At 67.8% G+C, this 113,077-nt stretch carries 99 protein-coding genes, 2 tRNA genes, 1 other RNA gene and 2 pseudogenes (1 of these 104 cut by a window edge); 36 read left to right on the top strand and 68 right to left on the bottom strand.

The features are described from left to right. Positions 1–1,997, bottom strand: partial view of a translocation/assembly module TamB domain-containing protein gene (locus AC6CH2_RS18480; protein WP_498270462.1) — the 5' portion only. The gene continues 22 nt to the left of window position 1, outside the view; the window shows 1,997 of its 2,019 coding nt (coding positions 1–1,997); its start codon is at positions 1,995–1,997; the stop codon falls past the left edge of the window. Between the two features lie 45 nt (positions 1,998–2,042). Between AC6CH2_RS18480 and AC6CH2_RS18475 the strand changes: the two genes are divergently transcribed. After that, positions 2,043–2,771 carry a response regulator gene (locus AC6CH2_RS18475; RefSeq protein ID WP_498270461.1) on the top strand — a complete coding sequence of 243 codons (729 nt, stop codon included), beginning with the start codon at positions 2,043–2,045 and terminating at the stop codon, positions 2,769–2,771. A 66-nt stretch (positions 2,772–2,837) separates the two neighbouring features. On the opposite strand, the gene recO is transcribed toward AC6CH2_RS18475, so the two are convergent. The 9 genes from recO to rpoE form a co-directional block, all read right to left on the bottom strand. Next, positions 2,838–3,593 carry a DNA repair protein RecO gene (gene recO / locus AC6CH2_RS18470; protein ID WP_498270460.1) on the bottom strand — a complete coding sequence of 252 codons (756 nt, stop codon included), beginning with the start codon at positions 3,591–3,593 and terminating at the stop codon, positions 2,838–2,840. A 147-nt stretch (positions 3,594–3,740) separates the two neighbouring features. Further along, a complete protein-coding gene (era, locus tag AC6CH2_RS18465) occupies positions 3,741–4,634 on the bottom strand; it encodes a GTPase Era (protein WP_498270459.1) in 894 nt (297 codons plus the stop codon). A 183-nt stretch (positions 4,635–4,817) separates the two neighbouring features. Beyond that, positions 4,818–5,507, bottom strand: coding sequence for a ribonuclease III (gene rnc, locus AC6CH2_RS18460; RefSeq protein ID WP_498270458.1), 690 nt, complete (start codon positions 5,505–5,507; stop codon positions 4,818–4,820). Beyond that, complete coding sequence (locus AC6CH2_RS18455) at positions 5,470–5,847, bottom strand: DUF4845 domain-containing protein (RefSeq protein WP_498270457.1); 378 nt, start codon at positions 5,845–5,847, stop codon at positions 5,470–5,472. Before AC6CH2_RS18455 ends, rnc begins: the two co-directional genes overlap by 38 nt. Before the next feature lie 90 nt (positions 5,848–5,937). Beyond that, the gene (gene lepB, locus AC6CH2_RS18450; protein ID WP_498270456.1) at positions 5,938–6,723 is read right to left on the bottom strand and encodes a signal peptidase I; all 786 of its coding nucleotides are present in this window, start codon (positions 6,721–6,723) and stop codon (positions 5,938–5,940) included. Between the two features lie 228 nt (positions 6,724–6,951). Next, a complete protein-coding gene (gene lepA / locus AC6CH2_RS18445; protein ID WP_435397083.1) occupies positions 6,952–8,745 on the bottom strand; it encodes a translation elongation factor 4 in 1,794 nt (597 codons plus the stop codon). A 272-nt stretch (positions 8,746–9,017) separates the two neighbouring features. After that, positions 9,018–10,562 carry a DegQ family serine endoprotease gene (locus tag AC6CH2_RS18440; RefSeq protein WP_498270586.1) on the bottom strand — a complete coding sequence of 515 codons (1,545 nt, stop codon included), beginning with the start codon at positions 10,560–10,562 and terminating at the stop codon, positions 9,018–9,020. Positions 10,563–10,731: 169 nt separating this feature from the next. Then, positions 10,732–11,688 (bottom strand): sigma-E factor negative regulatory protein, encoded by a 957-nt coding sequence (locus AC6CH2_RS18435; RefSeq protein WP_498270455.1) that lies wholly within the window; start codon positions 11,686–11,688, stop codon positions 10,732–10,734. Further along, positions 11,688–12,290 carry an RNA polymerase sigma factor RpoE gene (gene rpoE / locus AC6CH2_RS18430; protein ID WP_031373660.1) on the bottom strand — a complete coding sequence of 201 codons (603 nt, stop codon included), beginning with the start codon at positions 12,288–12,290 and terminating at the stop codon, positions 11,688–11,690. Before rpoE ends, AC6CH2_RS18435 begins: the two co-directional genes overlap by 1 nt. Positions 12,291–12,509: 219 nt before the next feature. On the opposite strand from rpoE, the gene AC6CH2_RS18425 reads away from it, so the two are divergent. Further along, entirely contained in the window at positions 12,510–14,579 is a 2,070-nt protein-coding gene (locus AC6CH2_RS18425; protein WP_498270454.1) for a 3-hydroxyacyl-CoA dehydrogenase NAD-binding domain-containing protein, read from the top strand. A 1,489-nt stretch (positions 14,580–16,068) separates the two neighbouring features. On the opposite strand, the gene AC6CH2_RS18420 is transcribed toward AC6CH2_RS18425, so the two are convergent. The 12 genes from AC6CH2_RS18420 to AC6CH2_RS18365 form a co-directional block, all read right to left on the bottom strand. Further along, positions 16,069–16,428: a PilZ domain-containing protein gene (locus AC6CH2_RS18420; RefSeq protein ID WP_498270453.1), complete on the bottom strand. Its 360-nt coding sequence runs from the start codon at positions 16,426–16,428 to the stop codon at positions 16,069–16,071. Next, complete coding sequence (locus AC6CH2_RS18415; protein WP_498270585.1) at positions 16,425–17,402, bottom strand: DNA polymerase III subunit delta'; 978 nt, start codon at positions 17,400–17,402, stop codon at positions 16,425–16,427. The genes AC6CH2_RS18420 and AC6CH2_RS18415 overlap by 4 nt, the downstream gene beginning before the upstream one ends. Positions 17,403–17,404: 2 nt before the next feature. Continuing rightward, positions 17,405–18,061, bottom strand: a complete 657-nt coding sequence (gene tmk / locus AC6CH2_RS18410; RefSeq protein ID WP_435396176.1) for a dTMP kinase — start codon at positions 18,059–18,061, stop codon at positions 17,405–17,407. Next, the gene (gene mltG, locus AC6CH2_RS18405; RefSeq protein WP_498270452.1) at positions 18,058–19,197 is read right to left on the bottom strand and encodes an endolytic transglycosylase MltG; all 1,140 of its coding nucleotides are present in this window, start codon (positions 19,195–19,197) and stop codon (positions 18,058–18,060) included. Before mltG ends, tmk begins: the two co-directional genes overlap by 4 nt. Before the next feature lie 67 nt (positions 19,198–19,264). Further along, entirely contained in the window at positions 19,265–20,104 is an 840-nt protein-coding gene (gene pabC / locus AC6CH2_RS18400; RefSeq protein WP_498270451.1) for an aminodeoxychorismate lyase, read from the bottom strand. 178 nt (positions 20,105–20,282) lie between these two features. Continuing rightward, positions 20,283–21,533, bottom strand: a complete 1,251-nt coding sequence (gene fabF, locus AC6CH2_RS18395; RefSeq protein ID WP_031373653.1) for a beta-ketoacyl-ACP synthase II — start codon at positions 21,531–21,533, stop codon at positions 20,283–20,285. A gap of 157 nt (positions 21,534–21,690) precedes the next feature. Further along, positions 21,691–21,930 (bottom strand): acyl carrier protein, encoded by a 240-nt coding sequence (gene acpP, locus AC6CH2_RS18390; RefSeq protein WP_031373652.1) that lies wholly within the window; start codon positions 21,928–21,930, stop codon positions 21,691–21,693. A gap of 128 nt (positions 21,931–22,058) precedes the next feature. Further along, positions 22,059–22,805, bottom strand: a complete 747-nt coding sequence (gene fabG, locus AC6CH2_RS18385) for a 3-oxoacyl-ACP reductase FabG (RefSeq protein WP_498270450.1) — start codon at positions 22,803–22,805, stop codon at positions 22,059–22,061. A gap of 189 nt (positions 22,806–22,994) precedes the next feature. Continuing rightward, positions 22,995–23,936 (bottom strand): ACP S-malonyltransferase, encoded by a 942-nt coding sequence (gene fabD / locus AC6CH2_RS18380; RefSeq protein WP_498270449.1) that lies wholly within the window; start codon positions 23,934–23,936, stop codon positions 22,995–22,997. A 1,179-nt stretch (positions 23,937–25,115) separates the two neighbouring features. Further along, entirely contained in the window at positions 25,116–26,096 is a 981-nt protein-coding gene (locus AC6CH2_RS18375) for a beta-ketoacyl-ACP synthase III (RefSeq protein ID WP_435396169.1), read from the bottom strand. A gap of 251 nt (positions 26,097–26,347) precedes the next feature. Then, the gene (gene rpmF / locus AC6CH2_RS18370) at positions 26,348–26,542 is read right to left on the bottom strand and encodes a 50S ribosomal protein L32 (RefSeq protein WP_031373696.1); all 195 of its coding nucleotides are present in this window, start codon (positions 26,540–26,542) and stop codon (positions 26,348–26,350) included. A gap of 131 nt (positions 26,543–26,673) precedes the next feature. After that, complete coding sequence (locus AC6CH2_RS18365; RefSeq protein WP_435396168.1) at positions 26,674–27,195, bottom strand: YceD family protein; 522 nt, start codon at positions 27,193–27,195, stop codon at positions 26,674–26,676. A gap of 126 nt (positions 27,196–27,321) precedes the next feature. On the opposite strand from AC6CH2_RS18365, the gene AC6CH2_RS18360 reads away from it, so the two are divergent. Further along, positions 27,322–27,684 carry a hypothetical protein gene (locus tag AC6CH2_RS18360; RefSeq protein ID WP_498270448.1) on the top strand — a complete coding sequence of 121 codons (363 nt, stop codon included), beginning with the start codon at positions 27,322–27,324 and terminating at the stop codon, positions 27,682–27,684. An 81-nt stretch (positions 27,685–27,765) separates the two neighbouring features. Further along, on the top strand, positions 27,766–28,344 hold the full coding sequence (locus tag AC6CH2_RS18355) for a Maf family protein (protein ID WP_498270447.1): 579 nt from the start codon (positions 27,766–27,768) through the stop codon (positions 28,342–28,344). A gap of 79 nt (positions 28,345–28,423) precedes the next feature. Here the strand turns inward: AC6CH2_RS18355 and AC6CH2_RS18350 are convergent, their stop codons facing one another. Beyond that, entirely contained in the window at positions 28,424–30,274 is a 1,851-nt protein-coding gene (locus tag AC6CH2_RS18350) for an ArnT family glycosyltransferase (RefSeq protein WP_498270446.1), read from the bottom strand. A gap of 310 nt (positions 30,275–30,584) precedes the next feature. Between AC6CH2_RS18350 and AC6CH2_RS18345 the strand changes: the two genes are divergently transcribed. The 4 genes from AC6CH2_RS18345 to AC6CH2_RS18330 all read left to right on the top strand — a co-directional run bounded on the left by AC6CH2_RS18345 (position 30,585) and on the right by AC6CH2_RS18330 (position 35,062). Continuing rightward, on the top strand, positions 30,585–31,559 hold the full coding sequence (locus tag AC6CH2_RS18345; protein ID WP_435396164.1) for an AAA family ATPase: 975 nt from the start codon (positions 30,585–30,587) through the stop codon (positions 31,557–31,559). Positions 31,560–31,651: 92 nt separating this feature from the next. Beyond that, positions 31,652–32,584, top strand: a complete 933-nt coding sequence (locus AC6CH2_RS18340; protein ID WP_498270584.1) for a DUF58 domain-containing protein — start codon at positions 31,652–31,654, stop codon at positions 32,582–32,584. Continuing rightward, positions 32,577–34,580 carry a transglutaminase TgpA family protein gene (locus AC6CH2_RS18335; RefSeq protein WP_498270445.1) on the top strand — a complete coding sequence of 668 codons (2,004 nt, stop codon included), beginning with the start codon at positions 32,577–32,579 and terminating at the stop codon, positions 34,578–34,580. Before AC6CH2_RS18340 ends, AC6CH2_RS18335 begins: the two co-directional genes overlap by 8 nt. Further along, the gene (locus tag AC6CH2_RS18330; RefSeq protein ID WP_435396162.1) at positions 34,577–35,062 is read left to right on the top strand and encodes a Slp family lipoprotein; all 486 of its coding nucleotides are present in this window, start codon (positions 34,577–34,579) and stop codon (positions 35,060–35,062) included. Before AC6CH2_RS18335 ends, AC6CH2_RS18330 begins: the two co-directional genes overlap by 4 nt. Before the next feature lie 110 nt (positions 35,063–35,172). On the opposite strand, the gene AC6CH2_RS18325 is transcribed toward AC6CH2_RS18330, so the two are convergent. The 5 genes from AC6CH2_RS18325 to dnaX form a co-directional block, all read right to left on the bottom strand. Next, positions 35,173–35,526 (bottom strand): histidine triad nucleotide-binding protein, encoded by a 354-nt coding sequence (locus AC6CH2_RS18325; protein ID WP_498270444.1) that lies wholly within the window; start codon positions 35,524–35,526, stop codon positions 35,173–35,175. Between the two features lie 177 nt (positions 35,527–35,703). Further along, a complete protein-coding gene (gene recR / locus AC6CH2_RS18320) occupies positions 35,704–36,303 on the bottom strand; it encodes a recombination mediator RecR (protein WP_435396160.1) in 600 nt (199 codons plus the stop codon). Between the two features lie 54 nt (positions 36,304–36,357). Further along, on the bottom strand, positions 36,358–36,591 hold the full coding sequence (locus AC6CH2_RS18315; protein ID WP_498270443.1) for a hypothetical protein: 234 nt from the start codon (positions 36,589–36,591) through the stop codon (positions 36,358–36,360). Positions 36,592–36,606: 15 nt separating this feature from the next. Further along, on the bottom strand, positions 36,607–36,927 hold the full coding sequence (locus AC6CH2_RS18310) for a YbaB/EbfC family nucleoid-associated protein (protein ID WP_031373708.1): 321 nt from the start codon (positions 36,925–36,927) through the stop codon (positions 36,607–36,609). A 110-nt stretch (positions 36,928–37,037) separates the two neighbouring features. Continuing rightward, on the bottom strand, positions 37,038–39,203 hold the full coding sequence (gene dnaX / locus AC6CH2_RS18305; RefSeq protein ID WP_498270442.1) for a DNA polymerase III subunit gamma/tau: 2,166 nt from the start codon (positions 39,201–39,203) through the stop codon (positions 37,038–37,040). 245 nt (positions 39,204–39,448) lie between these two features. On the opposite strand from dnaX, the gene AC6CH2_RS18300 reads away from it, so the two are divergent. The 3 genes from AC6CH2_RS18300 to AC6CH2_RS18290 all read left to right on the top strand — a co-directional run bounded on the left by AC6CH2_RS18300 (position 39,449) and on the right by AC6CH2_RS18290 (position 40,945). Then, positions 39,449–39,541 (top strand) — tRNA-Ser (locus AC6CH2_RS18300). Positions 39,542–39,834: 293 nt separating this feature from the next. Then, positions 39,835–40,350 carry a putative immunity protein gene (locus tag AC6CH2_RS18295; protein WP_498270441.1) on the top strand — a complete coding sequence of 172 codons (516 nt, stop codon included), beginning with the start codon at positions 39,835–39,837 and terminating at the stop codon, positions 40,348–40,350. 337 nt (positions 40,351–40,687) lie between these two features. Beyond that, on the top strand, positions 40,688–40,945 hold the full coding sequence (locus AC6CH2_RS18290; RefSeq protein ID WP_498270440.1) for a hypothetical protein: 258 nt from the start codon (positions 40,688–40,690) through the stop codon (positions 40,943–40,945). A 64-nt stretch (positions 40,946–41,009) separates the two neighbouring features. Here the strand turns inward: AC6CH2_RS18290 and AC6CH2_RS18285 are convergent, their stop codons facing one another. From AC6CH2_RS18285 to AC6CH2_RS18240, 10 genes and pseudogenes are all read right to left on the bottom strand, one after another. Beyond that, positions 41,010–41,276 carry a hypothetical protein gene (locus AC6CH2_RS18285; RefSeq protein ID WP_498270439.1) on the bottom strand — a complete coding sequence of 89 codons (267 nt, stop codon included), beginning with the start codon at positions 41,274–41,276 and terminating at the stop codon, positions 41,010–41,012. A gap of 118 nt (positions 41,277–41,394) precedes the next feature. Beyond that, positions 41,395–41,655 (bottom strand): hypothetical protein, encoded by a 261-nt coding sequence (locus tag AC6CH2_RS18280; protein ID WP_498270438.1) that lies wholly within the window; start codon positions 41,653–41,655, stop codon positions 41,395–41,397. 128 nt (positions 41,656–41,783) lie between these two features. Continuing rightward, positions 41,784–42,356 carry a hypothetical protein gene (locus tag AC6CH2_RS18275; RefSeq protein WP_498270437.1) on the bottom strand — a complete coding sequence of 191 codons (573 nt, stop codon included), beginning with the start codon at positions 42,354–42,356 and terminating at the stop codon, positions 41,784–41,786. 132 nt (positions 42,357–42,488) lie between these two features. Beyond that, positions 42,489–43,013, bottom strand: a complete 525-nt coding sequence (locus tag AC6CH2_RS18270; RefSeq protein ID WP_498270436.1) for a hypothetical protein — start codon at positions 43,011–43,013, stop codon at positions 42,489–42,491. 261 nt (positions 43,014–43,274) lie between these two features. Continuing rightward, a complete protein-coding gene (locus AC6CH2_RS18265; RefSeq protein WP_498270435.1) occupies positions 43,275–43,745 on the bottom strand; it encodes an SEL1-like repeat protein in 471 nt (156 codons plus the stop codon). A gap of 563 nt (positions 43,746–44,308) precedes the next feature. Next, positions 44,309–44,815, bottom strand: a complete 507-nt coding sequence (locus AC6CH2_RS18260; RefSeq protein ID WP_498270434.1) for a hypothetical protein — start codon at positions 44,813–44,815, stop codon at positions 44,309–44,311. Beyond that, positions 44,790–45,752: an RHS repeat-associated core domain-containing protein gene (locus AC6CH2_RS18255; protein WP_498270433.1), complete on the bottom strand. Its 963-nt coding sequence runs from the start codon at positions 45,750–45,752 to the stop codon at positions 44,790–44,792. Before AC6CH2_RS18255 ends, AC6CH2_RS18260 begins: the two co-directional genes overlap by 26 nt. A 1,074-nt stretch (positions 45,753–46,826) precedes the next feature. Then, positions 46,827–47,033, bottom strand: coding sequence for a hypothetical protein (locus tag AC6CH2_RS18250; RefSeq protein ID WP_498270432.1), 207 nt, complete (start codon positions 47,031–47,033; stop codon positions 46,827–46,829). A 177-nt stretch (positions 47,034–47,210) separates the two neighbouring features. Further along, positions 47,211–47,697: pseudogene (locus AC6CH2_RS18245) on the bottom strand (hypothetical protein); the annotation flags it as partial. Between the two features lie 429 nt (positions 47,698–48,126). Beyond that, positions 48,127–52,875 carry an RHS repeat-associated core domain-containing protein gene (locus AC6CH2_RS18240; RefSeq protein ID WP_498270431.1) on the bottom strand — a complete coding sequence of 1,583 codons (4,749 nt, stop codon included), beginning with the start codon at positions 52,873–52,875 and terminating at the stop codon, positions 48,127–48,129. Positions 52,876–53,725: 850 nt separating this feature from the next. On the opposite strand from AC6CH2_RS18240, the gene AC6CH2_RS18235 reads away from it, so the two are divergent. Continuing rightward, positions 53,726–55,066, top strand: a complete 1,341-nt coding sequence (locus tag AC6CH2_RS18235) for a glycosyl hydrolase family 28-related protein (protein ID WP_498270430.1) — start codon at positions 53,726–53,728, stop codon at positions 55,064–55,066. A gap of 90 nt (positions 55,067–55,156) precedes the next feature. On the opposite strand, the gene AC6CH2_RS18230 is transcribed toward AC6CH2_RS18235, so the two are convergent. Continuing rightward, a complete protein-coding gene (locus AC6CH2_RS18230; protein ID WP_498270429.1) occupies positions 55,157–55,891 on the bottom strand; it encodes a metallophosphoesterase family protein in 735 nt (244 codons plus the stop codon). A gap of 225 nt (positions 55,892–56,116) precedes the next feature. On the opposite strand from AC6CH2_RS18230, the gene ffs reads away from it, so the two are divergent. Further along, positions 56,117–56,213, top strand: an RNA gene (gene ffs / locus AC6CH2_RS18225) — signal recognition particle sRNA small type. 136 nt (positions 56,214–56,349) lie between these two features. Here the strand turns inward: ffs and AC6CH2_RS18220 are convergent. From AC6CH2_RS18220 to AC6CH2_RS18185, 8 genes are all read right to left on the bottom strand, one after another. Continuing rightward, positions 56,350–57,360, bottom strand: a complete 1,011-nt coding sequence (locus tag AC6CH2_RS18220) for a YncE family protein (protein ID WP_498270428.1) — start codon at positions 57,358–57,360, stop codon at positions 56,350–56,352. A 140-nt stretch (positions 57,361–57,500) separates the two neighbouring features. Then, on the bottom strand, positions 57,501–57,926 hold the full coding sequence (locus AC6CH2_RS18215; protein WP_498270427.1) for a molybdenum cofactor biosynthesis protein MoaE: 426 nt from the start codon (positions 57,924–57,926) through the stop codon (positions 57,501–57,503). Beyond that, complete coding sequence (moaD, locus tag AC6CH2_RS18210) at positions 57,927–58,169, bottom strand: molybdopterin converting factor subunit 1 (protein ID WP_498270426.1); 243 nt, start codon at positions 58,167–58,169, stop codon at positions 57,927–57,929. Then, complete coding sequence (gene moaC / locus AC6CH2_RS18205; protein WP_498270425.1) at positions 58,166–58,675, bottom strand: cyclic pyranopterin monophosphate synthase MoaC; 510 nt, start codon at positions 58,673–58,675, stop codon at positions 58,166–58,168. The genes moaD and moaC overlap by 4 nt, the downstream gene beginning before the upstream one ends. Continuing rightward, positions 58,672–59,406 (bottom strand): phytanoyl-CoA dioxygenase family protein, encoded by a 735-nt coding sequence (locus AC6CH2_RS18200; RefSeq protein ID WP_498270424.1) that lies wholly within the window; start codon positions 59,404–59,406, stop codon positions 58,672–58,674. Before AC6CH2_RS18200 ends, moaC begins: the two co-directional genes overlap by 4 nt. Positions 59,407–59,413: 7 nt before the next feature. Continuing rightward, the gene (gene moaA, locus AC6CH2_RS18195) at positions 59,414–60,412 is read right to left on the bottom strand and encodes a GTP 3',8-cyclase MoaA (protein WP_498270583.1); all 999 of its coding nucleotides are present in this window, start codon (positions 60,410–60,412) and stop codon (positions 59,414–59,416) included. Positions 60,413–60,459: 47 nt separating this feature from the next. Next, positions 60,460–61,215, bottom strand: a complete 756-nt coding sequence (locus tag AC6CH2_RS18190; protein WP_435395846.1) for an MBL fold metallo-hydrolase — start codon at positions 61,213–61,215, stop codon at positions 60,460–60,462. 30 nt (positions 61,216–61,245) lie between these two features. Beyond that, on the bottom strand, positions 61,246–61,995 hold the full coding sequence (locus tag AC6CH2_RS18185; protein ID WP_498270423.1) for a 3-deoxy-D-manno-octulosonic acid kinase: 750 nt from the start codon (positions 61,993–61,995) through the stop codon (positions 61,246–61,248). A gap of 22 nt (positions 61,996–62,017) precedes the next feature. Between AC6CH2_RS18185 and AC6CH2_RS18180 the strand changes: the two genes are divergently transcribed. After that, on the top strand, positions 62,018–63,094 hold the full coding sequence (locus AC6CH2_RS18180; RefSeq protein ID WP_498270422.1) for a glycosyltransferase family 9 protein: 1,077 nt from the start codon (positions 62,018–62,020) through the stop codon (positions 63,092–63,094). 96 nt (positions 63,095–63,190) lie between these two features. Here the strand turns inward: AC6CH2_RS18180 and AC6CH2_RS18175 are convergent, their stop codons facing one another. Together AC6CH2_RS18175 and AC6CH2_RS18170 are read right to left on the bottom strand one after the other, a co-directional pair. Then, complete coding sequence (locus AC6CH2_RS18175; RefSeq protein WP_498270421.1) at positions 63,191–63,847, bottom strand: hypothetical protein; 657 nt, start codon at positions 63,845–63,847, stop codon at positions 63,191–63,193. Positions 63,848–63,869: 22 nt separating this feature from the next. Next, the gene (locus tag AC6CH2_RS18170) at positions 63,870–64,277 is read right to left on the bottom strand and encodes a DUF6165 family protein (protein WP_435395842.1); all 408 of its coding nucleotides are present in this window, start codon (positions 64,275–64,277) and stop codon (positions 63,870–63,872) included. Between the two features lie 140 nt (positions 64,278–64,417). On the opposite strand from AC6CH2_RS18170, the gene AC6CH2_RS18165 reads away from it, so the two are divergent. Beyond that, positions 64,418–64,508, top strand: a tRNA-Ser gene (locus AC6CH2_RS18165). Between the two features lie 501 nt (positions 64,509–65,009). Further along, positions 65,010–65,714 (top strand): PP2C family protein-serine/threonine phosphatase, encoded by a 705-nt coding sequence (locus AC6CH2_RS18160; RefSeq protein ID WP_031373549.1) that lies wholly within the window; start codon positions 65,010–65,012, stop codon positions 65,712–65,714. Between the two features lie 222 nt (positions 65,715–65,936). On the opposite strand, the gene dnaQ is transcribed toward AC6CH2_RS18160, so the two are convergent. From dnaQ to AC6CH2_RS18145, 3 genes are all read right to left on the bottom strand, one after another. Continuing rightward, complete coding sequence (gene dnaQ, locus AC6CH2_RS18155) at positions 65,937–66,674, bottom strand: DNA polymerase III subunit epsilon (protein ID WP_498270420.1); 738 nt, start codon at positions 66,672–66,674, stop codon at positions 65,937–65,939. A 127-nt stretch (positions 66,675–66,801) separates the two neighbouring features. Then, positions 66,802–67,272 (bottom strand): ribonuclease HI, encoded by a 471-nt coding sequence (gene rnhA, locus AC6CH2_RS18150; RefSeq protein WP_435395840.1) that lies wholly within the window; start codon positions 67,270–67,272, stop codon positions 66,802–66,804. A 30-nt stretch (positions 67,273–67,302) separates the two neighbouring features. Then, entirely contained in the window at positions 67,303–68,013 is a 711-nt protein-coding gene (locus tag AC6CH2_RS18145) for a methyltransferase domain-containing protein (RefSeq protein WP_498270419.1), read from the bottom strand. A 172-nt stretch (positions 68,014–68,185) separates the two neighbouring features. On the opposite strand from AC6CH2_RS18145, the gene gloB reads away from it, so the two are divergent. Together gloB and AC6CH2_RS18135 are read left to right on the top strand one after the other, a co-directional pair. Continuing rightward, positions 68,186–68,971 (top strand): hydroxyacylglutathione hydrolase, encoded by a 786-nt coding sequence (gene gloB, locus AC6CH2_RS18140; RefSeq protein WP_498270418.1) that lies wholly within the window; start codon positions 68,186–68,188, stop codon positions 68,969–68,971. Positions 68,972–69,000: 29 nt separating this feature from the next. After that, entirely contained in the window at positions 69,001–70,230 is a 1,230-nt protein-coding gene (locus tag AC6CH2_RS18135) for a lytic transglycosylase domain-containing protein (RefSeq protein ID WP_498270417.1), read from the top strand. Positions 70,231–70,378: 148 nt separating this feature from the next. Here AC6CH2_RS18135 and AC6CH2_RS18130 read toward each other — a convergent pair whose 3' ends face one another. The 4 genes from AC6CH2_RS18130 to grxC form a co-directional block, all read right to left on the bottom strand. Further along, positions 70,379–71,725: a Na+/H+ antiporter NhaC family protein gene (locus AC6CH2_RS18130; protein WP_498270416.1), complete on the bottom strand. Its 1,347-nt coding sequence runs from the start codon at positions 71,723–71,725 to the stop codon at positions 70,379–70,381. Between the two features lie 345 nt (positions 71,726–72,070). After that, on the bottom strand, positions 72,071–73,084 hold the full coding sequence (locus tag AC6CH2_RS18125; protein ID WP_435395042.1) for an isocitrate dehydrogenase: 1,014 nt from the start codon (positions 73,082–73,084) through the stop codon (positions 72,071–72,073). A gap of 224 nt (positions 73,085–73,308) precedes the next feature. Continuing rightward, positions 73,309–73,644, bottom strand: a complete 336-nt coding sequence (locus AC6CH2_RS18120) for a carboxymuconolactone decarboxylase family protein (protein ID WP_115859087.1) — start codon at positions 73,642–73,644, stop codon at positions 73,309–73,311. 318 nt (positions 73,645–73,962) lie between these two features. Continuing rightward, positions 73,963–74,244, bottom strand: coding sequence for a glutaredoxin 3 (grxC, locus tag AC6CH2_RS18115; RefSeq protein ID WP_435395043.1), 282 nt, complete (start codon positions 74,242–74,244; stop codon positions 73,963–73,965). 266 nt (positions 74,245–74,510) lie between these two features. Between grxC and AC6CH2_RS18110 the strand changes: the two genes are divergently transcribed. From AC6CH2_RS18110 to AC6CH2_RS18085, 6 genes are all read left to right on the top strand, one after another. Further along, positions 74,511–76,211 (top strand): M48 family metalloprotease, encoded by a 1,701-nt coding sequence (locus AC6CH2_RS18110; RefSeq protein ID WP_498270415.1) that lies wholly within the window; start codon positions 74,511–74,513, stop codon positions 76,209–76,211. 539 nt (positions 76,212–76,750) lie between these two features. Beyond that, positions 76,751–77,458: a phosphate regulon transcriptional regulator PhoB gene (gene phoB, locus AC6CH2_RS18105; RefSeq protein WP_031373561.1), complete on the top strand. Its 708-nt coding sequence runs from the start codon at positions 76,751–76,753 to the stop codon at positions 77,456–77,458. A gap of 9 nt (positions 77,459–77,467) precedes the next feature. Continuing rightward, complete coding sequence (gene phoR / locus AC6CH2_RS18100; RefSeq protein ID WP_498270414.1) at positions 77,468–78,826, top strand: phosphate regulon sensor histidine kinase PhoR; 1,359 nt, start codon at positions 77,468–77,470, stop codon at positions 78,824–78,826. A gap of 18 nt (positions 78,827–78,844) precedes the next feature. Continuing rightward, positions 78,845–80,929: a polyphosphate kinase 1 gene (gene ppk1 / locus AC6CH2_RS18095; protein ID WP_498270413.1), complete on the top strand. Its 2,085-nt coding sequence runs from the start codon at positions 78,845–78,847 to the stop codon at positions 80,927–80,929. 15 nt (positions 80,930–80,944) lie between these two features. Next, on the top strand, positions 80,945–82,474 hold the full coding sequence (gene ppx, locus AC6CH2_RS18090; RefSeq protein ID WP_435395047.1) for an exopolyphosphatase: 1,530 nt from the start codon (positions 80,945–80,947) through the stop codon (positions 82,472–82,474). Between the two features lie 390 nt (positions 82,475–82,864). Then, a complete protein-coding gene (locus AC6CH2_RS18085) occupies positions 82,865–82,990 on the top strand; it encodes a hypothetical protein (protein ID WP_498270412.1) in 126 nt (41 codons plus the stop codon). A 670-nt stretch (positions 82,991–83,660) separates the two neighbouring features. Here AC6CH2_RS18085 and mdoH read toward each other — a convergent pair. Together mdoH and AC6CH2_RS18075 are read right to left on the bottom strand one after the other, a co-directional pair. Next, entirely contained in the window at positions 83,661–85,580 is a 1,920-nt protein-coding gene (mdoH, locus tag AC6CH2_RS18080) for a glucans biosynthesis glucosyltransferase MdoH (RefSeq protein ID WP_498270411.1), read from the bottom strand. After that, positions 85,577–87,100, bottom strand: a complete 1,524-nt coding sequence (locus AC6CH2_RS18075; protein ID WP_498270410.1) for an OpgD/OpgG family glucan biosynthesis protein — start codon at positions 87,098–87,100, stop codon at positions 85,577–85,579. Before AC6CH2_RS18075 ends, mdoH begins: the two co-directional genes overlap by 4 nt. 234 nt (positions 87,101–87,334) lie before the next feature. On the opposite strand from AC6CH2_RS18075, the gene AC6CH2_RS18070 reads away from it, so the two are divergent. Then, positions 87,335–88,516 carry a glycosyltransferase family 4 protein gene (locus AC6CH2_RS18070; protein ID WP_498270409.1) on the top strand — a complete coding sequence of 394 codons (1,182 nt, stop codon included), beginning with the start codon at positions 87,335–87,337 and terminating at the stop codon, positions 88,514–88,516. Continuing rightward, positions 88,513–89,064, top strand: coding sequence for a phosphatase PAP2 family protein (locus AC6CH2_RS18065; RefSeq protein ID WP_435395051.1), 552 nt, complete (start codon positions 88,513–88,515; stop codon positions 89,062–89,064). The genes AC6CH2_RS18070 and AC6CH2_RS18065 overlap by 4 nt, the downstream gene beginning before the upstream one ends. Positions 89,065–89,755: 691 nt before the next feature. On the opposite strand, the gene AC6CH2_RS18060 is transcribed toward AC6CH2_RS18065, so the two are convergent. The 5 genes and pseudogenes from AC6CH2_RS18060 to creB all read right to left on the bottom strand — a co-directional run bounded on the left by AC6CH2_RS18060 (position 89,756) and on the right by creB (position 95,156). Then, positions 89,756–90,643 carry a carbon-nitrogen hydrolase family protein gene (locus tag AC6CH2_RS18060; RefSeq protein ID WP_498270408.1) on the bottom strand — a complete coding sequence of 296 codons (888 nt, stop codon included), beginning with the start codon at positions 90,641–90,643 and terminating at the stop codon, positions 89,756–89,758. Then, entirely contained in the window at positions 90,640–91,248 is a 609-nt protein-coding gene (locus AC6CH2_RS18055; RefSeq protein ID WP_498270407.1) for a GNAT family N-acetyltransferase, read from the bottom strand. The genes AC6CH2_RS18060 and AC6CH2_RS18055 overlap by 4 nt, the downstream gene beginning before the upstream one ends. 295 nt (positions 91,249–91,543) lie before the next feature. After that, positions 91,544–92,908 (bottom strand): annotated as a pseudogene (creD, locus tag AC6CH2_RS18050) (cell envelope integrity protein CreD); the annotation flags it as partial. Between the two features lie 119 nt (positions 92,909–93,027). Next, the gene (creC, locus tag AC6CH2_RS18045) at positions 93,028–94,470 is read right to left on the bottom strand and encodes a two-component system sensor histidine kinase CreC (protein WP_498270406.1); all 1,443 of its coding nucleotides are present in this window, start codon (positions 94,468–94,470) and stop codon (positions 93,028–93,030) included. An 11-nt stretch (positions 94,471–94,481) separates the two neighbouring features. Further along, a complete protein-coding gene (gene creB, locus AC6CH2_RS18040) occupies positions 94,482–95,156 on the bottom strand; it encodes a two-component system response regulator CreB (protein WP_498270405.1) in 675 nt (224 codons plus the stop codon). A 229-nt stretch (positions 95,157–95,385) separates the two neighbouring features. Here creB and AC6CH2_RS18035 point away from each other — a divergent pair, with 229 nt between their 5' ends. Together AC6CH2_RS18035 and AC6CH2_RS18030 are read left to right on the top strand one after the other, a co-directional pair. After that, positions 95,386–96,246 (top strand): 23S rRNA (adenine(2030)-N(6))-methyltransferase RlmJ, encoded by an 861-nt coding sequence (locus AC6CH2_RS18035; RefSeq protein ID WP_498270404.1) that lies wholly within the window; start codon positions 95,386–95,388, stop codon positions 96,244–96,246. Positions 96,247–96,548: 302 nt separating this feature from the next. Further along, positions 96,549–96,755, top strand: coding sequence for a hypothetical protein (locus AC6CH2_RS18030; protein WP_498270403.1), 207 nt, complete (start codon positions 96,549–96,551; stop codon positions 96,753–96,755). A gap of 134 nt (positions 96,756–96,889) precedes the next feature. Here AC6CH2_RS18030 and AC6CH2_RS18025 read toward each other — a convergent pair whose 3' ends face one another. From AC6CH2_RS18025 to AC6CH2_RS18010, 4 genes are all read right to left on the bottom strand, one after another. Continuing rightward, positions 96,890–97,414 carry a GNAT family N-acetyltransferase gene (locus AC6CH2_RS18025; protein ID WP_498270402.1) on the bottom strand — a complete coding sequence of 175 codons (525 nt, stop codon included), beginning with the start codon at positions 97,412–97,414 and terminating at the stop codon, positions 96,890–96,892. Between the two features lie 26 nt (positions 97,415–97,440). Continuing rightward, positions 97,441–98,448 (bottom strand): YwqG family protein, encoded by a 1,008-nt coding sequence (locus tag AC6CH2_RS18020; protein ID WP_498270401.1) that lies wholly within the window; start codon positions 98,446–98,448, stop codon positions 97,441–97,443. Positions 98,449–98,610: 162 nt separating this feature from the next. Then, the gene (locus AC6CH2_RS18015; RefSeq protein WP_498270400.1) at positions 98,611–99,525 is read right to left on the bottom strand and encodes a cation diffusion facilitator family transporter; all 915 of its coding nucleotides are present in this window, start codon (positions 99,523–99,525) and stop codon (positions 98,611–98,613) included. 167 nt (positions 99,526–99,692) lie between these two features. Further along, the gene (locus tag AC6CH2_RS18010; RefSeq protein WP_498270399.1) at positions 99,693–101,807 is read right to left on the bottom strand and encodes a TonB-dependent siderophore receptor; all 2,115 of its coding nucleotides are present in this window, start codon (positions 101,805–101,807) and stop codon (positions 99,693–99,695) included. A 402-nt stretch (positions 101,808–102,209) separates the two neighbouring features. On the opposite strand from AC6CH2_RS18010, the gene AC6CH2_RS18005 reads away from it, so the two are divergent. The 8 genes from AC6CH2_RS18005 to aqpZ all read left to right on the top strand — a co-directional run bounded on the left by AC6CH2_RS18005 (position 102,210) and on the right by aqpZ (position 110,800). Further along, positions 102,210–102,830: a GNAT family N-acetyltransferase gene (locus tag AC6CH2_RS18005; protein WP_498270398.1), complete on the top strand. Its 621-nt coding sequence runs from the start codon at positions 102,210–102,212 to the stop codon at positions 102,828–102,830. A 347-nt stretch (positions 102,831–103,177) separates the two neighbouring features. Continuing rightward, a complete protein-coding gene (mfd, locus tag AC6CH2_RS18000; RefSeq protein ID WP_498270397.1) occupies positions 103,178–106,648 on the top strand; it encodes a transcription-repair coupling factor in 3,471 nt (1,156 codons plus the stop codon). 154 nt (positions 106,649–106,802) lie between these two features. Then, positions 106,803–107,291: a GlcG/HbpS family heme-binding protein gene (locus AC6CH2_RS17995; protein WP_498270396.1), complete on the top strand. Its 489-nt coding sequence runs from the start codon at positions 106,803–106,805 to the stop codon at positions 107,289–107,291. Between the two features lie 17 nt (positions 107,292–107,308). Then, complete coding sequence (locus tag AC6CH2_RS17990; RefSeq protein WP_498270395.1) at positions 107,309–107,827, top strand: histidine phosphatase family protein; 519 nt, start codon at positions 107,309–107,311, stop codon at positions 107,825–107,827. 88 nt (positions 107,828–107,915) lie between these two features. After that, positions 107,916–108,320: a hypothetical protein gene (locus AC6CH2_RS17985; RefSeq protein ID WP_498270394.1), complete on the top strand. Its 405-nt coding sequence runs from the start codon at positions 107,916–107,918 to the stop codon at positions 108,318–108,320. 127 nt (positions 108,321–108,447) lie between these two features. Continuing rightward, a complete protein-coding gene (locus AC6CH2_RS17980; protein WP_498270393.1) occupies positions 108,448–109,308 on the top strand; it encodes a pirin family protein in 861 nt (286 codons plus the stop codon). A gap of 95 nt (positions 109,309–109,403) precedes the next feature. Further along, positions 109,404–109,871: a hypothetical protein gene (locus AC6CH2_RS17975; RefSeq protein ID WP_498270392.1), complete on the top strand. Its 468-nt coding sequence runs from the start codon at positions 109,404–109,406 to the stop codon at positions 109,869–109,871. Positions 109,872–110,089: 218 nt separating this feature from the next. Beyond that, positions 110,090–110,800 (top strand): aquaporin Z, encoded by a 711-nt coding sequence (gene aqpZ, locus AC6CH2_RS17970; RefSeq protein WP_498270391.1) that lies wholly within the window; start codon positions 110,090–110,092, stop codon positions 110,798–110,800. A gap of 183 nt (positions 110,801–110,983) precedes the next feature. Here the strand turns inward: aqpZ and AC6CH2_RS17965 are convergent, their stop codons facing one another. Then, on the bottom strand, positions 110,984–111,844 hold the full coding sequence (locus AC6CH2_RS17965; protein WP_498270390.1) for a pirin family protein: 861 nt from the start codon (positions 111,842–111,844) through the stop codon (positions 110,984–110,986). Between the last annotated feature and the right edge of the window lie 1,233 nt (positions 111,845–113,077).

Raw genomic sequence — 113,077 nt, 5'->3', positions numbered from 1 at the left:
TCGCCCTTGCCGACCGCCTCCAGGCGTTCGAGCAGGGTCGGCCAGTCGACCCGGCGGTTGTAGCCGACCACGTCCAGGTGCGGCACGCCCGCACCCTGGACGATGGTGAAGCCCTGGTTCTTGGCCGGTCCCAGGCCGCCCATATGACAGACCTCGTCGGCGAGGCGGCAGGCGATGCCGATGCGGGCATAGCCGAAGTCGTCGAAGAAGCCGATCAGGCGGTCCTGCAGGCTGCCGGCGAAGGAGGAGTCGCCGACGCTGGACAGGTCCTGGACCGCGCGCTGGCTGATGCGCTGGCGCACGCCGCGGGTCTTACGCGTGTGCAGCTCGGCGTCGAAGGCGACCGGTTGCCAGTCGACCAGGCGCAGTTGATCGATGCGCCCGTGGAGCCGGCCGGTGATGCTGCCGAAGCCGAACACGCCGGTCAGCGATTCCAGGTCGAGCTGGTCGAGGGCGAGGTCCGAGCTCAGGGTCGGCGCGACCCCGAACGGCCGCTCCATCGCCAGCGACGACACCGCGACGGTGCCGCCGAACACCTGCATGGTCAGGCCGCCGGCGAGTTCGAGCCGGTCGTCGGCATAGTGCGCTTCGGGCAGGCGGCCGCTGAGCTCGCCGGTGAAGGCCGGCCAGTCCAGGGCCTTGGACAGCTGGCCGACGTCGAGCCGGTCGAGGTTGAGGCCGAAACGCACGTCCAGGCCTTTGCCTCCGGACGGAGGACGCAGACGCAGGCCGTCGAAGCCGGCGCGGCCGCCGAGCATCGGCAGCGACACCGCTCGGTTCAGGCGCAACTCGCCGTCGCCGCTGGAAAACGGCAGGCGCACCGCGCCGAAATCGAGCCCGTACAACTCGCCGCTGCGCCAACTCAATTCGCTGTCGACCGCGGTGTCGGCGGAGTAACTGACCGTGCCGTCGAGACCGTCGAAACGGAACCGCCCCTGGGCATCGTTCATCGACGCGTCGATCAGGGTCGCTTCGGCCATCTCCAGCTCGTCGCCGCTCATGCGCAGCCGTACCTGCGCCGCACCGGTCAGTTCGAGTTTGGCCAGGCCCGCCAGACCGAGGAAACCCGACAGATAGCCGTCGCGCAGCGGCGCGAGGTCGACGCTGCGCAGATTCAGATCGAGCGCGGCCAGCCCTGCGTCCGGGGTCAGCGCGGCGCTGCCGTCGACGGCGAGGATGCCGTCGTCGCGCCACGACAACCGCGGCAACCGCCAGCCCTCGCCGGTTTGCCGGGTCGCTTCGATCCGCAGCGCCACCGGCCGCCGTTGCAACGAAACATAGGCATTGCCGAACAACAGCTCGCCGCCTTCGAGACGACCGTCGACGAGGACGCGGTCGCCGTTGCCCAGCTCGCTGTCGATCCGCAGTCGCGCGCCGAGATTTTCGGCGGCGATCGAGCCGTCCGGGGTATCCAGTGCGCCGCCGCTGAGACGCAAGGGGCCGGCGATGCGCAACGGCTGCCGCGCCGACGTGGCGATGTCGAGACGGCCGTCGAGCGTGCCGCCCTTGATCCGCCCGTCCGGCCAGGCCTGCGCGACCAGGGCCTGGGCCCAGGCCAGCGGCACCCGGGCGAGATCGATCCGGGTCAGGTCGGGCGCGGCCGCGTCGCGGTGCAGCGACAGCACGCTGGCGCCCTGGCTCAGGCGCGCGTCGGTGGTGGCGACGCCCAGGTCCAGCGCCAGCCGCAGGGGCCGGCCCCCGCCGCCGCGCAACTCGCCGTCGCAACGCCAACCGCCGCGGCCGTCGCGCTGCAGCGGGCACCGCCAGAGCACGTCGCGGTAGCGATAGCCCAGGTCCGGGGCGACCACCCGGCCGGCCTGCAACTGCAACTCGCCCTGCGCGGCCCGGGCCGGCCAGGACAGCCGCACCCGCACGTCTTCGAGCGTGGCCGCCGCGGTGCTCACCCGCGCGATCCTGGCGTTCAGCGTCGTCGCCCCAAGCTCGGCCGAGACCGCCCAGCAGGCGGGCAGCGACAAACCGATCAGGAGGCGTAACATGGTCCGCAGCATGGAAGCAGGATAGCGGGCGGAAGCGAACCGGCAATGAAGACATCCCCAGTCCCACGCATCTTGCTGGTCGAGGACGACCCGACCAGCCGCGCTTTTCTGACCGCCGCGGTCGAGGCCGTGCCGGCCGAAGTCGACGGCGTCGACAGCCTCGCCGCGGCGATGGCGCTCGGCAATGCCGAGGACTACCAATTGTGGCTGTTCGATGCCCACTTGCCCGACGGCAGCGGCATCGACCTGCTCAAGCGCCTGCGCGAGCGCCATCCCGGTACGCTCGCGGTCGCCCACACCGCCACCGGAGAAACCGAAGTCCGCGACCGGCTGATCGCCTCGGGCTTCGCCGAAGTCCTGGTGAAACCCTTGCCCGCCGCCGCAGTACGCGCCGCGGTCCGTCGCCTGCTCGGCCTCGAACACGCTGTCGCGGCGGCGCTGTCGTCGATCGACGACGACGATGCGCCGGTCTGGGACGACGAAATCGCCGCGCGCGCGCTCAACGGCAACCGCGCCCATATCGCCACCCTGCGCGAGCTGTTCACTCAGGAACTTCCGAACGCGCGGCGTTCGATTTCCAGCGCAGCCGAACTCGGCAACCTCGAGGCTTTGCGCGGCGAACTGCACAAACTGCGGGCGAGCTGCGGCTTCGTCGGCGCGGCGCGCCTGGCGCAGGCGGTGCAGGAACTGCAGACGCGGCCGGATTCGTCCTCGCTGCTGGCGCGTTTCGACCGGGCCGCGCAGGACACCATTGCCCAGCCCGCGCTCGGCTGAGCCGTTCGGCTCACGGGGCGCTTAGGTCCCGGCACCGGCTTGACGTCGCTTCAGCCCGCCGAAGGCTCAGGCGCCGTCGTCGTCTCGCCGGGGCTCGCGCTTCGGCGCCACCCGCGCCAGGTCGGCCAACAACTCCCAGGACTTCAAGCCGCGCGGCCCCAGGTGGTGCACGAGCACCGAACGCATGGCCTGGCGCAGGCCCGGCAGATCCGCCGCTTCCGGCGCGCGGTCGTCGGCGAGCGCGAGCAAGGCCCTGCCAGTGGCGGCGGCGCTGCGCTCGCCGTGGCCGCGGTCGCTGAGCATGCGGCGCGGCCCCTGCTCGGGATCGAGCCGGTAACGCGCGGCCGGATCGATCGCCACGCCCTCGGCGTCGACGCTCCAGTCGAAGCCCGAGCCGAGCGCTTCGAGCAGATCGCGCTCGAAACAGCGTAAGGTCCAGGCCAGCCCCTCGCCCTGCAAGCGCGCACGGGTGCGGCCGTAAAGCTCGTACAGTTCCGGGAACGGGTCGTTGCGCTGCAACAGGCGCAGCAACAGTTCGTTGACGTAGAAACCGGCCAGCGCGACCTCGCCGTCGAAGCGCGGCGCCGCGTCCAGGGCTTCGGCCGAGATCAGCCGGGCGAGTTCGCCGCGCACCAGCGCATCCAGGCGGATGTGCTGGAACGGTTGCAAGGCGGCGCGCAACACCTGGCGCTTCGGCCCCTGCACTCCGCGCGCGACCAGCCCGATGCGACCGTGATTCTCGCTCAGCACCTCTACCAACAGGCTGGTCTCGCGCCAGGGACGCGTGTGCAGCACGTAGGCGGATTCGGCGGTGAGGTGCATGCGATTGGGGATCGAGAATGGAAAGCCGGGAATCGGGATTGGAGCAGGAAACAAAAGCGGACGCCCGCAAACGCCGGACCGATCAAGCAGCGTAAATCGAGCGACCGAAATCCCGCGCTTGCGAATCCCGAATCCCTTTCCCGTCCCTTATTCGTACCCCAACTGCCGCAGGGCCGCTTCGTTGTCTGACCAGCCTTCGCGCACGCGCACCCAGGTTTCCAGGAAGACCTTGGAACCGAACAGCCGCTCCATCTGCACGCGCGATTTCGCGCCGATCTCGCGCAGGCGCGCACCGGCCTTGCCGATCACGATCGCCTTCTGGCCGTCGCGCTCAACCCAGATCACCGCGCCGATGCGCAGCAGCTCGCCGTCGACGACGAAGCGTTCGATCTCGACCGTGGTCGCGTACGGCAGCTCTTCGCCGAGCTGGCGCATGAGTTGTTCGCGGACCATCTCGCCGGCGAGAAAACGCTGGCTCTTGTCGGTGATTTCGTCTTCGCCGTACAGCGCTTGCTGTTCGGGCAACAACGACAAAACGGTCTTGACCAGAGCGTCCAATCCCTTGCCCTTGAGCGCCGAGATCGGATGCACGCTGGCGAAGTCGCGGCCTTCGCTGACTTTCGCCAGATACGGCAGCAGCACGGTCTTGTCGGTGATGCGGTCGACCTGGTTGACCACCAGCACCACCGGCAGGCCGGCGCCGCGCAGGGCGTCGAAAGCGAGAGTGTCCTCGTCGTCCCATTGCCCGGCGCGCACCACCAGCAAGGCCGCATCGACGCCTTCGAGGGCGCCGCGCGCGGCGCGGTTCATCATCCGGTTCATCGCCCGCTTCTGCTCGCGGTGGATGCCGGGGGTGTCGACCAGCAGCAGCTGGCCTTCGGGAAAGGTGGCGATGCCGAGCAGGCGATGGCGGGTGGTCTGCGGGCGCGGCGAGACGATGCTGACCTTGGCCCCGACCAGGGCGTTGACGAGGGTGGATTTGCCGACGTTGGGACGGCCGATGACGGCGACGTGGCCGGCGCGATGCGAAGAGGAAGTCATGGGCGAATTGTCCGCCTGGGCGGCGGGAACAGCAAATCGGACGCGGGGACGCAAAGCGTCATGCCGCGACCCAAGCGCGCTTGACTAGTTCGGACGGAACCCGGCCCCGGCCCGGCCTCCACGCTGCTCAAGTCCCGAGTCCCGAGTCCCGAGTCCCCGATCCGGCCCGCACCGTCCCGAACCTCAATCCGCCTTGAGCTGCCGCAGCACGTCCTCGGCGGCGATCTGCTCGGCGGCGCGGCGCGAGCCGGCCTCGCCCACCGCGCTGAGCGGCGGCTGGGTCAATACACAGCTGACCTGGAAGGTCTTTGCGTGGTCTTCGCCGCTTTCGGCGATCAGGGTGTACAGCGGCAACGGCTTCTGCCGGCCCTGCAGCCATTCCTGCAGCCGGGTCTTGGCGTCCTTGCCGACCTTGTGGGGCGGCGGCAGCGCGTCCATCGCCGCGGCGAACCAGGGCAGGACATGGGCGCGGCAGGCCTCGAAACCGGCGTCGAGGTAGATCGCCGCGACCACCGCTTCGAGAGCATCGGCGAGGATCGAGTCGCGACGGTGGCCGCCGGACTTCATTTCGCCGGGGCCGAGGGTCAGTTTCGCACCGAGTTCGAGCGTGCGCGCGATCGGCGCCAAGGCCGATTCGCGCACCAGCTCGGCACGGGCGCGGGTCAACGCACCCTCGTCGGCCTGCGGCCAGCGCTGGTACAGCGCCTCGGCCACCATCAGATTCACCAGCGCATCGCCCAGGAACTCGAGGCGCTCGTTATGCGGCGCCCCGGCGCTTCGATGGGTCAGGGCCTGATCGAGCAATCCCGGGTTCGCGAAGCGATGCGTGAATGGATCAGTCACCGTCTTTCGAACGCAACTGCTGCACCGCATGGAAGTGGCCGACCACGTCGAGGTTGGCGATCAAGGGACGGCGCACTTCGTAGTCCACGGTGATTTCCATGCCCTCGTCGTTGCGCACGATCTTGAAATTCGCCGGCTTCACGCTTTCGACATAACTCATGTCCATGCGGCGGAAGAACAGGTTGCGGGCCTTGGCGCTGTCCATCTGCCCGGCGCCCGGCTCCTTGGCCAGGTCCGCCAACGAACGTTTGACCGAGTAGAACTCCGAGTACATCGGCACCAGCTTCATGCCCATGTAGGCGAATACGCCGACCACGGCCAGCAGGATGATGAACCCGATCAGGGTGATGCCGCTCTGGTTACGCTTCATGCCTTCGATCCCCAATTGATCAATATGCCGGGTCCGGGGGCGCTCGATGCACCCGCGAACCCCGTCCCCATCCGCAGCGGCGTGGGGCCGTTACGGAATGCTGCTGCCGATGCGCGAGAAATCCACGCCCCCATCGAAGTTCATCCAGATCAGGAACGCCTTGCCGCGCAGGTTGCGCTCCGGCAGGAAGCCCCAGTATCGGCTGTCCTCGCTGTTGTCGCGATTGTCGCCCATCACAAAATACTCGCCCTGCGGCACCACCCACTCGCCCTCGCCCTGGTCCAGCAACGGCGATTCGGCGCGCAGCAGGATGCGGTGGACGTGCTTGCCGACCTGCTCGCGCAGCTCCTGGGCGCCGGTCATCTCGGTACCGTTGCCGCGGCCCTGGTAGGTGCCGATCGGGGCGTACAGGATCGGCTCGCCGTTCACGGTCAGGCGGCCGTCGCGGTAGCTGACCTTGTCGCCCGGCAGGCCGATGATGCGCTTGATCCAGTCCTGCTCGGGGTGGTGCGGCGGGCGGAACACGACCACGTCGCCGCGTTCGGGCTCGCCCATCGCCAGGACCTTGCGGTTGGTGATCGGCAGGCGCAGGCCATAGGTGAACTTGTTGACCAGGATGAAGTCGCCGGTCAGCAGGGTCGGCATCATCGAGTTCGAGGGAATCCGGAACGGCTCGGCGATGAAGCTGCGCAGGATCAGCACCACGAACAGGACCGGGAAGAACGCCTTCGAATAATCGACGACGATCGGCTCCTTGCCGTCGTCGAGCAGGCCCTCGCGCGCGGCGCGGCGCTTGGCCAGGACCAGCTTGTCGAGCAGCCAGACGACGCCGGTGAATATGGTCAGCGACACCAGTGCGATTTCAAACCAACGCATTGCCGTTTCCTTGCGGTGTGGTGAGCCGGAGCCGAGAGCCGCAGCGAGCGGGCCGAAGGTGGTGCGCGACCGGACCGTGACGGCTCCATCGCGTTGCGCCTGCGCCTACCGCTGCCTGCCCCCGCCGTCCGATGATATTGCGGAAACTCCCTGGCGACCTTCGCGACCGCCCGGCCCGTATCGGGCACGGCCGCGGTCGCTCGCCCCCATCCCTTTCCCGCCGTTCGCCTACTTGTCGCCGGTCGACAGCACCGCGAGGAAGGCTTCCTGCGGAATCTCCACCCGACCGACCTGCTTCATACGCTTCTTGCCCTCTTTCTGTTTCTCGAGGAGCTTCTTCTTGCGGCTGATGTCGCCACCATAACATTTGGCCAAAACGTTCTTGCGCATCGCCTTGACCGTGCTGCGGGCGATGATCTGCGAGCCGATAGCGGCCTGGATGGCGACGTCGAACATCTGCCGCGGAATCAGGTCCTTCATCTTCTCGCACAACTCGCGGCCGCGCCGGTCGGCATGGCTGCGGTGGACGATGATCGACAGCGCATCGACCTTGTCGCCATTGATCAGCGTGTCCACACGCACGAACGGGCCTTCCTGGAAACGCAGGAAGTGGTAATCCAGCGAGGCGTAGCCGCGCGAGACCGACTTGAGCTTGTCGAAGAAGTCCAGCACCACCTCGGCCATCGGCAACTCGTAGCTGATCTGCACCTGGCTGGCCATGTAGGTGATGCCGATCTGCACGCCGCGCTTTTCCTCGCACAACTTGATCACGTTGCCGATGTAGTCCGGCGGGGTGAGGATGTTGGCGCGGATCACCGGCTCGCGGATCTCCTGGACCAGGTTCAACTGCGGCAGCTTGGCCGGGTTGTCCATCGGGATCACGGTGCCGTCGGTCTTGAGCACTTCGTAGATCACCGTCGGCGCGGTGCTGATCAGATTGAGATCGTATTCGCGCTCCAGGCGCTCCTGCACGATCTCCATGTGCAGCATGCCGAGGAAGCCGCAGCGGAAACCGAAGCCCATGGCCTCGGAGCTCTCCGGCTCGAAACGCAGCGCGGCGTCGTTGAGGCGCAGCTTTTCCAGGGCTTCGCGCAGCGCCGGGTAGTCCTCGGCGTCGACCGGGAACAGGCCGGCGAACACGCGCGGCTGCATTTCCTGGAAGCCCGGCAGCGGCTTGGGCGCGGGATCGCTGGCCAGGGTCAGGGTGTCGCCGACCGGCGCGCCGTGGACGTCCTTGATGCTGGCGTTGATCCAGCCCACTTCGCCGGCCCCGAGCTTGCTCAGGTCCTTGCGCTTGGGGGTGAACACGCCGACCTTGTCGACCAGATGGGTGCGGCCGGTCGACATGACCAGGATCTTGCTGCCCGGGACGATCTCGCCCTGCATGACCCGCACCAGCGAGACCACGCCGAGATAGTTGTCGAACCAGGAATCGATGATCAGCGCCTGCAGCTTGTCGGTGTCGCGCGGCTTCGGCGGCGGAATGCGCTTGACGATCGCCTCCAGCACCAGGTCGACGTTGAGGCCGGTCTTGGCGCTGATCGCCACCGCGTCCTCGGCATCGATCCCGATCACCGCTTCGATCTCGGCCTTGGCGCGGTCGACATCGGCGGTCGGCAGGTCGATCTTGTTGAGCACCGGCACCACTTCCAGGCCCTGCTCCACCGCGGTGTAGCAGTTGGCTACCGACTGCGCTTCCACGCCCTGGGCGGCGTCGACGACCAGCAGGGCGCCTTCGCAGGCGGCCAGCGAGCGGCTGACTTCGTAGCTGAAGTCCACGTGGCCCGGGGTGTCGATGAAGTTGAGCTGGTAGACCTGTCCGTCCTTGGCCTTGTACGGCAGGGATACGGACTGCGCCTTGATGGTGATGCCGCGTTCGCGCTCGATCGGATTCGAGTCGAGCACCTGCGCTTCCATCTCGCGCGCTTCGAGACCTCCGCACAGCTGGATGATGCGGTCGGCGAGCGTCGACTTGCCATGGTCGACGTGGGCGATGATCGAGAAGTTTCTGATGTGTTGCATGCGGGGCGACACGGAGCTCGCCGGTTCCAGGAAAATTAACGGGAGATTATCGCATAGGCCCCGGCATTGACGGCAGGTCCGCGCCGCGCCGGCCCGCGCCGCCCAGAAAGGCCCTCAGGCCCCAGCCGGCCGTGGGACGGCAAAAGCGCGCCGACGCCCCTGAGCCGGCGGACGCGCAGGCGCGCCCAAGCCGGACCCGACGACCGGAGTCCGGCCCGAGGCCGCCCGAGGGCGCTACGGGCCAGGCTCGGGCTCGGGCTAAGCGGCCGAGCTTACTTCTCCTCGCCGACCTGGACCGCGATGAACTGGGTCGCGTTGCCGCGGCGGACCAGCAGCATCACGGTCTGGCCCGGCTTGGTGCCGGCCAAGGCGCGATCCAGGGCCGCGACGCTGCCGACCTGGGTCCGGCCGACCGAAAGGATGACGTCGCCCGGGCGCACCCCGGCCTCGCCCGCGGCGTCGCCCGGATCGCGCACCACCACGCCCTCGCCGGCCTTGATGCCGAGGCGCTGGCGGGTCGCCGCGTCGACGTCCTGGGTCACCAGGCCGAGCGGATTGCCGTTGGCGCGCGGCGCGGTCGACTCGCCCGGACGCGCCGGCCGGTCGCCACCGGTCAAGCCCGAGGCGGCACCGCTGTCCAGTTCGCTGACCGCGACCGTGAGCTCGACATTCTTGCCGTCGCGGAACACGCCCAGCTTCGCCTTGGAACCCGGAGGCAGATTGCCGATCAGCGGCGGCAGGTCGCTGGACTCGTGGACCGGCGTGCCGTTGACCGAGCGGATGACGTCGCCCGGCACCACGCCGGCCTTGGCCGCGGGGCCGCCTTCGAGCACCTGGTTGACGAGCGCGCCGCTGCTGTCGGGCAGGCCGAAGCCGGCGACCTTTTCGCTGGTGAGCGGCTCGACCACCACGCCCAGCTGGCCGCGGCTGACCTTGCCGGTCGCACGCAGTTGCTCGGCCGAGTTCATCGCCACGTCGATCGGGATCGCGAAGCTCACCCCCATGTAGCCGCCGGAGTTCGAGAAGATCTGCGAATTGATCCCGACCACCTCGCCGCTGGTATTGAGCAGCGGACCGCCCGAGTTGCCCTGGTTGATGGCGACGTCGGTCTGGATGAAGGGCACGTAGCGCTGATCGGCATAGGGGTTGGCGCGCCCGACCGCGCTGACGATGCCGGCGGTGACCGAATGGTCGAGCCCGAACGGCGAACCGATCGCGACCACCCACTGCCCGGCCTTGGTCTGGCCGGCACCGGCGGCGCGCAGGAACGGCAGGCCCTTGGCGTCGATCTTGAGCAGGGCCACGTCCGACTGCTCGTCGCTACCGATCACCTTGGCCTTGAGCTCGCGGCGGTCGGCCAGCTTGACCGTGACCGTGTCGGCGCCGTCGACGACGTGATGGTTGGTCAGCACGTAACCGTCCTGCGAGATCAGGAAACCGCTGCCCATCGAACGCCCGCCGCGCGGCTGGCGCGGGCCCGGCCCGGGCATGCCCGGCATGCCCTCCGGGCCGAAGAAGCGGCGGAAGAACTCGGGAATCTGGTCTTCGTCCGGCATGCCGCCGCGCGCCACCCGCTTGGGGGCGACCTCGGCGCTGATGTTGACCACCGCCGGGCCGACCCGCTGCACGAGGTTGGTGAAATCGGGCAGGCCGGCGACCAGGGGCGCGGCCGGCGTCGCCGACGGCGGCGGCGCGATCGGGGTAGTCGGCGCCTGCGCCGTACAGGCCACCGGCAGCGCGGCGATGATCGCGCCGACGAGGGCCAGGGAATGCAGCGGACGGCTGCCGGCTGCGGTGCTCTTCGGAAGGCTGTTCATCAGGGGACGGGTCATGGGAGCGGCCTCGAAACGACGTGGATTTTCCGGGAAAAAGACGACAGGTCGCCTTGCGCGGCGGAGCCGCGCATTCGACGAAAGGGGGCTGCCGGGCCGCAACGACCGCGGCAGGCAGGACAAATCAGTGCCGGGCGAACCAGGGACTGACGAATCAGGGCTGGGGCTGCGGCCGTTGCGTGGCCTGCGAGCGCGCCCTGACCTCTTCGGCCTGGGTGGCCGGCTCGAAGGGATAGAACGACTGCGAGTCGCCGCTGCCGCCGTAGCCGGCGGTATAGCTGCTGCCGCCCGAGTAATTCGGCAGCACCGCGCGCGGCCACGGACGCGCCGCGGACGCTTCGCTCGCCTGCGGCCGGAACGGATTGGCGTGGATGGCCTCCGGCAGCGGGGAGGCGCTGGCGACCGCCGCGACCTGCACCGGCGCCTCGGCCGAACGTTCGGAAGCGCGCAGCGCGGCGCGCTGGCTTTGGCCGCGCGAACGGCGCTCGGCCAGCCGGCGCGGGATTTCGGCGACCGCGACCGCGCCGGCCAGCGCCGAAGCGTCGCCGGAGGTCAGCGCCTGAGGTTGTGCGGGGTCGGCCTGGACCGGCGCCGCAGCCAAAGCCCCCGGCACCTGCCCGGCCGGCACCTGCTCGACCGAAGCCGGCACCGCCGGCGCTTGGCCGGCCGGAGCGCTTTGCGCCGCGACCTGGGCCGGGTCGGCCGCCACGCCGGTCGAATCGTTGGAGAACGGACGCGCCACGAACAAGGCCGCCACCGCGACCGAGGCCGCCAGGGCGCCGCCGATCCAGCTGCGGCGCGAGCCGCCGGCCCGTCGCGGCACGATGCCGGTCCCGGCCTTGCCGACCAACGAGGCTTCCTGCGAACGCAGCACCGCCGCCTCGGCGGCGATCGCCGCGGCCACGCGCCCGGCGAAATCGTGCCCGGCCGCGCCGCTGACCTTGCCGCGCAGCACGTCGCCGCACAGTTGCCAGCGGCCGCAGGTGTCGCGCCACTGCACATCGTGACCGAGCCGCTTCAGCGCGAAGCGCGCGGCGTCGCCATCGAGCTCGCCGTCGAACAGCGCGCTCAGGTTTTCGCGATCATCGCCATGGAGGGTAGTAGACGTCATCAGTGGGCGCGCTCCCGGGTGTCTTGATTGTCCAGCAAAGGCCGAAGTTCGGTGTCGATCGCCTCGCGGGCGCGGAAGATCCGCGAACGCACGGTGCCGATCGGGCAAGCCATCTTCTGCGCGATTTCCTCGTAGCTCAGGCCGTCCACCTCGCGCAAGGTGATGGCGGCCCGCAATTCTTCCGGCAGCGAATCCACCACCCGCATCACCGTGCGCTCGATCTCCTGGCGCAGCAATTCGTGCTCCGGGGTATCGGTGTCGCGCAGGCGGATGCCGGTATCGAACTGCTCGGCGTCGCCGGCGTCGATGTCGTCGGTGGGCGGCCTGCGGTTCTGGGCAACCAGATAGTTTTTGGCGGTATTCACGGCGATCCGGTGCAACCACGTATAGAACTGGGCGTCGCCGCGGAAATTCGCCATCGCGCGGTAAGCGCGGATGAAGGTTTCCTGGGCCACGTCCTGGCATTCGCTCCAGTCGGGGATGTAGCGCCCGATCAACGCGGTGATCCGATGCTGGTACTTGCGCACCAAGGCATCGAACGCCGCGCTGTCGCCACGCTGGACACGCCTGACCAGCTCCTGGTCCAACTCATTCTCGGCCATGCCGCGCCGGCACTCCTGTCAGCTCGGCAATAGCCGAACAATGGGACAACCCTGTCGGGGGAAAAGTTCAATCGCGGCATTAATGGGGCCGCCGGCGGTCGCCCGCAACCGCCAAGTGTCACATGACGGCCCCGGGGGCTGTCGACACGGGCGGATTTGACGGCAGTGAAACAAGATCGGGATGATAGCGGCTTCCCATACCTGAACGGATGGTGCGGCATGACTGCAGCCCTCGACGGCCTCCCCGCTTTTGACGGGCTCCGCGCCCGCCATTGGCACACCGAATTACGCGAGGACGGCGTACTGGTGCTCTCGTTCGACCGCGAAGGATCGCCGGTCAACACCTTCGCCCAGGAAGTGCTGATCGAACTCGACGGCCTGCTGGAGCGCCTCGCCCTGGACCCGCCCAAGGGCCTGGTGCTGCGCTCGGCCAAGAGCAGCGGCTTCGTCGCCGGCGCCGACATCAAGGAATTCCAGAGTTTCGACGAGAAGGGCACGGTCGGCGACGCGATCCGCCGCGGCCAGCAGGTGTTCCAGCGCCTGGCCGAACTGCCCTGCCCTACGGTCGCGGCGATCCACGGCTTCTGCATGGGCGGCGGCACCGAGATCGCCCTGGCCTGCCGTTACCGCGTCGCCAGCAGCGATGCCTCGACCCGGATCGGCCTGCCCGAGGTGAAGCTCGGCATCTACCCGGGCTGGGGCGGCAGCGTGCGCCTGCCGCCGCTGGTCGGCGCGCCGGCCGCGTTCGACATGATGCTGACCGGCCGCACCCTGTCGGCCTCGGCCGCGCGCGCGATCGGCCTGGTCGACAAGGTCGCCGAGCCCGCGGTGCTGATCGACACCGCCGCCGGCATCGCCCTGCGCGGCGCCGAGCGCCCGTTCAAGCAGCGTTTCATGGGCTGGGCCAGCAATACCTGGCCGGCGCGCAAGATCCTCGCGCCGATGCTCGTCAAGCAAGTCGCCCGCAAGGCGCGCAAGGAGCACTACCCCGCGCCGTACGCGCTGATCTCGACCTGGGAGCGCACCGGCGGCGGCGTGCAGGCCAAGCTCGCCGCCGAACGCAAGTCGGTGGTCAAGCTGTCCGGTACACCGACCGCGCGCAACCTGATCCGGGTGTTCTTCCTGCAGGAGCGGCTCAAGGGCCAGGGCGGCAAGGAGCACGGCATCAAGCACGTGCACGTGGTCGGCGCCGGCGTGATGGGCGGCGACATCGCCGCGTGGTCGGCCTACAAGGGCTTCGAGGTCACCCTGTCCGATCGCGAGCAGCGCTTCATCGACGGCGCCCTCGAACGCGCTCAGGAGTTGTTCGCCAAGAAGATCAAGGACGAGGCCAAGCGCCCGGCCGTGGCCGCGCGCCTCAAGGGCGACCTCGGCGGCGAAGGCGCCGACTTGGCCGACCTGGTGATCGAGGCGATCATCGAAAAGCCCGAAGCCAAGCGCGAGTTGTACGACCAGGTCGAGCCGCGCATGAAGCCCGATGCGCTGCTGACCACCAACACCTCGTCGATTCCGCTCGACGAACTGCGCGAACACATCCGCCGGCCGGCCCAGTTCGGCGGCCTGCATTACTTCAACCCGGTGGCGCTGATGCCGTTGGTGGAAATCATCCGCCACGATCGCATGGCGCCGGACACCGAGCAGCGTCTGGCCGCGTTCTGCAAGGCGATCGACAAGCTGCCGGTGCCGGTCGCCGGCACCCCGGGCTTCCTGGTCAACCGCGTGCTGTTCCCGTATATGCTCGAAGCCGGCACCGCCTTCGCCGAAGGCATCCCGGGTCCAGCGATCGACAAGGCCGCGGTCAAGTTCGGCATGCCGATGGGCCCGATCGAGTTGATCGACACCGTCGGCCTGGACGTCGCCGCCGGCGTCGGCGCCGAACTTGCGCCCTTCCTCGGCCTGACCGTGCCGCCGGCATTGAGCAACGTCGAGCCGGGCAAGCGCGGCAAGAAGGACGGCCAGGGCCTGTACAAGTGGGAGAACGGCCGCGCCCAGAAGCCGGAGCTGCCGAAGGACTACAAGGCCCCAAGCGATCTCGAAGACCGCCTGATCCTGCCGCTGATCAACGAAGCGGTGGCCTGCCTGCACGATGGCGTGGTCAGCGACGGCGACCTGCTCGACGCCGGCGTGATCTTCGGCACCGGCTTCGCCCCGTTCCGCGGCGGCCCGATCCAGTACGTCCGCGAAAACGGCCCCGACGCCGTGCTCGCCCGCCTCAAGCAACTGCAAGCCCGCTATGGCGACCGCTTCGCCCCCCGCCCCGGCTGGGATTCGCCGTTGTTGCGCAAATAAGCGCGCCACCGCACCTGCGACGAAGAAGCCGCGCCCCGCGCGGCTTCTTCGTTTTTAGTTCCCAGTTTCTTGCCGTTGCCGTTGCCGTTGCCGCAGAGATGTCGCCTTGCTGCGGCTGTGCGCCGCCTCGGACTAGCGAAGGCAATCGACGACCCGGAGGGCGGCCCGCAGGGATGCGGGCCGTTTTTCATCGGGACGGGGATGCCCCGTATGAAAAGTCCCCGCGTCGGCGCCGATCGTGCGGGCTGGCGATTCAAAACAAAGCACTTTTCTTTGGTTACCTTTCTTTTGTTGCTTTAGACAAAAGAAAGTAACCCGCCGCTTTAGTGGCGGAAGCTTTGGGTTTGATCTTGATCTTGCGAGGCGCCGCAAGACCGCAGCAGCGATGTCGCGGCTTGCGCCGCTCCTACCCGGGCGAAAGTACGCCGCCCCGATGGATGGCGTGGGCGTTGTTTTCTCCGCGCGTCCCATAGTCGCGACTCACGTCGCTCCTACAGGGAGGGCGTCGGCGCGAACCGATGCACTATTGCCGGCCTTCGCCTCGGCTTGGCGTCGCCGAGCACTCGCGAAGGCAATCGACGACCCGGAGGGCGGCCCGCAGGGATGCGGGCCGTTTTTCATCGGGACAGGGATGTACCGTATGAAAAATCCCCGCGTCGGCGCCGATCGTGCGGGCTGGTGATTCAAAACAAAGCACTTTTCTTTGGTTACCTTTCTTTTGTTGCTTTAGACAAAAGAAAGTAACCCGCCGCTTTAGTGGCGGAAGCTTTGGGTTTGATCTTGATCTTGATCTAGATTTTAGAAAGAAACGCCGCAAGACCGTCACGGCGATGTCGCGGCTTGCGCCGCTCCTACCCTGGCGAACGCACGCCGCTTCGACAAAGGACGACGGCCCTGCCGTGTCTGTGCGTTCCGTGGTCGCGACGCACGTCGCTCCTACAGGGAGGGCGTCGGCGCGAACCGATGCACTATTGCCGGCCTTCGCCTCGGCTTGGCGTCGCCGAGCACTCGCGAAGGCAATCGACGACCCGGAGGGCGGCCCGCAGGGATGCGGGCCGTTTTTCATCGGGACAGGGATGTCCCGTATGAAAATCCCCGCGTCGGCGCCGATCGTGCGGGCTGGTGATTCAAAACAAAGCACTTTTCTTTGGTTACCTTTCTTTTGTTGCTTTAGACAAAAGAAAGTAACCCGCCGCTTTAGTGGCGGAAGCTTTGGGTTTGATCTTGATCTTGATCTTGATCTTGATCTTGATCGAGATTTTAGAAAGAAACGCCGCAAGACCGTCACGGCGATGTCGCGGCTTGCGCCGCTCCTACCCTGGCGAACGCACGCCGCTTCGACAAAGGACGACGGCCCTGCCGTGTCTGTGCGTTCCGCGGTCGCGACTCACGTCGCTCCTACAGGGAGGGCGTCGCCGCGAACCGATGCACTATTGCCGGCCTTGGCCTTGGTTTGGCGTCGCCGAGCACTCGCGAAGACTCGAGCCCCTCACATCGTATGCGTCGGCCGCTCCGAATTGAGCGTCCCCGCCAGCAACGCCTCGATCTTGCCCTTGACCGCATCGCCCTCGGCGGTCTCGGCGAACTGGATGCCGATACCCGCGGCGCGATGGCCCTGGGCGCCGGTCGGGGTCACCCAGACCACCTTGCCGGCGACCGGCATGCGTTCGCCAGACTCGGGCAGGGTCAACAACAAAAAGACTTCGTCGCCGAGGAAATAACGCTTGGGCGTGGCGACGAAAATGCCGCCGAACTTCAGGAACGGCATGTAGGCGCTGTACAGCGCCGCCTTGTCCTTGATCGTCAACGACAGGATGCCCTGCCGCGCTGCGCCTGCCGTTGCATTCATGCCTTGCTTCCTCCTGCGGCGCGACGGCCTTCGTCGCCGCGCCACGCCATCAACAATTCGATCACGGCCAGATCGGCGCGGACCGTGGTCCGCAACAGGTCGCGGGTGCGGTTGGCCCGATCGAACCAAGCGGCAAGACTGCGCGCGCGGGCGGGGTCGGTCAAGCCGTTGCCGGCCTCTGCGAGCGCGATGTCGGACGCGTGTCGCAGACGCAGCACCGCTTGTTCGTCGCCGACCCAGCGCTGCGCGACTTCCTGCGCCGAGGTCTCGCCGCGGCCGAGCTTGGCCAGGTCGGCGGCGACTTCGCGGCGCAGCTTGAGGCCGTCGCCGGTCAGCCACTCGTGGGCCAGGCCGGGATGGCCGCGCGCGGCGTCGAAGGCCTCGCGCGCGGCGGCCTCGCTGTGCCCCTGCGCTTTCAGCCAGGCCAGCGATTCGTCCTGCGGCGGCAGGCGGAATTCCAGGCGCTGGCAGCGGCTGCGGATGGTCGCCGGCAGCCGCGCCGGATGCGCGCTGACCAGCCACAGATAGCGCCCGGGCACCGGCTCTTCCAGGGTCTTGAGCAAGGCGTTGCAGGCGGCGGTGTTGATGGCGTCGGCGGGGTCGAGCAGGATGATCTGGGCGCCGCCGTATTGCGGGGTCAGCGCGAGGCGCTCGGACAGATTGCGGATCTGCTCGATGACGATCTCGGTGCGCAGCCGGGTGCCTTCCTTGTTCGGGATGAAGCTGACGAACTGGTAGTCGGGATGGGTGCCCGCCGCCAGCAGCAGGCAGCTGCGGCAGCGGCCGCAGGGCTCGCCATCGGCATCGCGCTCGCGGCACAGCAGGCCGTGAGCGAGGCGTTCGGCGACGGCGCGCTTGCCGAGCTGGGCCGGGCCGCAGAACAGCAGGCCGTGGCCGAGGCGGCCGGCGTCGATCGAAGTCTTGGCCTGGTCGTAGATGCGGCGCTGCCAAGGCGCGAATGCCGCGACGCTCATGCTCATGGTGCGGCCTCGAACGCCGGCGCCGCCGCGATGGTACGGCGCAGATGCTCCACCGCCTGGGCGGCGACCGCGTCGGCCGGCTGGCCGGCGTCGATCACGGCGAAGCGCGCGGGTTCGGCGGCGGCTCGATCGCGATAAGCCTGGCGCACGCGCTCGAAGAAATCGTTGCGCTCGCTCTCGATGCGGTCGGAGGCGCCGCGGCCGCGCACGCGCTGCAGGCCGATCTCGACCGGCACGTCGAGCAGCAGGGTCAGGGCCGGACGAATGCCGACCACGCGCCGTTCCAGTTCGGCGATGAAAGCCGGGTCGAGCCCGCGCCCTCCGCCCTGGTAGGCATAACTGGCGTCGGTGAAGCGATCGCTGACCACCCAGGCGCCGCGCTCGAGCGCGGGCAGGATCGCTGTGCCGACATGCTGCGCGCGCGCGGCGAAGGCGAGCAATAGTTCGGTCGCCGGCGCCGCGGGTTCGTGGTGGGTATCGAGCATCAGGCCGCGGATCTGTTCGGCCAGCGGGGTGCCGCCGGGCTCGCGCGTGTACACCGCCTCGATGCCGGCGGCCTCGAAGGCGCCGCGCAGGGCCGCGAGCACGGTCGACTTGCCCGCGCCCTCGCCGCCCTCGAGGGTGACGAAACGCGCTTGCGTGCGCAGGCTCATCGCGCGCTCCCGGGCGCCGGCGCCTGCCCGGCGTCTTCCTGGCGCGCTTCCTCGAGCACGGCCTTGCCTTCCTCGGGCTGGTCGTTGCGGCGCTGCTGGCGATAGCGCTGCAGGTACAGGCGTACGTTGGCCTGGTGCTCGGCATAGGTCGCGGCGAACAGGCTGCCGCCGCTGCCGTCGCCGGACGCGACGAAGAACAGAGCGTCGCCCGGCGCCGGGTTGGCGGCGGCCTTGAGCGCGCCGACGCCCGGCATCGCGATCGGCGTCGGCGGCAGGCCGGCGCGGGTGTAGGTGTTGTAGGGCGTATCGGTGAGCAGGTCGCGCTTGCGGATGTTGCCGTCGTAGCTCGCGCCGAGGCCGTAGATCACGGTCGGATCGGTTTCGAGCTTCATGCCGAGCTTGAGCCGGCGCTCGAACAGGCCGGCGATCTGCGGCCGCTCCGAAGCGATCCCGGTTTCCTTCTCGACGATCGAGGCCATGATCAGCAGTTCGGCCGGCGTCTTCAGCACGCTGTCCTTGTCGCGGCCCTTCCAGGCCTCGGCGACGGCGCGATCCATCGCCTCGTAGGCGCGCTTGAGCACGTCGAGATCGCTGTCGCCGCCGGTGTAGAGGTAGGTCTCGGGCAGGAAGCGCCCTTCCGGATGCTGGCCGGGGTGGCCGATCGCCTTCATCAGCGCGGCATCGTCGAGTTGCGCGGCGTCCTGCTTGAGCAAGGCGGCACGCGCCAGCGCGGCGCGCACATCGCGCATGTTCCAGCCTTCGACGATGGTGAAACGGTGACTGATGACCTTGCCGTCGCGCATCGCGAGCAGCAGCTCGCGCGGCGTGGTGCCGGGTTCCAGCGCGTACTCGCCGACCTGCAGGCGCCCGGCGGCGCCGAGCTGCTTGGCCAGCAGGCGCCATTCGAAGGCCTGGCCTTCGACGACCCCGGCCTGGCGCAGCTTGCGTACCACCACCGGCAAGGAATCGCCGCGCTCGACCACCAGGCTTTCGCCTTTCTCCAGCCCGCTCATCGGCGAGGCAGCGAAGCCGTCGTAGCGCTGCCACAGCCAGGCGCCGGCAGCGCCCAGGGCGGCCACCAGCAGCAGGATCACGATCAGGCAACCGCAGCCGCGCTTGCGTTTGTTTTCAGCCACGAAACCTCCGTTGTTCGATCCGACCCGCCGCGCGCCGCCGCGACCGCGCGGCCGCGGAGGCGGCGGCTCAGTCCTGGGACGGAACGAAGGCGGGATGCGTCGCGCCGAGCCGGTGCCGCAACCCGGCGATGGCCGGATGCGGCGCCCAATGCCGCTCGCCGAGCCGCGCCACGGGCAGGATACCGCGCACGGCGTTGCACAGGAAAACCGCATCGGCGCACAGCAGGTCGTCGGCGTTCAGGCACTGCACCCGGACCTCGGCCAGTTCCATCACCGCCTGCCGGCACACGCCGGCGACGCCGCTGCGGTCCACCGGCGGGGTCAGCCAGGCGTCGCCCTGCAACACGAAGACGTTGGCCGCGGTGGCGCCGATCAGCTCCTCGTCGAGGTTGCGCAACAACCCCTCGTGGACCCCCGGGTCGTCCCATTCGGCGCGCGCCAGCACCTGCTCCAGGCGATTGCAGTGCTTCAGCCCGGCCAGCGCCGGCTGCACGCCCAGGCGCAGCTCGCACCAGCGCAGGCTCAGCCCTTCCGGCGGCGACGGCGGCGGCAGGGCATGGCGCGACAGCGACCAGGCCGGCCTCGGCTGCGCTGGCGCCGCGTAACCGCGCCCGCCTTCGCCACGGCTGAGGATCAGCTTGAGCACCGCGTCGTCGCCGGCCAACAGTTGCCCCGCTTCGTCCAGGACTTGCCGCTCCTCGGGCAGGGCCAGGCCCAGTCGCGCCGCGCCACGGCGCAGCCGGGCCCAGTGCCGGTCCCACCAGGGCAGCTCGCCGCGATGCGCACGCAGGGTTTCGAACAGGCCGTCGCCGTAAGCCAGGCCGCGGTCGAACGGCGACGGCGCGTCGACGCGCTGGTTGCCGCGGAACAGGCGGACCTCGGTCATGGCGGGAGCGGCACTGGTCATGGCGGCATCCTACCCGCTCGCGTCGCGGAGGCAGGGCTGCGGCGATCGCAGGACTGCGGTTACACAAGCGGCGCGCAGCGCGATCGAGGGCTGGGGCCGCCGCGGATTCGCGATGCACCGGAAAACGAAGGCCCGCGACCACCGAAGTCGTCGCGGGCCCCGGCTTGCATCGCGGCGATCAGATGCGCTTGAACACCAGCGTGCCGTTGGTGCCGCCGAAGCCGAAGCCGTTCGACACGGCGATGTCGACCTTGGCGTCGCGGGCGGTGTTGGGCACGTAATCCAGGTCGCAACCCTCGCCCGGCTCGTCGAGATTGATCGTCGGCGGGATGATGTTGTGATGCAGGGCGAGCACCGAGAAGATCGCTTCGGCGCCGCCGGCCGCGCCGAGCAGGTGGCCGGTCATCGACTTGGTCGAGCTGACCATGGTCTTGTAGGCGTGGTCGCCGAGCGCGCGCTTGATCGCCAGGGTCTCGGCCAGGTCGCCGAGCGGCGTCGAGGTGCCGTGGGCGTTGAGGTAACCGACCTGGTCCGGGTTGATGCCGGCGTCCTTGAACGCGGCGGCCATGCAGCGCGCCGGGCCCTCGCCGTTCTCGCTCGGCGCGGTCATGTGGAAGGCATCCGAGCTGGCGCCGAAACCGGCCAGTTCGCAGTAGATGCGCGCGCCGCGCGCCTTGGCGCGTTCGTATTCCTCCAGCACCAGGATGCCGGCGCCGTCGCCGAGGACGAAGCCGTCGCGGTCCTTGTCCCACGGCCGCGAGGCGTGGATCGGATCGTCGTTGCGGGTCGACATCGCCTTCATCGAGCAGAAGCCGCCGACCGAGGTCGGCGAGGAACCGCGTTCGGCGCCGCCGGCGAGGATCACGTCGGCGTCGCCGTACTGGATCATGCGCATCGCCATGCCGATCGAATGGTTCGAAGTCGCGCAGGCCGATACCGCGGAGAAGTTCGGGCCCTTGATGCCGGTCAGCAGCGAGACCTGGCCGGGCAGCATGTTGATGATGGTGCTGGGCACGTAGAACGGCGAGATCTTGCGCGGGCCGCCTTCGTGGTACTTGATGGTCTGCTCTTCGATGCCGAGCAGCCCGCCGATGCCCGAGCCGATCAGCGCGCCGATGCGCTCGGCGTTGGAATCGTCGACGACGATGCCGGCGTCTTCCAGCGCCATGAACGACGCGGCGACCCCGTAATGGATGAACTCCTCCATCTTCTTCGCGTCCTTCGGCCCCACCCACTTGGTGATGTCGAAGTCGCGCACCTCGCCGGCGATGCGGGTGGTGAACAAGGCGGGATCGAAATGAGTGATCGGGCCGATGCCCGAGCGGCCGTTGACGATGCCGTCCCAACTGCTGGCGACGTCGTTGCCGAGCGGGGAAACGAGACCGAGGCCGGTGACGACCACACGGCGGTTGAAGGAACGGTTGGACATGCAACGCTACCTCTGTGGAATCCGTCTTCGGACCTACGCCGGCGTATCGACCGGCCTGAAAAGCACGGGGCCGCAATGCGGCCCCGAGTTGTCACCTGATTCGCGTACTGCACGCATGCCGCAGGCGCCAAGGCACGTGCGGCATGCCTCAGGCGCCTTACGACTTGACGTGCGCCTTGACGTAATCGATCGCCTGCTGCACCGAGGTGATCTTCTCGGCTTCTTCGTCCGGAATCTCGCACTCGAACTCTTCTTCGAGCGCCATCACCAGCTCGACGGTGTCGAGCGAATCAGCGCCGAGATCGTCGACGAACGAAGCGTTGTTGGTGACTTCTTCTTCCTTGACGCCAAGCTGTTCGACCACGATTTTCTTGACGCGTTCTTCGATGCTGCTCATGGATGCTGCTCCTCCCGTGAGGGGTTTTTCGATGGAATAGTCTAATGGAATCGGGAGGTTTCGCGAGGGCCGCCGGCCTTTCGACGAAACTCCTTTGGGTTCAATCGCTTACAGCCTACGCCAAAGGCTCAGGGCATGTACATGCCGCCATTGACGTGCAGTGTTTCGCCGGTGATGTAGGCCGCGCCGGGGCCGGCCAGGAACGCCACCGCACGGGCGATGTCGGCCGGTTCGCCGAAGCGGCCCAGCGCGATCTGTCCGAGCATGCCCTGCTTCGCGTCTTCGGGCAGCTCGCGGGTCATGTCGGTGTCGATGAAACCGGGGGCGACCACGTTCACGGTGATCCCGCGGCTACCGATCTCGCGCGCCATGGACTTGCTGAACGCGATGATCCCGGCCTTGGCCGCGGCGTAGTTGGCCTGGCCGGCGTTGCCGGTCACCCCGATCACCGAGGCGATATTGATGATGCGGCCCTTGCGCGCCTTCATCATCGAGCGCATCACCGCCTTGCTGGTGCGGAACACGCTGGTGAGGTTGGTGTCGAGGATCGCCTGCCAGTCCTCGTCCTTCATGCGCATCAGCAGGTTGTCGCGGGTGATGCCGGCGTTGTTGACCAGGATCGAGATCGCGCCGATCTCCTTGGACACGCCGTCGATCAGGGCCTCGATCGAAGCGGCGTCGGCGACGTCGACGACGCGTCCGTGGCCGCCGCGGGGGGCCAGGCGCGCGGCGATGGCCTGGGCACCGGCTTCGCTGGTGGCGGTGCCGACGACGGTGGCGCCCTGGGCGGCCAGTTCGTCGGCGATGGCCGCGCCGATGCCGCGGCTGGCGCCGGTGACCAGGGCGATTTCGCCCGAAAGCGGGGACGTGCTCATGCTTGCTTCACTCCGTATTGCCGCTGGCTCGTGGGGTGCTGGCGGGTGGGTTGCGGCGCATCCGACGCGGCCGTGTCGTCGCACGGCCCCGCCGCTCGCGCTCGCACCGCGATTTTGCGCGGCCAAGCCTACAGGCTGGGGTCGGGCTTGAGTAGCGCGAATCGGTGACAGCCGGGACGCGATCCGGGCTCAGCGCCAGTCCGCCAGGGCGGTCGCGAAATCCGCCGGGGTGCCGATCGCGCGGCCGTCGAGGGACTTGTCGATGCGCTTGACCAGGCCGGTCAGGACCTTGCCGGGTCCGCATTCGGCGATGCGGGCCACGCCGCGCGCGGCCAGCGCCTGCACGCAACCGGTCCAACGCACCGGCAGGTAGAGCTGCTGCACCAGGGCGTCGCGGATCGCATCGATGCCTTCGTGGACCTGCGCATCGACGTTCTGCACCACCGGCAGCGACGGCGCCTGCCATTGAATGCCGGTCATCGCCTCGGCGAGGCGATTGGCGGCCTCGCGCATCAGCGGCGTATGCGAAGGCACACTGACCGCGAGCTTGACCGCCTTGCGAACGCCGGCTTCGGCCAGGCGCGTGAGCGCCTTGTCGACCGCGTCGGCGTGACCGCCGATGACGATCTGACCCGGCGAGTTGTAATTGGCCGGCACCACGACCTGGGCGCCCGACACCGCCGCGCAGATCTCTTCGATCAAAGCGTCTTCGGCCCCGAGCACCGCGGCCATCGCACCGGTGCCGGCGGGTGCGGCGTCCTGCATGAACTGCCCGCGCAGACGCACCAGGTGAGCGCCGTCGCGCAGCGACAGGGCGCCGGCGGCGACCAGCGCGCTGTATTCGCCGAGGCTGTGCCCGGCCAGTACCGCCGGCTGCGCCCCGCCCTGCGCCTGCCATACCCGCCACACCGCCACGCCCGCGGCCAACAGCGCCGGCTGGGTGTATTCGGTGCGGTTGAGCATCTCCTCCGGGCCGGCCTGGCTCATCGCCCAAAGGTCGACGTCGGCGCCCTCGCTGGCCTCGGCGAAGGTCTCGCGGACCTGCGCATGCAGTTCCGACAACTCGGCGAGCATGCCGAGCGATTGCGAGCCCTGGCCCGGGAAGACGAAAGAAAGTTGCTGATCGGTCACGCGTGCTGCCGGATCGGTAAGGATGCGGAATGATACGGGCGAACCGTCGGGATCGTCTGTACTCGGCGGTACGGCGTCACATCGCGTCGCAGGAGGGTGCGATCCACGAGGACGCGGCGGCGCCACACGGAGGTGGCCTGCCCGATTGCGAATTGCGTCGCTCCTGCCACCTGACGGGCTGCCGTTGGTGTCGGCGCGAGATTGAGGCGCGCGGTCGCGGCTTGCGTCGCTCCTACCCCTGACGGATTGCTGTCGGCATCGGCGGGAGATCGGGGCTTGCTGTCGCGACTTACGCCGCTCCTCCAGGTGGGATTCGCGCGTTGCATTGCGTTGCAGGCCTGCGTGCGGACTTGGCTTTTGTAAGAGCGACGTGAGTCGCGACCGCGGGATGCGCAGAGATGACGAGGCTATCGTCGTTCGTAGAAGCGGCGCGCTTTCGCCAGGGGTAGGAGCGGCGCAAGCCGCGACATCGTCGCAACGGTCTTGCGGCGTCGCTATCCAGCAAGATCAAGATCAAACCCAAAGCTTCCGCCACTAAAGCGGCGGGTTACTTTCTTTTGTCATAAGCAACAAAAGAAAGGTAACCAAAGAAAAATGCTTTGTTTTGGATCACAGGCCCGCGCGAGCGGCGCATGCGCAGGGATTTTTCATACGGGACATCCCTGTCCCGATGAAAAACGGCGCGCATCCCTGCGCGCCGCCCTTTGGGTCTTCCGTTGCCTTCGCGAGTGCGATGCGGCGCACGGCCAAATCCAGCATCGGACCGCCGCACCGCCCCCCCTTGAAGCGCGGGGCCGCCGCCCCTGTAGGAGCGACGTGAGTCGCGACCGCGGGACGCGCAGAGATGACGAGGCCGTCGTCGTCCGTAGAAGCGGCGCGCTTTCGCCAGGGGTAGGAGCGGCGCAAGCCGCGACATCGCCGCGACGGGCTCACGGCGCATCGTTCAGGACCTTGAGTCCTCTGCCGCCTTCGCTAGTGCGTATCTGCGCACGGCAAAGGCGACGCCATCGGCATCGGCCAACGCGACGGCATCGAAATTGCCGCGCCAACTCGCGACTGCGCGGTCGCGGCACACCGCGCCTGCGGTGCGGGGAATTACGAAAACCCGACCCCGGAAACACGAAGGCCGGCCTACGACAACGTCGTGGCCGGCCTTGTAGACGCGGAAGCGCCGAAGGCTCAGTAGCGCAGCAGCGCCGAGCCCCAGGTGAAACCGCCGCCGAAGGCTTCGAGCAGCAGCAGTTGACCGCGCTGCACCTTGCCCGAACGCACCGCTTCGTCGAGCGCCAGCGGCACCGAACCCGAGGAGGTGTTGCCGTGACGGTCGACGGTCACGATCACTCGATCCATCGGCATGTCCAGGCGCTTGGCCGTGGCTTCGATGATGCGCAGGTTGGCCTGGTGCGGGATCAGCCAATCGATTTCGTGGCGATCCAGGCCGTTGGCTTCGAGGGTCTCCTCGACCACCGAGTCCAGCGCCTTGACCGCGTACTTGAACACTTCGTTGCCGGTCATCAGCACCTTGACCCCGGCGTTGTGCTCTTCGGGCTTGAAGCCGACCGAAACGCCCACCGGGTTCCACAGCAGCTCCTTCTTGCCGCCATCGGCGTGCATGTGGGTGCTGAGGATGCCGGTCTCGCGGTCGGCCTTGAGCACCACCGCGCCGGCGCCGTCGCCGAACAACACGCAGGTCGCGCGGTCGTTCCAGTCGAGCATGCGGGTCAGAGTTTCCGAGCCGACCACCAGCACGGTCTTGGCCGCGCCCGACTGCACGAACTTGTCGGCGATGGTGAGCGCGTAAACGAAACCCGAGCAAGCGGCATTGACGTCGAACGCCGCGCAGCCGTTGGCGCCGAGACGGTGCTGCAACAGGCAGGCGGTGGACGGGAAGATGAGATCCGGCGTGGTCGTGCCGACCACGATCAGGTCGATCTCCTGGGCCGACACGCCGGCGGCTTCGAGCGCGCGCACCGAGGCGTGGTAGGCCAGGTCGCAGGTCGTCTCGCCTTCGGCGGCGATATGCCGCTCGCGGATGCCGGTGCGGCTGACGATCCATTCGTCGCTGGTGTCGACCTGCTTGGCCAGGTCCTGGTTGGTCAGCACCTTTTCCGGCAGGTAGCTGCCGGTACCCGCGATGCGGGCGTAAATCCGATCTGTCATCACCACTCCGCGGCGTTGCCGTATACGTACCGGAGGACCGATGACGCTCCGAACGCCGCGATAGCGTCATGGAACGCAGGCCGCCGGAAGCTGCTTCTTAGAAGCGATGCTTCTTGGAAGCGATGCGCCTCCCAGAAGCAAGGACCGCCAGCACGGGCTGGCGGTAGAACGATAGCGCGATGTCCGCCGGCGTGCCGCCCGCGGCAGCGCGCGCCTTCATCCAGGCGCGCGGCGCAGCATGCGGACGGAGATTATTCTTCGTCGGCGATGCGGGTCTTGGTCTCGATCACCTTCTTGCCGCGGTAGTAGCCGTCGGCGGTGACGTGGTGGCGGATGTGGGTCTCGCCGGTGGTCGGGTCGGTGGCCAGCTGCTTGCTGGTCAGCGCGTCGTGGGCGCGGCGCTGGCCGCGGCGGGACGGGGAAACGCGGGACTTCTGGACAGCCATGGTCTTGCTCCGGAAAAGCGGTGGAAACCTGAGGTGGATAGCGTCAGCCCGATTAGCAGGAGCGGCTTGCGATTCGCCTGCAGGTCGGAGTGGATCTGAATCGTGGTGCTAATGGTGAAGCCGGGTCTTGCTCAATTCTTTTTCAGCGCCGACAGCGAGGCAAACGGGTTCGCGCTGTCGAGCTCTTCCTGCGGGGCCGGCCAGTCGCGCTCGACCGACTCGCTGCCGGGCGCGATCGGCACCACCGGCACGGCGAGGATCAGCTCGTCCTCGACCAGCTCGGAGGCGCGCAACATGCCGTCTTCGGGCATCAGCAGCGGCTCGTAGCCGGGCGGCAGCGCGGCTTCGTCCGCCTCTTCGCGGATCAGGCCGAGCCGTTGGACCATCTGCACCGGCAGCAGGAAACGCTCCAGGGTGCGCTGGCACAACAGCGGCAACTGCGTGTCGATCTTCAGCTCGACGTACGGCACCTGCAGTTCGTCGGTGTCGAAATCCAGGGAAAACCGGACTTCGCCCTCGGTATCGAGCAGGCTGCCCTGCAACCGGGTCAGCGCCGACAACGGCAAACGACCTTCCACGCCGCGCCGTGCCGCCACCAGGCGCCAGGCATCCAGAACTTCGGGCACCCGCCCAGATGGCACATCGGCTGACATAAGCCGCGGAATGTTAGAGACCGAGCCCCCTGCTGTCAAACCGTAAGCCCAGGCCGGCGCAGGGATTTGCCGTCGGCCGGCCCGGGCGTGCAGACTGCCGGCCCCGCCCGTGCGCCGAGCCCGACCTTGACCACCCTCCTGCTGCTGAGCCTGGCCGCACTGGCGGCCCTGGCGGTTTCGCTGGGCCTGCGCTATTTCCCGTCCCGGCGCGAGCGCGCGGTACGCGAGCTGCTGGACGCCGCCGACGCCCTGGAAGCCAGGCTGCGCCTGGCCCGGGCCGAAATCGAGGCGGTCGCGGGCGACGAGGGCCGCGACCCGGTCGCCGCCGCGATGCGCGAGATGCTGCGCCAGCGCCTGTGGCTGCGCGACCACGGCCGCCAGGCCAGCGTCGCCCAGTTGGCCGAGGTCAGGGCCTCGATCGACGAGGCCCGCAGCCGGATCGAGCAACAGCTGAACCAGATCGAACAGGCGCGCGCGTCGCAGGCCTGAACAGGGCGATTCATTGCTGCGGCCTAAGCCCGAGGCTGCCCGCCCCAATCCGACCGTTCCCTTCCTTCCCCGGGTCCTCCGATGTCGCCGCCACTGATCCTGGCCTCCACCTCCGTCTATCGTCGCGAATTGCTGACCCGGCTCGGCCTGAGCTTCGACTGCGCCCGTCCCGAGACCGACGAGACCCCGCAGCCCGGCGAGACCCCGCTCGCCCTGGCCGGCCGCCTCGCGGTCGCCAAGGCCGCCGCGGTCGCCGCCTTGCAGCCCGGGGCCTGGGTGATCGGCTCGGACCAGGTCGCCGAGTTCGACGGCCGCCCGATCGGCAAGCCGGGCGGTCGCGACGGCGCCCTCGCCCAGCTCCGGGCGATGTCCGGCCGCGAAGTGCGCTTCCTGACCGGGTTGTGCCTGCTGCGCCACGGCGAGGCGCCGAAAACCGCGCTCGATGTGACTACGGTGCGCTTCCGCGAACTGAGCGCGGAGGAGATCGGGCGCTACGTCGACGCCGAGCAACCCTACGACTGCGCCGGCAGCTTCAAGTCCGAAGGCCTCGGCATCGCCCTGTTCGAGGCGATCGAATCGCAGGACCCGACCGCACTCATAGGGCTGCCGCTGATCGCCACCGCGCGGCTGTTGCGCGAAGCGGGCTATCGGCTGCCCTGAGGGCGCCGCGCTTGCCGGGCGCGATCCGCGAACGCGCCGGCCGCGATGAACGACCGGCGCCCGAAAGACCGGCGCCGGCTCAGTAACGCACTTCGATCGGCTGCTCGGCCCAATCCTCGACGCTGCCGTCGCGCCCGTGCAGGCGCAGGCCCAGCCAATGCCGGCCGGGCGGTTCGGCATCCAGCCGGACCCTGGCGTCGAACCCGACCCGCGGATGCTGCGGATCGTTCGACCCGTCCCAGTACTCGCGCACACCGGGCAATTCGCGGCCGTAGCTCGCCTGGGCCACGACCCGGCCGTCGAGCATGATCTCCACGCGCGCCAGGCCGACGCCGTCCTTGAACGCCCAACCGCTGACGTCGAACTCGCGGCCGACCTTGCGTCCCGGCGACGGCGCGTCCAGCCAGGCCATCGCCGGCGTCGTGCACGCGCCTTCGCGCGCGGCGCCGTCGAGGGCGAACAAGGCGAAACGCTGGCGGCCGTGATCGATGTTGAGCATCTGCGGCGGCGGCAACGGCCCGGCCATCTCGCACAGCCGGTGATAACGGCGCAACAGGTTCTTGTATTCGACCTCGGTGGCGCCGACCACCAGCAGCACCGGCGTGGCGCCCCAGTCGGCGCGCCCCGCGCTTTGCAGGCCCCACAACCGCAACTGCGGCGCGCGCCCGTGCTTGTGGTTGATCGGGTGGTCGAGCACCGGAATACGCGGATCGCCCAGCGCGAAGCCGAGTTCGGCGCCGACCTTGAAATTGTCGGCGACGATGCGCGTGCCCGGCGGCATCGAGCGCTGGCGTTGCCGCACCGCGTCGGCGAGTTCGTTCCAGCCGGCGAAGTTCGACGGATACCACTTCTCGCCGGCGCTGCGCGCGCGCAGGCTGGGCATCGATACCACCAGGTAGTAACCGAGTATCGCCAGCAGCCCAGCACCGGCGGTGGCCGCGGTCAATCGCCGCGCCCACTGCGGCCAACGCGCCAGCACGCCCGGCAGCAACGGCAGCAAGGCCATGAAACCGGGCAAGGGCCAGTGGAAACTCACCCGCTCGGTGTCGGCGAAGAAGCCCAACACGAAGAAGCCCAGCACGATCAGGCTGCCGAACAAGGCGAAGTAACGCACGATCGGCGAGGCCGCACGCGCGCCGCGCGCGCCCGCGACGCTCAGCGCGATCAACAACGGCGGCGTGACCAGCAAGGCCTGGATCGCGAGGAACCACAGGCCTTCGCCGTGAAACGACCAGGGATGCCGGTCCACCAGTTGGAAACGCAGGCCGGCATCGGCGTTGTCCATGTTCCAGGCGACCAACGGTGCCCAGGCCGAGGCGCCGATCGCCGCGGCGATCAGCACGCGCACGTCGCGCAGAGCGCGGCGGCCTTCGGGCAGGCACAGCAGCACCACGCCGCCGACCGCGATCACCGCGATGAAACGGTAGTGACTCAAGGCCCCAAGGGCTAGGCCGGCGGCCAGCTCGACCGCGGCCCGCGCATCGACCTCGCGCAGCAGACGCGCGCCGGCGTCCAGGCACAGCAAGGTCGCCAGGGCCATCATCGCGTCGGGCAGCGCCAGCAGGCCCAGGCTGCCCGACAGCGGCAGCAACACACCGAAACAACCGGCCACCCAGCCTTGGCGTTCGCCGAATTCGCGCGCGGTGATCCGCGCGAGCAACCATGGCACCAACGCCGACATCGCCAGGAACGGCGCGCGCAACGCCCACAGACGGTCGCCGCCGAGTTCGACGCCCAACCGCGCCAGCCACGCGGTCAGGCCGGGCAGATCGGAATAGGCGGCGGCCAGATGCCGGCCTTCCTGCCAGTAGAACGCCTCGTCGACGAACAGCGGCAACCGCGCCGCCACGCCGAGCTTGAGCAACAGCACCGCCGCCCACAGCGCCCAGAACAGGCGCCGTATCGGCTGGGCTTCATCCTGATCCCGCATCGGCACGCGACCTCGCTACACTCTGGACGGGGTTGGACACACGGCGGCGTCGCCGGTTCATTCGCGACGCGCGCACGACATGCGGCTACAGGCCGCAAGCGGCGAACCGAACCGGCTCGCCGCGGTTTGTTGACGCCGATCCCAGATACTCCGAACGCTTTCGAGACCGCTGCTGCAAAAACGGGGTTCGCACGCGATGATGCGAACCGCGCTCGCCGCGCCGACTCCGGCGCGATCCGCGCTCGTGCGACGCCTGCGGCCGCGAAGGCCGGCGGCGGACACGACGCTACAGACACAGGACGGATGCACGATGACGGCAGGCAAGATCACAGCGGCAGGCACGACGGCGGTCCACAACGCGACCATCCTAACCGATGCCCTGCGCCTGGCTCTCGAGCAAGCGCAGGCCCAGGTCAATGCCCTGGTGCTCGGCAAAGCGCAGGCGGTGCGCCTGGCCTTCGTCGCGTTGCTCTCCGACGGCCATCTGCTGATCGAGGATCTGCCCGGGCTCGGCAAGACCACGCTCGCGCATGCCCTGGCCGCGACGCTCGGCCTGGAATTCCAGCGCGTACAGTTCACCTCCGACCTGTTGCCGGCCGACGTGGTCGGCGTGTCGGTGTTCGACCCGCAGTCGCGCCAGTTCCAGTTCCACCCCGGCCCGGTGTTCACCCAGGTCCTGCTCGCCGACGAAATCAATCGCGCGCCGCCGCGCACTCAAAGCGCGCTGCTCGAGGCGATGGCCGAACACCAGGTCACCGTCGACGGCCGCACCCATCCGCTGCCCGACCCGTTCTTCGTCATCGCCACCCAGAACCCGGTCGACCTGTCGGGCACCTATCCCCTGCCGGATTCGCAGCTCGACCGCTTCCTGCTGCGCCTGCAGCTCGGCTATCCCGACGAAGCCGCCGAACGCGACCTGCTCGCCGGCGCCGATCGCCGCAACCTGATCGCCCAGACCAGGCCGATACTGAACACCGACGACGTGTTGGCGATCCGGCGCGCGGTCGACGCGGTCTACGTCGGCGAGAGCCTGATCCATTACGTGCAGGCCCTGCTCGCGCGCAGCCGCAAGCACCCCGGCGTGCGCGTCGGCCTGTCGCCGCGCGCCGGCCTGGCCTTGCTGCGCGCCGCGCGCGCTTACGCGCTGCTGCTGGGCCGCGCTCACGTCGTGCCCGAGGACGTGCAGGCGCTGTTCGCCGCGGTCGCCTCGCACCGCCTGGTCGCCGAAGCCGACGCCGCGCCCGATATCGCCAAGTCCATCCTCTACGCCGTGGCGGTGGATTGAACGCGGCGATGGCGGCGAGGCAAGCGCAGGACGATCTCGATCACGGCCCGGCCCGGCCCGCTGCGCGGCGCTGGGCCGCCTTGCGCGCACGAATGATGTCGCTGACCCGGCCGCGCCGGCCCGAACCGCTGCCGACGCGCTTCGACCGCCGCCGCATCTACGTGCTGCCGACCGGTTTCGGCCTGTTCTACGGGGCTCTGCTCGCGACCATGACCCTGGGCGCGCTGAACTACAACAACAACCCGGCCTTCCTGCTCGCCCTGTTGCTCGGCGGCGCCGGGCTCGCCAGCCTGATCGCGGCGCAACTGCAATTGGCGGGCCTGAGCATCGTCGCGGTCGACGCCGAACCGGTGCCGGCCGGCCTGCCGCTGACCGTGCGCGTGCATGTGCGCGCCGCGCCCGATCGCGTGCGCCGCGGCCTGCGCGTCGACGACCACGGTGCGCTCGGCATCGCGGCCGCGGTGCTCGATCTCGACCAGGGCGCCGGCGAAGCCGAACTGCGCGTGGCCACCGAGCGGCGCGGTTGGCTCGACCTGCCGCGCCTGCGCATCTCGACCACGCGGCCGCTCGGGCTGGCCCGCGCCTGGGCGCATGTCTGGCCGGAAGCGCCGTTACTGGTCTATCCGACCCCGGAAGCGCACGGCCCGCCGCTGCCGGTCGGCGGCGGCGACCAGGCGGTGACCCGGCTGCACCCCAGCGGCGACGACGTCCATCACTTGCGCGCCTACCGCTTCGGCGATGCGCGCCGGGCGATCGCCTGGAAGCATTCGGCGCGCCGCGACACCCTGCTGGTGCGCGAATACGAACAACCGCTCGGCGCCGACGTCGAGCTCGAATGGCATCGCCTGACCGGCCTCGGCCAGGAGGCGCGGATCTCGCGCCTGGCGCGCTGGGTCGACGAGGCCGAACGCGACGGCTGCCGTTATCGCCTGAGCCTGCCGAACCAGCCCTCGCTCGGTCCCGGCACCGGCCCGGCGCATCGCCACGCCTGCCTGCGCGCCTTGGCGCTGATGCCGCATGGCTAAGCCCGCCGCGCCGGCGCTCGAGCCGACCACCCGCCGCTGGGCCTTGCTCGCCGGCGCCAGTTGCCTGCTGCCGCTGCTGTTGCAACTGCCGCCGCAGATCGCCATGGTGATCGCCGCGGCAGGCATCGGCATCGGTGTGTTGTCGTGGCGCCGCCCTTTGCCGAGCGCCCTGCGCCTGGTGCTGCTGTTGGCGCTGATCGGCACCGTGCTGCTGATGACCGGCTTCGCCCTCGGCCGCGACACCGGCTGCGCCCTGCTCGCGGCGATGTTCGCGCTGAAGCCCGCGGAAACGCATACCTTGCGCGACGCGCGCAGCCTGATCGGCTTCGCCCTGTTCGGGCCGTTCGCGACCTTCCTGCTCGACCAGGGGCCGCTGTCGCTGACCCTGGGCCTGGCCGCGGCGATGTTCGCCCTGTCCACCCTGCAACGCCTGGCCGAAATCGAATCGCGGCCGCAGCCCTCGCGCGCGGTCGAGCCGGCGCAAACCCATTGGCAGCGGCTGTTGGCGATCGGCCGCCTGGTCGCGATCGGCCTGCCGCTGGCGCTCGCGGTGTTCTGGTTGTTCCCGCGCTTGAGCTCGCCGCTGTGGGGCGTGCCCGAGCGCGCCCTCGCCCGCCCCGGCCTGTCGGACCGGATGAGCCCGGGCGAAATGGTCGACCTGATGAACGACGAAACCGTGACCCTGCGGGCACGCTTTCGCGGCGCCGCGCCGCCGACCTCGCAGATGTACTGGCGCGGGCCGGTGCTGTGGAATTTCGACGGCCGCGAATGGACCCAGCCGCGCTGGTTCCAGGGGCTGCCGGCGGCGCCGATGCGCGCGGGCCGCACCAATTGGGATTACGAACTCGAAGTCGAACCCACCGATACGCGCCAGTTCGTCTCGCTGGATCTGCCGCGCGAAGCGCCGCCCGGCTCGCGCCTGTCGATCGATCACGGCATCTACGCCGACCGCGCGCTGACGTCGCTAAGTCGCTGGCGGCTGCAATCGGCGCCGCCGGCGTCGTACGAGCCGCAATTGCGCGAAACCCTGCGCCGCGCGGCGCTGTCGCTGCCGAGCGGTTACAACCCGCGCACCCTCGCCCTGGCGCGCCGCTGGCGCGCCGAGGCCGGGCACAACGATGCGGTCATCGTCGACCGCGCCCTGGCGATGATCCGCCGCGAGTTCGTCTACACCCTGGCCACGCCTTTGCTCGGCCGGCATTCGGTCGACGAGTTCCTGTTCGACCACAAGGCCGGGTTCTGCGAACACTTCAGTTCCTCGTTCGTGGTGCTGATGCGCGCGGCCGGCATTCCGGCGCGGGTGGTCACCGGCTACGCCGGCGGCTACTTCAACCCGGTCGGCAATTACTGGCTGGTACGCCGCTCCGATGCCCATGCCTGGGCCGAGGTCTGGCTGCAGGGGCGCGGCTGGGTGCGGGTGGACCCGACCGCCGCGGTCGCGCCCGAACGCATCTACGACACCCTCGCCGACCGCCGCCCCGGCGCCGGCGGGCTGTTCGGCGGCATCGCCGGGGCGACCCCGCTGTTCAACCTCAGCGACTGGCTGCGCCGCGGCTGGAACGATTTCGTGCTCGGTTTCGACGCCAGCCGCCAGCAGCGCATGCTGCAGCCCCTCGGCGTCGACCACCTCGACAGCGGCCGGCTGATCGCCCTGTTCGTGCTGTTCGCCAGCGTCACCCTGCTGTGGATGGTCTGGCTCAGCAGCCGCGGCGAACGCGAGCGCGACCCGGTCCTGCGCGCCTGGCACCGCCTGTCGCGCCGCTATCGCCGCCTCGGCCTGGCGCGCGAACCGCACGAGCCGGCCCTGGCCTGGGCTGAACGTGTGGCCAAGGCCCGGCCGGATCTGGGCGAAAGCCTGCTCCGGCTCAGCCAACATTTCAGCGATTGGCGGTACGCTGGTGGCCAACCTGGGCGGCGCGAGGCCCGAGAACTGCGCAACGAACTGGTCCGGGCGCTACGCGCACACCGCCCCGGCCCCACTGGAGAACGTCGATGAAGCTCCGACTTGCCTTACTCGCTGCCGGCGTCGCGCTGATCAGCGCCTGCGCCTCGCAGCCCAAACCCCTGCAGGGGGCATTCACGGCCCTGACCCCGTCCGATGCCGCGGCCCAGGACAGCACCGGCGCGGTAGTGCGCTGGGGCGGCCGCATCGTCAACGTCGAACCGCAGGCCAACCGCACCTGTTTCGAGATGATCTCGACCCGGCTCGGCGATTCCGGCCGGCCGTACTGGGCCACCGACGACACCGGCGGCCGCTTCATCGCCTGCCGCGCCGGTTTCTACGACCCGGCCCTGTTCGAGCGCAACCGCGAAGTGACCTTCACCGGCCGCATCTCCGGTTACGAGTCGCGCCGCATCGGCGAATATGACTACCGCTTCCCGAAGCTCGATGCCGACGTGGTTTACCTGTGGCCGGTGCGCGAGCGCGTCGACGTGATCGAACGTCCGGCGCCGTGGCCGTGGTGGGGTTGGTGGTAAGGCCTCGCGGGCTCCTCCCGCGATCGCGGTAACGAATGAAGGCGCCCCTCGGGCGCCTTCATTCGTTTCGTGGCCTGGGAACGCGCCCTGGTGATGCGTAAAGGCACCGCTCAGCGCGGGGTGCCGAAGCGGCCGAGCTGGGCGCCGGCGAGCAGGTGGAGGTGGATCTGGAACACGGTCTGGCCGCCGTCGCCGTTGCAGTTCATGACCAGCCGATAGCCGTCCTCGGCGAAACCCTCGCGCTGCGCGAACGCGGCGGCGGCGTGAGCGAGGCGGCCGACGATCACGGCCTGGTCGGCCTGCAGGTCGTTGAGCGTGGCGATCGGCGTCTTCGGCACGAACAGCACGTGCACCGGCGCCTGCGGCGCGATATCGCGGAACGCGATCAGGTCGTCGTCTTCGTAGACGATGTCGGCGGGAATCTCGCGACGGATGATCTTGCCGAAGATGGTGGTGTCGGTCATGGGCCGGGCTTCGAGATTGGGGAGTCGCGAATCGTACCGCGGCACCCCACTGAAACCACACACGCCACGTTTCCCACCCAGTCTTAATCAGCTCGGCAACCGTCGAACCGTCCAGATCGCACGGCTTCGCTTCACCGAGTCCCGAGTCCCCAATCCCGAACCCCGAGAGTCCCGCCCCTACTGCGGCACCTCGCTCCGACTGCCGAACGCATGCGAGAGCGTGCCGCGATCGACGTATTCCAGTTCGCCGCCGAGCGGCACGCCGTGGGCGAGCCGGCTCGGCCGCACCTGGTGCTGGCGCGCGAGTTGGGCGAGATAGTGCGCGGTCGCCTCGCCTTCGACGGTCGGGTTGGTGGCGATGATGAGTTCCTGCACCTCGCCCTCGGCCAGGCGCTTGGCCAGGATGTCCAGGCCGAGTTCGCGCGGGCCGATGCCGTCGAGCGGGCTGAGCCGCCCCTGCAGGATGAAGTACAGGCCGCGATAACCGGTGGCCTGTTCGATCGCCAGCCGGTCGGCCGGCGATTCGACCGCGCACAGCAGGTGCGCATCGCGCGAACCGCTGGCGCAGGTCGCGCAGACTTCGGTCTCGCTGAAGTCGCGGCAGCGCACGCAATGGCCGATCTTCTCGATCGCCTCGGCGAGCGCGTCCGACAAGCGCTGGCCGCCGCTGCGCTCGCGTTCGAGCACGTGGTAGGCCATGCGCTGGGCCGATTTCTGGCCGACGCCCGGCAATACCCGGAACGCATCGATCAGTTGTTCGAGCAGGCGGCTGCTCATGCCGGCATCGCAACGCAGCGGACGGTCGTCATCGTGATCGCTTCGGTTCGCCGGCTAGTCGGCGGTGGGGAAACTGCTGCGCGCCATCGGCTCGCGATTCATCGCGCGCACGACGTTCAGGCAGACGATCGCGCCGAGCAGCGGGACCAGCCAGACCAGCGCCGACTGCAGGCCTTTCTGCAGGCCGGTCAGGTCGGGCTCGCGCCAGACCGTCCAGGTCGCGTACAGATCCAGCCCGAGCAGCGCCGCGGCGACCACCGCGGCGGTAATGCCGATGTGCAGGTTCATGAGTTCAGACAGCCCTCAGAACGGCAACTTCATGCCCGGCGGCATCGGCATGCCGGCGGTCGCGGCCGACATCTTCGCCTGCGACTCGCTGTTGATCTTGTTGACCGCATCGTTGAACGCCGCGGCGATCAGGTCCTCGACCATTTCCTGGTCGGCGAGCACGCTCGGGTCGATGCGCACCTTGCGGCAATCCATGCGGCCGGTCAGGGTGACGCTGACCATGCCGCCGCCGGCGCTGCCGGTGACTTCGATCTTGGCCAATTCTTCCTGGGCGCGCTGCACGTTTTCCTGCATCTTCTGCGCCTGTTGCATGAGTTGGGCGATGTTGCCGCGCATGGGGTCTGCCTCGTGGTCGTGAAGTGATCGGTGCGTCGGGCTGCGGTCTGGCGCGGCCTTGTCGTCGCTGGTTTAGTTGGGCCGCGAACGGCGCGGCGCAAGGGCTGCGGTCAGGCCTCGTCGTAGGGGCGGATCGAATCGGGCACCACCTTGGCGCCGTGGATCTCGATCAGACGGCGCACGTCGGGATCGTTCATGAAGCGTTCCTCGGCCATGGCCTGGCGCTCGTCGCGGGCGCGCAGGTTGCGCGCGTGCAGCGACTCGCCGGCCGCCGAGGCCGCTTCGAAACGGATCTGCGGCGCGGCGCCCAGGCGCGTGGCCAGGGCGTCGGCGACCATCTTGATCAACGCCGGTGCGCGCAGATGGTCGTCGTCGGCCGGCAGCGACAGGGTCAGCACCCCGTCGCCGTATGCCACGAAACTGGCGTGCTCGGCGAGGATCCGGGCCGGGCCGCGCAAGCCGCTGGCATCGACCAGCGCGTGCCAGGCGTCGTCGTCGGCGATACCGCCCGACGGCGAGGCGGCGCGGGCCGGCATCGTGATCGGCTCGGACGGCCGCGCCGGCGCGGCAGCAGGCGCGGCAGGCACGGAGACGGGCTCAACGCGCGGTGCGGCAAGCAGCGGTTCGCTGTCCGGGCCGGGGCTGCCGAACAGGCTCGGCCCCGGATCGGGCGATAGAAGCGCCGTTTCGCGCACCGGTTCGGCCGCGGCCTGGGGCGGCATCGCAGCGGCTGCCTGCGGGCGTGGCTCGACGCTTTCAGGTGCGGCCGCGCGTTCGACAGGCGCAGCCCGGACCGGCGCTTCGGTCCGCTCCGCCGCGCGGTGAAGGTTCGGCTTCGGTGCAAGCTCTTCGTCCGGCCAGGTCAGCGGGGCCCGGGTCTGCGGCTCGGTATCCACCGCAGGCTTCGCCGCGGCTTGCGTCATGCGCGGCGCCGGTTCGGACGGCGCGGCCGCGACCGGCATGGGTTCCGGCTTCGCCACCGGCGCTGCTGCGGATTCGAGCGCCGGATTCGGGCGCGGCCTGGCGGCCTGCACCGGCGCTTCCGGGGCCGGTGCCTTGCCCGATTCGAAGCTCGGCGCGGCCTGGCGGCCACCGCCCATCTCGCGCATCGCCGCCGCGGCCTGGGCCGCGGCACTGGCGCTGCGCCCGCCCGACGACGGCGCCGGGCCGCCGTCGCCACCGGCCGTGGCCGGACGGAACGCCAGCATGCGCAGCACGCTCATCTCGAAACCCGCGCGCGGGCTCGGCGCCAGCGGCAGGTCGCGTCGGCCGTTGACGCTCATCTGGTACCACAGCTGCACCACCTCGGGCCGCAGTTGCCCGGCCAGGGTGTCGATATCGACGCCGTCGGCCTCGACCGCAGCCTCGGGCACCAGTTGGCGCACCTGAATCCGGTGCAGGGCATCGCCGAGGGTTTCCAGCACCCCGCCCCAGTCCGGCGAGAACTCGGCCAGGGTCGCGACCTCGTCGAGCAGGCGCTGGCCGTCGCCGTCGGCCAGGGCGGCCAGGACCGCACCGACCCGGGTCCGATCGACCGTGCCCAGCATCGCCGCGACCGCCGTCCCTTCCAGGCGCGCATCGGTGCCGGCGCCGCTGTAGGCGATGGCCTGGTCGAGCAACGACAGGCCGTCGCGCAGGCTGCCGTCGGCGGCCTTGCTGAGCTGGCGGATCGCGGCCTCGTCGACCGGGATGCCCTCGGCGGCGAGGATCCGGGTCATCTGCCCGGAGATCTGCTGCTCGTCCAGGCGCTTGAGGTTGAACTGCAGACAGCGCGACAGCACCGTCACCGGCAGCTTCTGCGGGTCGGTGGTGGCGAGCAGGAACTTGACGTGCCCCGGCGGCTCCTCGAGCGTCTTCAGCAGCGCGTTGAACGCCGACTTAGACAGCATGTGGACTTCGTCGATCAGGTAGACCTTGACCCGTCCGCGGCTCGGCATGTACTGGGCGTTGTCGATCACCTCGCGCACGTCGTCGACACCGGTGTTGCTGGCGGCGTCGATCTCGAGCAGGTCGATATAGCGGCCGGCGTCGATGTCCAGGCAGGCGTTGCACTCGCCGCAGGGGTCCGAGGAAGTGCCGCGCTCGCAGTTCAGCGACTTGGCGAAGATGCGCGCGATCGTGGTCTTGCCGACGCCGCGGGTACCGGTGAACAAGAAGGCGTGATGCACGCGCCCGGTGCCGAGCGCGTTGGTCAGCGCGCGCACCACGTGTTCCTGCCCGACCAGCTCGGCGAAACGCTTCGGGCGCCACTTGCGGGCGAGGACGAGATACGACATCGGATCCTTTGCGATAAGGCGTTCTGACGGGCCGGACGCGGTGCGCACGACGCCGTCCGGGCGCTCGCGACGGAAGCCGCGGGCGAAGCGTGAACGAACCTCCACATTGTGCCACGCCCCACCCCCGTCCCCGAGCTTCCTGGCCCCTGCCGCGCCGGCTCCCGCGGCGTCGGCTTGTTACCGGGCCCCGCCGCGGCTAGAATTCCCGGCTCTGCACGGCCCGCGACAGCGCCCGCACAGATCCCGGAGAGGTGTCCGAGTGGTTGAAGGAGCACGCCTGGAAAGTGTGTAAGCGTCTAAACCGCGCTTCGGGGGTTCGAATCCCCCTCTCTCCGCCAGATATACGAACAGCCCCTGACGACGTCAGGGGCTGTTTTGTTTTGGGTACCGGCAGAGTCGGCGCCGGCCGGCGGGAGCACGGAGCTATGCCGGATCGGCGAGGCATGCGCGTCGGTGCTCGAGCGCGCTACGACGTGGAGCTTGCCTTTGGACGTCGTGTAAGCAGCGGCTCGCTACCCAGTTCCGGGCACCGGGTGCCGCGCCCTTGGCGTATCCAAACCCGGGATGTACTTCAGGCTTGACCGGCAAGACTCGGCGCCATTCGCACCGGCACGCGACAGGAGCACTCTCGATGAGCGACAAAGGCAAAGTCGAAATACCGCTTCACGAAGACGAGCTCAGGCAGGTCGCGCTGTTCGCAGCGACCCGCGCCAGGCGCGTGCTGCCGATCTTCGAGGCCGCCTGCCCGAACGACCATCGTCCGCGCGACGCCATCGCCGAGGCGGAGGCCTTTGCCGCCGGCAACAAGCGCACCGCAACCTTGCGCACGTGCGCACGTGCGCCTGTGCCGCCTATGCCGCCGCTCGCGAAACCAAGCACGCGGCTGCAGCCAACGCCGCCCACGCCGCCAGCCACTCCGCAGCCGCGGCTTATCTGCATCCCCTTGCTACGCCGCACCAGGTCAAACACGTGCTCGACGCGGCGGTCCATCAAGCGCTCGCCCTCGAACTCGAAGCAGGGAACGACACGGATGTCGGCAACGAACGACTGCGCTGGGCGGCGAACCTCGCATCGCCCGCGGTACGCAGCGTCCTGCGACGCCTGCCGTCCCCGATTCAAGATCGCGGTCGCTTCGGCGAGCTTTTGAATGAGCTCGATACCGAATTACGGCGTTGAAGACGAATCGAGACACAAGGTTTGCGCGGGCGCCCGGTCCGCAATGGGGATCGTGAAACCATAACTAGTCCAGGCAAACCGTCTTGATCGGCAAGCCGTCCTTGTAAGAAAAATACTCTTTGCAGTCGCGATCGTCGCGTTTGGCTTGCCTCACGCCGACATCGCCGGCCGATAGGAACTCAGAGAGGCTCGTGCTGCCCAGTTCCAACCATCGTCAATCATTAATTTTACAAATGTCGGGCACTGCGAACCGGGTCAGAGTGGCTTCCGACAGGGGCTAGACGGAAGGTGCTCTGACCCGGTTTTTGTTGGCCGCGGCTTATCTGCATCCCCTTGCTACGCCGCACCAGGTCAAACACGTGCTCGACGCGGCGGTCCATCAAGCGCTCGCCCTCGAACTCGAAGCAGGGAACGACACGGATGTCGGCAACGAACGACTGCGCTGGGCGGCGAACCTCGCATCGCCCGCGGTACGCAGCGTCCTGCGACGCCTGCCGTCCCCGATTCAAGACCGCGGTCGCTTCGGCGAGCTTTTGAATGAGCTCGATACCGAATTACGGCGTTGAAGACGAATCGAGACACAAGGTTTGCGCGGGCGCCCGGTCCGCAATGGGGATCGTGAAACCATAACTAGTCCAGGCAAACCGTCTTGATCGGCAAGCCGTCCTTGTAAGAAAAATACTCTTTGCAGTCGCGATCGTCGCGTTTGGCTTGCCTCACGCCGACATCGCCGGCCGATAGGAACTCGGAGAGGCTCGTGCTGCCGTCCCGATTCCAATCCATGTCGTTCCACGAATAGCCCTTATCTAGGGCAGCTACCGAGCGGAGCGATAAATAAAGCGCCAACGCGAAGCAGGTTGCGATAAGCAACCATCCTGCCATATGGGACTTACTCATCACTTGCGCTCCGACACCAGCTCATCGGACAGCCGACTTCGTTCACTCGCAAGTAAAACCACACCCAATCGCGGACAGAACGTCCTTCGAACATGGTGGGCGTCGCCATCGAAACCAATCAGCCGGCCCTGAAAGCAGCTGCCGCCGCAGCAATCGTCAGCAGGTGAACGACTCCGAACATAAGCCATTCGCGCGCATTGAATGTGGCCATCATGAAAAATGGATTGCGAGAAACCGGGCTTCGCCCCAGCCTCTTGTTATTCAGATGAAAGACGAAATTGGCCCCAACCGCCGGGATAAGCATAAACAGAGCCAAAAAAGCCAGTTGCGCAGCTGACATCCTGCAGATGACATCGAACATCTGATCTACAGGATCCATACTCAACCTATCCACCCCATGACTTGGCGTTCCGACGTTCCGCCGACCGCTACGCGACCTTTGATTATCCCGTCCGCGCCCGAAGCAACTTAGAAGTGCCCGCCTGCGAGCGAGCAGATTTGGCATGCTCAACGCTCTCCGGCTTGGCCGTAGGCAGACAATATATCCTTCAGAAAGCCCCGATGCCACCAGAGCGGATCGTCGCTCGCCAGCATTTCGGCGATTCGCCCCTCGCTGATGAGGTAGTCGAGGACCCCGCTATCTTTCGATGACCAGCGCCCCCAAGTGTCCTCGTCAAATACGGCTAGAACGGCAAAATCCTCGCCAATCTCTTCATACGCCACCCATTTCGACGGCGCAACGCTCACGGCAACGACCGAGCGAAAAAGATCGAGCTCGGTTTGCATTAGATAAATTCTTACGTCTCTTAATTCACCCACGGTGGCCGCGGCAAAAACCAGATCTTTCGACTCCTGGCCAGCCAGACGAACAACTATGGTCAAAGGGGCGTCGCTTGTAACGCCATCATCCTTCAGAATAAATTCGAGAAACTCGTGAGTAGACAACACCCCTGATTCGACGACGAAAAACCCCTTGATAGCTTTATTGTTGAACACGTAGCTGGGGAATTTTTTCTGCCAGTCAATCGCCTCCTCTAGCTTGGCGACCCTCTCCTTATTCGGTGCCAACGATAAAGCCATATGAGTACTCCAGGGACATCAGCCCCCTCAAAGCGATCAGACAATAAGGTTTATCGAACCATCCATACGATCAGAGCGGGTAGAGCCTAGGTTATCCAGCTCGCGCTTCGATGCCCTGGCCCGCCAATTGGTTCAGCCAAGACTAATTCCGACTTTGGCGAGGCAGGTGGAGAGCCCTTTGAGGTCAAAGTACTTCCCGGTGCCAGGGATTCCAGAGAAATCAATATTGGGGTCGCTCTTCTGCTTCGACTCCTTGAGCGAGAGATCGATGTAGGTAATGCTCTCGCACCCAAGATCCTCTGCATGCGCGGGTCTAAGCTGAACCCAGGACCTGTCGTTCATAGCGTCATCGTAGACGGGATAAACAAACTCGTTGTAGCTGGTTGCAGGTATGTAAGCGTAACCATTCCCGCACCGAGCATCACGCGAGTCGCCATAGGCAAACAGGACCTTCTGACCAACCGAGTACGGCTGATCCGTGCATATAAGCGTCTTCTTGGGCTTCTTCCCTTTCGTGAAATCGACCTGATATTTAAAAATTCGTGGCACAGACACGGCCTCTGGCATTGCCCCCCACCTTATTACGCCTACGCCATAGACTGATGCCTTCGCTAAACGCTGAGCCATTGGCCTTGAAGCAACCACCTTATCGGCCATCGCCGCACCGCTCGAAGCACTCAAAATAAGAACCAGCGCTGAACCACGAAATACTTGTGAAATGACCTCACTCCTTATATTTCGCACGGCAGTTCCCATAATGGCATTAGCCTTTCGCTGTTCCCGCATGCACTTCAGCCTTGTTTTTCACGCCCAAGCACAGCACCTGCAAACCGGGTCAGAGTGGCTTCCGACAGAGGCTAGACGGAAAGGTGCTTTGACCCGGTTTTTTAGAGGGGCCCTGCTATGGGTTATGGCTAACTACTCCATCCCCCTTAAAAAGTCGGCAGCCTCTTCAATTCCTGCTTCAGCAGCCTCTCGAATCAAGCGCTGTGCTTGGTCTCGACTGCTTGGCCGTTGGTCATCAAGAAGAATCAGTCCATACCTGAACTTCGATCGCATATGCCCTTGAGCAGCGGCTGAGCTAAATAATAGTTCAGCCTGTTTCATATCAATGTCTAACAAGTCACCGCTTTCGTAATACTCACCAAGAGCGTGCATGGCCGGTGCGTAGCCAAGCATTGCTGCATCGTTGAGCAAGGAAATACTGCGCCTCTCAAAGTCAGTATTCGATTCCGTGCCTGCGATACTAAATGTTGAATAAAGGTAAATCGCTTCTGGCACTAGAAGCTTTACGAGAGGCTCGAGGATGTCCTTTGCAACGGAGCAACTTCCCGAATTTATTTGCTCAATCGCGAGATCGAGCTGATGTCTTAAATAAAGATTGGCCATGGAATTGAACTCAGTTTTACTTGTTGGGTTTATGCGGTCGCCCTTAGGATTCGTGCACCTGCATGTGACGTGGTGGACAGATTTGGCGCCAAGCGCCTCTTTCGCACTCTTTTCGGCGGCTCTCTTCGCGGACTGCAAGTCAGGGCGCTCGCCGTAGCCGGGCGCAAACTCCTGGTCATCAGAGAAAAACCGGATCAGAGCACCATTCCGTCTAGCCTCTGTCGGAGGCCGATTCTGACCCGGTTCGTACCCGATCCCGCAACGGGGACCGAGAAACCCCAACTAGTCACGATAAATCGTCTTGGTTGGCAAGCTGGTCTTGTATGAAAAATATTCCAACATCCTCGCCTGCCTTCCAGAAAATAAAATTAGCCGCATTTTTTAACTGGCATTGGACATCCGCGACATGAGCCGTGCCGCCAGAGCGCTGCGAGTAACATTAGCCAAATAATACAAAAAAATAGAGCGCCACATAGGCGCGCTCCAAGATAGAGAGCCTCACTTAGCGGGCCATTACTTTAGACGAGAACACGAGCCCGACCAAAAAAGCCTTCTAATTCAACTCAATTACATGGCAGCCACTTATATATAAAATCCTGACAAACAACAAGCAGCGATCCTTTATCGAACTCCACCTCATGAAGAACATTACCTTCGTCCGATAGCCTCACCTCGTCGTACAGCCAATCACCGAAAATCGCAGAACCGCGATGCATGGCATAGGAATGGATACCAAAGTACTCAATCTCGATGATTCCATCATGGTACGCACCGAGAAGTGTCAGGATCATACGAGCGCCCTTAGGACCGCGCTCGCCATTTCCGGCCGACTCGATTACCTCTACCTTCTGAAGCCATGAATCGTGAGGCGCTCGATGATCCATATGATCGTAGTGCCAGTCTGCCAAGGCATAAGAAAGCACAGACTCCGGCAGCGATGAGGAAATTGAAGCCAAATATTCTTGGTATTTCTGCCACCCAACGTCCCACTCGTCCAGTGAGTTAGCAGGGCGATCCTTTCTCAATAAAAACATTCTCAAAGCCTCAGCAAGCTGGATGGAAAGGATCAATTGAACACAACCTTTCGAGACTTGGACTGGCAAGGACCGTCCCTGCTGCACCGCCCGTTCGGATCGCAGCGCTCAAAATTCGCCCGAGATTGGCGCCTTTTATATTAACCATTCCTTTCGCAGGTAGAATTTTTCGGGACCTGAGCTGTGCTACCACCTCCCCCCTTGCCTTGTCGCACACGGCATCAGGAATGCCCTCTGGCTTCCCTTTGAATCCATGCTTGTTTAGCCACTCGCCGTCTGGCCCTAGGACTCCGATCTCTGTGCCTCTTGGATTCTTTACATGAATCTCAAACAAAGACACCCCTCCGGAAATGAATGGGTCCACACGCCCTTTATATCCGAGCCCAAGGTCAAGATCTTTTAAACCCCGCGGATCTATTAGGCTTATCGGGTTCCCGCGAACATAGACATAGGTATTGATACCAGCAGCTAACCCGATCGGATCACTCTGCATATACCGACCGGTACCCGCATCGTAATCCCGGAAGTAGTTGTAATTCGGCCCTGTAGTCGCGTCATACCGCTGCCCCGGGAACCGCATATCGAACACGAACACGGTGCCGTCCTGATCCGGGTCTTGGTTCGGCGGGTTGTTGCCGAAGGCCTCGCCCTTGGCGTCCCAGGTCCAGACCGCGAGGTTGCGGCTCGGGTCGATCACCGCACGCGGGGTGCCCAGGTGGTCAGGTTGCACGTAACGCAGGGTCTGCGCGACGCCGGCGCCGACGACCAGGCCGACCGAGGCGTCGCCTAGCCAGATCGCCTGCTGCTTGGTCGCGCCGTTGGCGTCGTAGTCGCCGAGCCAGTGGCCGGCTTCGTCGTACAGCGTGTAGCCGGTGATCGCGCCGGTCGCGTTGTCGGCCCGCGAGACCCGCTCGCCCTTGGCGTTGTAGCGGTAGCTGGCTTTGACCACGCCGGCTTGTTTGACCTGGCTCATGCGGTCGTTGGCGTTGTAGACGAACTCCCTGGCCGTGCCGCCGATGCTGGTGGTGTTGCCGACTAGGTCGTAGCCGCGGCCGACGCCGCCGACGTTGCTCAGGCGGTGACTCGTGCCCGGGTAGGTGTAGTTGGTGGTGATGCCACCGTGCAGCAGGCTGTTGCGGTTGCCGGTCTTGTCGTGTCCGTAGATCTCGATCTGCGTGTTGCTGGGGTCGTCGCGGGTGATCCTGCGAACCGGGTCAGAGTGGTTCCGCCAGGGGCTAGACGGAAGGTGCTCTGACCCGGTTTTTATTTGCGAATGTGCAAACGCTGAGAATCAGAGCTGCCAATGCAGTTTTCATCAGTTCACCTGTGCATGTAGGGCGCCAGCCCGAACCGTGCCAGAGTGGCTTCCGACAGGGGCTAGACGGAAGGTGCTCCGACCCGGTTTTTGACCCGGTTTTTGAGGCTAGACGGAAAGGTGCTCTGACCCGGTTTTTTAGTTGAGCAGCACCGTGCGCACACCGCCGGCCGGCTTGGCACCGACTTCGGCGACATGGCTTACGGAGTTGCGAACGCCACACAAGAAGCCGGATTACTTCTAAAACACCCTCCTATTTTCGACCGACTACCTAAAATCAATCCCGCCGCCCCATTGCCACGCCGCAAGCTTAATCCCTACTCGCAATCCACAAGGAAATCACTCTTCCTCAACAAAGGCTCAACGACCTTTAGATCAATCGCCGAAAACCTTACAAACAACGGCCGTGATTTACCCTCCCGGTTATGAGCAAGTAAAATTCGGTCCTGGCCAGAGTTTCGCTCCCTCCCCAAAAATTTAAAGCCGCCCCTGGCCTCTAGACCTTTCATTCTAACTTGCTGGGTGAAACCGGGATGACCACCAATTAGAACCTCAACATCTATCCCATCCACTTTCAGCTCACCCACATCGAAATCCGGACCTGGCGAGCTAGAGTGAAAAGAGGCTCCCAGCGGAAGGTTAGCGCAGACCCGATGCCGCTCACTGAGCACAGTTACGCTTTTCCCGGCATGACAAGCGGACACGGAAAATAGAACAGCAATGATTATAGATTTATTTGCAACCGCAGCCATGTCTGATCGCCTCATTTCTAGAGTTAAGTACGTCTTTGATGTTTTGCTCATTCACGGGGATATCGCTCAACTTCCTGCCCATGATGCCCGGACCATAGTCACCAAGGCCAAGAAGGTGGTCCGCTTCATGAGCAAAAGTTGCATCGCCCCACTGGCCTGGCATGAACCATTGACCTTGTTCATCCATACCTCATTAACCCAAGACGCCTCGTCGCCGACTGCAACTGCAATACCGTTAGCGTTACCGATATCCCATGTGGGCATCGATAGCACCACCGTCTTGACGTTGTAAGATCCAAAATTACCCGACCACGCGGTTTGAGTGCGAACCGGGTCAGAGTGGCTTCCGACAGAGGCTAGACGGAAAGGTGCTCTGACCCGGTTTTTTGGTCGCGTCATACCGCTGCCCCGGAAACCGCATATCGAATACGAACGCGATGCCGTCCTATCCGGGTCCTGGTTCGGCGGGTTGTTCCGAAGGCTTCGCCCTTGGCGTCCCAGGTCCAGATTGCGAGGTTGCGGCTCGGGTCGATCACCGCGCGCGGGGTGCCCAGGTGGTCGGGTTGCACATAGCGCAGGGTCTGGGCGACGCCGGCGCCGACGACCAGGCCGACCGGTGCGTCGCCCAGCCAGATGGCCTGCTGCTTGGTCGCACCATTGGCGTCGTAGTCGCCGAGCCAATGGCCGGCTTCGTCGTACAGCGTGTAGCCGGTGATCGCGCCGGTCGCGTTGTCGGCCCGCGAGACCCGCTCGCCCTTGGCGTTGTAGCGGTAGCTGGCCTTTACCACGCCGGCCTGCTTGACCTGGCTCATGCGGTCGTTGGCGTTGTAGACGAACTCCCTGGCCGTGCCGCTGCGAACCGGGTCAGAGTGGCTTCCGACAGAGGTCTAGACGGAAAGGTGCTCTGACCCGGTTTTTTCAAGCACAGCACCTGCGAATCGGGTCAGAGTGGCTTCCGACAGAGGCTAGACGGAAAGGTGCTCTGACCCGGTTTTTTCTTGACTCAAGGACCAACTGAACCAACGCCCTGAGCTCACGCAATCGCGACACCTCCAAGCGTCTACCTACAGCTATTGCCGAAAATTCTCTGCATCGGCACGCTCACAGTGCCTCAGGCGGCCATCCCACCTCCCCCCTGAATCAAGACACTTGTCAATATCAACTTGCTCCGTAATAGAGCTTTCGACGACATTCTTAAAAAAAACCAATGCCGCACAAATCGCTATAAACGTGACAGAAAAAATTACGGCTCTAAGTACGCGCTTCTTCATAAGGCGGAATTAATATTTGGCTGATAGCCCATTGGGCCGAAACACTTCACACACTTGTTCACATGATTGGGGCGCCTGACTGCCGTTTCGCCCAGTTCGATTCGCAACTTGATCGGCTTCAGCTGCACTTCGAGGATCACCTTTCACATTTTGGTCAAAAATCTCCCTGCCATTTGAAATTCTACATGCAAGCCATTCGGCATCCGAGCCACGTCTAGAAGCTTCACAGTTAGCTTTGCAGTGAAAGTACTTGTCGGCACCAATCGTATTCGCATCCCGCATATCCGAGTAATTTCTTAAAAAATCCTTAGAAGCCTCGACAAGACTAGTCTTCGGCTCGGACTGAGGATTCATCAGTTTGGAGTACCGCTCGACAGTTGCTCCATTTTTCACGAGGTGAAGGGCAAGCGACGCGCGTTGTTGAGTACCCGGACCGAAGCCACGCATCTGCTGTTGCAGCCCAAGTGGATCAAATGCAAGTAAGGGCATAGCCTCGACGTATGTATATGTAGACGTTCCCGCCTCTAATCCAATCGGATCGCTCTGCACATACCGCCCGGTAGCCGCATCGTAATCCCGGAAGTAGTTGTAGTTCAGCCCCGTAGCCGCGTCATACCGTTGCCCCGGGAAGCGCATATCGAATACGAACGCGGTGCCGTCCAGATCGGGGTCCTGGTTCGGCGGGTTGTTGCCGAAGGCTTCGCCCTTGGCGTCCCAGGTCCAGACCGCGAGGTTGCGGCTCGGGTCGATCACCGCGCGCGGGGTGCCCAGGTGGTCGGGTTGCACGTAACGCAGGGTCTGGGCGACGCCGGCGCCGACGACCAGGCCGACCGGGGCGTCGCCCAGCCAGATGGCTTGTTGCTTGGTCGCGCCGTTGGCGTCGTAGTCGCCCAGCCAATGGCCGGCTTCGTCGTACAGCGTGTAACCGGTGATCGCACCGGTCGCGTTGTCGGCCCGCGAGACTCGCTCGCCCTCGGCGTTGTAGCGGTAGCTGACCTTCACCACGCCGGCTTGCTTGACCTGGCTCATGCGGTCGTTGGCGTTGTAGACGAACTCCCTCGCCGTACCGCCGATGCTGGTGGTGTTGCCGACCGCGTCGTAGCCGCGGCTGATGCCGCCGACGTTGCTCAGGCGGTGACTCGTGCCCGGGTATGTGTAGTTGGTGGTGATGCCGCCGTGCAGCAGGCTGTTGCGGTTGCCGGTGGCGTCGTAGCCGTAGGTCTCCAGTGGCGTGCCGGTCGGGCCGTCGCGGGTGATCTTCAGCCTGCCCAGGGTGTCGTAGTCGTACTTGGCCAGGAACGCGCTTTGCAGGCCGTCCTTGAGTTCGGTCAGCTCGCCGACTTCGTTATAGCCATAAGCCAGCGACAAGCCACCGGCAGCGTTGTCGAGGATCGTCTTGGCGCGGTAGTCCTGGTCGTAGGAGCGGGCCAGGCTGCGGCCGTTGCCGTAGGTCCAGCCGGTGGCCGGGCCGAACGGTTCGTAAGCCGCATTGTTGAGCAGCACCGTGCGCACGCCGCCGGCCGGCTTGACGCCGACTTCGGTGACCTGGTCCAGGGTGTTGCGGACGTAGTCGACGATGGCGTTATCCGGGTAGGTGATGGTGCGCACCTGGCCCGAGCTGGTGTAGGCATAGCGCAGGGTGAAGCTGCGGGTGCCGACGGTCTGCACCTTGCGCACGAGCTGGCCCCAACGGTCGTAGCAGTACTTCAACTCGGTGCCGTCGGTGCGCATCGCGGTGACGCGGCCGAGGGCGAAGTTCTCGCCGGCGGCGCAGACCGTGTTGACCGTGTCGTAGTCGTACTCGACATCGTTCGCGCCGCCGCCGTAGGACACCGTCTTCGGCCGGTTCAGGGCGTCGTAGGTGTAGGTATGCGGGCTGGCGTCGTTGGCGTCCTGCTTACTCGCGAGCAGGCCGGCGCTGTTGTAGCCGTAGGTGGTGACGCCGGTGTCCGGGCTCGTCAACTGGATCTGATCACCGAAGCCGTTGTAACCGTAGGTCGTGTCCAGGCCCTTCGGGTCGGTGACCTTGGTGACTTGATCGAGCGCGTTGTATTCCAGCTTGGTCTCGACCGCGAGGCCGCCGACGTCCTGCAGGGTGCGGCTGAGGCGATTGAGGGGGTCGTGGTCCTGGTTGGTGACGCGGTTCAAGGCGTCGGTGGTCAGGTCCGGGTTGCCGTCGGTGTCGTAGCTGAAGGTGGTCGCATGCGCCAGCGAATCCTTGGCGGTCTGCAACTGGCCCAGGGTGTTGAACACGCGCGACAGGGTGCGCCTCAGGGTGCCGGTCGCGGTCTTGGTGTCTTCCTGCTTGCGGTTGCCGGCCAGGTCGAGGGTGTACTGGATCTTGTTGCCGGCCTTGTCCGACACGCTGGTCAGGCGCTGGGCGGTGTCGTAGGTGTAGGTGATGTAGGCGCCGCCCGGCGGGGTGATGCGCTTGACCAGGCCGGTCGGCCAGTACTCGACGCGGGTGATGCGGTCGTCGGTCTCGACGTTGTTGTCGGCGCCGCGGACCTTGGTCGCGGTCAGCCAGCCGCGCGGGTGGTACTCGTAGTCCGTGACGATTCCGTTGGCGTTGACGACCGATAGCGGGCGGCCCTGCGGGTCGTAGCCGAAGGTCTCGGTGCTGCGACCCAATGCGTCGACGACCTTGCGCAGGTCGCCCTTGCGGTAGGTGCACAGCGCCGGCTGGGTCGCGCAGGTGCTGTCGTCGCTGCCGTAGTACTGGAACGTCGTGACGTCGTTGACATCCGTCCGCGGGCCGTCGACCGACTTGACCAGGCCCAGGATCGGGCAGGTGCTGTTGCTGGCCGCGACATCGGCGGCTTCGCAATAGGCGTAGGTCGTCGTGCGGGTCTGGTTGCTGACCGTGTCGCGCACGGTGACGGTGACCGGCTGCAGGCGCGCGTTGCGTACGATGCGGGTCTCGCGGTTGCCGACCTGGGTCAGCACGGTGCGGTTGCTGGCCACGTCGCGGCGTTCGAGGCTGCTGCGCTCCTGCGCCAGGCCGACCGCCTCCTTGACCGTATGCGTGCGCGCCGGCTGCCCGGTGACCGGGTCGTTGGCTTCGGCGTACGTGTGCTTGGTCTGGGTGCCGTTGCGGTCGGTGACCGTGTCGAGGCGGCGGCGGAAGTCGGTGGTCTCGTCGTAATAAGTCCTGCCGATGGTGCCACGGGTGTCGGTCAGGCCGCTGACCTTGCGCGGCGCGCCGCTCGCCGGCGAGGCAGTCAGGGCATAGGTGGTCTGACGATCGAGAGGATCGGTGACGATGGAACCACCCGTCGAGGGATAGGTCAGGGTGACGCGGTCGGCGTTACCGGAATGGACGCTTAGGGTCACCCGATTCTTGGCGTCGTAATTGAACGTACTGTAGCGCTGGCCGCCTTCCGCGGTCACGCCAGTCAGATTGAGGGGAAACCTCGTATCTTCATAGTGATAGGTCCGCGACTCGCCGCCAGGATAGGTGACGGTTTCGACCTGTCCATTGGCGTTATAGGCAAAAGACGCGAGCGCTACGCCGGCCGAGCGGATCGCCGTGATCGGCGCGTCGTCGCCGCCGGCGGTGTACTCGAACACCAGGCTGCGGCCGCTGTTATGGGAAATCGAGCCCAGGCGGCGCATGGCGTCGTAGCTATAGCTCAGGACCGAACCGTTCTCGAAACGCTGCTCCAGCAGACGGCCGGCGGCGTCGAAACGCAGCACCCGGTCGCTGCGATGCATCAGCCACTGCGCGCCGTCGGCGACGATCCGGTCGCCGCTCTGGTCGTTTGCCTCGTACGCGGCACCCACCGGCGTGAACGCGACCTGCGAACCATCGGCTTCGATGAAACCAATACGGACCGTCGGGTCGGAAGGCGTGGTCGGATCGGGGCCGACCGACAGCCGCAGATTATGCGAATGCGTCCATCCGTAACCGAATCCGCCAGCGACAGTCGACGTTAGCGAATGGTAGTGTCGATCGAATGCAATCCAGCCCAGATCGAAATCGTGCGCCGGCTCGGACTTGTCCCCGGTTGTCGGGTCGCAAGGATTGCCGACCGGGCACTCGTTGCTCGGCAACGGCTCGCTGTAATACACCATATCGAAGCTGGGCCCGGCGGCACAGGCGCTGAGATCGCTCTTCCAGGTCATGAGCAGGCCGGGGCAACTGGCCGCCCGATCCTTGACGATCTTGACCTGGGTATTGGTGAGATAACAGGCCCCGCCGCCCCCGGGCGCCACCATGTATTTGACGTCGGTGGGCGTGGATTCGCGGATCGCGATCGGACTGGTCGACCAGGTGAGATCGGTCGTCCAGACCGTCGGCGTGACCGTGCTGGCCGCCGCGCAGCCCTGGGCGACGCTCTGGGCGTCGTAGCCCTGCTTGATGCGGGCGACGATCGCCTCCAGCGAGGCCTGCGTCGGCGTGCCCGACGGGTCGTTGAGCTCCCTGTAGGCCCAGTCGGTCAAGGTCGGCGGCTTCGGCTCGATCGCGTACTTGTAGACGGTCTTGTTGTTGAGCGCGCTCTGGCTCTTGACGTACATGCTCATCGGCGGGCCGCCGAACTGAGCGAAGTAATTCCTGATGCCCTGCTGCATTGCGGCTTCGGTGGTCTGAGGCGCCAGCGCGAGGCTGTTGGTGCGCCACAGCTTTACCGTTTCCTGCGCCTGCGCGCCCGAGGCGAGCAGCAAGCCCAGCGAGGCCAGGGCCAGGTTCCAGCCGATGCGGTTTCGAGCCGGCCGGCGTTCGGCCTCATTGTCGGCATCCATTGCGACAACTGTCATGGTCATTCCTTCTATGGAGCTTGGAGAGGCCGTGCGCTCGGTCGGTGAGGGAGGACCGCCGGCGCCGGCATGGGGGATTTCGACTTCCAACGGCCAACCGTCGGAGTTCGTGTGCAGCTTGATCGGTGCTTATGTCCGCGCGGCGACGAGCAGCCGCCGGCCCGGGCCGGGGCATGGCGGCGGCGTCGCGTCGGCGACAACGAAAACGGGGGAAGTTTCGATCCCGGCGGCCGGCCGTGCGGCGGCCGCGGTGCGTGCGGGCAAATCCATCTGCGTTGCTCCCATTCCTTAGGTCGGCAAGTCGATACTATGCCTGCGCATCTCAACCGCAGCGACGCAAGACCGGCGTCGGCAACGGATGCATGCGAGGGTGCGTTCGGCGCTCACTTTAGGCGCAACGGGTTACCGAATGCCAGTACAACGCGAGGCTTTTCGGCAGAACTACAAACAGAGATGGCGCGCACAAAATCCGCGGCTGCGACGCTGCCGCCGCGATGCCTCCGAACGGCTTCCGCAGGCCGTGCCGACGCAAGCTGAGCGGTGACGGACGTCCACCCGATGCCGCTCGAACCTCACGCCGACACCCGCCCTCGCCCGGCCCGCGCGATCGCTGCGCAGCCGCAGCATCGCCGCGCCGCCACCGCCGGAGCGCGACCGCAGGCTCACTAAGACGGATCGTTACAAACGCGGCGGCGCCCGTCCGGGAAAACTGCGTCGTGCATCGCATCGGCCGGCGGCGTCGGCGCATAGATTGCGCGCGACGTTCGCTGCCGTATGTGCCCACTGCATCCCCTCCGCCGGTCGCGCCCGTCACGTCATGCCCGATCCGGGCACTTACCCAGGATGCCAAATGAGCAAGAAGACCACGAGTTCCGATGCAAACGCCGATACCGGCCCCCATTCGCGTTCGCGCCGCAAGTTGATCGGCGCGGCCGGCATGATCGCCGGCGCCGGTGCGGCCGCGGCGGCCACCACCGCCGCCTCGATCGGCGGTTCGATGTACCCAGAAGAGGCCATCGGCGGCGCGCCGCCGCCGCGCCGCGATGGCGCGTTCGCGTCGACCGCGCTCGTCGGTACCGACCCGGGCCGGATCAACGTCAAGGACTACGGCGCGGTCGGCAACGGCAGCACCGACGACACCGCCGCGATCGAGCGCGCGCGCGACGCGGTGTTCGCGTCCAGGAACGGCAACGGTTGGCTGACCCACCATCTGTATTTCCCGGCCGGCATCTATCGCGTGACCAAGGCCGACGCGCTGCTGCCGAAGGGGCCGGACACCGGCAAGACCAAGATCAACGGCTATGTGATCGAAGGCCAGGGCAAGCGCAGCTCGGAGATCCTGTTCGACGCCGCCCCGAGCGCCGGCGATGCGTTCGCCAACAATCTGCTGACTGCCTACGGCCGCCTGCGCCAGTTGCGGGTGCGCGAGATCAGCTTCCGCGCCGCGCGTCCGGGGCTCAACTGGATCTATTGCTGGGCTTCGGTGGCCGGCGGCATCAACCAGGACTTCGCTTTCGACGATGTCGAATGGCGCGGTCCCTGGAACCGGGTGATCGGCCTGGACGGTCCGGCCGATTCCAACCTCAACTCGGAGTGGGCGTTCAACCGCTGCCACCTCGCCAACGACGTGGTGCTCGGCGACGCCTTCCTGCATTCGGGCATGACGCCGACCCACAGCCAGCAGGACCAGTTCCTGAACTTCTGGTTCCGCGACTGCAAGTTCGAATACCAGAGCGGCACCTTGCTGCGCTTCGCCCGCGGCGGCTACATCAACGTCTACGGCGGCTCGTGGATCCAGTGCAACGAAACCCAGGACGTGCCGTCGGTATTCTTCGACCTGCCGCCGGGCCCGCACAACAATACGGTCAAGACCTTGATCGTGATGGGCGTGCGCTTCGAACTGCGCCACGCCAAGAGCAAGCTGATGGATTGCGGCTGGGACGCGGCGAACGCCAACCTGAGCTTCATCGCCTGCACCGATGCGGCGCGGTCGTTCCAGAGCCATATCGGCCCGCCGTCGATTCCGGTCACTTACCGGCCGCGCGGTGGCGACATGCCTTATGTGAAGTGGCAGTCGTGCCAGCTGATGGGGCGCCACGAATCCTTCGCCACGGTCAATCGCGAGCGGCTGGTCTTCGAGCAGTGCCACACCTTCAACTATCCGATGGCGCAGTTCCTGGTGCAGAGGTAAGCGGCGCGGCGCGGGGCGGATTCGCCCCGCGCCGATCTCCGAAACCTGCGAACGGATCGTTCGCAGCAAGCCGGCCCGGGCCGCACCCGGCTACACGTAGCCCGTCGCCAACGCACGCGCCCAATCGGGCCGGCCGTTGCGCAAGGCCCGTTCGGCTTCCGCCTCCCAGTCGTAATCGACCGCGAGCAACTGCGCGCTCCACTCGCCGTTGATCCGCTCGACCATGGCATAGCGCGCCTGCGGCGAACCGGTCTCGACCCGGTGCGGATACGGATGCTCTCCCTCGTAAGCCTGCAGGCCGACGCTGCCGGGATTGACGACCAGACGCCCATCGGCCAGGCGCAGGCTGCGCGGTACGTGGGTGTGTCCGCACAGGATCACCCGCGCATCGGTGCCGCCGGCACGCTGCATCGCTTCGTCGCCATGAGCCGGGCGCATGCCATGCGCGTCGACGGTCTCGATGAAACATTCCAGGTCGCTGCGCGGGGTGCCATGGACCAGCAGCACCTCCTCGTTCAGGCGCCAGGTCGGCGGCAGGCTGCGCAGCCACTCGCGCTGGCTGGGGCGGATCTCGGCGACGGCGTGGCGGTCGGACGCGCTCATGCGCTCGGGCGGGTCGTTCAGCACCTGGCGTTCGTGATTGCCGGCGATGGTCGGCCAGCCGAGCGCGATCAGGCGGTCGGCGGTTTCGCGCGGCTGCAGCGGGCCGGACAGCAGGTCGCCCAGATTGACCGCGAGATCGGCGCCGCGCCGCTCGATATCGGCCAGGACCGCATCGAGCGCCCCCAGGTTGCCATGAACATCGGAAATGACGGCTATGCGCATCGCTCGATTCTAGCGCCGGGCCAGCGAGCGCTTCGCGCACCGCGACCGCCCGCCCCCCGGCACAGGCAGTCGTTTCGAGGCCACCGGCGCCGAGATTGCGCCGCGATGGCGGCTTCAGGCAGAATACTGGGCTCTCCGGTCGACAACCGGGTCGTCCCACGGACCACCCGACTGCCTATCGGAGCCGCGAAAGCGCTACAGCGCCTTCGTTCTCTATGGTGGCCCCGTTGGCGCCTCCGCGACGATAAGTTGAAAATCCCGCCAGGGCCGGAAGGCAGCAACGGTATCGACCGATTCGGGCGCCGGAGTCACGCTTGCGGGGCCGCCGCCTTTTCGGGCCCCTGGTTTTCCGCAGGCCCCGCTCTCCGGACGCGGTTCGCACGGTAGCCGCGCTTGGCGCCCCGCCTACCGGATCCCCCCATCCCCCGGTAGCACTCGGTCGGTGACCGGCCAACCCGTCAATCCGCGCGCAGCGACCAGGCCAGCGCATCGGGCTCGCGCCCGGTCTTCCAGTAGGCGATCGGCTTCCAGGTCTTGCGGTCGATCACCGCGACCTCGTCGCCGCCGCTGATCGCGACATAAACCCGCGGCCGCTTCGGGTCGGCGATCACGCCGATCGGCAAGGCGGCGCGGCCGAGCAAGGTATCGCGGTACTCGGCGCCCTCGCGCGCCAGGGCGATCGTCGCCACCGCCTTCTTCCGCTTGGCATCGAACACCGCGACGGTCGCCGCGCGCGCGTTGCTGACCAGGGCATGGCGGCCGTCGGCGGTGAACGCGACCCGGATCGGAAACCCCGGGCTCGGCAAGGTCTTGCGCAGCGCGAGCGTGCGCGCGTCGTGCACGGTCACGGTGCCGGCTTCGCGATTGCCGACCCAGACCTCGTCGCTGCCGGGCCGCACCGCCAGACCTTCGGCCCCCTCGCCCGCTTCGACTTCTGCGCTCTTGGCATTGCGGTCCAGGTCGACGCGGCTGATGGTGCCGCGGTCGATCTTGCTGACGTAGGCAGTCTTGCCGTCGGCCGACACCGCGACCATATGCCCGCGCCCTTCGCCCATGGCGATCTCGGCGACGATGCGGCCGCTGGCGACGTCGATGCGCAGCAACTGGCCGGAGGCCTCGGTGGTGACCAGGGCTTCGCGGTCGCCGGGCAGGAAACGCAAACCGTGCGGGCGGCCATGGCGGCCAAAGTCGATGGTGCGCGTCGGCTTGCCGCCGCGCAGGTCGAGCACGCTCAAGGTATTGCCCGGGGTTTCCCGGCTGCCGTAGTTGGCCACCAGCGCGATGCCGCCATCGTGGCTGACCGCGATTTCGTGCGGCGCCTGGCGGGTGGCGAATTCGCCGAGCTTGCGGCCGTCGTCGAGCGACAGCCGCCAGACGGTGTCGGCGGATTTGTTGCCGACCAGAAGCTCGCCCGAAAACGCCGGCATGGCGGCGGCGAGCAGGAGGGACAGGCACAGGGCACGGGACATGACGGCTCCGGTGGTTCGCTGCGGGAGGTTGAAGCTAACTCAGAACGATGCCTGGACTCGTGCCGTTGAGCGGTTGCGTCGGCTATTTAGCGAAACCCGCGGATGGTTCGATCGCCTCGATGCCGATACCCGGCTCCGCCTTACGCGGGAGCGGTCGGATGCAGCCAATCCGCATCCCCATCCGCATAGCGCTCGTGCTTCCAGATCGGCACCCGCGCCTTGGTCTCGTCGATGATGTAGCGGCAGGCGGCGAACGCGGCCTCGCGGTGCGCGGCGCTGACGCCCACCCAGACCGCCAGTTCGCCGATCGCCAGGTCGCCGACGCGGTGCACGCAGCGCGCATCGACGATGGCGAAGCGCTCGATGGCTTCGTCCAGCACCCGCTCGCCTTCGGCCAGGGCGAGCGCGGCATAGCTTTCGTAACGCAGGCCGGCGACCGCGCGGCCGCCGTGGTGGTCGCGCACCCAGCCCTCGAAGCTGGCGTAGGCGCCGGCGCGGTCGCTGAGCAGTTGCGCGCGCAGCGGCGCGATCTCGAAGGGCTGTTCGGACAGGGCGAAACGGCTCATTCAGCCTCCCGAGACCGGTGGGATGAAGGCCACTTCGCTGCCGGCGCGCGGCGCTTCGTCCCAGCGCGCGAAGGCGCCGTCGACGGCCACGCGCAAGCGCTCGACCGGCAGGACGAAGCCGTGCCGCTGGCGCAAGGCCTCGTACAGTGCTCGCAGATCGGCCGCATCGGCCTCGACCGATTCGCTGGCGACGCCGGCGGCGTCGCGCAGGCTGGCGAAATACAGCACGGTGAGTCGGCTCATCGCTCGTCTCCGCGCGGCGCGGTGCCGGCAGCGAAATCGCGCTTGCCGCCGCGCTTGCCGGTCAGCTTGGCCGGCCCGATCACGATGCGATGCGACAAGGCCTTGCACATGTCGTAGATCGTCAGCGCCGCGACGGTCGCGCCGGTCAGCGCTTCCATCTCGACGCCGGTGCGGTGGGTGGTCTTGACCGCGCATTCGATCGTCAAGGCATTGTCGCTGTCCCAGTCGATGTCGATGCGGCAGCCGTCGATCGGCAGCGGATGGCAGAACGGGATCAGCTCGTGGGTGCGCTTGACCGCCATCGTCCCGGCGATGATGGCGGTGTCGATCACCGCGCCCTTCTTGCTGTTGAGCCCGTCGGCACGCAGTTGCAGCGCCACCGCCGCGGGAAAGCGCACCCGGCACTGCGCGACCGCTTCGCGGGCGGTCACCGATTTGTCCGACACGTCGACCATGGCCGGGCGGCCGTCGCGGTCGACATGGGTAAGGGCAGGTTTGGATTTCAAATCGCCAGACTCCATCGCAGTCCGTGTCCGGGGTCGGACGGAGCGAACAGGAAATGCAGGACACGCCGCCGGCCTTGCGGCCGGCTGGCCTTGGAAGAAGCATGCAGCAGCAACGGTCGCATGATAAGCAGATCGCCCGGCTGTGCGGTGCATGCGGTCTCGCCGCGGTCCTGGCGCAATGCCCGCGCGCTTTGCGCAGTGAGCTTTCCGGCCCGGTGCGAACCCGGTACCACGCGCAACGGCCCATCGGAATCGGTACACGGATCCAGGTGGATGCGCACGACCGTCAGCCGCTCCAGGAGCGCCGCCGGCGGCTGGACGAAATGCGAGCCCTCCTTGTGCGACCAACCCGAGAGCGCCGCATCCGCGACCTTCTCGGCCACTGGGATCGACAAGTCCTGATGCAGGGCGACTTTCCAGTTACGCGATTGGCTTTTGCGGAATAAAGTGCATTGCACGGCGAACGCATCCTCGGCCAACACGCCCAGGTCGCGAAGCCGCAGGCGCAACGGCGCCACCAATGCCCGGCACCACGCGTGTTGAAGCAGATTGCGGGTGCCGGCCTCGTCGCCATCGCAGGCTTCGAGCTGAGCCGTCATCGCAACGAGGTCCACCGCACCGAGCACGCCGGGCAAGCGAAGAAAGCCTTGCGCCTCGAGCGATCCGGAGAGCATGGAACCGAAAGCCGCATCGGGGAACGACTGGACCGCACTGCAGGCTGGCGACGACATCACCGCCTCAACCGCCGATCAAGAACATCTCGACGTGGCGCTTGGAGCGCGGCGCGTCGAGGGCGCGCAATTCGCTGTAGCGGTCGCCGCGGCGCGACCACAGCGCGGCCAGGCGTTCGGCGAAAGCGGTCTCGCCCAAGGCCAGCGACGGTCGCAAGTCGGTGCCTTCGGCGGCGAACAGGCAGGTGTACAGGCGGCCGTCGGCGGACACCCGCGAGCGGTGGCAATCGCCGCAGAACGGCGCGCTGATCGAGGACACGAAGCCGATCTCGCCGCGGCCGTCGGCGAAGCCGTAGCGCGCCGCGACTTCGCCGCGGTAATTGGCGTCGAGCGCGCGCAGCGGCCAGCGCGCGTGGATGCGGTCGCGCAGGGTCTGCGAACTCACCACGCCCTCGGCGCTCCAGTCGTTGCAGTTGCCCACGTCCATGTATTCGATGAAACGCAGTACGTGGCCGCTGCCGCGGAAGTGCTCGACCAGGGGCAGCACCTGGTCTTCGTTGACGCCGCGCTGGACCACGCAGTTGATCTTGATGGAATCGAAACCGGCCTCGCGCGCCGCGGCGATGCCGGCGAGGACGTCGGCGATTTCGCCGCGGCCGCCGGACAGGCGCCTGAAGCGCTCGGGGTCGAGTGCGTCCAGGCTTACCGTGAGGCGGCGCAGGCCGGCCTCGCGCAAGGCCCGCGCGTGGCGCGCGAGCAAAGAGCCGTTGGTGGTCAGGGCCAGGTCGTCGATGCCTTCGATCCGCGCCAGCCGCGCGATCAGCTCGGGCAGGCGCTTGCGCAGCAGCGGCTCGCCGCCGGTCAGGCGCAGTTTGTTGACCCCCACCCGGACGAACCCGCGCACCAGGGTCTCGATCTCGTCGAAGCTCAGGCGCGAGGCCGCATCCAGACCGTAGTCGTCGGGCACCCGCTCGGCCGGCATGCAATAGGGGCAGCGGAAGTTGCAGGCCTCGATCACCGACAGACGCAGGTCGCGCAGCGGCCGGCCGTGGAGATCCAGCGGCATCGGCAGCGGCGGCAGACCGGGGGCGGCACTCACGAAGGCGGCATTCACTAGGACGGCAGTTGCGTGACGGTGGGCTCGGCCAGTTCGATCGCTTCGCCCGGCCTGCCGACACGATACCCCCGCGCCGCCAGCTCGTCGCCCTCTTCGCGGCTGCCGTAGTGGTAAAGCAGGCAGCGGTTCAGCAGTTCGCGCGAGTATTCCCGCTCCAGGTCCTCGATGCCGCTGTGCGAGGGGTTGCCGTGCAGGGCGCAGTCGTGGGCGATCAGCTCGCCGGCATCGGCATACTTGGCCAGGGCCTCGGGGATCGGGCGGGTGTCGCCGGTCCAGATGGCGCTGCCGCGCAGGCGCAGGCCGAAGGCGCTGTCGGGCCAGTGGTGGCGGGTCGCGAACACCTCCAGGCGCAGGCCGCCGTGCCAGAAATGGCCGCTGACCGGCACCAGCTGGAACGCGTCCCAGAAGTTCACCCCGCCCTCGGCCAGCACGTTCGGGTAGTCGGCCACGCGCTGGTGCAGCAGCGGCACCACCGTCGCCGGCACGTACAGCCGCACCTTGCCGCGCCGCTGCGGGTCGAAATAGTGGGCCACGAACAGGCGCTCGAACCCGGCGATGTGGTCCAGGTGGGTGTGGGTGACGAACAGCGCTTCGGGCATCCGGCCGTAATGGGCCAGGAACGCGGTCAGGCCTTCGCCGCCGCAATCGATGGTGAGCCAGGGCTCGCCGTCGCGCTCCAGGGTGGCCATCGCCGAGCCCAGCTCGACCGCCGACGCATTGCCGACGCCATGCAAACGCAACCGCCAAGTCATGCCCGTCCCCTCGATTCGCTGACCACGTCTCTAGTAACCACGTTCCCAGGCGCGGTCATAGGCCGTGCGCAGTCGGGCGAAATCGCGTTCGACCTCGGCCTCGCTGCGCTCGCCGCGCAGTTTCAGCAGCGAGCGCTTCAGCCGGGCCAGGTTGCGCTCGCGCCAGGGGGTCGCCGGAATCCGGATCTGGCCGCGGTCCAGGTCGATCACCCAGCCGTGCCCGCCGCTGTCGAACAACAGATTGGTGGCGTTGAGGTCGGCGTGGTCGAGCCCGACCCGGTGGCAACGCGCGATCAGTCGCCCGGCTTCCTCCCAGGGCGCGCCGTCGCCGGCCACCGCGGCGCGGTCGGCCAGCGAGCGCACGTCGCCGAGGCGTTCGAGCAGGATCGCGGCGTAGTAATACCAACCGTCGCGGCGGTACCAGGCGGCCACCGGCTTCGGCACCGGCAAGCCCTTGCCGGCCAGTTCGCGCAGCAGGCGGAACTCGGTGAAGCTGCGGGTCTGGTTGGCGCCGTTCCACCAATAGCGGTCGCGGTTGAAGCGGGCGATCAGGCCGCCGCGCAGGTAGCGACGCAGCACCACCCGGCCGAACGGCGCGTCGACGAACCAGGCGCCGCCGCGGCCGCCGCTGTCGACCGGGCGCGCGTTGCCGCCCCAGTGCGCCGGCGAGAACCATTCCGGCGCGGCTTGCCGGACCTGCGCGCGGTCGAACAGAATCGCGCCGTACCCGCTATCGTCGCGGTACGGCGTCAGTCCCTCGGCGGCGTCATAACCCGTCATCCGACCGAGTCTAACAAGTCACGTGACCACAACGCCTCTCAGTTCCCATCCGTCGATCTGTCTGCTGCGCCTGTCCGCGCTCGGCGATGTGACCCACGTCGTGCCGCTGGTACGCACTTTGCGCGCGGCGCGCCCGCAGGCCTCGATCGCCTGGGTCATCGGCAAGGGCGAGCGGCGCTTGCTGGACGGCCTGGAAGGCGTCGAATTCCTGGAATACGACAAGAAAAGCGGCTTCGCCGGCATGCGCGCCCTGCGCCGCGGCCTGCGCGAGCGGGCCCTGCCCGGCGGGCGCTTCGACGTGCTGCTGCAGATGCAGGTGGCCGCGCGCGCCAACCTGCTGTCGGCGTTCCTGCCGGCGCAGCGCCGGGTCGGCTACGACCGCTCGCGCTCGAAGGACCTGCACGGGCTTTTCATCAACGAACGCATCCCCGACCGCCCGGGCATTCACGTGCTCGACGCGATCGGCAGCTTCTGCGAACCGCTCGGCCTGCGTCAGACCGAGGTGCGCTGGGACTTGCCGGTGCCGGACGAGGCGCGCGAATGGGCGCGCGCGCAATGGCCGCAGGACGGCGTGCCGACCCTGCTGATCTCGCCGTGTTCGAGCCACACCGTGCGCAACTGGCGCAACGACCGCTACGCCGCGGTCGCCGACCACGCGGTCGAGCGCGGTTGGCGGGTGGTGCTGTGCGGCGGCCGCAGCGAACTCGAACGCGCCACCGCCGACGCGATCCTCGCGGCGATGCGCCACCCGGCGCTCGACCTGGTCGGCAAGGACACCTTGAAGCAACTGCCGGCGCTGCTCGAACGCGGCCAGTTGCTGATGACCCCCGACTCCGGCCCGATGCACATCGCCAACGCCATGGGCACCAAGGTGCTCGGCCTGCACGCGGCCAGCAACCCGGCCCGCAGCGGCCCCTACAGCGACCGCCGCTACTGCGCCGACCGCTACGACGACGCCGCGCGCAAGTACCTGGGCAAGCCCGCCGCCGACATCGCCTGGGGCACCAAGATCGAACACGAAGGGGTGATGGACCTGATCGCGGTCGAGGACGGCGTCGCCGCCTTCGAGCGCTATGTCGCCGATCACCCGGCCGTCTGAGCCGGATGCCCTGGTGAAGGTTCATTCCGTCGCCGGCCTGCAGGCGGCCGACCCTGCTGGCTCGACGTTCGAGTTCACGGCGCATCCCCGCCGGGCTCAACTCTCCGCGTCGTTTTGAATCTGCAGCCGTCGCCAGATCGACAACTGCGTGCGTTGGCGGCGGCGTTCGCGATAGACCGCGGCGACCAGCGCCAGCGCGAGCACCAGGGCGGCGACCGCGGCCTGGCCGCCGCTCCACTCGCGCCAGCCGCCGGTCAGCGCTTCCACGGCGAGGAACACCAGGCAGGCCGCGGCGGCATTGCACGACAGGCTGCACAGCACCTTCATGCGGTTGAGGGTGTTGCGCGAGGACGGATCGGCCGCCTCCAGATACTCGCGCATGCGCCGGTCGACGTCGTGGAACACCGAGGTCGACATGTGCGCGGCATCCGGCAGCATCAATCCTTCGCTGCGCGCCAGCCGCTGCGACAGGAAGGCGATGGCCGGGGTCCAGGCGCGGCGCAGCCGCGGCCAGACGATGCCCTGGGCGACGCCGTAGACCAGCCGGCCGATCGGGCTCAGGGCTAGCCCCAGCGCATAGGCGCCGGCGAACCAGGTCGGCAGGGTCAGTTCCGGGGCTTGCTCGCGCAACAGTTGCAGCCCGGCCGGGTGACGCAGGGCCAGGGCGGTCAACAGCAGCCCGCCCGGGCACAGCCAGGCGAGCAGATCGTCGTACAGCCAGGCGCCCGCGGCGCGCGGCTTGGGTTCGGCCATCGGCACCGCCGCGGCCGCCCGCTCAGCCGGCCAGGCCGGGGCCGTAGTCCTGGTAGGACTTTTCTTCGACGTAGGTCGAACCCAGGGCCAGGTTGATGTCCTTCTTGACCCGCGCCCGCACGTCGTTCTCGATGTAGACCGAGCGCGCCAGGCGGATGAATTCGTCGTCGAACTCCTGGCGCTTTTCCTTGATGCGGATGTCGTCCTCGATCACCCACAGGCGCTCGTTGACGGCCTTGAGCTCGGCGCGCAGGCGGACGATGTCGCCGCCGGCGGCCGGATGGGCCATCCAGGTCTGCTCGAGCGCGCTGAGCTCGTTGCGGACGTTGGCCAGCTTGGCCTCGTCGGTCATGCGCTCGGACTTGATCTGCAGGATCGCGATCTTGTCGAGCAGTTCGCCAAAGGACACCGGGACCAGGATTTCGGACATGTCGCGCAGCCGTTTCGTTGCGAAAGAAGGCCGCTAGTGTAGCCCCGCCCTCCCCGGCCCCGGGAGGCGCCGACGCCATGATCGGGACAAGCCTTGTCGGCGGGGGTTTCAGCCCGTATCATTCTCGGCTCACTGCACCCGGAGAGGTGGCAGAGTGGTTGAATGTACCTGACTCGAAATCAGGCGTACGTTTATAGCGTACCGGGGGTTCGAATCCCCCCCTCTCCGCCAGATACAGACACAACGGGCTCTTCGGGGCCCGTTTTGTTTTGGGCCCCGGCGCGGCCGGCGGGCCCGGCCGTATGCGGCGCGGCACCGGTTCGCTCGAACCGATCGGCCGATTCGAAAGTTGCGCCCCGCTTTGCGTTCGCAGTCGCCGGCCCGGCCCACCCCGTCCCGGACGAGCGCCGCCCGCGATCTCCACCAGCGATCCGGGGCGCGGGTTTTCACGACGGCCGCGCTCGCACGTTCAATGTGCGACACCGGTGCTTCATGAGCCGTTTGGCCGACCTGGGCCACGCTCGAGCTTGTTTCGCCCACTCGCGCAGGAGTCGCCGTCGATGCCTTGCGCCACCATCGCTTCCTCCGATTCGACCCACACGCGGCCTTCATCCATGCTCATGCATGAAAGCCGTACGCGGATCACGCTTTCTTGCTACGCGGCCGCTTGGCCGCGATGATTGCGTTTTCAGCATTGGCAAACCCGACAACCGCGAGCGGCACGACCGGCAGATGATCGAATTCGGACACCTCACGCATGTCGGCCTGCGCCGCGAACTCAACGAAGACACCTACTACGGTGACAGCGAACTCGGCCTATGGTTGGTCGCCGACGGTATGGGCGGGCACGAATACGGCGAGGTCGCCAGCGCGCTCGCGCGCGAGGCCATCGTCCGCGAGGTCCGCAACGGCGCCCCTCTGGCGCAGGCGATCCGCATCGCCGACGAAGAGATCATCCGCACCTCGCGCCGGCGCAACGACGCCCTGCCGATGGGCACGACCGTGGTCGCGGCCCGCATCAACGGCAATCGTTTCGAAGTGGCCTGGGTCGGCGACAGCCGGGTCTACCTGTGGCGGGACGGCCACCTGGCCCAGCTCTCGCAGGACCACAGCTACGTCCAGGAGCTGATCGCCAACGGCGCGATCACCCACGAGCAGGCGCGCAGCCACCCGCACCGCAACGTGGTGACCCAGGCCCTGGGCGTGACCGACCCGCGCAACCTCAACGTCGAAACCATGAACGGCGAATTGCGCCCGGGCATGCAGTTGCTGTTGTGCAGCGACGGCCTGACCGAAGAGGTCGACGACCGCAGCATCGCCCGGGTGCTCGCGCATAACGACTGCAGCGCGCAGGAATGCGTGGACTCGCTGGTCGCCGCGGCGCTCGACGGCGGCGGTTCGGACAACGTGACCGTAGTGCTGGTGCGCAGTCACTGAGGGTGCCGCCGCCTGGGCGCCGCCGGCCTTACCCAAGGTCTAGTCGTCTAATCAATTCCAAGCCTGCGATAAGAGCGGCCTGGCTTGCGAGGCACGAGCCGCTCCGGCTCGTCATCCCGGCTCGTCATCCAGGACTGCCGCGCTGGCGCCAGCCGCCATCCCCGCGAGGCAGGGACTCGGAGACTTCAGCATTTTGCCCGCAAGGGTTCGCGGTGCTTCCGCTCAGGCCTCGACCGCCTGGACGAGCTCGACCGGCGGCATCGCCAGATCCCAGATGCACTTGCCGGCTTTCTTGCGCAGCTTTTCCAGGCGCGCCTCGTGGGCGGCGAGTTCGGCCGGCAACACGATCACGCGCGGGCGCGGGGCGCTGGCGTCGACCTGGAAGCTGGCCTGTTCGAGCTTGGCCGCGGCCGCGCCGGGGTCGCCGAAACCGATCTCTTCCTGGCCCGAGGTCAGGCCGATGTAGACCTCGCCCAGCAACTGGGCGTCGAGCAGCGCGCCGTGCAACTGGCGGTGCGAGTTGTCGACGCCGAGGCGCTTGCACAAGGCGTCGAGCGAATTGCGCTGGCCGGGGAAGCGCTGGCGCGCGAGCAGCAGCGAGTCTTCGATGGTGACGCGGTCGCGCAATTTGCCGTACTGCGGGCCGCAACGCGACAGTTCGTTGTCGAGAAAGCCGACGTCGAACGCGGCGTTGTGGATGATCACTTCGGCGCCGTCGATGAAGGCGAGGAACTCGTCGACGATCTGCTCGAACGGCGGCTTGTCGGCCAGGATTTCCAGGCTCAGGCCGGTGACTTCCTGGGCGCCGGCCTCGAAATCGCAATCGGGCTTGATGTACTGGTGATAGGTGCGGCCGGTCGGGCGGCGTTCGACGAATTCGACGCAGCCTATTTCGACCACGCGGTTGCCGCGCTCCCAGCTCAGACCGGTGGTTTCGGTATCTAGGATGATTTGACGCATGCGGCCATTCTAATGAGGAGTGAGCGAGGGGGCGAGGAAACAGCAACTAGTAACGAGGAACTAGTAACTAGAACGAGTGACGAGTGAACGCCACTCGTTGCTCGTTCCTCTCCACTCGTTCCTGCGGTCAAGGCCGATAAGCCCGCAGCCGCTCCGCCTGCACCCGCGCGAGCACGTCGACGCGCTCGTTGTCGGGGTCGCCGGAATGGCCCTTGACCCATTTCCAGTCAATCGCGTGGCGCCGGCTCGCGGCGTTCAGGCGCTCCCACAGGTCGCGGTTCTTGACCGGATCGCCGCCGGCGGTCTTCCAGCCGCGCCGCACCCAGTTGTTGATCCACAGGGTGATGCCCTGGCGCACGTACTGCGAGTCGGTGGTCAACACCACCTTGCACGGCTCGCTCAGCGCCTCCAGGCCCATGATCGCGCCCATCAGCTCCATGCGGTTGTTGGTGGTGTCCGGCTCGCCGCCGGCGAGTTCGCGCTCGCGGCCCTTGTAGCGCAGCAGCGCGGCCCAGCCGCCCGGGCCGGGATTGCCGAGGCAGGCGCCGTCGGTGTGGATTTCTACGATCTTCTCGGCGTCTTGACTGGATTCGCTCACGCAACGGCTTCTCTGTACGGCAGCCGGGCATTATCGCCTTTGCGCGCCGCGGGTGGAGCCGCGATGCGCATCGCGCGGCACCAGCCCGGTCTGCCAGCGCAATTGCTGTAGCCGCATCGGCGGTATCGCCGCGTGCACGCGCTTGGTCAGGGTCAGGGCGACCCCGGCCCGCACCAGGTCGGCGGCGCCGACGCCGGCCTCGCCGTGGGCGACCCGCCAGCGCGGTCCCAGCCATTGCAGGCTGATCGCGTCGGCGCCGAAGCCGGAGGCGCGCAGCATCGCCTGCCAGTGGCCGGCATCGCGCGCGCGCAGGCCGCTGCCGGCCCAGCGCAGGCGGTAGGGGCTCCAGGGGTTCAAGGTCGCCAGCCAGAGCCGGCCGCCGGGCGCGAGGATGCGCGCGCATTCGCTGAGCAGCGGCTGCGGGTCGGCGCCGTCGTCGAACACGTGCTGCAGCAGCACCGCGCCGAAGGCCTCGCTGGCCAGCGGCAACGGCAGGCGGCAGCGCAGGGCGCCGTCGAAACCCTTGGGGCTGCGCCGCAGCGCGACCCCGCGGCGGCCGCCGGGCGGCGACGCCGCGGCGACGCCGAACCAGGCCCAGGGCAAGGTCGGGCTGGCCGCCAGCGCCCGCGCCATGGCCGCCGACTCGACTTCCAGCAGCCCCTGCCCGGCGACTTCGCCGAACCATTGCAGCGGGCACGCGGGGACGGGGTCGGGTTGACGGCCGTGGGACGGGGCGGGCATGGTCGCGTTCTCGACAGGAGTCTCGGAAGGCATCGGGCCAGGACGGCACGGGGGCTTGCGAAGACCCCGACTGTGCGCCCGCCGGCCGCGCCAGGCAAATCCGATAGCGGGCCTTACCGGCCCCCAGCCCCGCGCAGCGGCCCTCCGGCCCGCGCCCGCCAGGAGACCGACGATGCGGTTGCTCGCCCTGCCCGCCTTCAGCGACAACTACATCTGGGCCCTGTCGGGCGACGACGAGTCGGCACTGATCGTCGACCCCGGCGACGCCGCGCCGGTCATGGCCGCGGCCGCGCACGGCCTGCGACCGGTGGGGATCCTGCTGACCCACCACCACGACGACCACATCGGCGGCATCGTTGCGCTGCGCGAGCGCTGGCCGGAGATCCCGGTGTTCGCCCCCGACGACGAGCGCATCCACAGCGCGACCGCCCGGGTCGACGAGGGGGTGAAGCTGCACGTGGCCGGCTGGACCCTCGACGTGCTGGCCGTGCCCGGCCACACCCGCAGCCACATCGCCTATTACCTGGACCGCGGCGCCCATGGCGACGAGCGCCTGTTGTTCAGCGGCGACACCTTGTTCAGCCTGGGCTGTGGGCGGCTGTTCGAAGGTACCGCCGCCCAGATGCTGGTCTCGCTGACCCGCCTGGCAGCCCTGCCGGACGAGACCCGGGTCTGCTGCGGCCACGAATACACCCTGTCCAACGCCGCCTTCGCGAGCGCGGTGGAACCCGACAACCCGGCGCTGCGGCGCCGCATAGAACAGGCTCAGGCCATGCGCAATGCCGGTCGTCCCACCGTTCCCAGCAGCCTGCTCGACGAGCGCGCGACCAATCCCTTCCTGCGCACCCGCGAACCCGGAGTGCTGCGCGCGATCACCTCGCGCCTGGGCCATCCGCCCGAGGACGAGATCCAGACCTTCGCCGAGCTGCGGCGCTGGAAAGACGGGTTCCGCGCTTGAGGCGGGCCGACGCCAAACGGCGCGCGCCCGTGCGTGCCGCCCTGCTCGCCGCACTGTGGCTGGGCGCAGCCTGCGCCTCGCCCGCCCTAGCCGCCGAAGCCGCCGAGGCCAAGACCGCTCCGGCCAAGGCCGAGGCGCCGTCCGGACCGACCCGCAACGGCCGCGAGATCTATCGACGCTTTCGCGAGGGCTTGGCCGACCCGAGCTGCGAACCCGGCGTGAGCGCCCGCTGGCGCCAGCACTTCGCCGCCGCGCCCAAGCGCCTGGCCCGTTCCGACGACGACCTGCTGCCGCTGTTCGGCTACGTGGTCGATGCCCTGCGCGAAGCGCACCTGCCGACCGAGTACGCGCTGATCCCCTTCGTCGAGAGCGGTTACCGCCCCGGCGCGCGCAGCGCCGCCGGCCCCGCCGGGCTATGGCAGATGATCGCCCTGACCGCGCGCAATCACCGCGTGCCGATGCGCGAGGGCTACGACGGCCGCCTGTCGCCGGTCGATTCGACCCAGGCCGCGGTGCGTTATCTCAAGACCCTGCACGGCATGTTCGGCGGCGACTGGCGGCTGGCGGTGATGGCCTACAACGCCGGCGAGTACCGCATCCTCAACGCGCTCAAGCGCAACGGCCAGACCGCGGCCAATGCCCGCCCCGACCAGCTCACCGGCCTGTCCGACATCACCCAGGCCTACGTGCGCAAACTGCATGCGCTGTCGTGCCTGATGGAACAAGCCGACGACCGCGACGAATGGCTGCAGGCGCTGGACCGCCCGGTGCCGCACCTGCAGGCGGTGACGGTGCCGGCCGAGGTCGGCGGCATCGACGCCTGGGCCGCGCGCACCGGCCAGGATGCGGCGCAGCTGCGCCGCCTCAACCCGGTGTTCGCCAACGGCACGATCGGCCGTTCCAGCACCCGCCGGGCGCCCTTGCTCGCCGTCGCCGCGGCTGCGAACACCGCGCCCGCTCCGCTCGCCGCCGACCAGACCCTGGCCGACATCGGATTGCCGCCGAATACCCGCGCCAACGCGAGCGACACCGGCGCCCAGGCCGTCACCACCGCTTCGGTCGAAGTCGCCGAGGCACAGACCAAGCAAGCCGCCGGTGCGCGCCGCCATACCGTCGGCCGCGGCGACAACGCCTGGACCATCGCCAAGCGCTACCGCATCCGCGTCGCCGACCTGCTCGAACGCAACGGCTTGAACGGCAAGGCCGTGCTCAAGCCCGGCCAGGCCTTGTTGATCGATGCGCAGGCCAGCGCCGACTGATCGACATCGGCGACGCGCAAATCCTCGACGCTTCGTAGAACCATCGCCGGGCCCGGCCGGAGTTCTTCGACTCGCAACGCTGCGATGCACGAGCCTGGCCGGGCTCGGCACCGGTTGCGCACGCCGCGCAATCGGTGGAATCGGCCGATCAGGTCGCCGCGTTGACGGCCTCGCCGCGCCGGCGCGACGGCCACAGTATCGTCAACACAGTGATGCCGCCGAGCAGCCAGCTGTAGTGGACGTTGCCGACCAGGGCCAGCGGCGAGACCTGGCTCAAAGACGCAGCAAGCAGGATCTGCGCCCCGTACGGCAGCACGCCCTGGGTCACGCAGGCGAAGATGTCGAGCACGCTCGCCGCGCGCGCCGGCGGCACGCCGTGCTGCTGGGCGACGTCGCGGGCGAGGCCGCCGCTGATCAGGATCGCGACCGTGTTGTTGGCGGTGAATACATCGCTGGTCGCCGACAGCGCGGCGATGCTGATCTCGCCGGCGCGGCGGCTGCGATGGCCGCGCGCGAACTTGCCGATCACCTGGGCCAGCCAGGCCAGGCCGCCGGCGGCTTTCATCAACGCGCCGAGACCGCCGACCAGCAACGACAGCAAGGTGATCTCGACCATGCTCTCGAAGCCGTCCCAGATGTGCGCGGTGTAGGCGGCGAAGCCGAAATCTTCGGCGAGGAACACGCCGAACAGGCCGGCGATCACCAAGCCGATGCTGAGCACGATGATCACGTCGACGCCGGCGATGGCCAGGCCCAGCACCACCAGGTAAGGCAGGATCAGCCACGGCGACACCGCATCGGGCGTGCTCACCGGCGCGGTCTCGCCGAGGAAGCCGAGCAGCACCAGGGTGCCGATCGCCGCCGGCAAGGCCAGCTTGAGGTTCTCGCGGAATTTCTCCCGCATCGTGCAGCCCTGGGTGCGGCTGGCGACGATCGCGGTGTCGGAGATCACCGACAGGTTGTCGCCGAAAGTCGCGCCGCCGATCACCGCGCCGAGCACCAGCGCGCGGTCCAGGCCGGAGGCGTCGGACACGCCCAGCGCGATCGGCGCGACCGCGGCGATGGTGCCCATCGAGGTACCGAGCGACAGCGAGATGAAACCGGCGACCACGAACAGCGCCGGCAACAACAAGGCCGGATGCACGTTGCCGACGCCGAGGGCGACGATGGCGTCGACCGCGCCGATCGCCTTGGATACTTCGACGAAGCCGCCGGCGAGCAGGAAGATCAGGCACATCAGCACGACGTTGTGATCGCCCATGCCCGACAGCAGGGTGTCGAGCGGCTTGATCCCGCGCCGCCAGGCGATGAACGCCGCCAGCGCCAGCGCCGGCAGGATCGCGACCGGCGCATGCAGCTGGTAGAAGCCCATGGCGTCGCCGTGCGAGGTGAAATACAGCCCGGCCCCGAAGAACAGGGCCAGGAACACCAGCAGCGGCGTCAGCGCCCAGGCACTGGGGGATAGCGGAGCGCCGGGGCGGGGCAGTTGATTCATCGCTTCATCCGAATGGATTAGAAAACCTGGCGATTTTGCAGCGCAGCATCACGCTTGTCGAGTGCTGGCGGTGGAATGTTGCGTCGGGGCCATGCCAGCGGGGAGGCCGGGGGCGTGGCCCACTCACCCCCTCTCCCCAGGGCGGCTGCCTCAACCCGGCCCTGTCCCGCACGCGGGAGAGGGAGGAGCACCCGAGGCGATGGCCTCAGCCCCCTCCATCGAGGCGACAGCGCCCGCTACCTTCTCCCGCTCGCGGGAGGAGATGGCCGCAGGGCGGATGAGGGCCGCCGCAAACGAAACGGGGCGCCCGAAGGCGCCCCGCTGGGTCTTGCGACGGCCGCAGGATCAGCCGGCGATGCGGCTCGCGATGGCCTTGGCGAACGACATCGTGTTGCCTTCGCCGCCGAGGTCCGGGGTCAGCGAGTCCTTGGCTTCGAGCGTGGCGATGATCGCTTCGCGCAGCGCGGTGGCCTTTTCCGGCTGGCCGAGATGGTCGAGCATCTGCGCCGCGCCCAGCAGCAGGGCGCAGGGGTTGGCGATGCCCTTGCCGGCGATGTCCGGGGCCGAGCCGTGCACGGCTTCGAAGATCGCCGCGTCGGTGCCGATGTTGGCGCCCGGGGCGAGGCCGAGACCGCCCACCAGGCCGGCGCACAGGTCGGAGATGATGTCGCCGAACAGGTTGGTGGTGACGATGATGTCGAACTGCTCCGGACGCATCACCAACTGCATGCAGGTGTTGTCGACGATCATCTCGTTGCACTGGATGTCCGGATACTGCTGCGCCACTTCGCGCGCGGTCTTCAGGAACAGGCCCGAGGTCGACTTGAGGATGTTGGCCTTGTGCACCACCGTGACCTTCTTGCGGCCGGTGCGGCGCGCCAGGTCGAAGGCGTAGCGCACGATGCGCTCGGAGCCGCGGCGGGTGATCTTCTGGGTCAGCATCGCGGTCTCGCCGTCTTCCGACAGCGACTGGCCTTCGCCGATGTACGCGCCTTCGGTGTTCTCGCGCACCGTGATCAGGTCCACGCCCGAGGGGAAGCGGGACTTGGTGTTCGGGAACGACTTGGCCGGACGCACGTTGGCGTACAGGTCGAAGCGCTTGCGCAGCTCGACGTTGATCGAGCTGAATCCCTCGCCGACCGGCGTGGTCAGCGGGCTCTTGAGGGCGATGCGGTTCTTGCGGATCGAGTCCATCGTCGCCGCCGGCAGCAGTTCGCCGTGCTTTTCCAGCGCGACCAGGCCGGCATCGGCGAATTCGTAGGACAGGCCCAGGTTCATCGTGTCGAGCACGTGCAGGGTGGCGTCCATGATCTCGGGGCCGATGCCGTCGCCACGGATGACCGTAATGGTTTGCGTCATGAGGATTTCCAGCTGTAGGGCGCGGCGCAAGCGGCGCGGCGCACGAGGTGTGAGCCCCGTAATTATGCCGGAAGCGGGTCCCGCCTGCATTCGCAGGAGTATTGGACCTTGGTCGGTGGCGCCGATCGGCCCGATTCGGCGCAGCCGCCGATGCGATTCGGCGCAGTGGCCCCGTGTTCAGCTACCGCCGTCTCGCCCCGCTTCAGGGTCGGACAGCGACGCGCTCAGCCGTGGTCGTGACCGGCCGGCGCGGCCGCTTCGCCCTGTTCGAGCCGGTCGAGGAAGTCGACCGCGCGGCGCAGGTGCGGGATCACGATCGAGCCGCCGACCACCAGGCCGACCGAGAACGCTTCGAACATCTCGTCGCGATTGACCCCGGCCTCCTTGCACTGGGCGACGTGATAGCTGATGCAGTCGTCGCAGCGCAGCACCATCGAGGCGACCAGGCCGAGCAGTTCCTTGGTCTTCAGGTCGAGTGCGCCGGGCTGGTAGGTCTGCGTATCCAGGGCGAAGAAACGCCGCACCACCTGGTTCGGTTCGGCCAGGATGCGTTCGTTCATGCGCTTGCGGAAGGCGGTGAACTCGGCGACTCGGTCGCTTTCGTTCGGGGCGGCTTTGTCGTCGGTACGATCGTTACTCACACAGGTTCCTTGAGATGAGAGGTACGCGCTTGCCGTCCATGGCGATGCGGGTTCGGCTGCGGATCGTCCGGCCCGGCCATCCCTGGCCGGGCGTTCGCTGACGCAGGCGGCAGTGCCGCTTAAGGATTGGGGTACGCGCTTGCCATCCATGGCGATGCGGGTCCGGCTGCGGATCGTCCGGCCCGGCCATCCCTGGCCGGGCGTTCGCTGACGCAGGCGGCAGTGCCGCCTGGCGCGTCAGCTCACCCCCGCCAACAGCGGGTCCAGGCCGCCGGCGCGGTGCAGGGCGATCATGTCGTCGTAGCCGCCCACGTGGGTCTGGCCGATGAAGATCTGCGGCACGCTGGTGCGCTTGGTCAGCGCCATCATCTTCTCGCGCTCGGCCGGGTCCAGGTCGATGCGGACCTCGGTCCACTGCTGGCCCTTGCTCTTGAGGAAATTCTTCGCGGCGACGCAATACGGGCAGATCGCGGTGGTATAGATCACGATCGACGGCGGTTGGGGGGCGGTGTCGCTCAAAACGGTTCTCCTGCCTGAACTCTGGGGTGGTCCTGCGGTCGAATATGGCTACGGCAACGGGGAGTTTAAAGTTCGTCGATGGAACGCAGTCCCGCACGGCCCGGTACGCAGGCAATACGCCGGCGTCGGGTACTGGCACCGGCTACGCTCGCTTGGCGGCGTCGCGACGACCCCGATAGCGGCAGCCGGGCGTTGAACCGATGAGTTAACGACGCATTCACGCCATGCCGTCCCCCGGGCGGCATCCTGCCATGCATCCGCCGCGAATGCCCCGCCCGCTTTCGCACCCCGCCGTCCCCATCTTCCGTCTGGTTTCGAGGACTCACCGCTTGCGCCGCATCGCCTTGCTCACCGCCGCTGTCACCCTCGCCCTCGGCAGCGTCTGCGCGAGCGCGCAGGAATCCAGGCTGCCCGATATCGGCTCCTCGGCAGCGGAACTGCTGACGCCGGCCAAGCAGCGCCAGTACGGCGCGATGATGCTGGCGCAGCTGCGCCACTACGACTACCTGCTCGAAGACCCGCTGATCGACAGCTGGCTCGACACCCTGGGCACCCGCCTCGCCGCCAACAGCGACAAGCCCAGCCAGCCGTTCACCTTCTTCATGCTGCGCGAGCGCCAGATCAACGCCTTCGCCACTCTCGGCGGCTACATCGGCGTCAACTCCGGCCTGGTGCTGACCGCCGAACGCGAGGACGAGGTGGCCGCGGTGATCTCGCACGAGGTCGCCCACGTCACCCAGCAGCACGTGCTGCGCGGGGTCGAGCGCGCCCAGCGCGATCAACTGCCGATCCTGCTGGCGATGCTCGGCGCGATCGTGGCCGCGCAGAGCGCCGGCTCCAACTCCACCGACGACGCGACCATGGCCGCGATCACCTCGGGCCTGGGCCTGATGCAGCAGCGCCAGATCAACTACACCCGCTCCAACGAGTCCGAGGCCGACCGGATCGGCATCCAGACCCTGTCGCGCAGCCATTACGACCCGACCGCGATGGCCGACTTCTTCGCCCGCATGCAGGTGGTGTCGCGCAGCAACGCCGCCAACTGGTACGGCGAGACGCCCGACTACCTGATGACCCACCCGGTCACCACCACCCGCATCGGCGAAGCCAAGGAACGCGCCGAACAGATCGCCGGCAAGAACAGCCTGACCGCGGTCACCGCGACGCCGAACGCGACCCGGGTCGAACGCATCCCCAAGGCGCCGTTCACCCTGCCCGACAACGCCAGCGGCACCGACAACCCCTTGCTGCCGAGCGGGCTGAAGCTGTTCGACCAATCGCTGACCTCCGGCAGCACCGGCGTGTTCGAGTTCGCCCGCGAGCGCCTGCGCGTGCTCAGCGCGGTCTCGCCGCGCGAAGCGGTGCGCGAATACGAACGCCTCGGCGGCGACAGCGACGCCCGCCGCTACGGCATGGCCCTGGCGCGGATGCGCTCCAACCAGCCCGGCGCGGCGGTGCCGGTGCTGAGCGAACTGCTGCAGAAGCATCCCGGCCAGGTCTGGCTGAGCCTGGCCTTGGCCGAGGCCGAGGCCCAGACCGGCAAGACCGCTGCGGCCGACACCCGCTTCGAGGCCTTGCTGCGCCAGACCCCGAACAATCGCGCCATCGCCCTGGGCTATGCCAAGGTGCTGACCGACCGCAACACGCCGGCCGCCGGCCAGCGCGCCCAGGCGGTGTTGCGGCCGCTGTTCGGCCAGGGTGGCGACGACCCGCTGCTGCAGCAGTTGTTCGCCCGGGCCTGCGAGATCGCCGGCGACTCGATCCGGGCCGGCGAAGCCTATGCCGAGGCCGCTTACCTGCGCGGCCGCCCGGAACAGGCCCTGGTCCAGCTGAACACGCTCAAGCGCAATCCGGACCTGGACTATTACGCCCGCGCCCGGATCGAGGCGCGCATCGCCGCGATCACCCCGACCGTGCTGGAGCTCAAGCGCCAGGGCGTGCGCGACGAGGACCTGAAGCGACGCTAGGCGGGCTGCCGACTGCGGGAAAGGCATCCCCCGCGCCGAGGGTCAGATCAAGCTTCCGGGCCCTCCGGGGCGTTCCCCTTGGACAAGCGGAACGGGGGCTTCGGCTTGGCAGCCGCTCTGACAGATCCGTCCCCCAGGAGTCGAGCGGACCTCGCAGTCGCGCAGGGCCCGTCCGCCCTCTGTCGAAGGGGCGAATCGGCCCCGCGCCAGGGATCGGCCGGCACGCGGCCGCCATCGCACCGCCACGGTAGCGTCGCCGGGCCGCCATCTGCGGCCCGTCGGCTCGCCGTCTGCCATCGCGATGTCATCTGAACGCCAAACTCCAGCGTCGCGCATCAAGGCGGCAACGACGGCGAAAGCGCCACCAATCCTGGGTAATCGCGGTCCTGCAGCGGGATCGCGAAAACAGCCCCAGGCAAGCGCGCCGCATCACAAAGCCGGCAATGCAACCCAAACCTTGTCATGGAGTAGTCATAAAACGGTAGTGTACTGGCGCGGTTTCAAGGACGAGCCCTCCCCGCCTCCCCCTCGGTGACCGTGTGCAGAAGCGCATCTTGATAGTCGAAGACGAACCCGCCATCCGCGACATGGTGTCCTTTGCCCTGCGCAAGGGCGAATACGACCCGGTCCACGCCGGCGATGCCCGCGAGGCGCAGGCGGCGATCGCCGACCGCGTCCCCGACCTGATCCTGCTCGACTGGATGCTCCCGGGCACCAGCGGCCTGGAACTGGCCCGGCGCTGGCGCAAGGAATCGCTGACCCGCGAGATCCCGATCATCATGCTGACCGCGCGCGGCGAAGAGAACGACCGCGTCGGCGGCCTCGAAGCCGGGGTCGACGACTACGTGGTCAAGCCGTTCTCGGCGCGCGAGCTGCTGGCCCGCATCCGCGCGGTGCTGCGCCGCTCGCGCGAGGACGACGAGGACGGCAGCGTCGGGGTCGGTCCGCTGCGCATCGACGGCGCCGCCCACCGCGTGTTCGCCCACGGCGAAGGCGGCGACCAGCCGGTCCAGATCGGCCCGACCGAGTACCGACTGCTGCATTTCTTCATGACCCACCCCGAGCGCGTGTACTCGCGCACCCAGTTGCTCGATCACGTCTGGGGCGGCAGCGTCTACGTCGAAGAGCGCACCGTCGATGTGCATATCCGCCGCCTGCGCAAGACTCTCGAGCCGCATCACCTCGACGGCATGGTCCAGACCGTACGCGGCGCGGGGTATCGTTTTTCCGCCTCGCTCGCCGCGTAAGCTGGAGGTATGCCTCCCCGCGCACGCTCCGCCTGGTTCCGCACCCTCGGTCAGCTCGCCCTGATCCTGGTCGGCGCCGCCGTGCTCGGGGTGCTGATCGGCTATCCCTGGCCGGTCGTCACCTTCGCCGCGCTCGGCGTGGTCGCCTGGCACTACTGGCGGCTGCGCCGGGTGTTGATCCGGCTGACCGCGCGCCAGCGCCTCACCCCGCCGCTCGGCGAAGGCATCTGGAACGAACTCGACCGCCTGCTGCACCGCAGCCAGGCCGAGATGCGCGGGCGCAAGCGCCGCCTGATCGAGATGCTGCGCGCCTACCGCGCCGCCGCGGCGGCGATGCCCGACGCGATCGTCGTGGTCGAGCGCAACAGCCAGCGCATCCAGTGGTTCAACGAGGCCGCCAACGGCCTGTTCGGCCTGCGCTATCCGCGCGACATCGGCGCGCCGGTGGTGCAGCGCCTGCAGCCGCTGCAGCTCGCGCACTGGCTGGCCTCGGGCCGCAACGCCGAACCGCTCGAAGCGGCTTCGCCGTGGAATCCGGCGATCACCCTGAGCCTGCGGCTGATCCCGTACTCGGAAAACCTCTGGCTGCTGGTCGCGCGCGACGTCAGCCGGCTGCTGCAACTCGAGCAGATGCGCCGCGACTTCGTCGCCAACGTCTCGCACGAACTGCGCACGCCGCTGACCGTGGTGCACGGCTACCTCGACCTGCTCGATCCGGAAGAACACCCGGACTGGGCGCCGATGCTCGCGGAAATGCAGCGCCAGTCGCAGCGCATGACTCAACTGGTCGAAGACCTGCTGACCCTGTCGCGGCTGGAATCGCAGGACAGCCTGCCGGCCGAGGAAATCGTCGCGATGGCCTCGATGCTGTCCACGCTCAAGCGCGAGGCCAATGCGCTGAGCCAGGGCCGGCACGAGATCGCGATGGACGACCTGGCCGGGGTCGACCTGTTCGGCTCCAACAAGGAACTGCACAGCGCGTTCTCCAACCTGGTCAGCAACGCGATCCGCTACACCCCGGCCGGCGGCACCATCCGCATCCGCTTCCGCCCGGAAAGCGCCGGCATCGCCCGCGGCGCGGTGCTGGAGGTGGTCGACAGCGGCTACGGCATCCCGGCCGCGCACCTGCCGCGCATCACCGAGCGTTTCTACCGCGTCTCGACCAGCCGCTCGCGCGAAAGCGGCGGCACCGGCCTGGGCCTGTCGATCGTCAAGCACGTGCTGCACCTGCACCAGGCGCGGCTCGAAATCGCCAGCGAAGTCGGCCGCGGCAGCACCTTCTCCTGCCACTTCGGCATCGACCGGATCCGCCGCCGCGATGCCTATCACGATGCATTCGCCGATACTCTCCCCGACGTCCTGCCTTAGGAACTCTGCAGCAGCGCCATGAATGCGATGACGGATACCCCGCTCGACACCGATCCGCTGCGCGACAGCGCCCTGTACTTCAATCGCGAACTGTCCCAGCTGGACTTCAATTTCCGCGTCCTGGCCCAGGCCCAGGACGCGCAGGTGCCGCTGCTGGAGCGGCTGAAGTACCTGTGCATTTCCTGCACCAACCTCGACGAGTTCTTCGAGATCCGCGCCGGCACCATGCGTCATGCCCAGGACCTGGGCCTCGCGCCGGGCCCCGACGGGCTGGCGCCGGCGACCGTGCTCGCGCGCATCCACGACCGCGCCGCCGAGCTGGTCAAGTCGCAGTACGAATGCTGGAACGACGTGCTGCGCCCGGCGCTCAGCGACGCCGGGGTGCGCGTGCTCGGGCGCAATTCCTGGAACGCGCGCCAGACCCGCTGGCTGCGCGCCTACTTCCGCGACGAAATCATGCCGGTGCTGTCGCCGCTGGGCCTCGACCCGGCGCACCCGTTCCCGAAGATCCTCAACAAGTCGCTCAACATCGTGGTAGTGCTGAAGGGCAAGGACGCGTTCGGCCGCGCCGGCAACCTGGCCATCGTGCGCGCGCCGCGCTCGCTGCCGCGCATCATCCAACTGCCCGAGAACGTCTCGGGCGGCAAGCACGACTTCGTGTTCCTGTCCTCGGTGCTGTCGACCTTCGTCGACGAACTGTTCCCGGGCATGGAGGTCAAGGGCGCCTACCAGTTCCGGGTGACCCGCAACTCCGAACTGCTGGTCGACGAAGAAGAAGTCGACAACATCGCCCTGGCCCTGCGCGACGAGCTGATCGGCCGCGGCTATCTGCGCGCGGTGCGGCTGGAGATCGCCGAGCAGTGCCCGAAGCCGATCGTGCGCACCCTGCTGGAGAATTTCGACCTGCCCGAGAACGCGGTGTACCGCATCAACGGCCCGGTCAACCTCAACCGGGTGATCCAGGTGTACGACCTGGTCCAGCGCCCGGAACTGAAATTTCCCGCCTACCAGCAGCGCGTCCTGCCCGGCGTGGACACCATGTTCGACACCGTCGCCGACGGCGACGTGCTGCTGCACCATCCCTTCGATGCGTTCTCCCCGGTGCTGGAGCTGATCCGACAGGCCGCCGAAGACCCTCACGTGCTCGCGATCAAGCAGACCCTGTACCGCGCCGGCAAGGATTCGCCGATCGTCGAGCAACTGGTGCAGGCCGCGCGCAACGGCAAGGACGTCACCGTGGTGGTCGAGCTGCGCGCGCGCTTCGACGAGGAAGCCAACCTGGGCCTCGCCGACCGCCTGCAGGAGGCCGGGGTGCAGGTCGTGTACGGCGTCGTCGGCTACAAGACCCACGCCAAGATGCTGCTGATCGTGCGCCGCGAGGGCCGCAAGCTGCGCCGCTACGTGCACCTGGGCACCGGCAATTACCACAGCGGCACCGCGCGCGCCTACACCGATTTCGGCCTGATCACCGCCGATCCCGACATCGGCAACGACGTCCACCTGATCTTCCAGCAACTGTCCGGGCTGGCACCGTCGCTCAAGCTCAAGTGCCTGCTGCAGTCGCCGTTCACCCTGCACGCCGGGGTGCTCAAGCGCATCGACCGCGAAACCAGGCACGCGCGCGCCGGCAAGCCGGCCCGCATCGTCGCCAAGATGAACGCCTTGAACGAGCCGCAGGTGATCCGCGCGCTGTACCAGGCCTCGCAGGCCGGCGTGCAGATCGACCTGATCGTGCGCGGTGCCTGCACCCTGCGCCCGGGCGTCGAGGGCATTTCCGACAACATCCGGGTGCGCTCGATCGTCGGCCGCTTCCTCGAACACCATCGGGTCTATTGGTTCGCCAACGACGGCGCGCCGGACCTGTTCTGCTCCAGCGCCGACTGGCTCGAACGCAATCTGCTGCGCCGGGTCGAGACCGGTTTCCCGGTCCTCGACCACGACCTGCGCGCCCGCGTCTACGACGAGGCGCTGTCGAACTACCTCGCCGACAACCTCAACGCCTGGGAGCTGCAGTCGGACGGTCGGTACCTGCGCGTGGTGCCCGAGGAAGGCGCGATGCCCCATTCGGCACAGGCCACCCTGTTGGCCAAGTTGTGCGGATAAACGAAAATCCCGCACATGAACAATATTTTCCCGACCACCCGCCTGCCGCTCCAGGACGGCGACCTGCTCGCCGCCGTCGACCTGGGGTCGAACAGTTTCCACATGGTGGTCGCCCGCTACGTACTGGGGCAGTTGCGCACCGTCGACCGGCTGCGCGAGACGGTACGCCTGGCCGAAGGCCTGGACCGCAAGGGCGGCCTCGCCCCTGAGGTCCGCCAGCGCGCGCTGGACTGCCTGTCGCGCTTCGGCCAGCGCATCCGCGACGTGCCGCCGCAACGCGTGCGCGCCCTCGCCACCAACACCGTACGCCGTCTCGCCGCCCCGCAGGCCTTCCTGATGCCGGCCGAATCCGCGCTCGGCCACGCCATCGAAGTCGTCTCCGGCCGCGAAGAAGCCCGCCTGATCTACCTCGGCGTCGCTCACGCGCAACCGTCCAAGCCCGGCGAACGCCGCCTGGTCATCGACATCGGCGGCGGCTCCACCGAGTGCATCATCGGCAGCGGCTTCGAGGCGATCGAACGCGAAAGCCTGCAGGTCGGCTGCGTCGCCACGACCCGCCGCTTCTTCGAGAACGGCAAGCTGTCGAAGAAGAAATGGCGCGATGCGCTGACCGAGGTCTCGGCCGAATTCCAGCAGTTCGCAGGCACCTACCGCTCGCTCGGCTGGCACGAGGCCCTGGGCGCCTCCGGCACCAACAAGGCCATCGGCGAGATCTGCGCGGCGATGAAGCTGACCAAGGGCGCGGTGATCGCCGAGGCCCTGCCGCAGTTGCGCGACCGGCTGCTCCAGGCCGACCGCATCGACGAGATCGACCTGCCCGGCCTGTCGGCCGACCGCCGCCCGATCATCGCCGGCGGCATCCTGATCCTCGAGGCCGCCTTCAACGTGCTCGGCCTGCAGCGCATGGCGATCAGCAAGGCGGCGATGCGCGAAGGCGTGCTCTACGACATGCTCGGCCGCGGCGGCGCCGACGACCCGCGCGATGCCGCGGTCAAGGCGATGGTCAACCGTTACGGCATCGACGAACAACAATCCGCGCGAGTCGAAGCGACCCTGATGCGCCTGTTCGACCAGGTCGCCGAAAGCTGGCAGTTGGACGCCGACGACCGCCTGATGCTGCAACGCGCCGCGCGCCTGCACGAACTCGGCCTGGCGATCGCCCACAGCCAGTACCACGTGCACAGCTCGTACGTGATCGAGAACTCCGACATCTCCGGCTTCTCGCGCCAGCAGCAGCAATTCCTCGCCGCCCTGGTGCGCACCCACCGCCGCGGCATCCCGAAGTCCGCCTTCGACGCCCTGCCCGACCGCCTGCTGTCGGCGGTGCGCCGCAGTTCGGCCCTGCTGCGCCTGGCCGTGCTGCTACACCGCGCCCACGAATCCGACCCCATCCCCCAGCTCGACGCCCACGGCGAAGGCAACACCCTGACCCTGACCGTCTCGCGTCGCTGGCTCGAATCCCGCCCGCTGATCCATGCCGACCTGGAGGGCGAGCCGCAGGATATGGCGGGGTTGGGGATTGCGTTGAAGTTGTTGGCGGCTTGATCGGCGCGAGCGTCGCACTTCGGTCTCGCGTCGCTACTGGCTCTCTGTGTAGGAGCGACGTGAGTCGCGACCACGGAACGCGCAGATCCGCAGCGCTTTCGTCATCGATCGAAGGCGGGAGCCATCGCGAGGGTAGGAGCGACGCAAGCCGCTACATCGTTGTGACGGTCTTGCGGCGTTTCTCTGGTTCAATAGATCAAGATCAAGATCAAGATCAAACCCAAAGCTTCCGCCACTAAAGCGGCGGGTTACTTTCTTTTGTCTAAAGCAACAAAAGAAAGGTAACCAAAGAAAAATGCTTTGTTTTGAATCACAGGCCCGCACGATCGGTGCATCCGCGGTAATTTTTCATACGGGACCTCCTGTCCCGATGAAAAACGGCCTGCATCCATGCAGGCCGCCCTCCGGGTCTTCTATTGCTTTCGCGAGTGCGAGGCGACGCACAGCAACAACAACAACAACAACAACAACTACAACGGCAACGGCACTGCAACTGCAAAGTTCTCGGCAACCTAGGCTTAGCTGCGATCGATCACTGTAGGAGCGGCGTAAGCCGCGACCACCGGACGCGCAGAGACAACAGCGCCAATGTCTCCATCGAAGCGGTGTCCTTTCGCCGGGTAGGAGCGGCGCAAGCCGCGACCGCGAACTGCGGCTGCCGGCGATCCTTTCGTGGGCCGGGATCGACCGTCGCCCGCTTTGCCTTTTGCCTTTTACCCTTTGCCGCAAGGATTTTGCTGTTGCCGTGCGCCGTTCCGCACTCGCGAAGGCCACCGAAGACCCGGAGGGAGGTGCGCAGGGATGCGGGCCGTTTTTCATCGGGACAGGGAGGTCCCGTATGAAAAATCTCCGCGTCGGCATCGGTCGTGCGGGCCCTTGATTCAAAGAGAAGCATTTTTCTTTGGTTACCTTTCTTTTGTTGCTTTAGACAAAAGAAAGTAACCCGCCGCTTTAGTGGCGGAAGCTTTGGGTTTGATCTTGATGTTGATCTTGATCTATTAGATGAGAGAGGCGCCGCAAGACCGCCGCAGCGATGTCGCGGCTTGCGCCGCTCCTACCCTGGCGACAGTTCGCCGCTTCGATGGGTGACATCTGCCCTGGCACCTCTGCGCGTCCCATGGTCGCGGCTCACGCCGCTCCTACAGGAAGTTCCCGCGTCGAAGCGAACGCCAACGGACAACCTCCCTCACCCCGCCGACCGCTGGGCCGCCTCCGCCCGCAATTGCTTCGCCCTCACCAACACCGGCGGCGGGGTGATTTCCTCGGGGATACGGAAGATGCCGATCCGGCGCAGCCACTGTCCGGGCCCGCGCGCCGAGGTCAGCGCCACCACCGGAATCGACACCACCAGGCCAATGATCACCGGCGACATCCATGCCGCCAGCGGCGGCGACACCACATAGGCCATCGCGCCGATCAGCAGGCCGAACAGGGTCAGGCCGCCATAGCTGCGGATCAATCCCGACAAGGGCAGGCTGCCGTCGTCGCGACGCTGCGATTCCCAGCCCGAGTCCTTGCCCGACAGCACCTCGGCCACACCGCGCGACTGCACGTACATGGTGATCGGCGCCATCAACGCCGCCAGCAGAGTCTCCAGGACCATGCTGAAGAAGGCGCGGATCGCGCCGCCGCAGCCGCGCCGGGTGTTGCCGTCCAGCAACATGGTGATGAAGCCCATCACCTTCGGCGTCAGCAACACCGCCATCGTCGCCAGGAACACCCACAGCGCGCGCTCGGGGTCCTGGTCGCGCCAGTAGTCGCCCGGCGAGAAGCCCGGCAGGCGCGCGCTTTCCCAGTTGAAGAAGCCGGCCTTGTCGAGCGGAATCGCCAGGCCGATCAGCATCATCACCGCCCACATCGGCGCGGTGAAGTAATGGCCGATGCCCATCAGCAGGTGCATGCGGCTGATCCAGTGCAGGCCCTTGGCCGGCAACACCGCGGTGTGCTGCAGATTGCCCTGGCACCAGCGGCGGTCGCGCACCAGCATGTCGGTCAGCGAGGGCGGGCCTTCCTCGTAGCTGCCGATCAGGCCGGGCAGCATGTGCAGGGCCCAGCCGCCGCGGCGCATCAAGGCCGCTTCGACGAAGTCGTGGCTCAGTACCGTGCCGCCGAACGGCTTGCGGCCGCGCAGTTCCGGCAGGCCGGCGTGCTCGGCGAAGGCGCGGGTGCGGATGATCGCGTTATGGCCCCAGTAATTGCTCTCGGCGCCGTGCCACCAGGCGATGCCGTAGGCGATCACCGGGCCATAGACGCGGCCGGCGAACTGCTGCATCCGTGCGAACAGGGTCTGGCCGTTGACGATCATCGGCAGGGTCTGGATCAAGGCCACGTCGGGATGGCGTTCCATCGCGCTCGACAGCTTCACGATGACCTCGCCGGTCATCAGGCTGTCGGCGTCGAGGATCAGCATCTGCGGATAGGCTCCGCCGAAGCGGCGCACCCACTCGGCGATGTTGCCGGCCTTGCGCTCGGCGTTGTTCTTGCGCCGGCGATAGAAGATGCGCCGGTGGCCGCCGGTACGCTCGCGCAGCGCGTGGAAGGCGCGGATCTCGGCCTGGCGGATCGGCTCCTTGGTGGTATCGCTGAGAATGAAGAAGTCGAAGCGGTCGAGTTGGCCGGTGTCGGCGACCGATTCGTAGATCGCCTGCAGGCCGGCCATCAGCCGCTCGGGGTCTTCGTTGTAGGTCGGCACCAGCAAGGCGGTGCGCTCGCCCAGCGCCGGCAATTCGCCGCCCTGCTTCAGGCCCAGGCGCCAGCGGCGCCGCGACAGGATCAGGGCGAACCCGGCCAGCGAGCTGGTGAAGGCCAGGGCGATCCAGGCGAACAAGGCCACGAACAGCAGCAGCAGCACGCCTTCGAGCAGGTTCAATCCGCCGACGTAGAGCACGCGCAGGATGTGGTACGCCGCGACCAGGGTCAGCAGCGCGGCGCCGCCGATCACGTACAGGCGCCGCAGCGCCATGCCCTTCGGCTCGCTAGGCAAGGTGTTGGCGGAACGTGCGCCGCTGCTCAGCGATTGCACCGGCATCGCCAGGGGCGATTCCGGGGGCAGCGCTTCGAACGGCACGGAGTGGGGTCGTTGCGGGGGAGCGACGGTTGAATTCATGCAGTCCAACGATAAAGCCAGGTTTCGGAAAGGGGGCCGTCGGCGTCCTCGAGCACCGCGCGCAACTCGACCGAGCGGGCAGTGCCCGGTTCGAGTTCGAACGACATTCGCCAGCCACCGGTGCCGCTATTGGGGTGAGCGATCGCGTTGGCGATGCGCCCGCCCGAGGCCCAGACCACGGCGCGCGGCTTGGCCTCGGCGGCGAGCCGGCCCAGGCGTCCGCCGTCGAGGTCGATGACGATCCGCCTCGCCGCGCCGTTGCCGGCGCCGATGCGGGTGCGGCTGACCGTCGCCTGCGCCGGCTTCCAGGCGTGTTTCGCGCACCAGTGCAAGCGGTAGTCGTAGCGGTGTTCTCGGCCGGCCGCGAGCGGCGCGCGCGGCCGCCAGAACGCGACGATGTTGTCGTGATACTCGTCGCCGGTCGGGATCTCGATCAGATGCACCGCGCCCTCGCCCCAGTCGCCGACCGGCTCGACCCACAGGCTCGGCCGGCGCTCGTAATGCGCCTCGCTGTCGGCGTAGTCGGCGAAACCGCGCTTGCGCTGCATCAGCCCGAACGCGCGCGGGCGGTGGTCCTGGAACGCGCTCTCCTGCAGGGTCTTGGGATTGCGCAGCGGGCGCCAGATCTGCTCGCCGGCGCCGTTGTGCAGGGCCAGGCCGTCGGAGTCGTGCACCGCCGGGCGGAAGTCGTCGACACCGACCCGGTCGGTAGCGTCGAAGTGATACATGCTGGTCAGCGGCGCGATGCCGGCCCGGTCGAGGGCGACGCGCGGGTACAGGCGCAACTGGGTGTCGAACACGGTCTCGGTGCCGGGCGTGATCGCGAAGCGCATCGCCCCGGCCACGCTGGGGCTGTCCATCAGCGCGTGCACTACGATCTGTTCGGCGCCGAGCGCGGGCTGCTCGATCCAGAACCCGGTGAATACCGGAAACTCTTCGCTGTTGCCGGCGCCGGTGTTCAACGCCAGGCCGCGTGCCGACAGCCCGTACAGCAGGTCCTTGGCGACCGCGCGGAAATAGCTGGCGCCGAGGAAGGCGCAGACTTCGTCGAAGTAATCGCCGCGGTTGATCGGCGCGTGCACGCGGAAGCCGGCGAAGCCCAGGTCGTCCTGGGCCGGCTTCGGCGCGCTGCCGAAGCTGAACATCTGCGGCCGGTACACCACTGGGGTGGCCAAGCCGCCGTGCACGCGGTGGATGTCGACCCGATGCTTGAACAGGAAGGCACGGTGGAAAAACTGCAGCCGGAACGGCAGGCCCTCGGCTTTCCACAGGGCCTGCTCGGGGTCGAAGCGGATATCGCGATAGGTGTCGTACTTGATCCGCGCCAAGGCCGCGGGCAGGTCGGCGTCGGCCGGCCGGTAGGGCTTGGCCGCCAGCGCGCGCGCCAGGCCCGGCACGGTGGCGGCGTCGAAAGGCCGCGCAGGACCGGTCGCGGCCAGTGCCGACCACGGCAGCCCGGCGCCGGCCAGGCCGGCCAGCGGCAGGGACAGCCCGGCCTTGATCAATTCGCGTCGGTGCACATGCCACCTTCGGAGGGGGTAAACCGGGCGATTGTAGGGATCGGGTTGTTAACACTCCGGAACATGGCCCCGGCATGACGGCATTGACTCGCGGGTTTCGAGCGCAGACGGCACGGCGAAATGCCGAATGCGTCACATGAACGCGACCGCGGCCGCAACGTCACCGGCCTGTCATCGCCCCGCCATGGCCGGGACATGGACCGCGCCCAGGCTTGCCCAAACCGGGAGCCGCGCATGCGCTACGCGATCGTCACCGAGACCTATCCGCCGGAAATCAATGGCGTCGCCCTGACCGTGCAGGGTCTGGAGCAGGGTCTGCGTGCGCGTGGCCATGAGGTCGGCCTGGTGCGTCCGCGCCAGCACGGCGAAGCCGATGGCGCCGCCCACGAGTTGCTGGTCAAGGGCCTGCCGCTGCCGCGCTACCCGGGCCTGCGCTTCGGCCTGCCCTGCGCCGCGCGCCTGGGCCAGGCTTGGAGCGCCCACCGCCCCGACGCGATCTACGTCGCGACCGAGGGCCCGCTCGGCTGGTCGGCCCTGCGCGCGGCGCGGCGCCTGCGCATTCCGGCGGCGACCGGCTTCCATACCCGCTTCGACGAATACATGCGCGACTACGGCGCGCCGTTCCTGGCCGGCACCGCGCTGCGCTGGATGCGCCGCTTCCACAACGGCGCCGACGCGACCCTCGTGCCCACCCGCGAACTCGCCGAATTCCTGCGCGGCCAGGGCTTCGAGGACGTGGTGCGGCTGCCGCGCGCGGTCGACACGGTGTTGTTCGACCCCGGCCGCCGCCGCGCCGACCTGCGCCGCGACTGGGGCCTGGACGAACACGGCTTGGCGGCGATCTACGTCGGCCGCATCGCCGCGGAGAAGAACCTCGAGTTGGCCGTGCGCGCGTTCCGCTCGCTGCAGCAGCGGCGCCCCGAGGCGCGCTTCGTCTGGGTCGGCGACGGCCCTGCGCGCGAGAAGCTGCAGCGCGACAACCCGGATTTCATCTTCTGCGGGCTCAAGCGCGGCGAGACCCTGGCCGAGCATTTCGCCAGCGGCGACCTGTTCCTGTTCCCGAGCCATAGCGAAACCTTCGGCAACGTCACCCTCGAAGCCATGGCCAGCGGCGTGCCGACGGTCGCCTTCGACTACGGCGCCGCCCACGAGCACCTGCGCGACGGCATCCACGGCGCCGCCATCGCCGACGGCGACGACGCCGGCTTCATCGCCGCGGCGGTGCGCATCGGCAGCGAGGACGCCTTGCGCGCGGGAATGTCCCGCGCAGGCCGCGAAGCGATCAGCGGCCTGCGCCCGGAACAGGTCGCGGCCGATTTCGATGCCCTGTTGCACGCCCTGGCCGACCGCGGCCTGCACAACCGCTCGACCCGCCGCATCGACGACGAAACCAAACCGACCCAGGAGGTCGTATGAACCGGCTGCCGTTGCGCAAACGACTGATCGCCGGCGAATCCGGCTGGTGCCTGCGCGCCAATCGCCTTGGCGAACGCAGCGGCTCGCGCGCCTACTTCGCCGCGGTCAGCCGCCTCGGCGACGGCGTGTTCTGGTACGCGCTGATGGCCGCACTGATCCTGGCCGACGGGTACGACGGCTTGCGCGCCTCGGCCCACTTGGCCGCGACCGGCGTGATCGCGCTGGCGCTGTACAAACTCCTCAAGCGCTGGACCCGCCGCCCGCGCCCGTTCGCCTCCGACCAACGCATCCACGCCTGGGTCGCGCCCCTCGACGAGTTCAGCTTCCCGTCCGGCCACACCCTGCACGCAGTCGCCTTCAGCCTGGTGGCAATGGCGCATTACCCGGTGCTGGCGTGGTTGCTGATCCCTTTCAGCGCGAGCGTCGCCGCCTCGCGCGTGGTGCTGGGCCTGCACTACCCGAGCGACGTATTGGCCGCGACCGTGATCGGATCGAGCCTGGCCGGTTTTTCGCTATGGCTGGTGCCTGGGGTTTCGCTGTTCGGCTGAGTGCAGGAGCCTGAGAGGCCGCATCGAACATACCCACAGCGTGCGTTCCTTCCGCCGCCCACGCACCCAGGAGCAGGAGCGGCGCAAGCCGCGACCGCATCGCTCGGCGACCGGCGTTGGCCACGGACCCCTGCAGCAGATGACGACGTTGCCGTTGCCGTTGTCTTAAAGATTTTGCCTTTGCTGTGCGCAGCTTCGCACTAGCGAAGGCCATAGAAGACGCGAAGGGCGGCCCGCAGGGATGCGGGCCGTTTTTCATCGGAACAAGGATGTCCCGTATGAAAAATCACCGCGTCGGCATCGCACACGCGGACCTGTGATCCAAAACAAAGCATTTTTCTTTGGTTACCTTTCTTTTGTTGCTTATGACAAAAGAAAGTAACCCGCCGCTTCAGTGGCGGAAGCTTTGGGTTTGATCTGATCTAGATCTAGATCTAGATCTGATCTCTTGATCCACACGCCGCAATACCGCAACGACGCACCCGCGGCCTACGCCACTCCTCAGGGCTGCGGCCAGGAGCGCCGCGAGGTCGTCGCAGCGCGGTCGCGGCCTGCGCGCTCCTACCCTGTCGAAAGCACGCCGCCTCGATGAATTACGACGGCCCTGTCGGCTCTGTGCGAGTCCCTTGGTCGCGACCCACGTCGCCCCTACCGGCATGGCTCACGGTAAAGCCGGGCACCGACATCGGACTCACCCCTCCCACCCCGCCACCCGCGCCCGAGCGATCGCCGGCGCGCCCTGCCCGACCCAATCGCGATCGTTCGCCACCTGCGCCCGCGCGCGACTCGCTTCGAGCGCGGCGAAATCCAGATCGGCGTAGGCCCAGCGCTGGCCTGCGCGAGTCTGCGCGAGAATCCCGTCGGCCGGCAGGCCCACGTCCATCGGCGCGTAGATCGCCGCCTCGCCGGTGTTGGTGTCCAGGGCCGGGCTCCACAAGGCTTCGCCGGCGGTCACCGCCTGCGCGACGAAGCTGCGGTTCTCCAACGCGCGCGCCAAGCAACCCACCCGCACCCGGGTCGCGCCGGCGTCGGTGTCGGTGCAGCTCGGGGCCAGCAGCAAGCGCGCGCCAGCTTCGCATTGCGCGCGCACCGGCAACGGGAACTCGATGTCGTAGCAGACCGCGATACCGGCGCGCTGGGCGCCGATCTCGAAGGTCTTGAGCGCGTTGCCGGCCTCGATCACTCCGGCCTGTTTCTCGAAACCGGTCAGTTGCAGTTTGTCCTGCCACAGGCGCCCGCCGCCGGGGGCGAAGGCGTCGCTGCGGTTGCGATAGCGCCCATGACCCAGGTCGAGCAGGAAACTGCCGGCGATCACATGCAGGCGCAACTCGCGCGCGAGCAGGCCGAACAGGTCCAGCCAGGCTTGGCGATAGGCCTGAATGGCGACCAGGGAGGCATGCAGGTCGCCCTGGGTCGCCGCGCCGAAGGTCGCGCCGAGTTCCAGCGCCAGATACTCCGGCAGCACCGCGACTTCGGCGCCGCTGGCGCGGGCTTCGCTGAGCCACTTGGCCTGCTTGTCGGCGAACTCGGCGAAGCTGCGCGGCGCGCCGATGGTGTATTTCGCGACCGCGACCCTCATTGCACGCGCTCCAGAGGACGCAGCCAGAAACTCAGGGTATGGGGACACTCGCCGCGTCCGACCTCGCGCCACGGCAGCGACACTTTCAACTCCGGGCGATGGACATAGCCGCGTTTTTTCCAGAATGCCTCGTTGCCGCGGTGGAAGGCCGGCCTGCGGCCGTCGCCGGGGTCGCGCTCGACCGCGCAGAACGCGGTCCAGCGAAACCCGCCGAGCCCGCGCGCATGCGCATGGCGCGCATCGAAGAAGCGATGGCCGATGCCGCGTCCGCGGTACTCGGGCAGCAACACCGACTCGCCGCAATAGAACACCTGCTCGATATCGATCGCACCGCTCTCGAAAGCGGCACGCAGCTCGGCGGTCTCGTCGGCCATCGGCAAGCCGGTCGAAGCGCCGACGATGCGGCCGCCGTCGAAGGCCAGCACCGCGACGCTGCGCCAGGACTCGCGATAGGTCCGCAGATAATTCGCCTCGTAGGCAGCATCGCCGTCGTAGAGATACGGCCAGTCGCGGAACACCCGCATGCGCAAGGCGGCGATGGCATCCAGGTAAGGCGTGAGCTCGGCACCGCTGCAGGTGCGGATTTCGGGCATGGGCGTCTTCATGAGGGCATCTTAGTGAAGCCAGAGACTTCTAGGCGAACCGGGGTGAAGCGGTGAGTACCCGGCTCAGCGAGGTGGAGCGGAGCCGCCTTCGCGCGAACGACGACCGAGAGTTCGACCTCAGTCTGCGCCGATCATGCTTACCCGGACGATAAAACGACGCGGCGGCGGGCCTGCCTGCCCGCCGCCGCGCCGCATCGCGCGCCTACAGGCCCGGCAGGTCCGGCGGGCTACCGGCGGCGGCCACCGGCGTACGCAGCGCCTCGGCCTTCGGCGGATCCGGCACGCGCTTTGGCGTCGAACCGCCCAACTGGTACCAGTCGACCTTGCGGGTCACCATCATCAGCGCCGCCAGGATCAGGAACAGCAGGCCGGCGCCGAGCACCAGGGCGTTGTCTTCCGAGATCAACAGGCCGTACAGCGCGCCGTAGAGCGTGGTCAACATGGCACCGAAGCCCAGGGCGCGCACCACACTGCGCAGGACCGCGCTCAGATAGAACACCAGCAAGCCGATGCAGGCCACGCTCGCGGCCAGATAAGCCAGGCCGAAGGCGAAATGTTCGCTCAGGCTGACCAACAGCAGGAAGAAGATCGCCAGGGCCAGGCCGACCAGGCCGTACTGGATCGGGTGGATGCGCAACTGCTTGATCAACTCGAACATGAAGAAACCGACGAAAGTCAGCAGCACGAACAGCAGGCCGTACTTGGTCGCGCGGTCGGCCTGCGAATACACGTTGACCGGGTCCTTCAAGGTCACCTGGATGGCGTTGATGTCGCCGCCGGGCTCGTTGCCGATGTCGCCGTCGCCGGCCACCGACACGGTCGGCAGGATCGAACCGGCCAGGTACTGGCGCTGGGCGTTGGTCGCCACCGACGAGACCTGCCATTCGGCGCGAAAGCCTTGGTCGCCGATGTCGTCGGAATGCGGCGGGAAACTGCCGCCGTAGTTCGGGTGCGGCCAGGTCGAGCTCAGGGCGAATCGGTTGCTCTTGCCCAGGGGCACCAGCGCCAGCGATTCGGTGCCGCCCAGGGCGAAGTCGAGGTCGGTCTGCAGGCGCAACGAACTGCCCGCCGCCGGCGCCGCCAGACGCGCATGGATGCCGCCGCCGTCGCGCGCGCCGAGGCCGTCCTCGATGGTCGCCTCGGCGCCGTCCAGGCGCAGTTTCGGACTGCGCAGGCCGCGCACGTCGGCGAAGCCGTAGCTCAGCCACGGCCGGCCGATCGTCCGGCGGCGCTCGGATTCGGTCTGCTCAGCGCTCGGCGCCGGGTCGGCCGGTATGGTCGCGGCGAAATCGGCCTTGGCCTTGCCCTTCCATTCGTAGACCCGGACCTGGTGCAGGCCGAGCTTGCGCACCTTCGGCACGATCTCGCCTTCGACGTCGAGTTTGTTCGGGAAGAAGGTCCATCGACCCTGTTCGCGACGCTGGACGCGCTTGATGGTGCCGTCGAGGTCCTTTTGCTCCTCGACCCAGGAATCCTCGTACGGCACCACCAGCGCCGGGCCGGAGAACGCCTGCGCGCCGGCATAGCTGCGGGCGATGCGGGCCACCGCCTGGGCGCGATAGCTCTGTCTCTCCTCGATCACGCCGCCGATCATCAACAGCGGAATGAGTATCGCCAGGGTCATCCCCAGCACCATCAACATCTTCAGCCACACACGCATGTCCCGCTCCTGTCCGCTACGTTGGACGGCAGGTTGCGCCGGCTGTGCGGGGGCGCGATGGCGCAGGCGTGTGTTGTCGGTGAAGCAATGGTGAAGCGGGGTCGGCGCCGCCGGACGGCTCAGCCGCGCACGATCAGGCTGGCGCGCGCGCCGCCCTCTTCGCGATTGACCAGTTCGGTCTCGCCGCCGTGCAGCGAGGCCACCTCGGCGACGAAGCACAGGCCCAGGCCGCTGCTGCGGCTGCCGCCGGACGGGCGCGGCAAGGAATAGAAACGCTCGAACACCCGGCTCAGGGCATAGTCGGGAATGCCGGGACCGCGGTCGCTGACATCGACGCGCTGGTATTCGCCATCGCGTTGCAGGCGCAACACGATCTCGCCGCCGCGCGGCGAGAAATCGGCGGCGTTGTCGATCAGGTTGATCAAGGCCTGGCGCAGCAGGAAGGCGTCGCCGCGCACCGGCGGCAGGTTCGGCTCCAGGTCGAGCAGCAGCTTGGCGCCGGAGCGGTCCAGGCGCTGCATGCATTGCTCCAGCGCCTCGCGCACGATCGCCGCCAGCGCGACCGGCTCGGGCCGCTCCAGGCGCTGGCGATGTTCGACCGCGGCCAGCGCCAGCAGCTTGTCGATCATCTGCGCCAGGCGCTCGGCCTGGCCGCGGATGCTGGCGGCGAAACGGGCGCGGTCGGCATCCGGCATCGGCGCGTCGCCGGGCGGCGATTCGAGCAGTTCGGCGCTGCCGCGGATCGCCGCGAGCGGGCTCTTCATCTCGTGGGTCAGGGTGTGCACGTATTGCTCGACGTACTGCTTGCCCTCCAGGCGCGTGCGCATGGTTTCCAGCGCGCGCCCCAGCTCGCCGAACTCGCCGGCCGCGCGCGGCGGCGTGGCGCGGTCGCCGGCGGTGACCGCATGCGCATAGCGCCGCAGCAGGCCGATCTGGCGCGACAGCCACCACGACACGCCCAGGCCGATCGCCAGCGCCGCGCCCATCAGCACGAAGCCCCAGCGCGTCACCACGGTCTGGCTGCGGGCGATGAAAGGCGCGATCGCGCTGTTCGGCTTGGCGACGGTCAACGAGCCGATGACCTGGCCGTTGTCGGCGCGGATCGGCGCGGCCACGTGCATGATCGTGGTTTCCGGATGGCCCGGGTCGGTCGCGCTGGAACGCGCGCCGTAACGCCCGCGCAGGGTCAGGTACACGTCGTTCCAGCGCGAATAGTCCTGGCCGACGTCCTGGCCGCTGCTGTCGAACACGACGATGCCGCGCGCGTCGGTGATGTAGACGCGGTAGTTCGCCGCGCGCTTGCGGAAACCCCAGATCGCCGCGCCGACGTCGCGCTGGCCGAGCGCGCGCACGCGCTTGGCGAAATCGCCCTGGTTGATGCGGCCGGCGACGAAATCGTCGGTCGCCAGCTCGGCCAGCACGTTGGCGGTGTCGACCAGGGTGTCTTCCATGGCCTGGCGCACGCCCGGTTTGACCTCGGCGACGAACACCCGCGCCAGCAGCAGCGCGGCCACCGCCACGATCAGGAAATACCCCAGGAAGATCCGCAGGCCGATCCGCATCGGGCGCCCGCCTACGAGGCTTCGAGCGAGTAGCCCAGGCCGCGATGGGTGCGGATGGGGTCGCGGTCGGCGGCGACCTCGCGCAGCTTGGCGCGCAAGGTCTTGATGTGGGTGTCGACGGTGCGGTCGCCGCTGTCGAGGGCATCGCCCCAGACCCGGTCCATCAGCTGCGCGCGCGACAACACCGCGCCCGGGCGCTGCAACAGCGCGGCGAGCAGGCCGTATTCGTAGCGGGTCAGGTCCAGGGCCTGGCCGCGGTAGCGGATGCGCTTGCCTTCCAGGTCGTGGACGAAACCGTCCTCGACCGCCGCCGTCTCGGCCGCGCCGCCGCGCGCGCGCCGCAACACCACCCGCACGCGGGTGGCGAGCTCGCGCGGCGAGAACGGCTTGGTGACGTAGTCGTCGGCGCCGATCTCCAGGCCGAGGATGCGGTCGGCCTCGGCGTTCTGCGCGGTCAGGAAGATCACCGGCAGGTCGCGGCCGCGGCGCAGCTCGCGGCACAGGGCGAAGCCGCCGATGTCGGGCAGGCCGATGTCGAGCACGGCCAGGTCGAAGGCGACCCGCGCGGCCTCGCGCAGCGCCTCGCCGCCGGTCAGGCAGTGCACCGCCTCGAAGCCTTCGGCGCGCAGCGCGTACAGCACGGTGTCGGCAATGGCGGATTCGTCTTCGACGAGCAGGATGCGCATGGGGCAGAGATTGGGGTTCGGGAGAGTGGATTCGGGAGTGGGGATCGGAAAAGCGCTAATGCCGCCCATGATGCCTTGCCGGGCCTCCGGCTGCCGCTCCGGGAAACGCCGCGGCGGCTATGGCCCCATAATGCCCCCCGGCGTCATGCCGTCGGTGCCATGCCCCTCGGCCCTATGCCGGCGCGTCTCCTCTTCGAATCCCCCTCCCGAATCCCGAATCACGGCCTCAATGAACTATCGCCACGCCTTCCATGCCGGCAACCACGCCGATGTGCTCAAGCACGTCGCCCTGCTGGCCCTGTGCGATGCCCTGACCGTCAAGCCGGCGCCTCTGTTCGCCCTGGACACCCACGCCGGGCGCGGGCTGTATCCGCTCGACGGCAATTCGGCGCTGCGCACCGGCGAAGCCGAGGGCGGCATCGGCCGCCTGCTGGCCGAGGCGCCGAAGCAGGCCGCGATCACCCGCTACCTGGCCGCAGTGCGCGCCTGCCGCAACGAGCACGGGCCTGCGGCCTATCCGGGCTCGCCCTGGCTGCTCGCGCACGCCTTGCGCGAGGACGACCGCATCGCCGCCTGCGAGCTGCAGCCGGAAGAAGCCACGCAGTTGGAGCATCACTTCAAAGCCGACGCGCGCATCGCGGTGCACGGGCGCGACGGCTACGCGGCGATGAAGGCCATGTTGCCGCCGAAGATCGGCGCGACCCGCTACAACCGCGGTCTGGTCCTGATCGACCCGCCTTACGAGGCCCAGCTCGAAGAGTTCGACACCGCCCTCGGCGCGCTGCGCGACGCCCTCGCCCGCTGGCCGCAGGGCTGCTACGTGCTGTGGTATCCGATCAAGCGCCGGCGCGCGCTGCAACCGTTCTACCGCCGCGCCGCGACTCTGCCGGCCAAATCGATCCTGACTGCCGAACTGCTGGTGCGCGCCGACGATTCGCCGCTGCGCATGAACGGCAGCGGCCTGCTCATGCTCAACCCGCCGTGGCAGTTGGACCAGACCCTGGCCCCGGCGCTGTCGGTGCTCGCGCGCACCCTCGGCGAGACCCCGGACGCCGCGGCCGCGATCCAGTGGCTCAAGCAGGCCGACTGAGCCGCGTCCGGCACCGGCGCAGGCGCCTGCACAGGCTCGCTGCAATGCAGCCAGACGCCAAGGAGCGCTGGCTTTCGATGACCACCTGCGATTGCATTCGCCGCATCGCCGCGCGCCGGAGGAGGCCGGTCCAGGCCGGCCGGCAGACGCCGAAAGCCCGCTAAAACCCGCACGAACCGACCGCGGCGCAATTCCGCTGCCGTGTCGACGCGCCGGCACGGCCGCGACCGGTCGCTTGCGAGCGCTTCGATCCGGGCGTATCACTCCCGGGCCCAATGAAGGGTCAATGAGAGGGAGTTCGAATGTCCAGGAAGAAGATTTCGTTCCTTGCGATCTGCGCGTTCGCGTTCGGCATCGGCATCGCGTCGACCGCCGGCGCCGCCGGCTGCAACAACACCTGCCGGCTCGGCTGCGAGACCGCATTGACCAACTGCGAGAACAACGGCGGCACCCAGTGCTACCTGACCTACTCGCAGTGCTATCGCCGCTGCGGCTGCATCCTGCCCTGACCGATCGCTGCCTTCACCGAGAGCGATCGCGGCACGGCCGGGGAGAGCCCGCTCTCTCCGGCCGTCGACCCCGCGCAGCCACGGCCTCCGCTGGCGGCTCCCTCGCTGTAACGACCGGAGCGAGCCGCGAAAGCTCAGCCCGCGCCGTCCGCTCGGCTGCCGGCCCGCGGCCGGCGCATGTCGACCAGGTCCAGGCCCAGCGCGATGCCGTTGCGCTGTTCGCGCACCACCTGGAAGCCGTGGCGGGCGTAGAAGGCGCGGCTGTGCTGGGTGGTCTCGATCACGGTCGAGGCGAACGCCGGGTCGGCGTCGATCCGGCGCAGTCGCTCCAGCAACAGGCGCTCGCCGAGCCCGCGCCGGTGCAGATCGCGGCGGACCATCCCCCAGAACAGCACCGCGACGCTGGCGTCGCCATCGCTGGCGGCATAGCCGCCGCAGGCGACGATGCCTTCGCCGTCGAGTTCGATCACCCAATAATCGTCCATCGCGTCGAGGGTCTCGACGAATTGCGCGCGTTCGTTCGCGGCGAAATACTCCGGCATGTTGCCGTCGAACAACGCCAGGCAAGCGGCGCGGTCCTCGGCCCGATAACGGCGCAGGCCGGGCTCGCTCGATGCGGGCTCGCTCGATGCGAGCTCGTCCGATACGGGCTCGTCCAATGCTGGCCGGCTCGCCATCGGCGCGCTCAATAACAGTCCCAGTGATAGGACACGCGGCTGAAATCGGCGCGAGCGAGATCGGCGGGGTCGATGAAGAAATTGGCGATGCCCGAGTCGCCCCACATCAGCGCGTCGTCGCTGTCGAGCTGGAACAGCAGCAGGCGGCGGTCCGAGGGCTCGCGCGGGTCGCTCTGGGTGAAGTCAGGATAGCCGCCAAGCTTGTGGCCGGAGCGCGCGAGGTAATCGCGCAGTGCGTCCTGCAGGTCCTCTTCGCTCTGGCCGGGGTGCTCGCTGCGGTAGCGCTCGATCAACGGTTCCACGCCGCCCTCCAGGGCCTGGCCGAACCGCGCGTCGTTGACGCCGATGGTCTCGTGGTCGGCGGTGAAGCGCATGCGCCGCGGCTTGGCCGGGTCGAACGGCAACGAATCGGTGCCGGCGGTCGCCTTCGGCGGCGCGATCGCCGCGGCCGACAGCTCCGACCAGTACACCACCCGGAAACCGGTCTGCTTGGCCAGCGCGTCCATGCGGCCCGCGCCATGCGCGTCGTCGAGCGCGGCGCCGTAGTAGTCGTCGCCGGAGATGAAGAACTGCAACAGACCCCGCTCCGGGTAGCCCGGCATCTTCGGCACTTCGGCCAGATTGATCTGGGCCAGCAGGAACAGGGGCCGGCCCTTGGCGTCGCGCGGATAGTCGCGCCCGGCCGCCCAATAGGCTTGGCCGCCGACCTTGCTGACGCCGGTGTCGTCGCGCGCCAGCGCGCTCAACTCGATCCGCGCCACCGGCCGCTGGGTCTTGCGCAGCGCTTCGTCGGCGGGCGCGAGCACCGCCTTGGCCTGCGCATCGTCGTCGGTCTTGCCGCAACCGGGCGCTTGCTCGCCGCTGTCGGGCAACCCGGCGTCGGCGCGGGCCTGCGCCGCGCCCTGCTCGATCCGGCCTTCGATACCGCGATACACCGCGTAGCCCACGCCGGCGACCGCGGCGACGCCCGCGGCCACGATCGCCATCGACAACAACACCGCGGTTCCCGTCTTCATCGCCTGCCGTCTCTAGGTGGTTTGCCGTTCGGGCGGATTATCGCCGAGAAAACGCCGGACGCAGATCGGGGGCGAAGCCCAGGCCAAGAAAAAGCCGGAAGCGCGAGCGCTTCCGGCTTGATCGTGGTCTTCGCGGGCGCTCTACGCGCCCTCGCCGCCGGCTCAGTCGCCCGACTTCAGGTCCGGCTCGAAGAAGCTCCAGCGCACTTCCGGGAAGGCCTGCTTCATCGCCCGCTCGACCGTGTCGATCTGCTCGGTCAGGGCCGCCACGCTCTGCTCCTCGCGCATCTGCGCCTGCACCGACACCATCACTTCGTTGCCGAGCTGCAGGGTGATCAGGCTGATCACGTGGGCGATTTCCGGGCGGCCGTCGAGGAACTCGCGGATCTGCTGCTGGCGCTGCGGATCGACGCTCTGGCCGATCAGCATCGCCTTGACCTCGATCGCCACGAACACCGCGACGATGATCAACAGCGCGCCGATGCTGATGGTGCCGATGGCGTCCCAGATCGGGTTGCCGGTGGCCACCGCCAGCAGCACCGCCGCCAGCGCCAGCACCAGGCCCAGCAACGCGGCCAGGTCTTCGCCGAAGATCACCACCAGTTCGGCCTGGCGGCTCTCGCGGAACCACTGCCACAGCGAGCGTTGGCCGCGCGCCTTGGCGACTTCCTGCAGGCAGGCGCGCATCGAGACCGCCTCGGCGACGATGCCGAAGGTCAGCACGCCGGCCGCCCACCACCACTGCTTGAGCGGTTCGGGGTGCTGCAGTTTGTGGATGCCCTCGTACAGCGAGAACATGCCGCCGACGGTGAACAACATCACCGCGACCAGGAACGACCAGAAATAGATCGCCTTGCCGTAGCCGAGCGGATAGTCCGGCGATGGCGGCCGCTTGGCCTGCTTCAGGCCCAGGATCAGCAGGCCCTGGTTGCCGCAGTCGGCCAGGGAGTGCACGGTCTCGGCCAGCATCGCGCTAGAACCGGTGAAGTACGCCGCCACGCCCTTGGATACCGCGATGGCGAAATTGGCACCAAGTGCGAACAGAATTGCGCGGGTCGAATCGCCACCACCGGCCATGACAACGTTGCTCCTTGAGGTTCAGCGGCGGAGTCTAGCATTGCCGATGCTGGCCGTTGAGGCACGGCCGGCGGCGCGTCAGCGCCGGCATTCCGGGGGTTTCCCGCGGGACGGCGCCAGCCGCCCCCGCGGAATCGGCGCTTCAGAACCCGGCCCGGAACCCTGCCTCAGAAGCGATAGGTCACCGTGCCGGTGAGGTTGCGGCCGTTGCCGGTGAAGCAGTCGCCGAACGCCCGGCACGGCGCGTAGTACTGCTTGTCGGCCAGGTTGGTCAGGTTGAGGGTGAACGACCACTGCGGCAGGTCGAACGACACCAGCGCATCGGCCAGGGTGTAGCCCGGCGTGCGCAGACTGCCGTTGCCGCCGGTCGACAGGGTCGAGCCGACGTGGCGCACGCCGGCGCCGAGACGGATGCGGCCGCTGTCGCCCCAGTCGAACTGCTTCACGCCCCAGACCGAGGCGAGCTCCTTCGGCACGTCGGCGAGCTGGCGGTCGACCTCGGGGGCGAAATTGCTGCGCGTCACTTCGGCTTCGTTGTAGCTGTAGCTCGCGGTGAGGTAGAAGTCGTTGGCCAGGGTGTGGGTGGCCTCGAGCTCGATGCCTTTGGAGCCGACCTCGCCGGTCTGCACCGAGTTGAGCACGTTCTCGGGGTCGTTGGTCTGGCGGTTCTTCTCGCGGATGTCGTACACCGCCAGGGTCACCAGCGTCTGCTCGCGCGGCTGCCACTTCAGGCCCACCTCGTACTGGCGGCCTTCCTGCGGCTTGAACGGCTGGCTGAAGAAATCCAGGCTGCCGATCGGCAGGAACGACTCGCTGTAACTCAGGTACGGCGAAAAGCCGTGGCCGGCATCGACGATCACGCCGGCGCGGTAGCTGGTGGCGTAGTCCTCGATCCGCGGCTGCTCGCCGACCTGGGTGCGTGCGCGGTCGCGGCGCGCGCCGAGCACGGCGATGACGCGTTCGCCCCAGCGGATCTGATCCTGCACGTAAACGCCGACCTGGGTCTGGTCCTGGCGCGGCTGCGGCGCGAGTTCGGGCAACACGTAGTCGCCGTAGACCGGCGCATAGGCATCGATCGGCGTGGTCGCGCCGAAGCCGGTCATCGCGGTCTGGCGGAAACGCAGGTAGTCGACGCCGGCGAGCACGGTGTGGCGCAGCGCGCCGGTGGCGAAATCGACCTGGACGTTGTTGTCGGCCGTCAGCGTGTCGATGCGCGGGTTGCTGAGGTAGGCCGAGCGCGGCAGCACCCGCTGTGCGGCATCGAGGAAGGGGTTGTCCGGGTTCGAGTAGACGTCCGGGTAGATCTCGGTGAAATCGGTGCGCGACTTGGCGTAGCGCAGGCTGCTGTTGAAGCGCCAAGCGTCGGAGAAGGCGTGCTCGAACAACACCGTAGCGCTGGCCTGACGGCTGTCGAGGCGGTCGGCGCCGGGTTCGCCGAGCAGGCGGTGGTTCGGCAGGCGCCGGCCCGGCGGCGCGCGCAGGGTCGAGACTACCGGCAGGAACTGCTGGCTCGAACCGCTCTCGTCTTTCTGCAACAGGCCGAGGACGCTCAGCTGGGTGACGTCGGAAATGCGCCAGGTCAGCGACGGCGCCAGCACCAGGCGGTCGTCGGGCATGTGATCGGTCTGCTGCTGCGCATCGCGCGCCACGCCGACGATGCGGCCGGCGACGGTGCCGGCCTGGTCGAGCGGGCCGGTCAGGTCGAACTGCAGTTGTTTGCGTTGATGGCTGCCGTAGCTCAGGCCGATTTCGCCGGCACTGTGGAATTGCGGGCGCTTGCTGACCAGGTTGAACACGCCGCCGGAACCGCCGGCGCCGTACAGCATCGACGAGGGCCCGCGCAGCAGTTCGGCGCGCTCCATCGTATAGACCTCCGGGCGCGGCACCAGGCTGGAACCGATCTGCCGGGTCATGCCGTCGAGGAAGGACACCGGCGAGAAGCCGCGCACCAGCGAGCCGTCGCTGCGCGTGTCCAGACCATAGGCTTCGCTGTAGGCGCCGGCCGAATAGCGCAGGGTTTCCTGCAGGTTCTGCACGCCGCGGTCGGCGGACTGCTCGGCGGTGATCACGCTGATCGCCTGCGGGGTCTCGATCAGGCGGGTATCGGTCTTGGTCGCGGTGGTGGCGCGGTCGGCGAGCACGACCACCGCGTCCAGGCGCTTGGCCTCGCGCTCGGCGTCGTCGGCGAAGGCGGCGCCGGCGCCCAGCGCGGTCAGCGCGAACAACAGCCCCCGGGCGAGACCCTGCGGACGAGGCGAAAGCGGCGAGTGCGAAAAAATCATCAGTGATAGTCCGAGGCTGGGCGATGGAGCGGCGGCGGCACCCCAGCGGCGCCCTGGCCGCACGCGGACGCAGCACGCCTGCGACACGGGCGAGACTTCGTCCGGGCGGCGGCGTGGAAGGGTGGGCATCTGGCTGAGCCCGGCGGCTTGAAACGGCGCGGGCGTCTGGCTGGCCTGGGGGGCGGTTGTCATGCCGGCGAGTCGGCGGCATGATGCGAGCAATTCTCATTTCAAGCATCGACTGCGTCAAGAAATAAGTAACCTCAAGCACACTGTCGCGAGGGCCCCGCCTTTCGCCTCCCGACATGTAATCGCGGGCCAGGACATGCCGCCGGTCGGACCGGCGTCACCCCGGCCTAAAGATGAAGGGCGAAGTCCGTCACAATGTGCCAATATCCGACCATGGCCACGCGTGAACGTTTGCCGCCCTGGCATGAACGCCAGCGTCTTCCCAACGGACGCGAAATACTGATTCGTCCGGTGCGTCCGGAAGATGCCGAGCCCCTGCGAGCGGGCTTCACCCTGCTGCAACCCGACGAGGTGCGGCAGCGATTCCTATACGCGCTGAAAGAACTCACGCCGGAAATGGCCGAGCGCTTCACTCGGATCGATCCGCGCACCGAGTTCGCTTTGGTCGCGGCCGAACCCCTGCCTCCCGGCGAAGCCCTGGTCGGCGCGGTCGCCCGCGTCGCCATCGACGAGCGCAGCCACGACGCCGAGTTCGCGATCCTGGTCAGCCGCTACATCGCCAACATGGGCCTGGGCCGTTATCTGATGACGCGCCTGGTCAAGTGGGCGCGCGGCAAGAAGGTGCATCGCCTGTACGGCGAGGTGTTCGAGCACAACACGCCGATGCTGTCGCTGGCGCAGTCGCTCGGCTTCGAGCGCGAGTTCCGGCAGGACTCGCCGGGCCTGATCCGGGTGGTGCTGGACCTGCGCTCGAAGGCCGCACGCGCGGCAGAGCAACAGGCCGGCATACGCAAGATCGGCGACAACCCCGGCGACGACAGCAACGAACCCTGAGCGGCCCACGCGGCGCCGCAACCCCTCGCCGGCGCCCAAGGCCCGGTGCACCCTATCGTTTCGGCTCGTCCGCAACTGCGGCGGTCATCCGTGCGGCGCATGATCGCAGGCACGGCTGAGCCAATCGCCAGGAACGGCACAACAGCCGATAGCGACAACGGCCGCCGCGGCGACGCCTGCCGCTGAGTCAACGCCGCCTCCGTGTCGCCGTCCTCACGCCGCCCCGGCGAGTACATCCCGCACCGCGATGCCGGTCGCGCAGGACAGCAGCTTTCACCGACCGCCTGCGCAAAGCGCGCAACCGCCCGCCCGGGAGCCGCGGCCGATCCACTAAACTAGCCGACTCCATGAAATCATCTCCCTCTCCCGTGTCCCTGCTGCCCAAGATCGGCCAGCAGCGCGCCTGGTGGCGTGCGCCGGCCTCGCCTTCCGCCCTGGCCTGGGCGATCGCCCGCGCCGCAGCCGAGCACGACGGCCCCCTGCTCGCGATCGCGCGCGACAACCACGGCGCGCACCAGCTCGAATCGGATCTGCGCACCCTGCTCGCCAGCGACGGCGCCATGCCGGTGCTGCCGTTCCCGGACTGGGAAACCCTGCCCTACGATCTGTTCAGTCCGCACCCGGACATCGTCTCGCAGCGCCTGGCGGCCTTGCATCGCCTGCCGACGCTCAAGCGCGGCATCGTCGTGGTACCGGTGCAGACCTTGCTGCAGCGGCTCGCGCCGCTGCGCCACGTTGTCGGCGGCAGCTTCGACGTCGCGGTCGGCCAGCGCCTCGACCTGGACGCGGAAAAACGCCGGCTCGAATCGGCCGGTTACCGGCACGTGCCGCAGGTGCTGGATCCGGGCGACTTCGCCGTGCGCGGCGGCCTGCTCGACGTGTATCCGATGGGCGCCGACTCGCCGTTCCGGGTCGAGCTGCTCGACGACGAAATCGAGACCATCCGCGCCTTCGACCCCGAATCGCAGCGCTCGCTCGACAAGATCGATGCGGTGCGGCTGTTGCCGGGCCGCGAAGTGCCGCTCGACGATGCCTCGCTCAAACGCGCGCTCGATGCGCTGCGCGAACGCTTCGACCTCGACACCCGGCGCAGCGCGCTGTACCAGGACCTCAAGTCGGGCATCGCGCCGTCCGGCATCGAGTACTACCTGCCGCTGTTCTTCGAGCAGACCGCGACCCTGTTCGACTACCTCGACGAACGCGCGCTGCCGGTGATCGCCGACGGCGCGCTCGACGCCGCCGACGCCTTCTGGGCCCAGACCGGCGAACGCTACGAGCAACGCCGGCACGATCTCGAACGCCCACTGCTGCCGCCCGACGCGCTGTACCTGACTCCGGTCGGCCTGCGCGAAAAACTCAACCAGGGCGCGCGCGTCGAGCTGTGCGGCGAGCAGCATCCGCAACGCGCCAAAGCGCTCGCGCTCGGCGACCAGCCGGCGCCGACCCTGCCGGTCGCGGCGCGCGACGCCGCTCCGGCCGAAGCGCTGAAGTCGTTCCTCGCCACCTATCCCGGCCGGGTGCTGATCGCCTCCGACACTGCCGGCCGCCGCGAGGCCCTGCTCGAAGTGCTGCAGGCCGCGGGCCTGAAGCCGGACGTGGTCGCCGACTGGAACGCCTTCGCCAACGGCGCCGCGCCGAGCCGCTTCGCCATCGCCGTGGCGCCGTTCGACGACGGCTTCGCCGTGGTGGAGCCGCCGCTGGCGGTGCTGACCGAACGCCAGTTGTTTCCCGAGCGCGCCGCGCAGCCGCGCCGGCGCAAGCGCGTCGGCCGCGAGCCCGAAGCGATCATCCGCGACCTCGGCGAACTGTCCGAAGGCGCGCCGATCGTGCACGAGGACCACGGCGTCGGCCGTTACCGCGGCCTGATCGTGCTCGATGCCGGCGGCCAACCGGGCGAATACCTCGAAATCGAATACGCCAAGGGCGACCGCCTGTACGTGCCGGTCGCGCAATTGCACCTGATCAGCCGCTACTCCGGCGCCTCGGTCGAAACCGCGCCGCTGCACTCGCTCGGCGGCGAGCAATGGACCAAGGCCAAGCGCAAGGCGGCCGAGAAGGTCCGCGACGTCGCCGCCGAACTGCTCGAGATCCAGGCCCGGCGCCAGGCCCGCGCCGGCCTCGCGCTGGACGTCGACCGCTCGATGTACGAGCCGTTCGCGGCCGGCTTCCCGTTCGAGGAAACCCCCGACCAGCATTCGGCGATCGAAGCGGTGATCCGCGACCTCGGCAGCAGCCAGCCGATGGACCGCGTGGTCTGCGGCGACGTCGGTTTCGGCAAGACCGAGGTCGCGGTGCGCGCGGCCTTCGTCGCCGCCACCGCCGGCAAGCAGGTCGCGGTGCTGGTGCCGACCACCCTGCTCGCCGAACAGCACTACCGCACCATGCGCGACCGCTTCGCCGACTGGCCGTTGAAGGTCGAGGTGTTGTCGCGCTTCAAGAGCAGCAAGGAAATCAAGGCCGAACTGGAGAAGGTCAGCGAGGGCAAGATCGACGTCGTGGTCGGCACTCACCGCCTGCTGCAGCCGGACGTGCGCTTCAAGGACCTCGGCGTGGTCATCGTCGACGAAGAGCAGCGCTTCGGCGTGCGCCAGAAGGAAGCGCTGAAGGCGCTGCGCGCCAACGTGCACCTGCTGACCCTGACCGCCACCCCGATTCCGCGCACCCTCAACATGGCGATGGCCGGGCTGCGCGATCTCAGCATCATCGCCACTCCGCCGGCGCATCGCCTGGCGGTGCAGACTTTCGTCGTGCCCTGGGACGACATGCAGTTGCGCGAGGCCTTCCAGCGCGAACTCGCGCGCGGCGGCCAGGTGTATTTCCTGCACAACGACGTCGAGAGCATCGGCCGCATGAAGCGCCAGCTCGAAGAACTGGTGCCGGAGGCGCGCATCGGCGTCGCCCACGGCCAGATGGCCGAGCGCGAACTCGAAAGCGTGATGCTCGACTTCCACAAGCAGCGCTTCAACGTCCTGCTGTGCACGACCATCATCGAGTCGGGCATCGACATCCCGAACGCCAACACCATCATCATGAACCGCGCCGACAAGTTCGGCCTGGCGCAGCTGCACCAGCTGCGCGGCCGGGTCGGCCGTTCTCACCACCGCGCCTACGCCTACCTGGTGATTCCGGACAAGCGCTCGATCACCGCGGACGCGCAGAAGCGCCTGGAAGCGATCGCCTCGATGGACGAGCTCGGCGCCGGCTTCACCCTGGCCACCCACGACCTGGAAATCCGCGGCGCCGGCGAGTTGCTCGGCGAGGATCAGAGCGGGCAGATGGCCGAGGTCGGCTTCAGCCTGTACACCGAATTGCTGGAACGCGCGGTACGTTCGATCCGCCAGGGCAAGCTGCCGGATGTCGACTCGACCGATGCGCGCGGCGCCGAAGTCGAGCTGCACATCCCGGCCTTGATCCCGGACGACTACCTGCCCGACGTCCACACCCGCCTGACTCTGTACAAGCGGGTCAGCGGCGCGCGCAGCGAGGAGGAACTGCGCGAGCTGCAGGTCGAGATGATCGACCGCTTCGGCCTGTTGCCGGATCCGGCCAAGCATCTGTTCGCGGTCGCCGAACTCAAGTTGATCGCGACCGAGCTGGGCATCCGCAAACTCGACCTCGGCGAAAAGGGCGGTCGCGTGCAGTTCGTCGAGCGCCCGAACGTCGACCCGATGTCGATCATCAAGCTGATCCAGGGCCAGCCGAAGCTGTACCAGATGGACGGCCCGGACAAGCTCAAGCTCAAGCTGGACCTGCCGGACGCGCCAGCGCGCCTGGCCGCGGCGAAGGGCTTGTTGATGTTGCTCGACAAGAAGCATTGAGCGGCAGGCGCTGCTCGAACGATGAGCGCCGTGTCGCTGCCGGGGGTGTTGCCAACCAGAGCTCCGGCTCTGGTTCCCCACCCCAGTACAAACGACACTCCCGCCCCGCCCGCGCAGCTCCTAGGCTGCGCCCTCCGTCCCGCCCGAGCGCCCCATGTTCCGTCCTAGCTGCTGGCTCGCCCCGCTCCTGCTCGCCCTCGCCATCCCGGCCGCCGCCGCGCCGCCGCTGAAGACCCAGCTGAGCCAGCGCACCGTGCTCAATCTCGCCGCGGCCGAGCGGATCGCCGCCGCGGCCGCCGCCAAGGCGCGCGCCGACGGCCTCAACGTCGCCATCGCCATCGTCGACGAGGCCGGCCGCCTGCTGCATTTCCAGCGCATGGACGGCACGCCGAATTCCAGCGTCGAAGTCGCGATCGGCAAGGCCGTGCATGCGGCCAACTACCGCCGCGACACCGCGTTCCATCAGAAACTGCTCGGCGACGGCAATGCGGTCGTACTGGGCCTGCCCAGCATCACCCCGATCGAAGGCGGCGTACGCTTGCGGCTCGGCGAGCAGGTGATCGGCGGCATCGGGGTGTCCGGCGCCCAAGCGGCTCAGGACGGCGCGATCGCCCAGGCCGGCGCCGACCTGCTCCACGATTGACCCAGCGAGGACACGCCATGCGTTCGACCGCCTGCACCGCCGCGATCGTCCTGAGCCTTGCGCTCGGCGGCTGCGCCACCCGTCCGGCCGAGCCGCCGCCGGCGCTCACGTACGTGATCGTGCGCCACGGCGAGAAGAGCGGCGACGACCCCCGCGACCCCTCGCTCAGCGAGGCCGGACACGCGCGCGCCGGACGCCTCGCCGCCTCGCTGGCCGCGGTGCCGCTGCGCGCGGTCTACGCCACCGAGTATCGCCGCACCCAACAGACCGGCGAGCCGGCCGCGCGCGCGCACGGGCTCACGATCGCACGCTACGAGGCCAAGCAGGCCGCAGCCGAATTCGCCGCGTCCCTGCGCCGCGATCATCGCGAAGGCACGGTGCTGGTGGTCGGCCACAGCAACACCGCCCCGGCCATCGCCGCCGCCTTGTGCGCCTGCGAAGTCGCGCCGATGCCGGAAACCGAGTTCGACCGCCGCATGCTCGTGCGCATCGACGCGCAGGGCCAGGCGAGCTTCGAGCAAACCCGCGATCGGTGACGCCGCTCGCTTGGGCGCGCGCCCGCGCCGGCCTAGACTGCAGCCACCGCGGTCGGCCGGACCGCCCCGTGATCCGACGGAGTCGCCGATGCGCCCCTTGCTCCCCGCCCCGTTCGCCGCCGCGCTGTTGAGCGGCGTGTTCGCCCTGACCGCCTGCGCCCATGCCGGCCAGGACCCGGCCGCGGCGCGAACCGTCGCACCGGGCCAGGCCTTCCGCCTGGCGCGCGGCGAGTCGGCCAACCTGCCCGATCGTTCGCGGCTGCGCTTCGTCGCGATCAGCGCCGATTCGCGCTGCCCGCCGAAGGTGCAGTGCGTCTGGGCCGGCGATGCCGTGCTCGAGTTCGAATGGACCGGCGCCGACGGCGCGAAGTCGGCGCTGAGCTTCAACACCGTCAGCGACGCGCGTAAAAGCGTAGGCGGCTGGCGCATCGAAGTGCAGGGCCTGGACTTCGCCACGCCGCCGAACGCGACGCTCAAGCTCGAAGCCGAGTAAGCGCCGGACGCTTCGAGAAGCGGACTATTCCCAGCCTCTTTCGTGCAACACCGAGTTTCAGTGCCGTGCACGCGGCTGTATTGAAGACATGCGAACCTGCCGGCTCAGACCTGCAGGAGACCGCACCATGACCACGATCGTTGCCCCGCGCGTCCACGACCTGGGCGGATTCCAAGTCCGCCGCGCCGTGCCGAGCATCCAGGCGCGGTCGGTCGGCCCCTTCGTGTTCGTCGACCACATGGGCCCGGCGGTGTTCGAGCCCGGCCAGGGCATCGACGTGCGCCCGCACCCGCATATCGGCCTGGCCACGGTGACCTTCCTGTGGGCCGGCTCGATCGGCCACCGCGACACCCTCGGCAGCGTCCAGGACATCCACCCCGGCGACGTCAACTGGATGACCGCCGGCCGCGGCATCGCCCACTCCGAACGCACTCCGCAGGGGACGCGCGCCAGCGGTCACCCGCTGCACGGCATGCAGACCTGGGTGGCGTTGCCGCGCTCGTTCGAGGAGACCGCGCCGGCCTTCCACCACCACCCCGCCGCCACCCTGCCGCAGCAGCGCCGCGACGGCGCCTGGCTGCGCATCGTCGCCGGGCGCGGTTTCGGCGAGGAGTCGCCGGTGCGGGTCTTCGCCGACACCCTGTATGTCGCCATCGACCTCGACCCAGGCGCCGAGCTCGACATCGAGGACAGCCACACCGAGCGCGCCCTGTACCTGCTCGAGGGCGAAGCCCAGCTCGACGGTGCCGACCTGCCGGGGCGGCATCTGGTCGTGCTCGACCCCGGCACCCGCCCGCGCCTGCGCGCCAAGACCCCGCTCAAGGCCATGCTGCTGGGCGGCGAACCGCTGGATGGGCCGCGCCACCTGTGGTGGAACTTCGTCTCCAGCTCGCGCGAGCGGATCGAGCAGGCCAAGCTGGACTGGGCCGAAGGCCGATTCGGCGAGATTGCCGGCGAGCACGAATTTATTCCTCTACCTGAACGATGACGTAACGTTTGTCAACGCCTCCGAAGTGGACTATGGTCACAGGGCTGAAAGGCTCCAGCTCCGTTTTGACCTAATCGGGTTCCAGGGGGACGATCGTGAAGTCAAGGGTAAAGAGCCAGCACGCATTGCCGTGGCTGGCGTTGGTGTTCGTCGTGTGTGCGTCTGCGCAAGAACCCGCCGCTCCAGGCGCATGTCCTTTTCTACCGGCCGATTCGGGCCTGCACTGGGAACACCGTGCCGGCGCCGATTCCGACTTCTGTCGCGCACTGCGTGCCGACAACTCGGAAGCCTTCGGCCTCTACATAGCCTCCAAGTCGCCGTTCGAGCCCAAGCGCAGTGATCGCGCCGAAGCCAGCACGATCGACGGCAAGGCCATGCATTGGTACCGCGGCGAACTCGCCGGCAAGCCGAACATCCAGGTGCGCGAAACCTTGCTCGATATCGGCAACGGCAAGCATGCGCATATCTGGATGCAGGCGACCTCGCCCGAGCAACTGCGGGAGGTCATCGACCAGACCGAGGGCCTGCGATTTCCCTCGACGCGACTGAGCAGTACCAAGTAATAACACGTCGCGGGGTCGTTTTTGCGAGCCGGTTTGACTGCGGTCGCGGTTTGCTGGCCCCGCGATCGTTTTGTGACGAGTTGCGCATTTTTGAGTTGTCAGCCAGCATGAGAATCGGCCTGGCTGAATGGGGTCGTGGCGTATCGTTCCCTGGCTGAACAGGGCGTTCGTCCGGCTCTGGGCCGTCTGCAAGCCCATAACTCAAAAGGAAGACGATCATGATCAAGCGACTCGGTGCGGAGTTCATCGGTACGTTCTGGCTGGTGCTCGGCGGCTGCGGCAGCGCCGTGCTCGCGGCGAATTTCGGCGGCGACGGCAACCCGCTCGGCATCGGTCTGCTCGGCGTCTCGCTGGCGTTCGGCCTGACCGTGCTGACCGGCGCTTATGCCCTCGGCCACATTTCCGGCGGCCACTTCAATCCCGCGGTGAGCTTCGGCCTGTGGGCCGGCGGCCGTTTCGCGGCCAAGGATCTGATCCCGTACATCGTCGCGCAGGTGCTCGGCGGCCTGCTCGCCGGCTTCATCCTGTGGCAGATCGCAAGCGGCAATCCCGGCTTCGTCCACGACCCGAACGCGGCCGGCGCCTTCGCCAGCAACGGTTTCGACCTGATGTCGCCGGGCGGTTATTCGATGCACGCCGCGCTGCTGACCGAAGTGATCATGACCGCGATGTTCCTGGTCATCATCCTCGGCGCCACCCACAAGAACGCGCCGGCCGGCTTCGCGCCGATCGCGATCGGCCTGGGCCTGACCCTGATCCACCTGATCAGCATCCCGGTCACCAATACCTCGGTGAACCCGGCGCGTTCGACCGGCGTGGCCTTGTTCGCCGGCAGCGCCGCGATCAGCCAGCTGTGGCTGTTCTGGGTCGCGCCGATCGTCGGCGGCCTGCTTGGCGGCGCGGTGTATCGCTGGCTCGGCAAGGACTGAGCCGCGCGCTCGAGCAACCCGAAAAGCCGCGTCTTCGGGCGCGGCTTTTTTATGCGCGAACCGATCCGCCGCTGCGCTCGGCGCACCGATTTCCGGTTCGCCGCCTGCACCGCGAGGTCGTTGCCCGCATCAAAAAGGCCACGCTCGCGCGCGGCCTTCGTTGCGATGCGAAGCCGCCTTCGTTCAGAACTTGCCTTCCTGGAAATCGACGAAGGCCTGCATCACTTCCTGCTTGGTGTTCATCACGAACGGGCCGTACCGGGCGACCGGCTCGCGCAGCGGACGCCCGGCGACGACGATCAGGCGGCTGCCGCGGCCGCCATCGCGCAGCTTCAGCCGGTTGCCGCCGGCCAACACCGCCAGTTCCTGCGCATCGATCCCGCGCGAATCCTCGCCGTCGCCGACGGCGATGCCGCCTTCGTAGACATAGGCGAAGGCGTTATGGCCTTCGGGCAAGTCGTACTCCCACTGCGCGGAGGCGTCGAGGGCGATATCGAGATAGACCGGATCGGTCGCCGGCTGCGCGATCGGTCCGTTGGCCTCGCCGACGCGGCCGGCGATCAGCTTGACCTCGACGCCGTCGGCCGGACGCAGCTGCACGATGCGGTCTGGCGCGAACTCCTGATACTTCGGCTCGGTCATCTTCTCGCGCGCCGGCAGGTTGACCCATAGCTGGAAGCCGCGCATGCGCCCGGCCTCCTGCTCCGGCATTTCCGAATGCACCAGGCCGCGCCCGGCGGTCATCCACTGCACGCTGCCGGGCACGAGCACGCCTTCGTTGCCGTGATTGTCGCGGTGGCGCATGCGCCCGTCGAGCATGTAGGTGACGGTTTCGAAGCCGCGGTGCGGATGCTCCGGGAAGCCGGCTAGGTAATCCTCCGGGCGGTCGGTGCCGAACTCGTCGAGCAGCAGGAAGGGATCCAGATCGGGCAGCTCCGCGCCGCCGATGACCCGGGTCAGGCGGACGCCGGCGCCGTCGGAGGTCGCCTGGCCGCGCAATTTGCGGCCGACGCGGGCGTAAGCGGTAGGGGTGGCGGTGGCCATGGGTGTGCTCCTGACGGAACGCCGTATTGGCGATGGGCGCTAGAATGCCACCTCAAACATGGAACAATACCGACTTAATTGCAAACATCAGTTACACCAGTAGAACTATCTTAGACTGCCCCAGATTAGGAGTTGCTCGAGCCGCGACTGCGGGTCGCGCAGAGATGTCGAAGCCCGTCGTCATTCGTCGAAACGGGGCGCGCGTTCGCCAGGGTAGGAGCGACGTAAGTCGCGACCATGCCGTCTCCGGTTGCGACGCTTCTTGCCGCAGGACGGTGAAGCCACGGCAACAGCAAAGCTTCCGCCCCCTAAAGGGTGCGGGTAACTTTCTCGTCCCAAGCAACAAAAGAAAGTCACCAAAGAAAAGTGCTTTTCTTGCAAGGGCACCAGCCCACGCGTTCGACGCCGACGCAGGGACTTTTCATACGGGACATTCCCTGTCCCGATGAAAAACGGCCCGCATCCCTGCGGGCCGCCCTCCGGGTCCGAGATTGCCCTCGCGAGTGCGATGCGGCGCAAAGCCACTGCGACAGCCACAGCCACCGCAGTAAATCGGAGCGCGGCGACGCCCTCCCTGTAGGAGCGGCGTGAGTGGCGATCGCGGGACGCGCGGAGGCAACAACGCCCTCATCATCCATCGAAGCGGCGTCCTTTCGCCGGGGTAGGAGCGGCGCAAGCCGCGACCGCGAATCTGCGGCGGACGGCGCGGGCAATCGGGATTGCGCGGTCGCGGCTTGCGCCGCTCCTACCCAAGAGCAGCCGCGACGCGTCTGCAGTTGACGTTGACGTTGACGTTGACGTGATTTTGATCTGCTTTGCCGCTTTACCGGTCAACAGAAGACCCGGAGGGCGGCCCGCAGGGAGGCGGGCCGTGCGCAAGCAGGCCAGGGATGGCCTGTCTGGAGCATCCCTGCGTCGGCATCGATCGTGCGGGCTGGCGCTCTTGCAGGAAGAAGCACTTTTCTTTGGTGACTTTCCTTTGTTGCTTTCGACGAGAAAGTTACCCGCACCCTTCAGGGGGCGGAAGCTTTGCTGTTGCACCGCCCTGCGGCAAGAAGCGCCGCAACCGGAGACGACGCGGTCGCGACTCACGTCGCTCCTACCCTGGCGATAGCACGCCGCTTCGGCGAGTGACGAAAGCCTCGCCGCTTCTGCGCGTCTCTTGGTCGCGACTTGCGTCGCTCCTACCCTGGCGATAGCACGCCGCTTCGGCGAGTCACGAAAGCCTCGCCG

This window comes from Lysobacter sp. GQ73 (genome assembly GCF_059758755.1).
The sequence above is the reverse complement of the archived record's forward strand: the minus strand, read 5'-3'. Positions and strand labels throughout refer to the sequence as shown.

What these genes read in the sequence shown, in the direction of transcription:
- ppk1 (WP_498270413.1), top strand. Translation starts at nt 78,845, where the DNA reads ATGAATGCGATGACGGATACCCCGCTCGACACCGATCCGCTGCGCGAC.
- rnc (WP_498270458.1), bottom strand. Translation starts at nt 5,507, where the DNA reads ATGCGGTGCAGCAGTTGCGTTCGAAAGACGGTGACTGATCCATTCACG.
- AC6CH2_RS18020 (WP_498270401.1), bottom strand. Translation starts at nt 98,448, where the DNA reads ATGAAGACGGGAACCGCGGTGTTGTTGTCGATGGCGATCGTGGCCGCG.
- AC6CH2_RS18200 (WP_498270424.1), bottom strand. Translation starts at nt 59,406, where the DNA reads ATGTCGTCGCCAGCCTGCAGTGCGGTCCAGTCGTTCCCCGATGCGGCT.
- dnaX (WP_498270442.1), bottom strand. Translation starts at nt 39,203, where the DNA reads ATGTCGTATCTCGTCCTCGCCCGCAAGTGGCGCCCGAAGCGTTTCGCC.
- AC6CH2_RS17980 (WP_498270393.1), top strand. Translation starts at nt 108,448, where the DNA reads ATGACCACGATCGTTGCCCCGCGCGTCCACGACCTGGGCGGATTCCAA.
- AC6CH2_RS18015 (WP_498270400.1), bottom strand. Translation starts at nt 99,525, where the DNA reads ATGGCCGGTGGTGGCGATTCGACCCGCGCAATTCTGTTCGCACTTGGT.
- AC6CH2_RS18085 (WP_498270412.1), top strand. Translation starts at nt 82,865, where the DNA reads ATGCAGGCCGCCCTCCGGGTCTTCTATTGCTTTCGCGAGTGCGAGGCG.
- AC6CH2_RS18310 (WP_031373708.1), bottom strand. Translation starts at nt 36,927, where the DNA reads ATGCGCGGCAACATCGCCCAACTCATGCAACAGGCGCAGAAGATGCAG.
- AC6CH2_RS18285 (WP_498270439.1), bottom strand. Translation starts at nt 41,276, where the DNA reads ATGAGTAAGTCCCATATGGCAGGATGGTTGCTTATCGCAACCTGCTTC.
- rpmF (WP_031373696.1), bottom strand. Translation starts at nt 26,542, where the DNA reads ATGGCTGTCCAGAAGTCCCGCGTTTCCCCGTCCCGCCGCGGCCAGCGC.
- AC6CH2_RS18065 (WP_435395051.1), top strand. Translation starts at nt 88,513, where the DNA reads ATGAACCGGCTGCCGTTGCGCAAACGACTGATCGCCGGCGAATCCGGC.
- AC6CH2_RS18340 (WP_498270584.1), top strand. Translation starts at nt 31,652, where the DNA reads ATGATGTCGCTGACCCGGCCGCGCCGGCCCGAACCGCTGCCGACGCGC.
- mfd (WP_498270397.1), top strand. Translation starts at nt 103,178, where the DNA reads ATGAAATCATCTCCCTCTCCCGTGTCCCTGCTGCCCAAGATCGGCCAG.
- AC6CH2_RS18250 (WP_498270432.1), bottom strand. Translation starts at nt 47,033, where the DNA reads ATGGATGAACAAGGTCAATGGTTCATGCCAGGCCAGTGGGGCGATGCA.
- aqpZ (WP_498270391.1), top strand. Translation starts at nt 110,090, where the DNA reads ATGATCAAGCGACTCGGTGCGGAGTTCATCGGTACGTTCTGGCTGGTG.
- AC6CH2_RS18325 (WP_498270444.1), bottom strand. Translation starts at nt 35,526, where the DNA reads ATGACCGACACCACCATCTTCGGCAAGATCATCCGTCGCGAGATTCCC.
- rpoE (WP_031373660.1), bottom strand. Translation starts at nt 12,290, where the DNA reads ATGGCCGAGAATGAGTTGGACCAGGAGCTGGTCAGGCGTGTCCAGCGT.
- AC6CH2_RS18110 (WP_498270415.1), top strand. Translation starts at nt 74,511, where the DNA reads ATGCCCCGCCCGCTTTCGCACCCCGCCGTCCCCATCTTCCGTCTGGTT.
- AC6CH2_RS18010 (WP_498270399.1), bottom strand. Translation starts at nt 101,807, where the DNA reads ATGATTTTTTCGCACTCGCCGCTTTCGCCTCGTCCGCAGGGTCTCGCC.
- AC6CH2_RS18415 (WP_498270585.1), bottom strand. Translation starts at nt 17,402, where the DNA reads ATGAGCGTCGCGGCATTCGCGCCTTGGCAGCGCCGCATCTACGACCAG.
- AC6CH2_RS18070 (WP_498270409.1), top strand. Translation starts at nt 87,335, where the DNA reads ATGCGCTACGCGATCGTCACCGAGACCTATCCGCCGGAAATCAATGGC.
- AC6CH2_RS18280 (WP_498270438.1), bottom strand. Translation starts at nt 41,655, where the DNA reads ATGGATCCTGTAGATCAGATGTTCGATGTCATCTGCAGGATGTCAGCT.
- AC6CH2_RS18130 (WP_498270416.1), bottom strand. Translation starts at nt 71,725, where the DNA reads ATGAATCAACTGCCCCGCCCCGGCGCTCCGCTATCCCCCAGTGCCTGG.
- AC6CH2_RS18440 (WP_498270586.1), bottom strand. Translation starts at nt 10,562, where the DNA reads ATGAACAGCCTTCCGAAGAGCACCGCAGCCGGCAGCCGTCCGCTGCAT.
- AC6CH2_RS18175 (WP_498270421.1), bottom strand. Translation starts at nt 63,847, where the DNA reads ATGGCCGAACCCAAGCCGCGCGCCGCGGGCGCCTGGCTGTACGACGAT.
- AC6CH2_RS18170 (WP_435395842.1), bottom strand. Translation starts at nt 64,277, where the DNA reads ATGTCCGAAATCCTGGTCCCGGTGTCCTTTGGCGAACTGCTCGACAAG.
- AC6CH2_RS18425 (WP_498270454.1), top strand. Translation starts at nt 12,510, where the DNA reads ATGACTGCAGCCCTCGACGGCCTCCCCGCTTTTGACGGGCTCCGCGCC.
- AC6CH2_RS18060 (WP_498270408.1), bottom strand. Translation starts at nt 90,643, where the DNA reads ATGAGGGTCGCGGTCGCGAAATACACCATCGGCGCGCCGCGCAGCTTC.
- tmk (WP_435396176.1), bottom strand. Translation starts at nt 18,061, where the DNA reads ATGAGCCTGCGCACGCAAGCGCGTTTCGTCACCCTCGAGGGCGGCGAG.
- AC6CH2_RS18255 (WP_498270433.1), bottom strand. Translation starts at nt 45,752, where the DNA reads ATGAGCCAGGTCAAACAAGCCGGCGTGGTCAAAGCCAGCTACCGCTAC.
- fabG (WP_498270450.1), bottom strand. Translation starts at nt 22,805, where the DNA reads ATGAGCACGTCCCCGCTTTCGGGCGAAATCGCCCTGGTCACCGGCGCC.
- acpP (WP_031373652.1), bottom strand. Translation starts at nt 21,930, where the DNA reads ATGAGCAGCATCGAAGAACGCGTCAAGAAAATCGTGGTCGAACAGCTT.
- AC6CH2_RS18160 (WP_031373549.1), top strand. Translation starts at nt 65,010, where the DNA reads ATGATCGAATTCGGACACCTCACGCATGTCGGCCTGCGCCGCGAACTC.
- AC6CH2_RS18125 (WP_435395042.1), bottom strand. Translation starts at nt 73,084, where the DNA reads ATGACGCAAACCATTACGGTCATCCGTGGCGACGGCATCGGCCCCGAG.
- AC6CH2_RS17990 (WP_498270395.1), top strand. Translation starts at nt 107,309, where the DNA reads ATGCGTTCGACCGCCTGCACCGCCGCGATCGTCCTGAGCCTTGCGCTC.
- AC6CH2_RS18265 (WP_498270435.1), bottom strand. Translation starts at nt 43,745, where the DNA reads ATGGCCAATCTTTATTTAAGACATCAGCTCGATCTCGCGATTGAGCAA.
- recR (WP_435396160.1), bottom strand. Translation starts at nt 36,303, where the DNA reads ATGAGCAGCCGCCTGCTCGAACAACTGATCGATGCGTTCCGGGTATTG.
- moaA (WP_498270583.1), bottom strand. Translation starts at nt 60,412, where the DNA reads ATGCCGCTGGATCTCCACGGCCGGCCGCTGCGCGACCTGCGTCTGTCG.
- AC6CH2_RS18270 (WP_498270436.1), bottom strand. Translation starts at nt 43,013, where the DNA reads ATGGCCGATAAGGTGGTTGCTTCAAGGCCAATGGCTCAGCGTTTAGCG.
- AC6CH2_RS18185 (WP_498270423.1), bottom strand. Translation starts at nt 61,995, where the DNA reads ATGACGGGTTATGACGCCGCCGAGGGACTGACGCCGTACCGCGACGAT.
- moaD (WP_498270426.1), bottom strand. Translation starts at nt 58,169, where the DNA reads ATGAGCCGACTCACCGTGCTGTATTTCGCCAGCCTGCGCGACGCCGCC.
- AC6CH2_RS18235 (WP_498270430.1), top strand. Translation starts at nt 53,726, where the DNA reads ATGAGCAAGAAGACCACGAGTTCCGATGCAAACGCCGATACCGGCCCC.
- AC6CH2_RS18475 (WP_498270461.1), top strand. Translation starts at nt 2,043, where the DNA reads ATGAAGACATCCCCAGTCCCACGCATCTTGCTGGTCGAGGACGACCCG.
- AC6CH2_RS18190 (WP_435395846.1), bottom strand. Translation starts at nt 61,215, where the DNA reads ATGACTTGGCGGTTGCGTTTGCATGGCGTCGGCAATGCGTCGGCGGTC.
- gloB (WP_498270418.1), top strand. Translation starts at nt 68,186, where the DNA reads ATGCGGTTGCTCGCCCTGCCCGCCTTCAGCGACAACTACATCTGGGCC.
- AC6CH2_RS18335 (WP_498270445.1), top strand. Translation starts at nt 32,577, where the DNA reads ATGGCTAAGCCCGCCGCGCCGGCGCTCGAGCCGACCACCCGCCGCTGG.
- AC6CH2_RS18275 (WP_498270437.1), bottom strand. Translation starts at nt 42,356, where the DNA reads ATGGCTTTATCGTTGGCACCGAATAAGGAGAGGGTCGCCAAGCTAGAG.
- phoR (WP_498270414.1), top strand. Translation starts at nt 77,468, where the DNA reads ATGCCTCCCCGCGCACGCTCCGCCTGGTTCCGCACCCTCGGTCAGCTC.
- AC6CH2_RS18035 (WP_498270404.1), top strand. Translation starts at nt 95,386, where the DNA reads ATGAACTATCGCCACGCCTTCCATGCCGGCAACCACGCCGATGTGCTC.
- creC (WP_498270406.1), bottom strand. Translation starts at nt 94,470, where the DNA reads ATGCGGATCGGCCTGCGGATCTTCCTGGGGTATTTCCTGATCGTGGCG.
- AC6CH2_RS17965 (WP_498270390.1), bottom strand. Translation starts at nt 111,844, where the DNA reads ATGGCCACCGCCACCCCTACCGCTTACGCCCGCGTCGGCCGCAAATTG.
- lepA (WP_435397083.1), bottom strand. Translation starts at nt 8,745, where the DNA reads ATGCAACACATCAGAAACTTCTCGATCATCGCCCACGTCGACCATGGC.
- creB (WP_498270405.1), bottom strand. Translation starts at nt 95,156, where the DNA reads ATGCGCATCCTGCTCGTCGAAGACGAATCCGCCATTGCCGACACCGTG.
- AC6CH2_RS18240 (WP_498270431.1), bottom strand. Translation starts at nt 52,875, where the DNA reads ATGACAGTTGTCGCAATGGATGCCGACAATGAGGCCGAACGCCGGCCG.
- lepB (WP_498270456.1), bottom strand. Translation starts at nt 6,723, where the DNA reads ATGCGTTGGTTTGAAATCGCACTGGTGTCGCTGACCATATTCACCGGC.
- AC6CH2_RS17995 (WP_498270396.1), top strand. Translation starts at nt 106,803, where the DNA reads ATGTTCCGTCCTAGCTGCTGGCTCGCCCCGCTCCTGCTCGCCCTCGCC.
- AC6CH2_RS18215 (WP_498270427.1), bottom strand. Translation starts at nt 57,926, where the DNA reads ATGAGCCGTTTCGCCCTGTCCGAACAGCCCTTCGAGATCGCGCCGCTG.
- AC6CH2_RS18005 (WP_498270398.1), top strand. Translation starts at nt 102,210, where the DNA reads ATGGCCACGCGTGAACGTTTGCCGCCCTGGCATGAACGCCAGCGTCTT.
- AC6CH2_RS18295 (WP_498270441.1), top strand. Translation starts at nt 39,835, where the DNA reads ATGAGCGACAAAGGCAAAGTCGAAATACCGCTTCACGAAGACGAGCTC.
- AC6CH2_RS18365 (WP_435396168.1), bottom strand. Translation starts at nt 27,195, where the DNA reads ATGTCAGCCGATGTGCCATCTGGGCGGGTGCCCGAAGTTCTGGATGCC.
- pabC (WP_498270451.1), bottom strand. Translation starts at nt 20,104, where the DNA reads ATGACCAGTGCCGCTCCCGCCATGACCGAGGTCCGCCTGTTCCGCGGC.
- AC6CH2_RS18330 (WP_435396162.1), top strand. Translation starts at nt 34,577, where the DNA reads ATGAAGCTCCGACTTGCCTTACTCGCTGCCGGCGTCGCGCTGATCAGC.
- AC6CH2_RS18435 (WP_498270455.1), bottom strand. Translation starts at nt 11,688, where the DNA reads ATGACGTCTACTACCCTCCATGGCGATGATCGCGAAAACCTGAGCGCG.
- dnaQ (WP_498270420.1), bottom strand. Translation starts at nt 66,674, where the DNA reads ATGCGTCAAATCATCCTAGATACCGAAACCACCGGTCTGAGCTGGGAG.
- AC6CH2_RS18355 (WP_498270447.1), top strand. Translation starts at nt 27,766, where the DNA reads ATGTCGCCGCCACTGATCCTGGCCTCCACCTCCGTCTATCGTCGCGAA.
- mdoH (WP_498270411.1), bottom strand. Translation starts at nt 85,580, where the DNA reads ATGAATTCAACCGTCGCTCCCCCGCAACGACCCCACTCCGTGCCGTTC.
- AC6CH2_RS18420 (WP_498270453.1), bottom strand. Translation starts at nt 16,428, where the DNA reads ATGAATGCAACGGCAGGCGCAGCGCGGCAGGGCATCCTGTCGTTGACG.
- AC6CH2_RS18230 (WP_498270429.1), bottom strand. Translation starts at nt 55,891, where the DNA reads ATGCGCATAGCCGTCATTTCCGATGTTCATGGCAACCTGGGGGCGCTC.
- AC6CH2_RS18220 (WP_498270428.1), bottom strand. Translation starts at nt 57,360, where the DNA reads ATGTCCCGTGCCCTGTGCCTGTCCCTCCTGCTCGCCGCCGCCATGCCG.
- AC6CH2_RS18345 (WP_435396164.1), top strand. Translation starts at nt 30,585, where the DNA reads ATGACGGCAGGCAAGATCACAGCGGCAGGCACGACGGCGGTCCACAAC.
- AC6CH2_RS18375 (WP_435396169.1), bottom strand. Translation starts at nt 26,096, where the DNA reads ATGACAGATCGGATTTACGCCCGCATCGCGGGTACCGGCAGCTACCTG.
- AC6CH2_RS18055 (WP_498270407.1), bottom strand. Translation starts at nt 91,248, where the DNA reads ATGAAGACGCCCATGCCCGAAATCCGCACCTGCAGCGGTGCCGAGCTC.
- AC6CH2_RS18145 (WP_498270419.1), bottom strand. Translation starts at nt 68,013, where the DNA reads ATGCCCGCCCCGTCCCACGGCCGTCAACCCGACCCCGTCCCCGCGTGC.
- AC6CH2_RS18350 (WP_498270446.1), bottom strand. Translation starts at nt 30,274, where the DNA reads ATGCGGGATCAGGATGAAGCCCAGCCGATACGGCGCCTGTTCTGGGCG.
- fabF (WP_031373653.1), bottom strand. Translation starts at nt 21,533, where the DNA reads ATGTCCAACCGTTCCTTCAACCGCCGTGTGGTCGTCACCGGCCTCGGT.
- AC6CH2_RS18120 (WP_115859087.1), bottom strand. Translation starts at nt 73,644, where the DNA reads ATGAACGAACGCATCCTGGCCGAACCGAACCAGGTGGTGCGGCGTTTC.
- recO (WP_498270460.1), bottom strand. Translation starts at nt 3,593, where the DNA reads ATGCACCTCACCGCCGAATCCGCCTACGTGCTGCACACGCGTCCCTGG.
- ppx (WP_435395047.1), top strand. Translation starts at nt 80,945, where the DNA reads ATGAACAATATTTTCCCGACCACCCGCCTGCCGCTCCAGGACGGCGAC.
- AC6CH2_RS18315 (WP_498270443.1), bottom strand. Translation starts at nt 36,591, where the DNA reads ATGAACCTGCACATCGGCATTACCGCCGCGGTGGTCGCCGCGGCGCTG.
- AC6CH2_RS18455 (WP_498270457.1), bottom strand. Translation starts at nt 5,847, where the DNA reads ATGAAGCGTAACCAGAGCGGCATCACCCTGATCGGGTTCATCATCCTG.
- AC6CH2_RS17985 (WP_498270394.1), top strand. Translation starts at nt 107,916, where the DNA reads ATGCGCCCCTTGCTCCCCGCCCCGTTCGCCGCCGCGCTGTTGAGCGGC.
- era (WP_498270459.1), bottom strand. Translation starts at nt 4,634, where the DNA reads ATGACTTCCTCTTCGCATCGCGCCGGCCACGTCGCCGTCATCGGCCGT.
- AC6CH2_RS18030 (WP_498270403.1), top strand. Translation starts at nt 96,549, where the DNA reads ATGTCCAGGAAGAAGATTTCGTTCCTTGCGATCTGCGCGTTCGCGTTC.